We start from the raw sequence: 115343 nt of genomic DNA, 5'->3' as shown, positions 1-115343 counted from the left end.
AACGGCGCCGGGAAGTCCACCACCATCCGCGTCCTGCTCGGCCTGCTCCGCGCCGACTCCGGCCAGGTCCACGTGCTCGGCGGCGACCCCTGGCGCGACGCCGTCGCGCTGCACAGGCGCCTGGCATACGTGCCCGGCGACGTGAACCTGTGGCCCAACCTCACCGGCGGTGAGGCGATCGACCTCTTCGGCGACCTGCGCGGCGGCCTGGACAAGGCGCGGCGCGCCGAGCTGCAGGAGCGGTTCCAGCTCGACCCCACCAAGCGCTGCCGCACCTACTCCAAGGGCAACCGGCAGAAGGTGGCGCTGGTGGCCGCGTTCTCCTCCGACGTCGAGCTGTTCATCCTCGACGAGCCGACCTCCGGACTGGACCCGCTGATGGAGGCGGCGTTCCAGCAGACCGTGCGCGAGGTGACCGCGCGCGGCGCCACCGTACTGCTGAGCAGCCACATCTTCTCCGAGGTGGAGGCGCTCTGCGCGCGGGTGAGCATCATCCGCGAGGGCGTGACCGTCGAGTCCGGCACGCTGGCCGAGCTGCGCCACCTGACCCGTACCACGATCACGGTCGAGGCCGGGCGGCCGCTGACGGGGCTCGGTGAGCTGGCGGGCGTGCACGACCTGGACGCCGACACCACCCGCGCCCGCTTCGACGTCGACGCGGCCGCGCTGCCCGGCGTGCTGGCCCACCTGGCCACCCTCGACATCAAGGCGCTGACCAGCCAGCCGCCGACGCTGGAGGAGCTGTTCATGCGCCACTACGGCCGGCAGCCCGCCGAGGCGGAGGCGGCACGGTGAACGCTTACGCGGGCACCGGCAGGCTGGTCCGGCTCGCGGCCCGGCGCGACCGCATCCAGCTGCCGGTGTGGATCGTCGCCGCCGGGGCGCTGATGTCGGCCGGGACGAGTGCGGTGGCCGGCGAGTTCGCCACCGAGGAGTCCCGGATCACCGCGCTGAAGGGTGCGGGCTCCAGCGCCGCCATCCTGGTCATGCGCGGTGTGCCGGTCGGCAGCTCGCTCGGTGCGCTGGTCAACTTCCGCAACCTCGCCACGCTGCTCGTGGTGGCGGCCCTGATGAGCACGTTCGCCGTGGTCCGGCACACCCGGCAGAACGAGGAGAACGGCCGGGCCGAGCTGATCGGCGCGGGCGCGGTCGGCCGCCACGCCCCGCTCACCGCCGCCCTGATCGTCATCGGTGCCGCGAACGTGCTGTTCGGGCTGGTCGTGACCGGCAGCCTGCTCGGCGCGAAGCTCGACGCCGAAGGGGCGCTGGCCTTCGGCGCCGCCTGCACCGTCACCGGACTGGCCTTCGCGGCGATCGCCGCCGTCACCGCCCAGCTGTTCCAGGGCGCGCGGGCCGCCAACGGGGCCGCGGCCACCGCCGTCGGCGTCGCCTACCTGGTACGCGGCATCGGCGACGCGCTCGGGCAGCGGGCCGCCGACGGCATCTCCGTCGACCCGGGCTGGCTCACCTGGGTGTCGCCGCTGGGCTGGGGCGAACTGGCGCGGCCGTACGGGCAGGAGCGCTGGTGGGTGCTCGCGCTGCCGGTGGCGCTCGGGGCGGTGCTCGTCGCCGTCGCGTTCGCGCTGGTGGACCGCCGTGACGTGGGTGCGGGCCTGATCGCCGACCGGCCCGGACCGGCCACCGCCGGCGGTACGCTGCGCGGCCCGCTCGGCCTGGCCTGGCGGCTCAACCGCGGCTCGACGCTGGGCTGGGTGATCGGCAGCGCCGTGTTCGGCCTGGGCATCGGCTCGCTGGGCAAGGCCGTCAAGGACTCCCTCGGCAGCAACGAGGGCGTGGTCGACATGATCAACGGCCTCGCGGGCGGCGGCGGACCGAGCCTGGTCGACGTCTTCTTCGCCGCCATGATGAACGTGTACGGCGTGCTCGCGGCGGGCTTCGTGATCCAGGCGCTGCTGCGGCTGCGCGCCGAGGAGAGCGGCGGCACCGCCGAGGCGCTGCTGGCCACCGCCGTCGGCCGGATCCGGTGGGTCGCCACCCACCTGATCTGGGCGGTCGTCGGTGCGGCGGTGCTGCTGGTGCTGGCCGGGGTGTTCATGGGCGTGGCCGACGCCGCGGCCGGTGGCGACGTCGGCGTGCTGACGCTGGCCGGGGCCGGTCTGGCGCAGCTGCCGGGCGCGCTGGTGGTGGCGGGGTTCGTGCTGCTGGTCTTCGGCGCGCTGCCCCGGTACACCGTCGGCCTGGCCTGGGCGGCGCTGGTGGTGAGCATCACCTGCGGGCTCTTGGGCGACCTGTTCGGACTGCCGCAGGTGGTCCGGGACCTGTCGCCGTTCACGCACGTGCCGAAGATCCCGGCCGTGGAGCCGACCGCCACGCCGATCCTGGCCCTGCTCGGGTTCGCGATCGCGCTGGCGGCCACCGGGATGGCGCTGTTCCGGCGGCGCGACCTGACCACCTGACACGCGACGGCGCCGCCCGCGGTCGGCGCGACCGGTGATGGAGGATGTGCGGATGGCCGAACGTGACGAGGAAGCGGTCCGACGTTTCGTCGAGCACCTGGCGATGACCCTGTCCGATCTCGGCTTCCCCCGGATGCCGGCGCGGGTCCTCGGCGCCCTGACCTGCGCCGAGGACGGGGTGATGACCGCCGCGCAGCTCGGCGAGTGGCTGGGCGTCAGCCCCGCCGCCGCCTCCGACGCCGTGCGCTACCTGGTCCAGGTCGGTCTGGTGCTGCGGGAGCCGGTCCCCGGTTCCCGCAGCACCCGTTACCGGTCGGTCAGCAACTCCTGGTACATGGCCAGCGTCGCCAAGGGCGGCGTGTACAAAGTGGTCGCCGACGTGATGGCCGAGGGCGTGGGCGCGGTCGGCGCCGATACCGCCGCGGGCGCCCGGCTCACCGAGATGACCGAGTTCTTCGTCTTCCTCCAGGACGAGATCGCCGCCCTGGTCGCGAAGTGGCAGGCCATGCGCGCCGGCACACCCTGATCACGGTGCGACAGACGGGACTTCCAGGGGGTACGGCCGTTCGGCCGGCAACCGGGCCGCGGCGCCCGCCAGGTCGCCCGCCCCGATCAGGGCGCGGATCTCGCGGCAGGCGGCCGTGACGTCCTCGATGCCCAGCGTCCACTCGTCGACGTACCGGTGGACGGCCTCACCCGACAGCCCGATCTGGATCGCCCGGTACGGCAGCGGCCGCAGGTGCAGGTCGCGCTCGGGGTCCCACTGCACGCGCACCGGGGCCCGCAGCGACCGCTTCCACTGCGCCCGGTCGGCGTGCACGTCGGGCTCGTAGCTGCTCAGCGCGCTGTTGGCCAGCGCCCAGGCGAACCCGTCGCGTCGGATCCGGATCGCCAGCACGTGCTCCTGGCCGGGCTTGGCCGCCCAGCCGCTGCGGTACATCATCCACAGGAACGACGGCTTGATCCAGGTCATCCGGTCCCGTTTGAAGCCGGTCGAGAACCGCCCCGCCGCCGCGGCCGGTCCGGCGATGACCGGCGAGTAGGCCTGGTAGACGGTGATCGAGTCCTCGTCGTAGTGGGCGCGGATCTGCCGCGCCGGTGTCCCTGTCACGGACCACGACGGTAGCCGCCGCACCAGCCCGCGGCCGCCCATTTTCCGCAGCGATCACAGCCGGCTGGCCGCCGGTTAAGAAGGGGCCCTTCTATCTCGGAAAGCGATAAGAAGGGGCCCTTCCTTCGCTCTGAGCGGGTGATGGGGGTCGCAGTGGGTGGTGATGGGGGGTGGGGTGAGGGGATGATCGATCGCCGTGGCAGCTCCCAAGCGCGTAGCGCTCATCACCGGCAGTTCCCGCGGCCTGGGCCGGGCCGTCGCCAAGCGGCTGGCCCGCGACGGCATGGCGGTGGCGGTCAACAGCCGTCGCTGCGGCGGACCGCTGGCGCAGCTGGTCGACGAGATCCAGGCCGAGGGCGGCACCGCGGCCGCGTTCGCCGCCGACGTGACCGACGAGGCCGCCGTCGCCGAGCTGGCCGCCTCCGTCGAGCGGTACCTCGGCCCGATCGACGTGCTGGTGCTCAACGCCACCGGGCCGCAGCCCGAGGCGGTCGTCGCCGAGGCGGACTGGCAGGCGCACCTGGATCAGCTGGCGTTCTTCGTGCGCAGTCCGGTGCTGCTCGGCCGCGCCCTGTCCCCCGGCATGATCAAGCGCGGCTGGGGCCGCATCATCCACATCGATTCCGAGCTCGCCGACCGCCCGCCGGTGGGCTGGTCGGCGTACGCGACGGCCAAGAACGGCCAGATCGGCCTGGCCCGCGCCTGGGCGCACGAGCTGGCCCCGCACGGGGTGACCGTGAACACGGTCGCGCCGGGCTGGATCCCGGTGGAGCGGCACGAGGGCAGCCAGACCGACGGCTACCTGGCCACGGTCCCCTCCGGCCGGATGGGTACGCCCGAGGACGTCGCGCACGTGGTGAGCTTCCTCGCCTCCGCCGGCGCCGGGTTCGTCACCGGCCAGCGCATCACCGTCGACGGCGGCCGCAGCCTGCACGTCTAGGGACCGCTGGAGGGCTGGCGGCGGTCGCGGCAGAATGTCGACTGTGACCGAGGTGGCGAGGCTGGCCCGGCGCCTGGGCGAGGCCGGATTTGCCGTGCGCGAGGTGGCGGCCGCCGGCGGCGGCGTGATCGCCACGGCGGGTCTGGCGACCCTGGACGACGGGCGGGTGGTGTTCGCCAAGACGGCCGACGCCGCGGGCGGCGACCTGTTCGAGGTGGAGGCGGCCGGGCTGCGCGAGCTGCGTGACGTCGGCGGCGCCGCGACGCCCGAGGTGCTGCTGGTCGCCGAGGACCTGCTGGTGCTCGCGGCGCAGCGGCCCCGACCGGACGGCCCGCTGTTCTGGGAGCGGCTCGGGCACCTGGTCGCGCGCCTGCACACCGGGGCCGTCGGCGAGCGGCACGGCTGGCACCGGGACGGGTGGCTGGGCCGGCTGCGGCAGGACAACACCTGGCACGACGACGGGTACGCGTTCTTCGCGCAGCGGCGCATCCTGCGCTGGCTGCCGGAGCCGCTGGTCCGGGCGGCCTTCGACGACGCGGACCGGGCCGCGCTCGAGCGGCTGTGCGCCGCGCTCCCGCAGCTCGTGCCGCCGCAGCCTGCGGCGCTGACGCACGGCGACCTGTGGGCGGGCAACGTCGTCGCCGACGATCTGGGGCGGCCGGTGCTGATCGACCCGGCGGTCTCCTACACCTGGCCGGAGGTTGACCTGGGCATGCTGTGGTGCTCGCCGCCGGTGCCGGGCAAAGACCGCTTCTTCGACGCGTACGGCGAGATCGCGCCGCTGCGTGACGGCTGGCGGGACCGGATGGAGCTGATGTTCCTGCGTGAGGCCCTGAGCGTCATCGCGCACGGCGACGACGACTGGGGCGCCGCCGACCTGGTGCGCCGGGTCGCCGCCCCGTTCCGCACGAGATGACGGGTGCGAGCCCACACCTCATCGGATGTACGTACATCCGATGAGGTGTGGGCTGTCGACTCACCAGGTCAGCCGGGCGTGGCCGTCGGCGCCGACCAGGCCGGGGGATCCGGCCGAGGAGGCGCCGCCACCGGCGCCGCCCAGGGCGGCCAGGCTGCCGCTGTACGCGCCGTTGCCGCCCGCGCCGCCCTTGCCGCCCCTGCCGCCCGCGCCACCGGCACCGCCGACACCGTGCGGAACGCCGCCGGTCGCGGGGCCGCCCGCGCCGCCGGTGCCGGCCACGGACGCGCCCGCGCCACCGGCGCCACCGTTGCCGCTGGTGGCGCCGTCGGCGCCGGACGCACCACCGGTGCCGTCGGTGCCGTGCTGGCCCGGGAGGCCGTCGGCGCCGTCGACTCCCCCGCACAGGCGCGCGGACAGCACGGCGCCGTGGCCGCCCGCACCGCCCTCGCCCGGGGTGGTGCTGCCCAGGCCGCCGGGCCGGGTCTGGCCGGGCCGCGACCCGGTGGCGTCCTGCCCGCCGGGGCCGTTGCCGGTGAACACCGGGCCGCCCTTGCCGCCCTCACCGCCGGCCGCGTTGGTCAGGGTCAGCGGAGTGCCGTTGAGCAGGACGCTGGCCTCGGTCATCGCACCGTCGCCGCCGTCGGAACCGGCCGCGCTGGACTGGCCGGGGCTGCCGTTGCCGCCCGGTGCGCTGGGCGCGCCACCGGCGACGCCCGTCGCGCCCCGGCCGCCGCTGCCGCCCCGGCCGATCACGATGGCGAGCTTCGCCGGTGGAAAATCGGCGGGTAGGACGCATTTGACGTACTGGCCCGCGCCGCCTGATCCGGCGCCCGCGCCGCCGCCGCCGGAGCTGCCGCCCCCGCCACCGCCGCCGCCCCGGCCGAGCAGGGCCTTGCCGCCGCCCCCGCCGCCGCCCCCGCCGCCTCCGGCGAGGCCCCCGCCGCCTCCGCCGCCCGCGCCCCACAGTTCGAGGGTCACGGCGACGCCCTGGGGCAGGTCGAAGGTGTAGGTCCCGGCGCCGTCGTAGGTCTGCTCACCGGCAGCGGCGGCGCTCCAGGAAGGAGCCGCGCCGGTCAGCGCGGCGGTGAGCAGGGCCGCGGCGACGACCGCGGCCCGTTCCATCTTTCGCATTGGTCACCTTTCGCAACGATTGGCCAGATCGTACGGAGACCGTCGTGATCCGATCCGTCATCGCCACGCCATTGACCTGCGGAAACTTGCCGAATGGCGCGGGCCGGGCGACTCAGCCGCCCGGCCCGCGATCAGATCAGGGCAGCGTCCACTTCTGGTTGGCCGCCCCGGCGACGCAGGTCCACAGGTGCACGACCGTGCTGTCGGCGGAGTTGTTGCCCGACACGTCCAGGCACTTGCCCGACTGCGGGTTGCGCAGGGTCTGGTCCGAGGACTGGTAGGTCCAGTTCTGCGCACCGGACCCGTTGCAGGTCCACAGCTGGACCTTCGTACCGTCGGCGCTGCCGCCGCCGGAGATGTCCAGGCACTTGCCCAGGGCCCGCAGCGTCTGCCCGCTGACGGTCCAGTTCTGCGCACCCGAGCCGTTGCAGGTGTAGATCTGGATCTGGGTGCCGTCGGCGGTGCCGGAGCCCCGCACGTCCAGGCACTTGCCGGCCAGGCCCTTCACCGGGCCGGTGCCCGGGGTCGCCGTCTTGACCAGGGTGAAGTCGTCGACGTCGAACAGGCCGGTGCCGGTGCCGGTGAACGTGAGGAACAGCGTCTGGTTGCCGGTCGGCACGTTGGTCAGCGGCGCGCTGACGTTGGCGTACGTGCTCCAGCCGCCGGTGTTGGGGACGGCGACCGTGCCCAGGATCGGGCCGGTGGTCGAGCCGGTGCGCACCTGGATGCCGCCGCCCGCGCCGCCGGACACGACGCGGGTGCGGAAGCTGGTCGCCCCGCCGGTGTTGACGCCTGCGTACGAGGCCCAGTCGCCCGGGTCGACGTAGCCGAGCGTCTGCCCGTTGTTCGCGCCCGCCTTGGTGTACGCCTGCACACCGCTCGCGGTGGTGAACGACTCCGCCTGCACGGTCACGTCGGTCGGGGTGGGGCCGCCCAGCTCCTTGATCCGGATGTTGCGGAACGAGGCGGTGTCGCCGCTGCCGTGGTTCTGGATGCCGATGTGCCCGGCCAGGCCCCGTACCGGATCGGTGTTGGTGAAGTCGTTGATCTTCTTCCCGTTGAGGAAGATCTGCAGCCGCTCGCCCTCGACCAGCAGCTCGTAGGTGTTCCACTCCCCGGCCGGGTTGAGCGCGGCGTCGCGGGCGGCGAGGTCGGCCGACTTGAACGTGTACACCGAGCCGGTGGTCCGGTCGGCCGCGTCGGTCGCGTCTATCTGCACCTCGTAGCCGTTGTTGACGGCCGACCACGGGTCGGTCGACGGCGGGAAGCCGATGAACACGCCCGAGTTCGAGTCGCCGGTGAGCTTCCAGTCCAGCTTCAGCGAGTACGAGGTGAACTGCTTGGCGCTGTACCAGAACAGGCCCATGCCGCCGACCGTGGTCAGCGTGGCGTCGCTGTTGGTCATGCTGCCCGGCCCGGCCTGCGACCAGCCCGTGGTCGAGCCGTTGAACAGCGGCGTGTAGCCGGTCTCGGGACGGCAGTCGGCCTTGCTCCGGTTGGCCGCGTACCGGATGCCGCCGAGCAGGTGCGCCCGGAACGCGGCGTCGGCGTACGACTCCTGGGTGTGCCCGGCGCCGGTGTAGAACGACCGGCCGCTGTCGATGGTCTTGCACCACGCGTGCGGGTGGTCGGCGCCCATGCCGCCGCCGGTGTACGACGACTCGTCCAGGGTCGCCAGCACCTTCGCGGTGGACCGGACGTTGGTCTGGTAGTTGTACCACTCGTCGGTGCGGGTCCAGGTCTGCGGCAGGTGCGCGGTGGCGGCCTTGCCCCGGTCCTCGATCTTCACGTTGGCCTGCTGGATCGCCGGATGCGAGGCGAACCAGGCCCCGACCAGGTTGCCGTAGAACGGCCACGAGTACTCGGTGTCGGCCGCGGCGTGCACGCCGACGTACCCGCCGCCGCCGCGGATGTAGCTCTCGAAGGCGGTCTGCTGGACGTCGTTGAGCACGTCGCCGGTGGTGTTGAGGAAGACGACCGCCTCGTACTGCGCCAGGTTGGCGGTGGTGAAGGCGGCGGCGTCCTCGGTGGCGGTGACGGTGAAGCTGTTGGCGGCGCCCAGGTCGCGGATGGCCTGGGTGCCCACGGCGATCGAGTCGTGCCGGAAGCCGGCCGTCTTGGAGAAGACCAGCACGTCGTACGGGGCGTCGGCGGCCGCCGCCGGGCAGGCGGTGGCCGCGAGCACGGTCAGCGCGGCCGCGGCCGTGCCGAGCGCGGTTCGCAGGATGCTGCGCACGGAGTTGCTCCTTTCACGAGGGAGGGAGCGGGCCGGGCGGGGGGTGCCGCCCGGCCCGCGGCTGGTCAGGGCAGCGTCCACTTCTGGTTGGCCGCCCCGGCGACGCAGGTCCACAGGTGCACGACCGTGCTGTCGGCGGAGTTGTTGCCCGACACGTCCAGGCACTTGCCCGACTGCGGGTTGCGCAGGGTCTGGTCCGAGGACTGGTAGGTCCAGTTCTGCGCACCGGAGCCGTTGCAGGTGTAGATCTGGACCTTGGTGCCGTCCGCGGTGCCACCGCCGGAGATGTCCAGGCACTTGCCCAGCGACCGCAGGGTCTGCCCGTTCACCGTCCAGGTCTGCGCCCCGGTCCCGTTGCAGGTGTAGATCTGCACCTGGGTGCCGTCCGCGCTGGACCCGCTGCGCACGTCCAGGCACTTGCCGGCCAGGCCCTTGATCGGACCGACGCCCGCCGCCGTGGTGAACGTGAACGAGTCCAGGTCGAACAGCGCTCCGGTGCCGCCGGCGAAGGTCAGGAACAGCTGGGTGGTGCCGTTGGGCGCCCCGGCGATGGTGCCGCTGACGTTGGCGAACGTCTCCCAGCCGCCGGTGACCGGGACGGTCGCCGTACCGAGCACGGTCCCGGTGGCCGAACCGGCCCGGACCTGCAGCGTGCCGCCCACGCCGCCGGAGGACACCCGGGCCGTGAAGCCGGTCGCGTTGCTCAGCCGGTACGGCGTGAACGAGATCCAGTCGCCGTTGTGGATGTCGCCGACGGTCCTGCCGCCCTCGGCCGCGGTCTTGGTGAACGTGTTGATGCCGCTGGAGGCCCCGAAGTGCTCGGCCTGCCGGTGCCTGGGCTGCAGGATCGCCTGGGCGTGCGTGGTCAGCGCGCCGCCGTCGGTGTACTCCGCGTCGAAGATCGCGAAGATGTTCGCCGCGTCGTCGTGCTCGCCGTCGACCGGGATGGTCATCGTGCCCGAGCAGCCGTTCTTCGAGGTGATCGCGTGCCCGTGCTGGTCGTGGCCGAGCACGTAGGTCAGCTTCACCTTGGCGCAGTCGATGGTGCCGTCCTGCGCGTCGCTGACCGAGATCGAGTAGCTGACAGTGTCACCGAAGTTGAACAGCTGCCCGTCGCCGGGCACGTTGATCGACACGGTCGGGGCGGTGTTGCCGACGGTGATGATCACGCTGTCGCCGCCGGTGGCGCCCTGCGGGTCGCGTACGGTCAGCGTCGCCGTGTAGGTCCCGTTTGCCGTGTACGTGTGGCTCGGGTTGGCCGCCGTCGAGCTGGTCCCGTCCCCGAAGCTCCACGAGTACGTCAGCGCCCCGCCCTCGGGGTCGGAGGAGCCCGCCGACGAGAACGCGACCGCCAGCGGCGCCGAGCCCGAGGTCGGGGTGCCGGTGGCGTTGGCGCTCGGGGCGCGGTTGCCGCTGCCGATGTACTCGAAGCGGTACAGCGCCGAGTTGGCGTCGCCGTTGAAGTAGCCGGTGCCGTAGTCGAGCACGTACAGCGCGCCGTCCGGGCCGAACGCCGAGTCCATGACCTGCTTGCCGGTCCACGGGAAGGCGTCGATGGCGCCCCGGCTGCCGTCGGCGTTGACGTGGATCGGCTTGATCCAGCCCCGGCCGAACTCGGTGGCGAAGAACAGCCCGTCCATGTCCTGCGGGAACTTGACCGTCGAGGTGGAGGCGGCGTTGTACCGGTACACCTGGCCCGCCATCGGCGACTCGGAGCCGCCGCCGAACTCGCTCGGGGTGCCGCTGTCCCCGCCGTACTTGATCCACGCCGGTCGCGCGGCGGGCAGCGTGGCCAGGCCGGTGTTGCGGAACGAGTTGTTGGTCGGCCCGCCGGTGCAGTTGAACTTCGCACCCGTGGTCCCGTTGCTGAAGTTCCACTCGTTGTACGTCTCGGTGCTGGTGTTGGCGCCGGTGCAGTACGGCCAGCCGTAGTTGCCCGCCGAGGTGATCCGGTTGAACTCCACCTGCCCGCTCGGGCCGCGGTTGGCGTCGGTGGTGCCCGCGTCGGGGCCGTAGTCGCCGACGTAGACGACACCGGTGGCCTTGTCGACGCTCATCCGGAACGGGTTGCGGAAGCCCATCGCGTAGATCTCCGGCCGGGTCTTGGCCGTGCCCGGCGCGAACAGGTTCCCCGACGGGATCGTGTACGTCCCGTTGGCGGCCACCTTGATGCGCAGGATCTTGCCGCGCAGGTCGTTGGTGTTGCCCGCCGAGCGCTGCGCGTCGTAGCCCGGGTTGCGGTTGGTGCGCTCGTCCAGCGGCGCGTAGCCGGCCGAGTCGAACGGGTTGCTGTCGTCGCCGGTGGACAGGTACAGGTTGCCCGCCGCGTCGAAGTCGATGTCGCCGCCGACGTGGCAGCACAGCCCCCGGTCGGCGGGCACGTCCAGCACGGTGACCTGGCTGCCCAGGTTCAGCGTGTTGTCGGCGTTGAGGGTGAACCGGGCCAGCCGGTTGACGCCCTGCCAGGCCGACCAGTCGGTGCCGGTCGCGGGCGCGTCACCGGCCGGGGTGGACAGCGGCGGGGCGAAGTAGAGGTAGATGTAGCGGTTGGTGGCGAAGCCGGGGTCGACACCGACGCCCTGCAGGCCCTCCTCGTCGTGGTTGTACACACCGATGGTGCCGATCACCGAGGTGGTGCCGTTGGCGTCGGTCCGGCGCAGGGTGCCGTTGCGGGCGGTGTGCAGCACGGACCGGTCCGGCAGCACGGCCAGCGACATCGGCTCGCCCATCTCGGCGACGCCCCGGGCCAGCTCTATCTGCTGGAACTTCGTGGGGTCGATGGTGTGCGCCGCCGCGGGGGCGGCGGTGGTGGCGACGGCGACCAGGGCCGGGCCGGTGAGCAGCAGTGCGGCCGCGGCCGCGTGTCTGAGGGTACGCCTGAACGCGTGTCTGGAGGACATGGGTGTCCGACCCTTCCTGACTGGGGGAGGCCAGGCAGGGCGCGCGCCGCCGCGCCGGTTGCCGGGTGGGCTAGGGGTAACCGCGCCGCCGGTTACACATACGAAACATTGATGTCGGCCACCCTAGAGACTTTTCATCGACGTGTCCATACTTTCGGATGTGCCAACAAGAACTTCTGTCGATCTCACCGAAAGTCGGGGTGGCGGTGGGACGCCAGTTCCGGCCTACCACCGAAAACGTCACATCCAAAGCATTGATAGTCGTAACAACGTCTATGTAATCTCCCGGCCAGATGCCGTCCACCCAGGACGTCCACCGGTATGTGGAGGAAGACGTGTCATCAGCACGGACCTGGCGCCACCGCCTGCTCGCCCTAGCCACCATCACCGCCACCACCGTGGTCACCCTCGTGGCCCTGCCCGACTCCGCGAGCGCGGCCGGGGCGCCGTACCGCGCGATCGCGGTCCCGATCACCGCACCCGCCGCCGACGCGGACACCACCGTCATCCCGGGCGCCTACCTCGTCACCTTCCGCCCCGGCGCCGACAAGGGCACCGCGCTGCGCGCCCTCAAGGCCACCGCGCGGATCGACTTCGGCCGGGCGGTCAACGGCTTCGCCGCCACGCTCACCACCGCGCAGGTCGCCGAGCTGTCGCACAGCTCCGACGTAGTCTCCATCGAGCGCGACGCGTGGCACCACCACGTGCTGGACACCACCCAGCCCAGCCCGCCGGCCTGGGGCATCGACCGCGTCGACCAGACCAGCCTGCCGCTGTCGGCCAGCTACACCTACACCGCGACCGGCGCGGGCGTGCACGCGTACATCATCGACTCCGGAGTGGACGCCGCCCACCCGAACTTCGGCAACCGGGCGCGGTTCGACTACAACTCCGTGGACAGCAACAACACCGACTGCAACGGCCACGGCACGCACGTCGCGGGCACCATCGGCTCCACCTCGTACGGCGTGGCCAAGCTCGCCTCGCTGCACGGCGTGAAGTGGCTCAACTGCGCGGGCAGCGGCACCACCTCAGGCGCCGTCGCGGCGGTGAACTGGGTGACCACCAACCACGTCAAGCCCGCCGTGGCCAACACCTCGTGGAACATCACCTACAGCTCGACACTGGCCACCGCGCTGACCAACATGATGAACGCGGGCGTCTTCCTGGCCACCTCGGCGGGCAACACCGGCGGCAACTCCTGCGACCGGCTGCCGCGCAACCTGACCGCCGCCCTGGTCGTCGCGGCCACCACCTCGACCGACGCGCGCGCCAGCTACTCCTCCACCGGCACCTGCGTCGACATCTACGGCCCCGGCTCGGCGATCGTGTCGACCCTGCCCGGCAACACCACGGGCAGCTACAACGGCACCTCGATGTCCACCCCGCACGCGGCGGGCATCGCCGTCCTCTACAAGTCGACCTACGGCGACGCCTCCCAGGCCACCGTCCACGCCTGGATCATCAACAACGCCACCACCGGCGTGGTCACCGGCACCCTCTCCGGCACCCCCAACCGCCTCCTCAACAAACGCACCCTCTAACCCCCGCCCCCCCGGCCCCCGCAAACTTGAGGGGGTTCCTCGGGGCACGCGGACCACCTGAACCGATCTTGGCTCACCCCCCGGAAGGGGCCGGACCTGCGGGTTCGGCCCCTTCCGGTGCACCGGTGGCGCCAACGTGAGCCGGAATGGGTTGCATGTGGTGCCATTTTGATGCCATAGTGGCGTCATGGATTTGACGCCGTACGTCGAGACGCTGCGCCGCGAGCTCGCCACCGCCGCCGAGGCCGGTGGCGAGGACGCCCGCGAACTCGCCGACCGCCTCACCGCGCCGCTGGAGTCGGCGGTGCGGCTGACGCTGCTCGAAGCGCTGTCGGCCGCCGCCGACGAGATCACCCGCGACATGGCGCCGGGCTCGGTCGAGCTGCGCCTGCGCGGCCGCGACCCGGGCTTCGTGGTCACCCCGCGCCTGGACGAGGCGCCCCGCGCCGCCGAACCCGCCGCCACGGCCGCCGCCCCGGCCGACGACGTCTCCGGCGAGCGCGGCCCGATGACCCGCATCAACCTGCGTCTGCCCGACGACCTCAAGGCCCGGATCGAGGAGGCCGCCGCCCGCGAGCGGATGTCGGTCAACACGTGGCTGGTGCGGGCGGCCGCCGGCATGCTCGGTGTCGAGCCGGCGCCCCGGCCCGCCGCCAGGCCGGTCGCCGACAGCGGCCGGCGCTACACCGGCTGGGTCCGCTGACCCGGCCCTCACCAGGACTTTCTCTCAAGCTACCCGTTACGAGGGGATCACCATGCCCACTTTCGACACTCCGGAACCGATCATCGTCGATGTCCAGGCGGCCGTCGCCGAGATCCGCGTGTACGCCGCCGAGCGCACCGACACGGTCGTGACCGTGCGGCCGAGCAACAACAACGCCAAGTCGGTGAAGCTGGCCGAGCAGACCCGGGTCGAGTTCACCGCCGGACGGCTGCTGATCCGTACGCCCAAGGCCAGCTCGATGTTCGGCAAGCCCGGCTCGATCGACGTCGAAGTCCACGTGCCGACCGGCTCCGGCCTGGAGGGCTCGACCTCCCTCGGCTCGCTGCGGGCGACCGGACGGCTGGGCGAGTGCCGCTTCCGCACCGGCTACGGCGACCTCAGCCTGCAGCACACCGGCCCGCTGCAGGCCGGCAGCGGCGCGGGCGACCTGTCGGTGGACCGCGTCGACGGCGACGCCGAGGCGGGCACGGGCACCGGCCGCCTGCGGGTCGGGCACGTCACCGGCAGCACCGTGCTCAAGAGCTCCAACGGCGACGTCTGGCTCGGCAAGGCCGACGGTCCGGCCCGGGTGAACGCCGCCAACGGCAGCATCACCGTCGGCCGGGCGGGCGGCGGCCTGACCGCCAAGACGGCGCACGGCGGCGTCCGGGTCGAGGCGGCCGTGCGCGGCCAGGTGGTGCTGCAGACCGCCGCCGGGAAGGTCGAGGTCGGCATCCCCGAGGGCACCGCCGCCTGGCTGGACCTCGACGCCACCGGGGCCGTACGCAACGAGCTGGCCAGTGCCGACGGCCCGCAGGAGACCGACGAGAAGGTCGAGATCCGGGCCCGGACGCACTGGGGCGACATCATCATCCACCGTTCCTGAAGGGAAGCACCCCCATGACCACCCCCCGACCGGCGCTCACCGTCACCGGCCTGCGCAAGTCGTACGGCAAGACGCCCGTGCTCCAGGGCATCGACCTGCACGTGCCCGCGGGCACCGTCTTCGCCCTGCTCGGCCCGAACGGCGCCGGGAAGACCACCACCGTCAACATCCTGTCCACGCTGATCCGCGCCGACGGGGGCCGGGCCGAGGTGGCCGGGCACGACGTGGCCGCCGACCCCGACGGCGCGCGGTCCGCGATCGGCGTCACCGGCCAGTTCTCAGCCGTGGACAACCTGCTCACCGGCGCCGAGAACCTCATGCTGATGGCCGACCTGAACCACCTGCCCAGGGTCGAGGGACGCCGCCGCGTCACGGAGCTGCTGGCCCGGTTCGACCTGGCTGACGCGGCCGCCAAGCCGGTCGTCACCTACTCCGGCGGCATGCGCCGCCGTCTCGACCTGGCCATGACGCTGGTCGGCAAGCCTGAAGTGATCTTCCTGGACGAGCCGACCACCGGGCTGGACCCGCGCAGCCGCCGCACCATGTGGGACATCATCCGCGACCTGGTCGCGAGCGGGGTCACCATCTTCCTCACCACGCAGTACCTGGAGGAGGCCGACCAGCTCGCCGACCGGGTGGCGCTGCTGGACCACGGCCGGATCATCGCCGAGGGCACCCCGGCCGAGCTCAAGCGCCTCATCCCGGGCGGGCACATCCGGCTGCGCTTCGCCGGACCGGCCGAGCTGGAGTCTGCGGCCCGCGCGCTGGGCCCGAACACCCGCGACGACGACGCGCTGACCCTGCAGGTGCCCAGCGACGGCGGCGTCGGCTCGCTGCGCGCGGTGCTCGACCGGCTCGACCGGGCGGCCGTCGAGGTGGCCGAGCTGACCGTGCACACCCCCGACCTCGACGACGTCTTCCTCGCCCTGACCGGGCGCCCCGACAGCGCCACCACCCCCGAAGGAGCCATCCGATGAGCACCGCCGCCTACGCGCTGCGCGACTCGACCACCATGCTGCGGCGGTACCTGGTGCGTGCCCGGCGCTACCCGCTGATCATTTACCTGATCGGCGTGCCGGTGGTGATGCTGCTGCTGTTCGTGTACGTCTTCGGCGGCACGCTCGGCGACGGCATCGCCGCCGGGGGCGGCCGGGAGGTCTACGCCAACTACGTCACCCCGGGCATCCTGCTGCTGGCCATCGCCGGGGTCGCGCAGGGCACCGCGGTCGGGGTGGCGCAGGACATGAGCGAGGGCATCATCGCCCGGTTCCGTACCATGGCGATCTTCCGCCCGTCCGTGCTGACCGGCCACGTGCTGGGCAACCTGGTGCAGATGCTGCTGGCCCTGGCCGTGGTGATCGGCGTGGCGATCGCGGTCGGCTTCCGGCCCACCGCCGGGGTCGCCGAGTGGCTCGCCGCCGCCGGGCTGCTGACCCTGATCTCGCTCGCGGTCACCTGGTTCGGGGTGGCCTGCGGACTGGTCGCCAAGAGCATCGAGTCGGCCAGCAACCTGCCCATGCCGCTGATCCTGCTGCCGTTCATGGGCAGCGGCTTCGTGCCGACCGACTCGATGCCCGGCCCGGTCGCCTGGTTCGCGCAGTACCAGCCGTTCACGCCGATGATGGAGACCCTGCGCGGCTTGCTGCTGGGCGGCCCGATCGGCGGCAACGCCGTGGGCGCCGTCGCCTGGGGCGCGGGCATCACCGCGCTCTGCTACCTGTGGGCCAAGCGCCTCTACCGCCGCGACCCCATCCGCTGACCCGTCCCGGCACCGCGAGCGCTCCCCGGCCCGGCCGTGGGGGCGCTTCGCGCCGCTACCGTTACGCGAGCAGACTCCGCCGATGCAATACCATCAATCATCGCCGATGAAGCTCCTGTATTCCAGGCAGCCCGGCGGCTGGATCAGCGGCGTCGCCGGTAGCGCGGGCTGACCGATTCGATACCGAACACAGACACCTTGGCCAGCAGCACGAGAGGCCCGAGGCCCAAGGTGGCAACCCCGAACACCCACACCCACGCCGTGATCAGCATCTCTCGGGACGCGGGGACGAACACCACACACACAAAACCCAGGATGAGTATCGCGCGCAGCGCCTTGAGCGCACTCCAGAACAGGCGCACCCCAAACGGCTCCGGCTTGACCTGCAGCAAGCCATCGGCTGGCGGCGGCGCGACGTGGTGCACGGTGGCCGCCCGCGCAAGCCTCGACGTCGATGCGACGGGTCGGCCGTACGGATCGAGCCCGGCCGCCGCGTACGCTGCCTGGCGGTCGGCGACTCGCATCACATCCGATCGCGGATCACCGGGAAGCTGCTGGGGTGCCTGGTCGCTCACCATTCCAATTGTCCAGGCTCGGCAGGGGGCGGGTCCCGCCTGCGGGGTCGGCCGACCGGTGGACGCGGGCCCAGCGCCACCATCTCGTGTTTCGTCGCCAGCCGCCTGTCGCCGTCGGTCACTGGCGCCACACCCGGCCCAGCGCCGCCCCTCGATGCCGTAAGCGTGACCGCCACAGCCTGCGGACACTTTGCTTAAATCGCCGCCAGATCACCCAATGCACCGTATATTCTGCGCAAACAACAATCAATGGGTTGGACTCCGGCGGTTCGCCCGCCCGGGGCCGGGGCGATGGGACGGCGCCATGAATGCTCATCTGTACAGCTCCACGCCGTCGCGACGCACCGTGCTGCGCGCGCTCGCGGCCGGATCGCTCGCCGCCATCCCGGCCCTGGCCGGCTGCGGCGGCGACGAGAAGCCCAAGGCGGGCCCGCCACCGGCCACGCTCAACACGTTCGGTGACGCGCCCTCGGACTACGAGCGGCTGTCGCTCAAGGCCGACCAGTTCCAGCCGTGGGAGGGCGGGTTCCGCACCGCGGCCGTCAACAGCGACCCCAAGGTGTACGAGCGCTGGCACTGCGAGTTCATGACCGACGACGGCACGGTGGTGACCTTCACCCTGCGGACGCGGCCCGGCGACGCGCTGACCGCCAACCCGACCGAGCAGAACCGGCTGCCCGCCGCGAGCCTGGTCATGTCGTTCCCGTGGGGCTCGAACTTCGACGTGGTCAAGACGTACGCCTGGAACCAGTTCGCCAGCGCGACCGACCGCTGCGACGTCAAGGTCGGGCCGTTCAGCCTCACCGGCGATACGAAGACCTACCGGCTGACCGGGCGGGACGGGGACTTCGGGCTGGACCTGACGCTGACCAACCAGGCCGCGCCGTTCCGGCCGGGCACCGGGGTCCTGTTCCTGGGCAGCACCGACACCTACTACGGCTGGACGGCGCCGGTGCCGACCGGCAAGGTCACCGGCACGCTGAAGATCTACGACGAGGTGCGCGAGTTCGAGGGGCACGGGTTCCACGAGCACAGCTGGGGCAACATCGCACTGCCCGAGGTGGTCGAGAGCTGGAAGACGGGCCGGGGCGTCGTGGGCGACTTCGCCATCCTCGGGGTCGACGCGCAGCTGAAGCCGCAGTGGGGCGCGACCTACCTGCCGATGCTGGTCATCGACGACGCCAAGAACAGCAAGCGGCTGGTGTCCGGGTTCGGCAGCCAGACGCTGAACGCGACCGAGTTCGAGCGCACCGGCGACGACGAGAGCCAGACCTCGCAGATCGAGTGGGTGTACACCGGCGAGAACGCGGCCTCGGTCGTGATGACCTCGACCGACACCGCGCTGGCGACCAAGCCGTACGTCATCAACGCCAGCACCGCCCAGCCGCCCAAGGGCGCGGCGAACTGGTACACCCGCTACGAGGCCAACATCTCGCTCACCACCGACGCCGCCTCGCCGGGGTACGCGGTGACCGGCAAGGGGACCCTGGACACGGCCCGCTACGGGCTGCTCCGCCCGGCCGCGCCCCAGCAGCCGGCCGCGCCCCAGGAGCAGGCGACGCCGCAGCCCGCGGCGTCCTGAGCCGATACGCCGAGCGGCGGCCCGCACCGCGGGCCGCCGCTCGTCCGGGTCACCGGGTCAGGGCATGCCGACCAGGTGGTTGTGCACCGAGTTCGCGAACGCGTACCCGTTGCTGGCGTCCCAGTTGATGGACCAGGTCATCGCGCCGCGGATGCTCGGCCAGGCCGTCGGCGGCACGAAGCTGCCGCAGTTGGTCCGGGCGGCCAGGCAGGACAGGGCGTTGTTGACCACGCTCGGGCTGACGTAGCCGCCGCCGGCCGCCTGCGTGGTGGCGGGCAGGCCGAGGGCGATCTGGTCGGGCCGCAGCGCGCTCTGCAGCTGGATGCAGGCCAGGGCGGTCATGAAGTTGACCGTGCCCTGGGAGTACGCGAACTGCTGGTCGCAGCCGAGCATGCTGCCCGAGTTGTAGAACTGGGTGTGCACGATCGTCAGGATGTCCTTGATGGCCAGGGCGAGCGCGAAGTAGCTCGACCCGGTGGACTGCATGTCGATCGTCTGCGGCGCCATCGTGATGATGAGGCCCGAGCCGACCCGCGAACGCAGGTTGCGCAGCGCCTGCTCCATGTACGTGGCGTTGAGGCCGTTCTCCAGGTCGATGTCGACGCCGTCGAACCCGTACGTGGTGATCAGGGTGTAGAGGCTGTTGGCGAAGTTCGTCGCCGCGGTCGAGCTGGCCACCGACACGGTGCCCTTCTCGCCGCCGACCGACAGGATCACCTTCTGGTTGCGCGAGTGCAGGGTGGAGATGTCACTGGTGAACTGGGCGTTGGTGTAGCCGCCCAGCGCCGAGGACAGTCCGGGGTCGACGCTGAACGTCACCGCGCCCTGGGTGCTCGCGTTCGCCTCGGCGAAGGCGACGGCCACGATGTCGTACGTGGTCGGCACCGACGACAGCCGCAGCGGCGTCGCCCCGTTGGTGAAGTTCTGCCAGTACCCGGTGAGCAGGTGCTTGGGCAGGGTGCCGGTGGTGCAGCCGGTGGTGGTGGCGGTCAGCGTGGCGCCGGTCGACTCGCCGGTGCCGTTGTAGGCCTTGACCGTGTAGGTGTGGCTGGAGCAGGTACCCAGGCCCGACAGCGTCGCCGCCAGCGAAGTGGTGGTGGTGCGCAGCGTGCTGCCCTCGTAGACGCGGTAGCCGGTGATCGTGCCGGTGCCCGCGTTCCAGGCGATGGACAGCGAGGTGTCGGTGCTGCCGGTGACGCGCAGGTTGGTGGGCGGGCCGGGCACGCCGGTGGTGCAGCCGGTCGTGGTGACGGTGACGCTGCCGGAGCGGGCCGACTCGCCCGCGCTGTTGTACGCCGCCACCGAGTACGTGTGCGTGCTGCACGTGGCCAGGCCGCTGATCGTGGCCGAGGTGCCGGTCGACGAGGAGACGACGGTGCTGCCCTCGTACACCCGGTAGCCGCTGACGGTGCCGCTGGAGGCGGCCCAGGACAGCGCGATCGAGCTGTTGGTGACCGTGCCCGCCGCCGGGGTGCCCGGCACGCCCGGGACGGCGGTGCCGCCCTGGCCCTGCAGCGACACGTCGTCGGCGTAGTAGGAGCCCTGCGCGTACCAGCCGTGCAGGTAGACCTGGGTGGAGGCGCTGCTGGCGGTGAAGGTGACCGTCAGCTGGGTCCAGTTGGCGGCGCTGGGGGTCCAGGTGGACGCGCCGCCGGTGACGCCGAGGTAGACGTAGTTGCCGCGCACCCAGGCGGTCAGCGTGTAGGAGGTGCCCGACACGGTGGCCACGTTCTGCGTGCAGTTGGCGTGGTCGGTGCTGGACGCGGCGCCCTGCAGCGCCTTGGTGCCGGTGCGGACGGGGGTGGACACGACGCTGCCGGTGCCGGCGGAGCAGGTCCACGGGGACAGGCTGCCCGACTCGAAGCCGCCGTTGGAGATCAGTTCGGCCGCACCGGCCGGGGCGGCCAGGGCGACGGCCGCGACGGTGGCGACGAGGGCGGACATGGCGGCTGCGACGGACATTCGCAGTCTGGACATCGCTGCTCCGATCTGGATCGGGGGGAGGAGCATTCCTGGGACGAGCGGTTTTCAGATCGTCCCGAGTCGATGGTTAACAGTCAAGAATACTTACTATTAAATCTCACATCGTAGGAATGTCCTGCTCAGAACCGTCTGCGCCGCCACCCGCCCGCCCCGCCTTAAGATTGACGCTGGCCTATCCAGAAGACCACTCGCCGAAACCTGTCCACTAGATAGGCCAGCGTCGATTTCAAGGCGGCCAGGGGCGGGCGGAGCGCGGCGGCATCGCGCGGGGCGGGCGGGGCGGGGCGGCGGCATCGCGGACGCGCGAAATCGGTCGCCCCGACCAGTCGTCGGCGCCTACGCTGACCGCCATGCCTGAGCTGCTCAGACCCGATGTCGCCCGGCACCGCGCCTGGCTCGACTGCCGCGACGACTACGGCCGCGACGCCGTCCAGCACGGCAGCGGCCTGCGCAAGGACGAGGACGTCGACACCCTGGCCGGTTTCACCGTGTACGTCGACCGGATGAACCGCATGGCAGACGAGTCGATCCCGCTGACGGAGGGCCTGGTCCACGCGACGTACTGGTGGATCGCCGACGGGGACGAGATCGTCGGGTCGATCTCGCTGCGGCACCGGCTCAACGACTTCCTGCTGAACGCCGGCGGCCACATCGGCTACGGCATCCGCCCGGCGGCCCGCAGGCGCGGCCTGGCCACCTGGGCGCTGCGCGAGGTGCTCGGGCACGCCCGCGTGCGCGGCCTCGACCGGGCGCTGGTGACCTGCGACGACACCAACACCGCGTCGGCGCGCACCATCGAGCGCAACGGCGGCGTGCTGGAGGACGTCCGCGACACGGAACTGGGCCACACCAGGCGATACTGGATCGATCTGACCGCGGCCTGATCGGGCGGCCTGCGTGCGGGCCGCAGGTCCACTGGTGGATCATGTGGGTACGACGACAGGAGCGCCCATGTCCCACGACCACGCCGCAGTGCCGCCGACCGACGAGCAGTTCTGGGAGGACCGCTACCGGGGCAGCGACCAGGTGTGGAGCGGTAAGCCCAACGCCGCGCTGGTACGCGAGGCGGCGGGCCTGACCCCCGGCGCGGCCCTCGACCTCGGCTGCGGGGAAGGCGCCGACGCGATCTGGCTCGCCGCCCACGGCTGGCGCGTCACCGCCGTCGACGTCTCCCCCACCGCGCTGCGGCGCGGCGCCTCGCACGCCGCCGTGGCCGGCCTCGGCGACCACATCGACTGGCAGCGCCACGACCTCGCCACCGCCTTCCCCGACGGCCGGTACGACCTGGTCAGCGCCTGCTTCCTGCACTCGCGCGGCCCGCTGCCCTGGCGGGCGGTGCTGCGCACGGCGTCGGCGGCGGTGGTGCCGGGCGGGGTGCTGCTGGTCGTCGGGCACCGGACCTTCCCGTCTTGGCACGTGGGGCAGCACGAGAACGTCGAGTTCCCCGGACCGGACGAGGTGCTGGCGGCGCTCGCGCTGCCCGACCGCGAGTGGGAGGTGCTGGTCAAGGAGGCGTACGAGTTCGCGGCGACCGGGCCGGAGGGCCAGCCGGGCACCCGCAGCGACAGCACCCTGAAGGTCCGCCGCCTGGCCGACTGAGCATCCCACCTGACAGCGGCGACGTGATGGGTTAGGCTGCCCGCGATGACTACCTTCCTGAATGGAACGGAGGTCCCGTCCGCAAAAGGTGAGTGCTGATGCGCTCGACTGTTGCGAACAGGGAATCCCGTCTCCTCTTCTGGCAGCACGTACGCGAATTCGCCGTGCCGCCCTCGATGATCCGGACCGCGACCGCCCGCCGTGTCGCGGGCGACTGGGCCGGGGCGTGCGCAGCGGCGCGCGTCGACGCCGATCTGAATCTGCGGGCGGTGGCCCGCGTCCACGGCCGCGGATTCGCCGCCGATCTCCGCACCGAACTGCGGCATCTCGCACCTGACCTGCTGCGCTGGCACCTGCCGCGGGTGGCGCCGGACGGCCTGCTACGGCCCGGTCTGACCATCTCCCTGGCGCGCTACCACCTCAGCGGACCAGGCAGCTCGGTTCACCTGGTGGCGCGCACCGCACCGGCGTGGGCCGACGCGGGGCAGCGGATCAGCCTGGCCCTGTGGGACGAGTCCCGCCCCGCCGACCTGCCGCACCCCCATCCGCATCCGCATCCGGACCGCCGGTTCCGGCTCGACCTGCACCGGCACCTGTGGGACGTCCGCCACGCCGGCGAGCTGCGGGAACGGTCCGGCGCCCAGCCGTCGGCCACGACCGGCCCGGTGCCGCCACCCGGTCCGGTGCCACCCGACCTGGTGCCGCCGGACGGGGGCTGCGCCACGGACCGGTGGGCGGCCGAGGCCGCGCTGCTGCTGCGGGCCGAGGGGCGGGCAGGCGGCACCGTCACGGTGCGCCTGCACGGACGGCGGCGGCTGGCCCTCGACCTGGACGCCGCCGAGCAGGTCCGCGTATCGGCGGTCCCGCCCGCGAAACGGGACGACCCGGCCCGCCCGGTCCTGCCGTACGCCGCGACCTGGGTCCTGCCCGACCTGGAGCTGCTGCGGGCCGGCGCCGTCCCGCCCGACCGGCTGCATCCGCTCGTCGCCGCGGCGCTGGCGCCGGACCACCGGGCCGCCGGGGACGCCTGGACCGACAACGCGGGCACGGGGGTGCGCGTGGTCGAGTGCAGGGGTGCCGAGCACCGGATCGGGATCGTGGACGGCGTGCTGGTCGCGCTGGACCACGACCCGGACGAGCTGCGGCGCGAGGGGCTGCTGGCCGAGCTGGGCGGCACCCCGCTGGCCTGCCTGCGGGCGATCGATCTGGCACACCGCAGCCCGGAGTGCCTGCCCGACGTCCAGGCCCGCCTCGACCACGGCGACACCGCCGGTGCCCTGGCCGCCGTCGAGGCGCTGCTCGGCGCGGACGTGCTGCTACGCGCCGGCTCGCTGCGCGAGGAGCTGGAGCGGGCGGCACAGCGGCAGGTCGTCCACGGCGCCTACCGGGCCGGGCTCACCGGTCGGGGTCCGACCCGGGAGCCCGACCGCAAGCGTCGCGGCGCCGACCTGAACCGCCCGCGCCTGGCCCGCCACCACCGCTGATCCGCGTACCGACGCGTTCGTTCCTCCATCCTTCGGCCGCGACGCGGCCGCTGACCTGTCTGGTGATGCCACATGTCTTTCTCTGTCCTGGACCTTCCGACCACCGCCGAGCCCGCGCCGCAGCCCGCGACCGGGGATGCGCGGCAGTCCGTCCCGGCGCGGCGGCTCGACGTCGCCGCCGACCTGCTCGCCCTGCTCGGCGACACCACCACCGAGCTGCGGCCCGACCCGCAGCTGGAGGCGCTGATGCTGGCCGTCGCCGCCGACCTGCCGGTGCTGCTGTGGGGTGAGCCGGGCATCGGCAAGACCGCTGCCCTGAACCAGCTCGCCGCGGTGCTGGACCTGCCGCTGACCACGGTGATCGCCAGCGTGCACGAGCCGACCGACTTCTCCGGCCTGCCGATCGTCGGCGACGACCCGGCGGTGCAGGGCGTGCCGATGGCCCCGCCGGACTGGGCGGTGCGCCTGGTCCGGGCCGGGCGCGGCCTGCTGTTCCTCGACGAGCTGTCGACCGCGCCCCCGGCGGTCCAGGCGGCGCTGCTGCGGCTGGTGCTGGAGCGGCGGGTCGGGGCGCTGGAGCTGCCGCCGGGGGTGCGGATCGTCGCCGCCGCCAACCCGCGCTCCTCGGCCGCCGACGGCTGGGAGCTGAGCGCGCCGCTGGCCAACCGCTTCGTCCATCTGCAGTGGACGCACGACCACGAGGTGGTGGTACGCGGCCTCGGCGGCGTCTGGCCCCGGGCGTCGCTGCCCCGGCTCGACCCGGCGCGGCTGCCCGCGGCGGTGGCGTACGCGCGCCGCGCGGTGTGCGGGCTGCTGACCACCCGACCGGGGCTGGTACACAAGCTGCCCGCCGGCGAGACCCAGCGCGGCGGTCCGTGGCCGTCACCGCGCAGCTGGGACATGGCGCTGCGGCTGATCGCCTTCGCCTCCGCCGCGGACACCTCCCGCGAGGTGCTGTCCCTGCTGGTCCGGGGGACCGTCGGCGACGGGCCGGGGCTGGAGCTGCTGGCGAGCCTGGACCGGCTGGACCTGCCCGACCCGGAGGCGCTGCTGGCCGATCCGGGCTCGGCGGTGCTGCCCGACCGGGGCGACCTGCGCCAGGCGGTGCTCGACGGGGTGGTCGCGGCGGTCCGCGCCCGCCCCGACCGGTCCCGCTGGGACGCGGCCTGGGCGCTGCTGGTGCTGGCCCTGGAGACCGGTGCGCCGGACCTGGTGGTGGTGCCCGCGACGACGCTGGCCGCGCTGCGGCAGGACGGCTGGGACGTGCCGGCCGCGATCGATCGGCTGGCCGGGGCGGTGGCCGTGGCCAAGCGGGCGGACCGGGCGGTCGGGCTGGCCGGGGCGCGCCGGTGACGATGGACGTCGAGAAGCTGTACGCGGCCCGGCTGTACGCGGCGACGGTGCGGCCGTACCTGGCCACGGCACTGTTCGCGCTGCATCCGGTCGAGTCGCGCCGGGTGCCGACGATGGCGGTGGACCGGCACTGGCGGTGCTACGTCTCGCCCGCGTTCGTGGCGGCGACGCCGCTGGAGGAGCTGGCCGGGGTATGGGTGCACGAGGTGTCCCACCTGCTGCGCGACCACCACGGCCGCGGCGACCGGTACGCCGCGCGGCACCACCTCTCCGGCCCGGGCGAGCGCCTGCGGATGAACATCGCCGCCGACTGCGAGATCAACGACGACGTGTACGGCGACGGCCTGCCTCAGCCCGCCGACGCGGTCCGGCCCGAACTGCTCCAGCTGCCGTCCGACCTGCTGATGGAGGAGTACCTGGGGCGGTTCCGGCTCGGGCCGTACACGCAGGGTCTGGTCTGGTTGGACTGCGGCAGCGGGGCCGACGGGCGGGACCGCGAGTGGGACCTCGGCCCGGACGGCGCGTGCGGTCTCAGCGACCAGGAGCGCGACGCCGTCCGGTTCCGGGTGGCCCAGGGCATGACCGGGCGCGGGGACGTGCCGGAGGGCTGGCGGCGCTGGGCGCAGCAGGCGTTCCATCCGCCGCAGCCGTGGCGGGAGCTGCTCGGCGCGGCGGTCCGCGCGGCGGCGTCGGCCGTCGGCTCGGGCGACGACTACGTCTGGGGGCGGCCCTCGCGGCGGGCGGCGAGCCTGCCCGGCGTGGTGCTGCCGAGCCTGCGCCGCACCCCGCCCCGGGTACGCGTCATCATCGACACCTCCGGCTCGGTGAGCGATGCCGAGCTGGGCAGCGCGCTGCTGGAGGTCGCCGCGATCGCCCGCGCCGTGGGCGGCCGCCGCGACCTGGTCAGCGTGCTGTCCTGCGACGCGGCGGCGGGGGTGGCGCATCCGCTGTGCCGCGCCGAGAGCATTCCGCTGATCGGCGGTGGCGGCACCGATCTGCGGGAGGGGTTCGCGCAGGCGCTGCGGACCAACCCGCGCCCCGACGTCGTGGTGGTGCTGACCGACGGGCAGACGCCGTGGCCGTCCGCCAAGCCGCCGTGCCGCACGGTGGTCGGGCTGTTCCCGCGCTCGACCGCGCCCGCGTGGGACGAGGACGACCCCGACCGGGTGCCGGACACGCCGCCGGACTGGGCGAAGGTCGTCACCATCGGCTGACGCCGCGGCGGTGTCGTCTTCCGGTCGGCGGCGTGGCGCGGCACGCTCCTTTTGCTACCGTGCGCGCGTGACAGACGGTGAGGCTGGGTCCAGCGGCCGCGAAGGCCGGCAGAGCGCCATGAAATGGCTGACCATCGTGGCCGGCGTGACCGGCATCGTCGCCTCGGTGGTCACCGTGGTGCAGTGGTTGGAGTCCCGCCCGGACGACACCCCCGCCGCGGTGGCCACCGCGAGCGCGGCCGCGCCGACCCCCACCGCCAGTACCGTCGGCACCGCCGCCACCACCGGCGACGATGCGCTGATCCGAGCCGACCAGTGCGTACGCGATGTCGGCGACGCCGAGCACCCCTTGATGAAGATCGCTGATTGCGGACCGGGCACCATGCGGGTGCTGGTCCGGATCGAGGAGGACTTCACCGACGAGTCCGGCGCCGACGCCGCCTGCCAGGCCCAGGCACCCACCTACAGCCAGTACTATTTCTCCACCGAGCGGCCCGCTGCCGGCACCCAGGTGGTGTTCTGCCTCAAGGAGCAGTGAGCCGGTCCGCGCGGCCCCACCACTGCCCGACGATCGGGGTACGCCGTGCCGCTGCGCAAGCTCGGATTCCTCACCATCGGCCTGTTCGACGAGGCCGAGCCGCGGCGCGGGCACGAGTCCACCTTGGAGATCATCGAGCTGGGTGAGCGCCTGGGCTTCGACAGCGCCTGGCTGCGCCACCGGCACCTGCAGTTCGGCATCTCCTCGCCGGTGGCGGTGCTGGCCGCCGCGACCCAGCGCACCAGCCGCATCGAGCTCGGCACCGCGGTCACGCCGCTGGGCTGGGAGAACCCGCTGCGGCTGGCCGAGGACCTGGCCACGGTCGACATCCTGTCCGGCGGGCGGCTCAACCCCGGGATCAGCGTCGGCCCGCCCGCCCACTTCGACGACGTCCGGCAGTCGCTGTACCCGGACACCGCCGACGCCGAGGACTTCGGCTACGACCGGGCCCGGCGCCTGCTGGAGCTGGTACGCGGCGAGCCCGCCGCCGCCTTCCGGGGCGTCGAGGGCATCGAGGTCTTCTCCGACCGGGTCCAGCCGCACTCCCCCGGCCTGGCCGAGCGCATCTGGTACGGCGGCGGCAGCCTGCGCTCGTGCCGGTGGGCCGGCGAGCACGGCATGAACCTGCTGACCAGCAGCGTGGTCAAGGCCGAGGAGTCCGAGGACTTCGAGCAGGTCCAGCTGTCCCACATCCGGGCGTTCCGCGAGGCCCACCCGGCCGGGCAGGCGGCCCGGGTGTCGCAGGGCCTGGTCGTCATCCCCACCGACTCGGCCACCGCCGCTCAGCGTGCCCGCTACGCCGAGTACGCCGCGAAGCGGCTGCCGCGTACCGCGAGCCCGCAGGGTCCGGCCCGGATGATGTTCGCGCCCGACCTGGTCGGCACGTCGGACGAGCTGGCCGAGCGGCTGTCCGCGCACGCCGCGTACCGCGAGGTCGACGAGGTGGCGTTCGCGCTGCCGTTCACCTTCGGGCACGACGACTACGTGCAGATCCTCACCGACATGGCCACCCGGCTCGGCCCGGCCCTGGGCTGGCGACCGGCCGCCTGACGCCGGGGCCCACCCCGCAGGATCGCCCAGAGGCCCAGGTCAGGCGCGGCCGAAGCGGCAGAGGGCGATGGTGGCGTCGTCGTGTCGTTTGTGGCGCGGGCGGGTGAAGCCGTCGCGGTCGGCGGTCTCAGCCGCGCGTACCCGCCGGATCAGCTCCTGCGGTCCGTGCTCGGTCACCAGGTCGAGCAGGCCCGCCCAGTCGAACAGCCCGAACAGGTCGACCGCGCAGGACGCGCCGTCGGTGAGCAGCGCGGCCCGGCGTACCGCGGCCGGGCCCGTCAGCGGCAGACTGCCGGTGATCGCGTTGGCGGCGGCGCGCGGATCGGCGGCGGCGATCCAGTAGCCCTCCGGGGTGTTGGTCAGCTCGCGTTTGCGCAGCGCGGCGGTCCGCTGCCGGGCGCGGTGCTCGGCCGAGCCGAGCGGCACGTCGCCCCGCAGCGCCTCGGCGCGGATGCTCGCGTACGCCAGGTCGAAGCGGTCGTCGGTGAACGCGGCGACGTGTCCGCCCTGGTCCGCGACGAGCGGGCTATCGCCCAGCAGGAGGTAGTCGAGGCGGTCGGCACCGACGCCGACCAGGCACACCGTGGCGGCGGGCGTGCTCGGGTCGCCCAGGTCGCAGCCGGGGTGGTCGCCGCGTACCCGGATGATCGCCTGCGCCAGCAGTTCCGTCAGCACGGCACCGGGCTCGTCGTCGACCGACTCGCGCAGCCGGGCCACCAGGCGCCGGACGTACCACGCGGGCCCGTGCGCGCAGCCGGTCGGCAGGTCCGGTGCGGTGACGCCGTCGAGCACCCCGACGACCCGGCCGTGCCGGAAGACCTGGTCCTCGTTGGCGGGGCGGCCCGGGGCGGCCTCGGTCGCGCTGGTCACGATCACCGGTCGAGGCTATCGGAGCTGCTCAAGCTGGGTAGGTGCGGGTTTCGGTGGCCTTGACGGCGGCCCAGACGGTGCGGCCGGGGGCGAGGTCGAGCTGCGTGGCGGCGCCGGGCGTGATGTCTGCGGCGGCGGTCACCGGTCCGGCGAGCTGTATGCGCAGGTTGTCGCCGTGGCGCTGGATGCCGGTGATGGTGGCGGCCCAGGTGTTGCGGGCGCTGCCGTCGGGCCGGTGCGGGTGCAGCGCGACCGCCGTCGGCGCGAACGCGATGAACGTGTCGCCGTCCGCGGTGTCGCTGCTGGTCAGGGTGAAGCCGCCGGGCAGGGTGACGCTGTGGCCGTCGCCGGTGCCCCGGTAGAGGTTGAGCCCGACCAGGCGTGCGACGTAGTCGGTGCGGGGCTGGGCGGTGATCTCGTCAGCGTGGCCCTCCTGCACGATGCGGCCGTGCTCGACGATGACCAGCCGGTCGGCCAGCACCAGCGCGTCCAGCGGATCGTGGGTTACCAGCAGGGTCGCCCCGGGGTGCGCGGCCAGGTGGTGGTGCAGCTGGGCGCGGGTGTCCAGGCGGGTCCGGGCGTCCAGCGCCGCCAGCGGCTCGTCGAGCAGCAGCAGCACCGGGTCCACGGCCAGGGCGCGGGCCAGCGCGACGCGCTGGGCCTGCCCGCCGGACAGGTGCCGGGGCTTGCGCTGGGCGTGTTCGGCCAGGCCGACGCGGGTCAGCCACGCCATCGCGCGGGTACGGGCCGCGGCTGGCTGCTGCCCGCGGTGGCGCGGCCCGAACGCGACGTTGTCGAGCGCGCTCAGGTGCGGGAACAGCAGGTAGTCCTGGAACACCACGCCGATGGGCCGCTTGTCCGGCGGGGTGAACCGGTCGGTGCCCGGGTCGTCGAGCACCTGCCCGCCGAGGGTGATCCGGCCCCCGGTCAGCGGCAGCAGCCCGGCCAGTGCCCGCAGCGCGGTGGTCTTGCCCGCACCGTTCGGGCCGAGCAGTGCCACCACCTCCCCGGGTGCGATGGCCAGCCGGAGGTCGAGGTCGAAACCGCTGTCGCGGCGTACCGCGAGGTGGGCGTCGAGCAGGGGCGCGCCGGTCATGACGTGGCGATCCACTTGTCGCGCAGCGCGGCGAGGATGGCCACCGAGACGGTGAGCAGGATCAGGCTGAGCACGATCGCGGCGTCCAGGTCGGTCTCCAGGGCGAGGTAGACGGCCAGCGGCATGGTCTGGGTGCGCCCGGGGAAGTTCCCGGCGAAGGTGATGGTGGCCCCGAACTCGCCCAGCGCCCGCGCCCAGCACAGCACCGCCCCGGCGGCGACCCCGGGCGCCACCATCGGCAGGGTGACCCGCCGGAACACGGCCCACCGCCCGGCCCCCAGCGTCGCGGCCGCCTCCTCGTACCGGCTGTCGGCGCCGCGCAGCGCCCCCTCCACGGCGATGACCAGGAACGGCATCGCCACGAACGCCTCGGCGACGACCACCCCGGCGGTGGTGAACGGCAGCGTGATCCCGAACGTGCTGTCCAGCCACGACCCGATCAGGCCCCGGCGGCCGAACACGAGCAGCAGCGCGACGCCGCCGACCACGGGCGGCAGCACCAGCGGCACGGTGACCAGGGCGCGCACCACCCGGCGGCCGGGGAACTCGACCCGCGCCAGCAGCCAGGCCAGCGGGATGCCCAGCAGCACGCACCCGATCGTGGCCAGGCTGGCGGTCAGTAGGGACAGCCGCAGCGCGGCGAGCACCCCCGGGGCGGCCAGGTGCTGCGGCAGGGTGGACCAGGGCGCGCGCAGCAGCAGCCCGGCCAGCGGGACGACCAGGAACGCCAGCCCCAGCAGCGCGGGGAGCAGCAGCACCAGCGGGGCCTGCCGGCGCGCGCGCCGCCGCGGCGACCGGTCGGTCACCGCGGCGGCGGTTGCGTCGCTCATGCCGTACGCCTCAGGGTGCCTGGAATCCGGCGGCGCTCAGCACGGCCTTGGCCGGTCCGGTCTGCAGGTACTCCAGGAACGCCTGCGCGGCGGCCTTGTTCGGGGCACCCTTGAGCAGCACCACCGGGTAGTCGTTGATCGCCTCGGCCGACTCGGGGAACTCGATGCTGTCCACATCGGCGGCCGACGCCCTGGTGTCGGTCCGGTAGACCAGCGCGGCGTCGACCTCGCCCAGGCGCACCTTCTGCAGCGCCGCCTTGACGTCCTGCTCCAGCGTCACCGGGGTGACCGCGACCCCCGCCGCGGCCAGCGCCTTGCGGGCCGCCGCCCCGCACGGCACCTGCTCGGCGCAGAGCGCCACCTTCACGTCCGGGCGCCCGAGGTTGGCCAGCTCCGTCAGCCCCCGGGGGTTGAATTTCGGCACGGCGATGACCAGCTGGTTGCGCGCGAACACCACCGGCGAGCCGGCCGCGTCGCCGGCGTCGACGACCGTCTTCATGGTGGCCGGGCTGGCCGAGGCGAAGACGTCGGCCGGCGCGCCCTGGGTGATCTGGGTGGCCAGGCCGGAGCTGCCGCCGAAGTTGAAGGTCACCTTCGTGCCCGGGTGTGCCGCCTCGAAGTCCTTGCCGATCTGCGTGAACGCCTCGGTCAGCGACGCGGCCGCGAAGACCGTCACCTCACCGCTGATCCCGCCACCGCCGCCGCTCGCGGCGGGCTTCGGCGTGTCCGTGCCGCAGCCCGCCAGCGCGGTCGCCGCGACCAGGGACACCGCGGCCAGCGCCGTACGGATCCACCCGCTGCTCATGCGTTCGTCCTTCCCCTGCCGGTGGGTGCGGTGGCCCGCTCGACGACCACCGTGGTCGACTTGATCACCGCTACGGCCAACGAGCCGACCTGCAGGTCGAGTTCGTCGGCGGCTTCCCTGCTCATCAGCGACACGATCCGGAACGGACCGGCCTGGATGTCGACCTGCGCCATCACCGTGTCGCGGACGATGGCGGTGACGATGCCGCGCAGCCGGTTGCGCGCCGACGAGTGGCCGGAGCCGTCGTCCTCGGCGGTGAACGACCGGGCCAGTTCGGCCAGGTCGGTCCCGGAGATCACCCGGTGGCCGTGCTCGTCGCGCCGGGCGGGCACCCGGCCCGCGTCGACCCACCGGCGCATGGTGTCGGCGCTCACCGCGAACAGCTCCGCCGCCTCCCCGATCCGGTACACAGTCACACCGCCCACTCTACCTACCGCAGATGCAAGCTCTGAATCACCCAGAGGCTAGAAGATGCGAAATCGTTGGCATCCCGACGCCCGCATCTGCACCCAGCTGCCCCTCGCCCGACCAGCCACCAGCAGCGACCAGCGGCTGGCGGCTGGCGGCTGGCGGCTGGCGGCTGGCGGCTGGCGGCTGGCGGCTGGCGGCTGGGTCAACGGAGATCGCCACCGGCAGTCACAACCTCGGCCGCTCCTTGCTTGATCGGCATCAGCGGTCAGGATGTCGGCTCCAGGTCCAGGTTGTGACCGCTGACGGCGATCGAGGACGGAAACCGGGCTGAAGATCGCCACCAGCGGGCAGAATCCCGCATCGCCCATCGGCCGAAACCCACGTTTCGACCAGCAACATCGCCACTAACGGTCCGAACGCTGTGCACCCCGAGCCGAAACTCCACTTTCCGCCCCCCGCACAGCAGTCACCAACGCCACCCAGCCCCAAGATCGCCGTCCTGGGTCGGAACCTCGCCCACCAGGGCAGAATCCGACCCACGACAGCGATCATCGACCAGACACGGCCCGAAGATCGCCGCCCTCGGCCAAAACACCGCGCCCGACCGGCCAACCCAAGCGCCGCCTTCGAGCGAGCGGACGCCGCCGCGCGGCCGCCGCGACAACCTTCGCACCGGGATGGAAGGCCGACTCCACCAGCAAGTCAGGCGGCGCCGCGGATGACGATCCGGTCAGTAGACGTCGCGGACGTAGCGCTTGTCGGCGGCGAGCTGCTTGACGTAGACGGCGGCCGCCTCGGGGGTGAGGTTGCCGTGGACGGTGGCGATGTCGCGCAGTGCCTGGTCGACGTCCTTGGCCATCCGGCGGGCGTCGCCGCAGACGTAGAAGTTGGCGCCGTCCTGCAGCCAGGACCACAGCTGGGCGCCGTGCTCGCGCATGCGGTCCTGGACGTACACCTTGTGCCGCTGGTCGCGGGAGAAGGCCAGGTCCAGCCGGGTCAGCACCTTGTCGTCGCGCAGTTCGCGCAGCTCGTCGGCGTAGTAGAAGTCGGTGCTGCGCCGCTGCTCGCCGAAGAACAGCCAGTTGGCGCCGTTGGCGCCCACCGCCCGCCGCTCCTGCAGGAAGCCGACGAACGGGGCGACGCCGGTGCCCGGACCCACCATGATCATCGGGGTGTCGGGGTCGGCGGGCGGCCGGAAGTGCGGCGAGCGCTGCACGAACACCGGCACCTGGAGGTCCTCGGCGGAGTCGGCCAGGAACGTCGAGGCCACGCCGTGGCGCGCCCGGCCGTCGCGGTTGGCGTAGCGCACCACCGACACGGTCAGGCTGACCCGCCGCGGGTCGACCAGCGGCGTCGAGGAGATCGAGTACAGCCGGGGCTGCAGGCGCTTGAGGGCGCCGACCCACTCCTGGGGCGTGGCGCGCAGCCGGTACTCGGCCACGACGTCGACGGCCTGCCGGTCCCAGCTCCACTTGGCCAGCTCGCCGGTGTTGTCGGGGCGCAGCAGCGACCGCAGGTGCTGGTCGTGGGTACGGTCGGCGACGAACCGCAGGAAGTCGGGGCTGATCTTGGCGATCTCCAGGTGCAGCCGCAGCGCGTCGGTGAACGGCACCGTGCCCACGCCGTTGACCTCGACCGGCTCGTACGGGTCCACCCCGGTCGTGTCCAGCCACTCCTGGACCAGCTCGCCGCTGTTGACCGGCCACACGCCCAGGGCGTCGCCCACGCTGTAGGCGAAGTCGCCGCCGCCGGTGTCGAAGGTGAACTGCCGCACCTCCTTAGCCGAGCCGGGCAGGCTGAGCAGCCGGTTGCCGACCAGCGCCGCGGCCAGCGGAGCCTCGCGGGTCGGCGCGGCCGGGGCGGCCGTCGCGGTGCGCGCCCCGCCCACCGGAGCCGAGGCCAGGGCGGCGACGACCCGGTCCAGCCACCCGGTGGCGGTGGGGGTGTAGTCGGGTTCGCAGTCGGCGCGTTCGGTCAACCGCAGCGCGCCGAGTTCGCCGAGTCGGGCGTCGAGGCGGCGGCCGTGTCCGCAGAAGTCGGCGTACGTCGAGTCGCCGAAGGCGAGCACGGCGAAGCGGCGGCCCTCGAGCCGGGGCGCCGCCGGATCGAGCAGCGCCTGCCAGAAGGCGCCGCCGTTGTCGGGGGCGTCGCCGTCGCCGAAGGTGCTGGTGACCACGAGCAGGTCGGTCGGCCCGGCCAGGATCTCGGGCAGCGGGTCGGCCATGCTGCGTACCGTCGGCTGCCAGCCGCCCTCGGCCAGCCGCTGCCCGATCACCCCGGCGAAGCCCTCGGCGTTGCCGGTCTGCGACGCCCACAGGATCTGGATGCGCCGCCCCGACGGCACCGGCGACTCCCCCATCGCCCGGCTGTACGTCCCGGCGAGCATCCCGTTGAGCCACAGCGCCCGCCCGGCCTCGACCGGCGCCGACGGCGGCAGCACCGGCACGCCCTCGCGCGGCGAGGCGGCCAGCGCGGTGAAGTAACCGGACAGGTACCGGCGCTCGTCCTCGGTGAACACCGGGATGGCGTCGTCGAGGCCGAGCATCCGCCGCAGGTCGTCGGCGCCCATCGGGGCCATCGCCGGCAGCAGTTCGCCGACCGGTACCGGCAGCGGGGCGGCGACCCGCGTCAGCGCGACCGCGCAGTACTTCAGCTCCGGCTGGAGTGAGATGGGGTCGACGGCGTCGCTGGTCACGGCGTTGACGGTGATGCCGGCGCCGAACAGGTCGCTCCAGTGGAACGGCGCGAAGCAGGTGCCGGGCAGCACCCGGTCGGTGACCACCGCGGGCAGCACGGCCTCGCCCCGGCGGGAGGCCAGCCGCACCGAGTCGCCCGCCAGCAGCCCGAGCGCGGCCGCGTCGGCCGGGTTGACCTCGACGAACGGGCCGGGGTTGAGCTTGTTCAGCTTCGCGACCCGGCCGGTCTTGGTCAGCGTGTGCCACTGGTGCTGCACCCGCCCGGTGTTCAGCACGTACGGGTGGTCGTCGTCGGGCAGTTCGGCCGGGGCCAGGTGCGGGCGGGGCCAGAACACGGCGCGGCCGGAGGCGGTCGCGAAGGCCAGCCGGGGGCGGCTGCCGTCGGGGTGCTCGACCAGGTGGCGGCTGACGCCGTCGTTGAGGTAGCGGACGGGGTTGCGGTCGGGGCCGTCCGGGTCGGCGGCGGGCCACTGCACGGGACCGGCGGCCAGCCGGGCGTACGAGACGCCGCGCAGGTCGTACCCCGTCTGCGGGTTGGCGAAGCGGCGGATCTCGGCGAAGATCTCCTCGGCGCTGCCGTAGTCGAAGCCCGGGTAGCCCATGGCGGTGGCGACGCGGGCGATGAGCTGCCAGTCCGGCACCGCGTCGCCGGGCGCGTCGACGACCTGGCGGGCCAGGGTGAGGTTGCGCTCCGAGTTGATCATCACGCCGTCGGTCTCGGCCCACATCGCGGCGGGCAGCAGCACGTCGGCGTACGCGTTGGTCTCGGTGTCGGCGTACGCGTCCTGCGCGATGACCAGCTCGGCGGCCTCCAGCCCGGCGATCACGGTGCCGCGGTTGCCGACCGAGGCCACCGGGTTGGTGCACACGATCCAGCACGCCTTGATCTGCCCGGCGGCCATCCGCTCGAACATGTCGACCGTGCCCTGGCCGACGTCGGCGCGCAGGGTGCCCGCGGGCAGCTGCCATACCCCCTCGGTGAACTCGCGGTCGGCCGCGGCCAGCACCGAGCGCTGCCCCGGCAGCCCCGGGCCCATGTAGCCCATCTCGCGACCGCCCATGGCGTTGGGCTGCCCGGTGAGCGAGAACGGCCCGCTGCCCGGCCGCCCGATCGCGCCGGTGGCCAGGTGCAGGTTGCACAGCGCGTTGGTGTTCCAGGTGCCGTGGGTGCTCTGGTTGAGGCCCATGGTCCAGCAGCTCATCCACTCACCGGCCGCGCCGATCCAGGCCGCGGCCTGGCGCAGGTCCGCCTCGGCCAGGCCGGTGAGCTCGGCGACGGTCGCGGGCGGGTAGTCCGCCAGCAGCGCCTCCAGCGCGTCCCAGCCCTCGGTGTGCTCGGCGATGAACGCCTCGTCGACCTGCTTGGCCTCGACCAGCAGGTGCAGCAGGCCGTTGAGCAGGGCCAGGTCGGTGCCGGGGCGGATCTGCAGGAACAGGTCGGCCCGCTCGGCGGTGGCGGTGCGCCGCGGGTCGACCACGATCAGCTTCGCGCCCGCCTTGACCCGGTCCATCATGCGCAGGAACAGGATCGGGTGGCAGTCGGCCATGTTGGCGCCGATCACGAAGAACACGTCGGCGTGGTCGAAGTCCTGGTACGACCCCGGCGGGCCGTCCGAGCCCAGCGACAGCTTGTAGCCGCTGCCGGCGCTGGCCATGCACAGCCGCGAGTTCGACTCGATCTGGTTGGTGCCGACGAAACCCTTGGCCAGCTTGTTCGACAGGTACTGCGCCTCCAGGGTCATCTGCCCCGAGACGTAGAACGCGACCGCGTCGGGTCCGTGCTCGTCGACGATGCCGCGCAGCCGCGCGGCGACGTAGCCGATCGCGGTGTCCAGATCGGTCTCGGCCGGGGGCGCGCCGCGCTCGGCGCGCAGCCGGGCCGTGGCCAGCCGGCCGGGCGCGGCGAGCATATCCGCGCTGGTGGCGCCCTTGGTGCACAGGCGGCCGCGGTTGGCCGGGTGCTCGCGGTCGCCGGCGGACTTGAGCACGCGGCGGCGCCCGTCGGGACCGGCGGCCACGTCGAGCACCATCCCGCAACCCACACCGCAGTACGAGCACACCGTCCTGACCTGGGTCACACCGTCACGGGCCGCGGTCGCCGCCACACCCACCCCTTCCCGCCGACCGGTCGGACCCGACCGGCGGTTTCCAGGGTAGGAACGATGCGTTACGCCGTCATCACACGATCATGGACACCGGCGTTACCACCGACACACAATTCCACCCTCATCGCTGTGATCCCTCCGGAATGGAGGATTGACCGCAGGTGAGGCCACTGAAACACGAGGGCTTTTCGCATACTTCATGATGATTCGAGCTGATTCGCCATCAGCGCCCGAAATATCCTTTGTGCTGCCTAGTATTCGGTAGTCGATCCGTTTCACGACTGACCCGGGAGAACTGGCATGAGGAGTGCAGAGCACGGCCGCGAGGCCACCGCCCGGCAGCACCGGCACGGCGCGAGCCGCCTGCTGCGCAGAGCCGCCGCGGTGGCGGTGACCACGGTAGGCCTCGTCGCCGCCGCCGCACCCCCCGCGGTGGCCGCGCCCCTGCCCCCGACCCTGGCCAAGGCCTTCGGCGTCGCGACGGTGCCGGTCGGCGGCACCACCTCGCTGACCTTCACGGTCGGCAACCCCAACACCGTGGACACGCTGACCGGCGTCGCCTTCAGCGACGTCCTGCCGGCCGGGCTGGTCGTGGCGACGCCCTCGGGCGTGGCCAGTTCCTGCCCCGGCTCGGTCGTGGCCAACCAGGGCGGTCCGCTGATCATCCTCACCGATGCCGTGCTCACCCCGCTGAACGCGTGCATCGTCACGGTCAACGTCCTGGCCCAGACCACCGGCGTCAAGAACAACACCACCGGCGCGGTCACCTCCACCGAGAGCGGACCCGGGCCGGGAGCCGCGGCGAGCCTCACCGTGACCACGGGCGCACCACCGGCCTGCACGATCGTGGGCACCGCCGACAGCGACGTCCTGGTCGGCACGGTCGGCCCGGACGTGATCTGTGGGCTCGGCGGCAACGACATCATCAGCAGCGGCGCGGGCGACGACATCGTCTACGGCGGCCCCGGCGTCGACATCATCAACGCCGGCAGCGGCAGCGACACCGTCTACGGCGAGGACGGCAACGACGTCATCAACGTCCGCGACAGCGTACGCGGAAACGACACCGCCGACGGCGGACCCGGCTTCGACGTCTGCACCATCGACACCGGCGACACCCGGATCAGCTGTCCGTAGCCTCTCCACCATCGTCGCCCGCACCGACCGGCACGCTCGCCGGCGGCGTCTGGACTGAGGAGCGTGACCGAGCCGCAGGCTCGGCAGCGACGAGGGAAGACGCCGCCTGAGAGGCGAGCGTGCCGCGCCCGCGGAGGCGGGCGCCGGCAGTACCGTCGAGCGTGCCGCGCCCGCGGAGGCGGGCGCCGGCAGTACCGTCGAGCGTGCCGCGCCCGCGGAGGCGGGTGCCGGCTGCGCCCTCGGGCGTGCCGCGTGCGCGGAGGCGGGCGCCGGCAGCAGAGTCCGCCCTGACGGCACGGTGCAGCTCCGCCAGCTGGCGCGAGAGCCGGATCAGCTCCTCGACCAGCTGGCGGCCTCTGCTGCGCAACCCGGCGACCTCCTCGATGAGGCCGCCGCCCGCCGAGGCGGGCGGCTCGCCGTGCGGCGGTGTCGCCCCGTCCATGGTGAACCCCTTTCCGTACGGGCGCGGGTTACCCCCGCCTTCGTGCGGATAAACCCGAATCGTCGCGGAGGCTTGTCCACCGATGTGGATGTCGGCAATACTGCCTAAGCCACTGGGGTGACCGGGTAGGCGTGCGGTCGGGCCGCGCAGCACAGCGCTGCGGGCTCGTGGGGCGCTTTCCATCCCAGCGGTGTATCGCATTCGCCTACCCGCAAAAGGATGTGCCCCGTGAGAGGTTCGCCTCGTCGTATCACCCTGCTCAGCGTGCCGCTGCTGGTGGCCGCGCTGCTGCTCGTGCCGCAGTCCGCCTCGGCGGCCGTCAGCTTCAGCAGCACCGCCGTGAACCAGAACGGCGGCAACTGCGCGGACGTGCCCAACAGCAGCGCCACCAACGGCACCCAGCTGGTGCAGTACGGCTGCAACTCCGCCGCCAACCAGCGCTTCACCTTCAACCCCGTCTCCGGGACCAGCGACGTCTACACCGTCGCCACGCTGACGGCGGGCAAGTGCGTCGACGTCAACGGCGCGTCGACCGCCGATAACGCCACGATCATCCAGTGGACCTGCCACACCAACGCCAACCAGCAGTGGCGCCTGGTCCCGGTCGCGGTCAGCGGCACCGACAAGACGTTCAACCTGGTGTCGGTCGGCTCCGGCAAGTGCATCGTGCCCGCCGGGGGCGTGGCCACCGGCAACACGGGGCTGGTCCAGCTGCCGTGCAGCACCGCCGCCAGCCGGGTGTGGCGCCTGCCGAGCTACACCGCGACCAGCGGTTCGGTGACCGTCACCAACCCGGGCAACCGGTCGAACACGGTCAACACCTCGGCCAGCCTGACCCTGGCCGCCAGCGGCGGCACCGGCAGCTACACCTGGTCGGCGAGCGGCCTGCCCGCCGGGCTTAGCCTCAACACCTCGACCGGGGTCGTCAGCGGCACGCCGAGCACGGTCGCCACGTACACCGTCACGGTGACCGCGACCAGCGGCGGTGTCAGCGGGTCGGCGACCTTCACCTGGACCATCACGTCCGGCGGCGGCACCGGCAACACCTTCACCAACCCGATCAAGGCGCAGGGCCCGGACCCGTGGCTGACCTACTACAACGGGTACTACTACCTGGCCACGACCACCTGGAACCGCACCATCACCATGCGCAAGGCGACCACCATGCGCGGCCTGGCCACGGCCACCGACCAGGTGCTGTTCAACCTGACCAACCCCAACGGGGCCGGCACCATGTGGGCGCCGGAGTTCCACCTGCTCAGCGGCCCGAACGGCCAGCGCTGGTACTTCTACTACACCGCCGGTCGCGAGCCGTACGACCTGGGCACCCAGCGCATCCACGTGCTGGAGAGCGCCGGGCTGGACCCGATGGGGCCGTATACGTTCAAGGCCGACCTGCTGGACCCGACCTCGGACAACACGTGGGAGCTCGACCCGGGCATCCTGCAGCTCAACGGCAACCTGTACCTGCTGGGCACGTTCTACAACGGCTCGCAGCCGATGTTCATCCGCCCGCTGAGCAACCCGTGGACGGCCAGCGGCACCCGCCGCATCCTGACCACGCCGACGCTGAGCTGGGAGACGGTCGGCGGCGCGGTGGCCGAGGGCGGTGAGGTCCTGCAGCGCAACGGCAAGACCTTCATCATCTACTCGACCAGCCACTGCTCCACCCCGGACTACAAGCTGGGCATGCTGACCTACAACGGCACCGGCGACCCGCTGCTCTCGTCGTCCTGGACGAAGTCGCCGAACCCGGTCTTCCAGCGCTCCAACGCCAACGGCGTCTACGGGCCCGGCCACAACGGGTTCTTCAAGTCGCCCGACGGCACCGAGGACTGGATCGTGTACCACGCCAACAGCTCGTCGAGCGGCGGCTGCGACATGAACCGGTCGACCCGGGTGCAGAAGTTCACCTGGAACGCCGACGGCACGCCGAACTTCGGCACGCCCGTCGCGACCGGCACCACCCTGACCTCGCCCTCGGGCGAGCCCGCCTCCTGATCCGTCGACCGGTGCCGGGGCGTCCGCCCCGGCACCGGTCAACGCTGTGCCGGGTACACAGCGGCCCCCCAACCCCCACGGGAAGGAACCGCAATGAACCTGCACCTGCCTGGCGGCCGTGTCCTGGCCGCCGCGGCCTCACTCCTACTGCTGTCCTTCGCGCTGCCGTCCGCGGCCGCGCAGGCCCGGCCCGGCGCGGACCTCTGCGCCGGGATGCAGCGGGTCGTCACCAAGCACCACGTCGTGTGTACGCACGGGCCCGACGCCGCGCCCGCCGGCCTCGACGTGAAACGGGAGATCAAGCCGCTGGTCGCGGCGGTCGCGGCCGGTGCCCTGCCGGTCTGCGAGGGCGACGGCACCTCCGGCAAGCGGGTCGAGGTGCTGTACATCCACGGCAGCACCAGCCGCTACGCGCAGTACCTGGAGACGTTCCGGACGCTGGCCGAGGGTGTCGACAACATCTTCAACGCCAGCGCGGCCGAGACGGGCGGCACCCGGCACGTGCGCTACGTGACCGAGAACGTCAACGGTGCCTGCCGGGCGGTCGTCCGCGACGTGCAGATCCCCGACGCGGCGCTCAACGCCAACGACTGGGCGCCGCTGCTCAACGCCGTGCAGGCGGCCGGCTACACCCGTACCGACCGCAAGTACCTGCAGTTCGTCGACGCCAACGTGTACTGCGGCATCGGCGGGTTCGCCGGGGACACCCGCAAGGGCGACAGCAACCGCTCCAACGTGGGGCCGGAGTACGCCCGCGCCGACAACGGCTGCTGGACCGCCGGGGTCGCCGCGCACGAGCTCGGCCACACCCTCGGCGCGGTCAACAACAACGCCCCCAACGCCTCCGGCGCCGCGCACTGCGTCGACGAGTACGACGTCATGTGCTACAAGGACAGCGACGGCGTGACCCTGGTCTACCGCTGCACCGACCGGGCGCACGACGACCGCCTGGACTGCAACCACGACGACTACTACCACACGAACCCGGCGGCGGGCAGCTACCTGGCCACGTACTACAACGTCGCCGACAACCTGTTCCTGATCAAGTCCGGCACCACCCCGCCGCAGCCCACGACGTTCAAGCTGGTCAACGGCGCCTCAGGCACGTGTCTGGACGACCCGAACTCCAGCACGACCAACGGGGTCCAGCTCGACCTGTCGACCTGCAACGGCAGTGCCGGGCAGACGGTGACCCAGTCCGGTGCGACCCTGCAGATCCTGGGCAAGTGCGTCGACGCGTACGGCGCGGGCACCGCCAACGGCACCAAGGTCATTCTGTGGACCTGCAACAGCGGCACCAACCAGCAGTGGACGCTGCGCTCGGACGGCTCGATCGCGGGGGTGCAGAGCGGGCGGTGCATCTCGCCCGTCAACGGCGGCACCGCCAACGGCACCCTGCTGGTGCTCGCCGACTGCAACGGCCAGCCGTACCAGCGCTGGACCCGCAGCTGAAAGGAGTTCACACCCGGTCGAAAGATTTCGACCGGGTGTGAGCATGTCCTATCACGCCGAAACAATGACACAGTCAATCTGGCCGTAACGCCGTTGCCATCTTGCCGAAAAGGTTTTCGGCAGCGATGGTGTCTGTGGACGCCGGAACGGCCCTACCGCCCCGGCGACCGGCGAGTGAGGGCCCCTCGTTACCCGGACGAGGGGCTCTCACCGTACGGACCGGCCGCGTAGCGGACAGCCCGGTCCAGTCTAGGCGGCCGGGGCACGCGGACAGGTCAGCCGAGCAGGCGCCACCGGTGGTCGGCGGTGCCGTTGTCCTCGAACTGCACCACCTGGGCGCTGTCGGCCGCCGACATGCCCGACACGCCCAGCACCAGGCCGCTGTTGAGGTTGCGGATGCGCACCCAGCCGCCGCCGTCGCCGATCAGCTGCCAGTAGTGGTCGGCGCTGCCGTTGTCGGCGAACTGCTGCACCAGCGCGCTGTTGGCCCGCGACATGCTGTTGACCGCGAGCACCTTGCCGCTGTTCTGGTTGACGATCAGGTACCAGCCGTTGCCGACGTGGTCGAACCGCCAGTTGTGGTCGGTGCTGCCGTTGTCGGCGAACTGCACCACGTTGGCGCTGTCGGCCGTCGACATCCCGGCCACCCCGAGCACCTTGCCGCTGTTGGCGTTCTGGACCCGGTACCAGGTGCCGGCGCGGACGGCCGCCGGGGTCGCGGTGACGTTCCACTGCAGGACGCCGCCGGAGAACCCGGCCTTGAGCTGCGCGACGATCCGCAGCGCCGTCGTGGTCACGGCGGTGAAGGCCGTCGTGTTGTACGTGTTGAGCGCCGTCCCGTACCCCGAGGCCCCCGGCACGGCCTGCCAGGCGCCGGAGCCGTTCAGGTACTCCAGCCGCCACGAGGCGGGCACCCGGCACTGGCCGTGGCCGGTGTCGTCGTACCAGTAGACGCTGACCGAGGTCGCGCTGACCGGCGCGGCGTAGGTGTACTGCACCCACTCGCTGGTGCCGGTGTGGTCCCACCAGGTGTGGCGGCGGTGCGACTGGTCGTACGAGCTGGTCGGGTCGTAGTAGCTGTTCAGCGCGGTGACGGTGTCGCCGGAGAAGGTCCACGACGCCGACGGCACGGCCGGCAGCTGCCACTGCCGCGCGCCGCCGATCACCGGGAACGAGGTGATCCGCAGGCTGGCCGCGCCCATCGGGATGAGCCGTACCGTCTTGATCGGCTCGCCGGAGGCGACCGGACTCGGCTGGAGCCGGGTGACCACGTTCTCGCTGTCGGCCTGCCAGTTGGGGATGGCCCGGACCTGCGCGGTCAGCGCCACCGGGGTGCCCGCCGGGGTGAACGGGTTGCCCGAGCCGCCGCCCGCCACGGCCGTGAAGGTGTTCGGGATCAGTCCGTAGTTCCAGGCTGAGGTCGGGAACACCTGCCACTCCGGCCAGGCGCTGGCCGGGTCGTTGTAGCGCAGGAAGTTCTGGCCGATCTCCAGCGAGTAGGTCAGCGGGCCGTTGCTGACCGAGACCGCGTTCTGGTTCGCGGTCCAGGTGGTGGTCTTCGGCGACATCGGCAGGGTGAGCACGACGGTGTCGCCGTTGCTCCAGGTGCGGTTGACCGCGACGTACGCCGGGCCAGCCACCACGGGCTGGGCGGCGCCGTTGACGGTCAGCGACGGGTTGGGGCACCAGCTCGGGACGCGCACGTACAGCGGGAACGCGACCGGGCCCGAGGTGGCCAGCCGCAGCGTCACCGTCCCGCCGAACGGGTACGCCGTGTCCTGGGTCAGCGTGACCGTGGCCGCGCCCGCGCCGACCTTCGCGGTGGTGGTGCTCGGGGCGTACATGGTGACCGCCAGGCCCCGGTCGGCGGTGGCCTGCACCAGGTTGTCGGTGAAGTACGACCAGCCCTGCCCGTAGTTGTGCGGGCAGCACCGGTACTGGTCCACGCCCAGCAGGTACGCCTGCATGGCGAACCCGTTCTGGTACTGGCCCTGGGTCTTGGCCCGGTTGTCCAGCTGCACGCTGTTGGCGCTGGTGACGTAGTGCAGCGAGCGGTGGTCGGTCGACAGCGAGGCGGGTAGCGAGTTGAAGGCCAGGTTCTCGCAGCCGTCGGCCCAGCTCGGGTCGCCGGTGAGCCGGGTCAACGTCTGGAAGCTCTGCATGTACTCGACGATGCCGCACGTCTCGAAGCCCTGCCGCGGGTCGCGCTGGTCGGCGCGGATGTTCTCGTCGCCGGCGAACCCGCCGCCGGGGAACTGCCCCCACTGCGACTGGATGTTCGCGTAGTTGTTGTACGTCGCCTGCGTCAGCGAGGTGTTGCCGCGCAGCGCCATCAGCGCGGGCTCGGTGAAGCCCTGCGCCAGGTCGACGTTGTGCATGGTGGGCAGGTTGTTCACGTAGTTCTTGCTGTACTGGTGGATCTTGTCGGCCAGCGACAGCAGGAAGCTCTGGCCCGTCCGGGCGAACAGCCAGAACACCGTGTCGAGGTTGGTCGCCCAGCGCACCGAGCCCCAGCTCTGGTTGAACGCCGAGGCGCCGAACTGGTTCTGGTACTGCAGGAACTTCGTCAGCATCGGGATGATCCGGGTGTCGCCGGAGTACTCCTGATACGTGCGCAGCGCCTGGAGCAGCGGCATGAACGGCCAGAAGTCCGGGCCGCCGCCGAGCGAGGTGCGCAGCGCGGTCGGGCCGAAGAAGCCGTCCGGCTGGGCCGTGGCGACGATGCCGTTGACCCAGGTGGAGACCTTGCCGCGCAGGGCCGCGTCGCCGGTGACGGCGGCCAGCGCGGTCAGGCCGCGCAGCCAGTACGGCAGCTCCTCCCAGCCGGTCCTGGCCGGGTTGACCCAGCCGTTGTCGGCGTAGACGAGGAAGTGCGAGACCTGGTCGTAGCTGCCCGCGATGCCGGAGGCGTCCAGCGACAGCTGCTGGGACAGCCAGCCCGTGGCGCGGGTGGACCCGGCCGGGAGCTTGAGGAACGGGGTGCGGGTGAGCCCCGCGCCGTACGGGGAGTAGATCCCGCCGGACGAGGTGTCGCCGACGAGGGTGACCGGGGTGCCGGTGCCGCCGGCCCAGGATGCGGTGACGGCCTGGCCGGCGAGGGCGAGCCCGCCCGCGACGGCGGCGCCGCCACGTAGGACGGTGCGACGGTGCATAGCGCCTCCCTGGCGTCTGTACAACGTTGTCAATAACGTTATAGAGCCACGGTAACTTCGACGCATGCAAATGTAAACGCGACGTTTCGCCGTACCCGGTAAAAGGACGAGGGCGGCCGCCTCCACCGGCGGCCGCCCTCGGTCGACGCGAAGGATCAGGGCTTCCAGTGCGGATCGCGGCCGCTGACACCCAGCAGCCGGTCCATGGGCGCGGCGTCGCCGGGCACCGGCACCTCCGGGCCGAAGCCGCCGTTGGCGCGCATCCCGACTGCCATCCGCTCCACCTGGGCCAGCGCCCGGGCGACCACGTCGTCGTCGAACCGGATCTCCTGGCCACTGGCGCGGGCCAGGTCCCACCCGTGCAGCACCAGCTCCATCAGCGTGATGCCGGCCCCGAACTCGGCCGGCAGCCGCCGACCGACGATCTCCAGTTCGCCGTCCAGCGCCCCCGGCGACGACCACGCCTCACTCAGCGACACCAGCTCGGGCGGGAACTTCACCCACGGCGGGGCGTCCATGACCGGCTGCTGCTCCGGGCCGGGCTGGCGCAGCGCGGCGGCCCGGCTGTGGTAGATCGAGCCGAGCATGTGCTGGCACAGCCCGTGCACGTCGTAGTCCGCGCACGGCGTCGGCGCCTCCCGCAGACCTGACAGCGCCGACTCGGTCAGCACCCCCGTGACGGTTCCCGCCGCCTTGGTGATCAGCTTGTCGATGGTCATACGTTGCAGCCTCCGGTCACGAGCGAACACGTAACCATCGAAACTATCGGAATCGGACGCCGCTTACTGTCGCTATCGTGCTCAATTCGGCGCGGCCGCCGAGCGGCACGCCCGCCGACCGTCAGGAACGGCCGGGATGGGCGGTGCCGTGCTGCTCCGCCGGCAGGCCCCAGGCGTCCTCGAGCGCGTCGGCGCGGCGCGGGCGGGGCGAGGGCGCGCGGCGCCGCCGGCGTACGCCGCCCGACGCGGCCAGGGCCGCCAGCGCGGTGGTGATCGGCACCGCGGTGATCAGCCCGAGCGTGCCGATGATCGAGCGGACGATCTCCTGGGCGAGGAACTCCGACGTGAGCGTGGTCCCCAGCGGGGAGCCGCCGGCCACGAGCAGCAGCAGCGTCGGCAGCGACGCGCCCGCGTACGCGAGCACGATGGTGTTCACGACCGAGGTGATGTGCGCCCGGCCGACCCGGGCCGCGGCGGCGTACAGCTTGGCGAAGCCCAGCGCCGGGTTGGCCTGCGCCAGCTCGGTCACCGTGTACGCCTGGGTGACGGTCACGTCGTCGAGCACGCCCAGCGCGCCGATGAGGATGCCCGCCAGCAGCAGGCCGGGCATGTTGATGTCGCCGTTGACGAGGGTGACGTACAGCGACTCCTCGCTGGACATGCCGGTGAGGTGCAGCAGGCTGACGGCCAGCGCGGACAGCCCGCCGGTCAGCGCCAGCGCGGCCAGGGTGCCCAGCACCGCCATCGAGGTCGGGATGCTGATCCCGTGGGTCAGGTACAGCACCACCAGCATGATCGCCGCCGAGCCGACGATCGCGACCAGCAGCGGTGAGCTGCCCTGCAGGATCGCCGGGACGATGAACAGCAGCAGCACCGCGAACGTGAACGCCAGCCCGCCCAGGGCGGCCACGCCCCGCCAGCGCCCGAACGCCACCACCGCCAGCACGAACGCCAGCACCAGCGCCCACATGCCGTCAGCCCGGTCGTGGTCCAGGATGTCGTAGGTGACCCCGCCGCCCTGGGCCGAGTCGTCCGTCTTGATCACCAAGACCTTGTCCCCCGGCGACACGCCGGGCGCACCGGGCCCGGACGGTATCGCCGTGGCCACCTCGGCGCCCGACTCCGGGCCGCCGGCGAGCCGGACGGTGACCTCACCGCAGACCGGCGGCGCCGTCTGCTCCGGGGTCTGCGCGGGCGGCTCCGACACGGTGCCGCAGTCGACCGAGTGCACCGCCTGGACCACGCCCTCGAACTGGGGCGGTCCGGTCCACGGCTCGGTCTTGAGCGAGCCGGGCCACAGCAGCACCAGCCCGACCAGGGTCAGCAGCGCGGCCGGAATGAGTGCGGCCAGCGTCAGCCGCGTCGCGCGGCGGGTCACCGCCACCGGCTGCGACCCGTGCGCGTGGCTGTGACCGTGTCCGGCCGACCCGGCATCCCCGCGCCCAAGGTCCCCGCTCCGTTGATACGGCGCCGGGTCGGCGTGGTGGTGATCCATGCCGTGCCAGTGCGGCGCCGGGTCTGTGTGGTGGTGATCCGCGCCGTGCCGGTGCGGCGGCCCGTCGGCGTGGTGGTGCGGCCTGCTCACACGGTCTCCTGCGCGGATCGGATGGTCACGCCGCCGCGGCGGAAGCCGGGGGCGGGCTCGGCCCAGTAAAGCACGCGATCCTGGCCAGGCCCGAGATCGTCGCGGCGCCACCGCACGGCCGACCCGCCGACGGACACACCATCCTCGGCGGGTTACACCTCATATGGTGTGGCCACACCATATGAGGTGTAACCCGCCGAGCACCCGTGCCCGCCGGAGCCCACCCCGGCAGGAGCCTTCGGCCGCGCCACCACACAAGATCACTTGAGTTGCCGGGCAATCAGGGGTTCGGGGCCCCAGGATTCGCCCGGTTGCCCGGCAACTTCCGCGATCTTGCGCGACGGCGGACGGCCAGGATGGGGGGTGTGGGTCAGGTCAGTTGGGTGACGGCTTCGGCGACCAGCCATACGCCGAAGATCGCGAAGAGGGCGGCGGCGCCGAACTTGATGGCGCGTTCGGGCAGGTGCTTGCCGAGCAGGCGGCCGACCAGGATGGCCAGGGCGTCGGCGGCGACCATGCCGACGGTCGAGCCGAGCCAGGTGCCGAACCAGCCGTGGCTGGTGGCCAGGGTGATCGTGGCCAGCATGGTCTTGTCGCCCAGTTCGGCCAGGAAGAAGGTGCCCGCGACGGCCCAGAGGGCGGACCGGTGCTTCTTGGCGGCGCGGGCCTCGTCGGATTCGGTGAGCTTGTCACCGCGCAGCGTCCATGCGGCGAAGCCGAGGAAGGCCAGCCCGGCCAGCAGGTTGATCGGGCCGGTGGGCAGGGTCGCGCCGAGCCCGGCGCCGACGGCGACCGAGACCAGGTGCACCACCGCCGTGGCCAGGGTGATGCCGATCAGCACCGTCGAGGTGCGGTAGCGGGTCGCGAAGGTCATCGCCATCAGCTGGGACTTGTCGCCCAGCTCGGCCACGAAGATGACGCCGAAGCTGATGAGCAGCGCGGCCAGGAATCCGTCCATGTACTTTCTCGCCTCCCGGGAACACACACCGGGCTGGGCGTACGCGACGACCTCGACCCGGCGTTTCAGCCAAGTCGAAGGTCTCGCTCACCCCGTCGCAGACGAGGTCGGGTGACCGGGTCCGCACGGGCGGGCCATTGTGTCGATCACCGCATTAGGGAGCTACTCCCCTTCGCGTGGTCGATCCTAGCCCTGCCGCGCGGTCCCGGTCACCCGAGGGTGATCACGTTCACGTACCCGATCGGGTCGTCGTCACGGGTCGGCCGGTGGCAGCACCGGCCGACCCGCGCCCACCGCTGGTTACGGGTAGCTGACGACGTTGCTGGGCACGGTGGCCGTGCCCTGGGCCGGGCCGCCGGTGGTGTTGATGACGTTGTCGATCACACCGTTGCCGCCGAGCGACACCGTGAGCAGGCTGTGGAACTTCACGCCGGCGCTGTTGGGCGCCTCGAATCCGCGCGCCGCGTGGATCGTCGGGTCGACGTTGAAGTAGCAGTAGCTGCCCATGCCCCACGCCTCGTGCGTGGTGACCGAGTTGGCCACCTTGTACGCGGCGTAGCCCTTGGTCGTGCCGTTCATGTACGCCGCCTGGTTCGGCGGGTCGTAGGGCAGCTCGTTCTGGAAGAAGATCGTACGGCCGCCCTGGCCGTTCCAGATGACGTTGTACTTCTGGTAGTGCTCGACGAACAGGCCGGTCGCCAGCACGTTGTTGCCGTTGACGATCAGGCCGGTGTCGGCGGTGTTGACCGTCCAGCCGATGCCCGCGCCGTGGTCGCCGCGCCACGCCCAGATGTGGTCGATGATCACGTTGTTGCTGTTGACCAGCAGGCTGTTGGTGGCCTTGCCGGGGCCGGCACCGCCGATCCGGAAGAACACGTCCGAGATCGACGACGGGTTGGCCGCGTGCGAGACGCCCGAGGTCGAGGCGCCCATCACCAGCAGGTTCGGCGAGTTGGTGGCACCGGCGTCGAACAGGATGCCGGCGACCTTCACGCCGTCGACGTCGGCCACCTGCATGGCGGTGACGCCGTTGTCCGGGATGATCGTCGCGTAGCCGAGGCCCAGCACGACGGTGTCGGCCCGGTTGACGTTGATCGTCTGGTTGACGTGGTAGATGCCCGGCGTGAACAGCAGGTGCAGGCCCTGGGCCAGCGCCTGGTTGATCCGCGCCGCGCTGTCGCCGGGCTTGGCGACGTAGAACGAGCTCAGCGGCAGCGAGGAGCCCGGTGTGGAGCCGGCCGCCCAGCTGGTGCCCGAGGCGTTGGTGCGCAGCGACGGCACGAACACCCGGTAGTTGCCGCCCGAGTCCAGGTACAGGTACGGCTTCTCCCGGCTGAGCGGGGTGGTGGCCAGGGTCGTGTACACGGGGTTGGGGAAGCCGGTGGCCGGAGCGCCCTGCACGCCGGAGAACACCATGTTCCACACGCCGTTGACCCAGCCGCCGATCTGGCTGTCCCGGGTGTACCACTGCTGCTGCGAGTACGGCCCGACCGAGCCGGAGACCCGGCTGTCGGCGATGTAGCCGCCGGAGGCCCAGCCGTAGCCGTTCGGGGCCAGGTTCAGGTCGCCGTGGATGTCCATGCGCCGGAACGGGGCCGCCTGCGACACCGCCCACCGGGTGAACCCGGCCGACGGGTAGACCGACAGGTTCTCCGCCGAGCGCCAGAAGTTCTGCGTGGCGTTGCCCTGGAACCAGCCCGCGTCCACGGTGACGTCGCCGTTGATGCGCACGTCGCCGGGGTTCTGGCCGAGACCGATGATCGAGGTGTAGAAGCCGATCTGGGCGTTGAACCCGCTGTAGGTGCCCGGCTTGAAGGCCAGCACGTAGCGCTGGGTGCCGAACTGGTTGGACTCCATCTCGTTGAAGATGGCGTCGACCTGCGCCTGGATGGTGGCGCCGGACATGCTCGGGTCGAAGACCTTCACGTTGCTGCCGAGCGAGCCGCCGCCGGGGATGGTGCCGCCGCTCGGGCTGGGGGTCGGCGACGGGCTCGGGCTGGGCGAGGTGGGCGTGCCGGTGCGCACTGCGACCTCCCACAGCGAGTAGCCGTAGCCGGTGGCCCGCGCGGTGCCGTAGATCCGCACGTAGCGGCCGCTGCCGGCCACGTTCAGGGTCTGCGTGCCGCCGGTGCTGGTGGTGGTGCTGTAGACGGTGGTCCAGGCCGACGCGTTGTCCGACAGCTGGATCTGGTACGCCGTGGCGTACGCCGCCTCCCAGGTCAGGATGATCTGGCAGATCGACTGGGTCGAGCCGAGGTCGATCTGCAGCCACTGCGGGTCGGCAGCGGCGCTGGACCAGCGGGTGGTGCCGCTGCCGTCGACGGCCGCCGTGGCCGGGGTGCCCGCGTTCTCGACCGAGGACGCGGTGGCGGGCTTGCCCTGGGCCGCGTTGGCCGTGCCGCAGCCGCCGCCCCCGGCGAGCTCGCCGTAGACCTGGAACTCCCACAGCGAGTAGCCGTACTGGGTGGCGCGGGCGGTGCCGTAGACCCGCACGTAGCGGCCGGTGCCGGTGATGTTCAGCGTCTGCACGCCGCCGGTGCCGGTGGTGGTGCTGTAGATGCTGGTCCAGGTGCTGCCGTTGGCCGAGGTCTGCACCTGGAACGCGGTCGCGTACGCCGCCTCCCAGCGCAGGACCACCTGGCTGATGTTGGCGGTGGCGCCCAGGTCGACCTGGAGCCACTGCGGGTCGGCGGCGGCGCTGGACCAGCGGGTGCCGGTGTTGCCGTCGACGCCGGCCGAGGCCGGGGTGCCCGCGTTCTCGGTGGAGGACGCGGTCGCGGGCTGGCCCTGTGACAGCAGGGTGACCGCGGCGTTGGCCGGGTTGGTCGCGATGACGACGGTGTATGCGATGAGCAGCGTCGCCACGGCGGCGAGCACGAGGGCGTACAGCAGTCTGCCGCGGGAGGCGGCGAGACGCGGGGCAGGTTGCATCTCTTCTCCCAAATCGGGGTCCGGGCTTTGCCGGCGCGAGGGGACGAGCCGGTGGGGCGATAGAGAGCGCTCTCTGCAAGAGAGAGTTGTCCCTCGTTCAATGTCTGTCAAGGCCATGTTTCGCTCGTGTGACGGCGCGGCGGGGTGACGACTTCTCACGTAAGGGCGCTGGCCAGGCTATTTGTTGCCCGGGGCAGCATTCGTGGTGCCGTACCGGGCCCAAAGAAAGTCGGCCGCTCATGGGAGAGCGATTGCCGAAGATCATCCTGGCGGCCTGGCGCCGGTGCACTAGCATCGAAGGCCGCGCATCAACCCGTCCTATGGAGACAGTCGTGCCGAACGGCAGCACCATCGCGGTGGAGCCCACGCTCGCGGTACGCAGCGCGGCCACCCCCTTCTTCCGGCGCGGCCGGTTCCTGTGGCCGTTCGCGGCCGCGCTGGCCTGCGTCGTCGCGGGCCTGGCCGCGCTGGCCCCGGCCGGCCACCTGCTGCTGCCCTTCCAGCCCACCGAGGTCCTGCAGGGCCGGATGGCGTCCAAGGGCGACTACTTCGAGGACCCGGAGGTCAAGCGGCTGCTGATGGGGCACCACTTACAGGTGAACGTCACCCGGATGGGCTCGCACGACGCGGCCGTGCTCGACACCGCCGACGCCGACCTGGTCTTCACCTCCGGCGAAGCCTCCGGCAACCAGCTCATCGACCGGCGGCAGCAGGCGCAGCCGCCGCAGTTCGCGAAGGCCTACTACCCGTTCACCAGCTTCGTCGTGCTGGCCACCTACCGGGAGTACGCCGAGACGCTGAGCAGCAGGGGCATCGCCACGCCGCAGGGCGGCGCGGACGGCTCGCTCTACTACACGCTGCACCTGGACAAGTTCCTGCCCGCCCTGGAAGCGCCGGACAACACGTGGAACGACCTGGGGTTGGGGAGATTCGGCCTCTCCAACGGCAACCGGGTGGTGGCCCACACCCCGAACATCTGCTCGGCCAACTCGGCCGCCACCTACCTCGGCATGCTCGCCTACATGAAGAACGGCCGCGAGGTGGTGACCGCCGACGGGGCCGAGGCGCTGGCCCGGACGATCCAGCCGCTGGTGCGGTCGCAGGGCCTGCCCACGGCCGACCTCTTCCAGCCCTACCTCACGCTGGAGGGCAAGAGCTCCGCCCCGGTGGTCGTCATCTACGAGCACCAGTTCCTGTCGTACCAGCTCCACCAGAAGGAGACCACCGGTGAGGTCGACCGCAGCCGGGTGCTGCTCTACCCCGATCCGAGCTTCCTGGTGCACCCGCAGCTCATCGCGCTGAACTCGAAGGCCGACGGGCTGGCCCGCCTGGTCGCCACCGACCCGGCGCTGCGCAACCGCGCCCTGGAGATGGGCTTCCGGCAGCTCGCCCCGGACGCGGCGACGAAGGTCGAACCGCTGGAGGGGTACCTCCAGAGCAAGGGGGTGCAGGTGCCCGAGTTCGACAGCAGGACCAGAGGTTCGCTGCCCGACCCGCTGATCCTCGAAAAGATGATCGACGTCGCCGGAAGCTGCCGGCGATGACCCGGCGCCTCGGACTGTCCGTGCTGGCCGCCTGCCTGCTGGCGGCTTCGCTGGCGGGCTGCTTCGGCGGCGACCCGCCGCACCGGGTGCTGCGAGTGCTGGCCAGCGCCGAACTCGCCGACATGGCGCCGATCCTGGCCGAACTGCGCGAGCAGACCGGCGTCGAGCTGGTGCTCGACCTCACCGGCACGGTCGACGCCGCCAACGCGCTGACCCCCGGCGCCTACCACCACGACCTGGCCTGGCTGTCCTCGGACCGCTACTTCCGGCTGAAGCTGGCCCGGTCCGGCGCCACCGGCGCGCCCCCGCTGCGCACCAGCATCATGACGTCCCCGGTCGCGGTCGGGGTGACCCCGGCCGTGGCGCGGAGCCTGCGCGAGACCGCGCCCGACCACCAGGTGTCCTGGGCCGACCTGGCCGACGGCGCGGCCGCCGGCACGCTGCGATTCGCCATGGCCGATCCGCGCCACGCCAACAGCGGGCTGGCCGCGTTGGTGGGCGTCGCCACCGCCGCCGCCGGCACCGGCGACGTGCTGCGGCCCGAGGACGTGACCTGCGACCGGCTGCGCGGCTTCTTCGCCGGCCACCGGCAGGCCGCCGACGACTCCGCCGCGCTGGTCGAGCAGTTCGTGACGCACCGGGCCGACCTGGACGGGATCGTCGACTACGAGTCGGCGCTGCTCGCCCTCAACGCCTCCGGCCGCCTGCCCGAACCGCTGGAGATCATCCACCCTCAGGACGGGATGATCGCCTCGGACTACCCGCTGCTGCTGCTCGACCCGGCCCGGCGCGAGGCGTACGACACCGCCGTGAACTGGCTGCGCACCCCGGCGGTGCAACGCAAGATCATGGAGCGGACGCTGCGCCGTCCGGTCGACCCGACCGTGGCCCGCGACCCGAGGCTCGCGGTCGACGTCGGCAACGCCCTGTACTTCCCGGACCAGCAGGAGGTCATCGACCTGCTGCTGCAGCGCTACGACGACCCGTCGCTGCGCGAGCCCACCCGGGTGATCTTCGTGCTCGACTTCTCCGGCTCCATGCGGGGACCGCGCATCGCCGCCCTGCGCGACGCCTTCGCCGCCCTCGGCGGCGGCGACCGTACCGAGCAGGGCAAGTTCGGCCGGTTCTACGTCGGCGAGCAGTTCACCGTGGTCCGCTTCGGCGGGCGCGTCCTGGACGAGCACGACCTCGTCATGCGCCAGCCGGGCGACCTGGACACGCTGCGCTCCTGGCTGCGGGTGGACCGGTTCGACGACGGGACGGCGATCTGGTCGGCGCTGCGGCACGCGTACGACCGCGCCGCCGCCCTGCGCCGCGACCACCCGCAGCAGGCGGTCTCGATCGTGCTGATGACCGACGGCGAGAACAACGCCGGGCTGGGCATCGACCGGGTCCTGCGCGACCTGCCCGCCTCGGTGCGCACCTTCGCGATCGCCTACGGCGAGGCGGACCGCGCCGACCTGGACCGAGTCGCCCGCGCCGGCGGCGGATTCGCCGTGGACGCCGACGCCTCCTCCCTACTCACCGCGTTCAAGGAGATCCGTGGCTGCTGACAGCCTGTGGTGGAGCGTGTGGTGGCCCTGGCTGCTGGTCTGGGCGGGCACCGCACTGGCGCTGCTGGGCGCGCTGGCCGTCCTGGTGACGCAGGTGCTCGGCCGGCGCCGCGGCACCGGCCAGCCGCCGTACCTGAGCTTCTACCTGCACGACAAGTCCGTCATGGATCTCTACCAGTACAAGTACCAGGGCGCGCTGGAGCAGGAGGTGCAGGCGAAGGTCGGGCGCCGCAGCCGGGTGGGCGCCGACAGCGACGTGCCGATGGTGAAGTTCGGCGCGAGCACCGAGCGCAACCGCGAGGAGTTCCGCAGGTACCTGGAGGTCGCCGCCCCGATCACGGTCATCGGCATCATCATGGACGTCCTCGCCGACGACCTGGTGCAGGTCGACCTGGACCGGCTCGTGGTCACGCCGAGCCGCAAGGTGCCGATGTCCCGCGGCCGGGTCAAGCTCAGCCAGCTCGGCGGCGGCTCGTACGTGCTGGTGCGCGGGGTGTTCCGGCCCGACCCGGCGCTCGGCTCGGACCGGCACACTACGCTGCTGGCCGACTACGGCGACGGCTCGGCGACCGGCGCCGTGCCGCGGATCCGGCTGCGGTGCGTCAACAGCGGGCTGCGCGACGAGGTGCCGGAGGAGCAGTTCTGGGCCCGGTGCCTGGGCACGGTGCAGGGCTGGGACGCCGCCACCGGCCACCTGGTCCTCAACCCCATCGCCATCTTCCGCTGACCCGTCCGAAAGGAAGGGCCCCTTCTTATCGCTTTACGAGGTAGAAGGGACCCTTCCCAACATCGGTCAGTTCAGGGGCGTGGCGGTCACCTTGCCGGAGGTGTCGATGAACCACTCCTCGCTGGTGAACTCCTCGCCGCGCAGGCGGGCGGCGAGCCAGTCGGCGACCAGCGTGGGCGCGAACGGGCCCAGGTTGGTCGACGGCACCCCGCCGATGGAGTGGCGCGAGTCCTGGTACACGACGAACCGCTTCGGGCCCGGCACCGACTTCAGCAGCTTGCGGGTGTGCTCGATCGGGCTCAGCTCGTCGCGCTCCCCCGCCGCCACCAGGTACGGCATCGCCAGCCGGTCCACGTGCGCGGACAGGTCCAGCGTCTTGGCGAACCGGTCGAACTCCGCCTCGTCCTCATGGCCGGACATGTACATGAAGCGCATCTTGTAGGTCGGCGACGCCTTGCCGAACGCCGCCTTCCAGCCGGGCTGGTGGCAGACGTTCATGACCGCGCAGGCGCGCAGGCGCGGCTCGTACGCGGCGGCCAGCGTCCCCGCGAACGAGCCGAAGCTGATGCCGCTGAGCACGATCTGGTCCGGGTCGACCTCGGGCCGCTGCAGCAGCCAGTCCACGCAGGCGGTGCCCGCCCTGGTCCAGCCCTCCACGGTCATCGGCAGGCCCAGCATCCGCGCCTCGTACTGGCCGGGGCCCTCCATCGCGAGCACCGCGAACCCGCGGCTGAGGAAGCGGTCGCCGTACAGCGATACCGTCGCCTCCTTGAAGCTGTCCATGCCCGGCACCGCGATCACCGTCGGGATCCTGCCGCCGGTGTAGCCGGGCGGCAGGTGGAACCAGGCGGGCAGGTGGTGCCCTTCGAACGGGATCGTCACCGGCTCCATCCGGTGGTCGGCCAGTTCGGCGTAGCGGCGGTAGCAGTCGCGCTTGCGCCGGTGGTAGAAGCGGTTGACGTCGTCGTCGGTGTGGATCGGCCACTGGGCCGCGCCCCAGTGCAGCGCCGCCATGAAGTGGTTGTCGCGCGAGGTGACCAGGTCACCGGCGGCGTCGGCGGCCGCGGCGCGGGCCTCGCGGCGGCGCGCGATCGCCTCGAAGGTGGGGGCGAAGTCGGCGTACCGGCGCACCCGCGCGCGTACGGCGGCGAAGTCCGCGCCCGCCTCCGGCCCGCAGGCGGCGTTCCAGTAGATGGACCGGGGCTGGTCCCAGTCCACGCCGCGCTCGGCGATCTCGGCGTCGAGCTTGTCGCGCTCGGCGTTCCAGCGTGCCGTCACCGGGCCGGAACGGGCCTGCGGTTCGGCTGCGGCGGCCGCGGTGTCATGTGTCATCTGATCCATGTCGGGCTCCTCTCCCGTAACCAATGTGCCCTGGCCAGGGCAGTTCAGTGGCCTGTTCGGAGCAACCCGGGCACCGCTCCAGCGCGTCTTGAGCCCGGCTCGAGCCGCCGCTTGCGACCGTATGGACAAAGGAGGCGATCGTGACCGAGACCGACAACTGGTCCACCGACGTGTGCGTCATCGGCGGCGGCCCGGCCGGGCTGACGCTGGCGCTGCTGCTGGCCCGCTCGGGTGTGGCGGTGACCGTGGTGGAGAAATCCTCGTCGTTCGACCGGGAGTACCGGGGCGAGATCCTGCAGCCGGGCGGGCTGGCCGTACTGGACCAGCTGGGCGTGCTCGCCGCCGCGCGCGGGCGCGGCAGCCACGTGCATGACCGGTTCCAGCTCTACAGCGGCGGGCGGGCCGTGCTGTGGGTCGACTACAAGGCCCTGCCGGGGGCGTACAACTACATGCTGGCGCTGCCGCAGCAGCACATCCTGGCCGAGCTGCTGGCGCGGTGCGAGCAGCTGCCGGGCTTCCGCTACCTGGCCGGTACGAAGATCACCGAGCTGGTCACTGAGGGCGGTGCGGTACGCGGCGCGGTGGTCACCGGTCCGAGCGGGCGCACGGTCGTCCGGGCCCGCTGCGTGGTCGGTGCCGACGGCCGGTTCTCCAAGACCCGGCAGCTCAGCGGCGTGCCGTACGACCGGCGCGACGTCTTCGACTTCGACCTGCTCTGGTTCAAGGTGCCGATCCAGGGCGATCCGCCGCGAGCGGTGACGATCCGGGGCGGCGGCGGCCGGATGCTGGTCCACTACGGCGCCCCGCCGGGGGTGCAGGTCGGCTGGGCGCTGCCGCACGGCGGCTACAAGCAGCTGGCGGCGCAGCCGTTCGGGCAGTTCCGCGACGACCTGTGCCGGGCCGCCCCGGAGTACGCCGACGGCATCCGCGAGCACGTGCGCGCGCTGAAGGACCTGAGCCTGCTGGACGTGTTCTGCGGCACGGCCCGCGAGTGGGCCCGCGACGGGCTGCTGTTCATCGGCGACGCCGCGCACACGCACAGCCCGCTGGGCGCCCAGGGGGTCAACCTGGCCCTGCAGGATGCGGTGCTCGCCCACCCGGTGCTGCTCAGGGCGCTGGCGCAGGCCGCGGAGTCCGGTCCGGAGGCCGTGGTGACGGCGGCGGCGCTGGCGGACTACACCGGGCCGCGCACCGCCGACATCGGCCGGGTGATCAAATTCCAGCAGCTGCAGGCGAAGGGGGCGCTGGGCAGCGGCAGCCGCTTCGCCGACGCGGCCAAGCGGACCATGGCCTCGATCGTGCACCACACCCCGATCGGCACCCGCCTGACCCGCATGGTCGCCTTCGGCAACCCCGCCGCCCGCGTCCGCGCCGACCTGTACACCACCGCCGCCACCACCTGAACAGGACGGCTGTCAAGAAGGGCCCCTTCCACCGCGTAAAGCGATAAGAAGGGGCCCTTCCTTGCATCCGGGCGCTAGCGAGGGAGCGGGACGCGCAGGACGCGGCCGGCGGTGGCGCAGGTGGAGCAGTCGGTCAGGTAGGCGTTGCCGTTGCGGATCGTCAGCCCGCCGGGGAAGTTGATGTCGCCGAGCACCAGCTCGGGCGTCGCACCCTCGCGCCGGATGCGCATCAGGGCGCCGACGCCCCGCTCGGGGCCGTACATCGAGGTGTGGGTGAACTCCAGGACGTACAGGGAGCCGTCGGGGCCGAAGGCGAGGTCGATCGCGGTGGTCAGGCCCTGCGCGTAGACGGTCGGGGGCTGGTCGGGCACGACCCGCCAGACGCGGGCACCGCCGATCGGGAAGGGACCGCCGGTCAGCTCGGCCACGTAGTAGGCGCCGTCGCGTACGGCCACGCCCATCGGCACCGACTGCATGGCCACGGTGGTGCCCGGCGGCAGGCCGAAGCTCGGCGGGGCGACCGCCTCCCGGTTGGGAAACACCGCCAGGGTCGACACGGCACCGGCCGGGTTCACGCTGAGCAGCGAGTTGGCACCGGCGTCGGAGACGACGGCGCCGTCGGCGTCGTACGCGACCGACTGCGGGTTGCTGTCCAGCTCGCCGCCGTCTGGGTTGGTGCCCGCCTCGTGCCCGCCCAGGTCGGTGACCAGCTGCGGGTAGAGGCGCAGCTCCTGCCAGCTCTCCGGGTCGCGGCGCATGGTGTACAGGCCGCCCATCAGCTGCCCGGGGGCGGGCAGCTCGGCGCGTACCTTCGGGTCCTCGCTCAGGCCGATGGTGAGCAGGCTGTGGCCGTGCCGGTTGAACGCGACGTCGGTGGGGCCGATGGCCTCGGTGCCGTCCGGTCCGGCCAGTGAGGGCAGGCCGGTCAGCAGCCGCTCGTAGCCGTCGACGCTCAGGCGGCCGACCGCGCCGGTGGCGCCGAAGCAGCCCTGGCCCTGCGGGCGGGGCAGGCAGACCGGGTCGGGGCTGCCGTCGGCGCCGCGGCCGGCCTCGGCGACGTACAGGTCGCCGTCGGGGTCGAAGGCGAGGCCGCGCGGGTTGCTCAGACCGGTGTAGAGCACGGTCACCGCGGGCGCGGCCGCGGCCGCTGCGGGTGGGCCCTGGGCGAGCGCGGCGAGCAGCACGGCCGCCGCGGCGGCCAGTCTCCTGGCGGTTGTGGACACGCGGACCTCCGGTAAGCGAGATGATCGTCGCGTACCAGAAAAGACCGCTTTGATGTGATTGTCACGCCCCCGCGCCGCCGCTGATCATCTAAGTTGCCCGGCAATAGGGGGTATGACCTCGCAAGATACGCCCGATTGCCAGGCAACTTGAACGATCTTGCGCGGCGCGGCGCGGCGCGGGGCGGCGCGGGGCGGCGCCCCGGCGGACGCCCCGGGCAGGGGGCGGGCCGGGGCGCCGCGGTCATCACAGGCCGGAGTGGAGGGCGGTCATCAAAGTGCCGGCGGCGGTGTCGCCCGACATCTCCCAGATCATGCCGCCGAGCAGGCCCTTCTGCTTGAGCCAGGCGGTCTTCTGGCCGATCGACCAGGTGTCGTCGAATGACCACCACTGCCCGCCCGCGCCGGTGTAGCAGTACGTCGACACCGACTGCGTGTCGTGGTAGACCGTGCAGCCGGGCACGCTCGCGATCAGGTTGGCGTAGCCGCGGGTGCCCGCCTCCTCGGCGAACTGGCCGGGGGCCGCGCCGGTGGCGCTCTGCCACTCGCCGCTGACCCCGCCCGCGGTCACGCCCTGCCAGCCCCGGCCGTAGAAGGCCAGGCCGATGGTCAGCCGGCGCGGGTTGACCCCGGCGTCGGTGTACGTCTTGACCGCCTTCTCCACGCTGAACTCGAACGGGTACGGGTCCTGCGCGTCGCGGTACAGGTTGGCCTGGTGGCCGGCGCGGTCGGGCTCCCACGAGTTGTCCGAGCCGGCCCCGTGGAAGTCGTAGCCCTGCACGTTGGCGAAGTCGAGGGAGTTGAAGACGCCGGTCGGGCCGATGTCCCAGCCGGCGGCGACCTTGGCGGGGTCGGCCGGGGTGAACGCGGTCAGCAGGTAGCGCTTGCCCGCGGGCGCGCCCAGCGCGTCGAGCTGGCGGCGGAACTCGGCCAGCAGCAGCGTGTTGTTGGCCTTGTCGGCGGCGCTGACATGGTTGCCCGGGTGCCCCTCGGCGCCGGGCCACTCCCAGTCCAGGTCGATGCCGTCGAAGATGCCCGCCGCGCTGCCCGGCCCGCCCGCGCCGTTGTAGGTCGGCAGGTTGCCCTTGATGTAGATGTCCAGGCAGGAGGTGACGAACTTCTGCCGCGAGGCGGCGGTGGCGGCCACGTCGGAGAAGTACTTCGAGTACGTCCAGCCGCCGAGCGAGATCAGGATCTTCAGGTTCGGGTACTTCACCTTGAGCTTGCGCAGCTGGTTGAAGTTGCCGCGCAGCGGCTCCCAGCCGGTGTCGGCGACCCCGTCGACCGACTGCGACGCCGACATCGGGCGGCCGTAGTCGGCGTCGGCGTCACCGGCGCCGGTGCCCTGGTCGGGGTCCTGCGGGTTGGCGGTGGTGCCCCGGGTGACGCCCTGCAGGCAGGTCAGGTTGACCGGGTCGATGTTGGCGAAGGCGTAGTTGAGGTGGGTGAGCTTGGCGGCCGAGCCGCTGGTGTCGAGGTTGCGGACGAAGTACTGCCGCCCGTAGATGCCCCACTGGACGAAGTAGCCGACCTTGGCGTAGCCCGCGCCGATGACGTCGTCGGTGGTCGCGGTGACGGCGCCGCTGGCCGCCGAGGCGTTGTCGTAGGCGTCGCGGGCCTTGACCGTGAACGTGTACGACGTCATCGGCGCCAGCCCGCTGACGACCGCGCTCAGCCCGGTGCTGCTGGCGCGCAGGGTGGTGCCGGTGTACACGTCGTACCCCGCGATGCCGTTGGCGTCGGTGGCGGCGTTCCAGGCCAGGGTGACCGAGGTGGACGACTTGGCGGTGGCGCGCAGGCCGCCCGGCACGGTCGGCGGCGTGGTGTCGTCGGCCGGGTTGAGCGTGGTGGCGGTGGCCGCGCCGCTGAGCGCGGACAGGTTGCCCCGGGTGTCCCTGGCCCGCACGGTGAAGGCGTAGGCGGTGTTCGGGGTGAGCCCGGTGACCGTCACGGAGGCGGAGGTGCTGCTCGCCACGACGGTGGTGCCGCTGAGCACGTCGTAGCCCGCGATCGGGAAGTCGGTCGCGGCCGCGGCGGTCCAGGACAGCGACACGGTACGGGTGGTGCGGCCGGTCACCGCCACGCCGGTCGGGGCGCCGGGCGCCCGGTCCGGCGTGCCGTCGCACTTGTTGCCGTTGATCCGGCAGTTGAGCGGGGTCGCGCCGGAGCCGTAGGCGATGAACCACGGGCTGTACGGCTCGGTGCTCGCCCCGGCGGCGACGGTGCCGTTGTAGTGCGCGTTGACCACGGTCACGTGCGAGCCGGACTGGCTCGCGACACCGTTGTAGAAGTTGCTCATCGTCACCCCGGCGGGCAGGTCGAACTCCAGCGTCCAGCCGGTGATCGAGGCCAGGGTGGGGTTGGCGACGACGAACTTGTCCATGAACCACGAACCGTTGTTCGTGCTGGTGAAGGTCGCCGTGAGCCCGTTCGGGGCGGCGGCCGCGGCGCCGGGCAGCCCCATGGCCGCGGCCAGGCAGACGGTGAGGCTTGCGGCAAGGGAGCGGATCCTGCTGCGCACGTGCCCTCCTGTTATTAGGAAACTTTCCTAATATTGAGGTGAGCCTATGGCGCCGTCAACGTAACATTCACCTAAATTAATTTAACTACGGTCGTAGTGAGGCTGGTGCGATCAGCTCGCCGCGGCCGTCGGCACCGCCCAGGACACCGCACGCGGCGCGGTCGCGGACACCGCGGCGCCCCGACGGCCCCGGCTGGGCCAGGCGGAGCAGCACGTCGTCATACCGCGCCACGGTGCCCGCCGCCGCGGCCCGGGTGACCAGGTCCTCGTCCGCGCCGCCCGCCGGAACGCCGGTCTCGTCGAACCCCCCGATCCGGTCGAACAGCCCCGGCCGCATCCACAGGCACCCGCCCGGCGCCTCGCGCAGCAGCACGCCCCTGGCCTGCTCCAGCGGCGGCACGGCCGCCCCGGCCAGGCAGCGCTGCCGGATGAGCCGGTCGCTGGACGGCACGTCGAGCCACAGGCACTCGGCGTGGGGCAGGTGCGCGTCCAGCAGCGGGTCGTCGAACCGGGCCAGGTTCCGGGCCAGGAACCACCGGTCCGCCAGGACGTCCCCGTCCAGCAGGCAGAGGGCCCGGAAGTCGCCCGGCGTCAGCCGGACCCCGGCGTTGAGCGCCCGCGACCTGCCCGGCGCGCCCAGACCGGCGACGTGGAAGTAGTGGTCCACCAGCGGCTCGAGCAGCTCCCGCCAGCGGGCCTCGGTGTCGAACTCGACCACGGTCACCCGGTGGCGGGCGGCGGCCGGCGCCTGGTCCCGCAGGGCGATCAGACAGGCGAGCAGGTCGCGCAGCCGCCGGGTACCGCTGAGGTCCGAGATGGGGATGACGACCAGCACGTCGGCGTCGCCTGGGGCCGGGGGCGGGGGCGGGGGCGGACCGTCGCTGGCCCGCGCCCACAGCCGGTCGGCGCCGACCGGCTCGGCGGCCAGCCGGTGACCGGGGCCGCGCAGGTAGTTGACGTACACGTTGGCGTCGGCGTCGCGCAGCGCGGCCGCCGCGACGGCGAACAGCTCGGGGCGCTCACCCAGCAGCAGCGTCAGCATCGCCTCCAGCCGGCGCTCGGCGGCGGCGCCGGGCTCGTCCGCCAGCCGCCGCAGCGCGGCCCCGGTGGCGGGGTCGGCGGCCGCGATGGCGCCCAGCTCGGCCAGCACCGCCGCGTAGTAGGGCTCGCTGTGCCGCCGGTAGTCGGGCGCCGCCCCGCGCACGTCCGGGTCGTGGGTCAGCACGGCGTACCGGGTCAGGCGCTTGGCCAGGTCGTCTCCGTCAGGATCAGCCGCGCGGTACACCGAGGCCTCGGCGAAGCTCGGCTCAGGGACCCGCGCGGCCCTGATGCCGGCCCAGCCGGAGGCACGGCGGACGCACATCGGGGTGCAGTCGCACGGGCGGGGTCGCACAGCCACTCCTGACGGGTCCGGGGCGATCTTCGTCGTCGCCGGGGACCATCTCATGTGGACTGTCGGCCGTACAACTTCCGACGTGCGGTGATGGCCGCGTCCGACCGGTCGGCGGGTGCCTGCGTCACCGGCCCGCGGTATGGCGCAGCAGCGCTGGGATGACCACCGGCCAGTCGACCCGGTCCAGATCGTGTCCGGCCTGGGGCATGACCAGCACCTCGACCTGCGGAAGCGCCCGGGCCAGCGCCCACGCGTGCGCGACGGGCAGCACCGGATCCGCGCCGCCGTGCACCACCAGCACCGGCACCGTGACCTCGCCCAGCCTGGTCCGCCACGGCGTCCCGTAATCGAGCTCGGCATACCGCCGCATCGCCGCGGGCAGGTCGGCGCTGTACGCGACGATGCGCTCGGCCGCCTGCCGCGCCGCCGCCCGGTCGAACGGGCGCCCCACCCCGGCCCGGATCGCGGCCAGCTCGACCAGGCGCGACACGGCGGCGTCCGGATCCTCCCAGTCGGGCGGGCCCAGCGCCGCCATCTCCGCGCTCAGCCGCTGCGACGGGGGCGGCAGATCGCCGTCCTCGGAGCCGGGCGCGCCGGGGCTGGAGGCGATGAGGGCCAGCGACGACACCCGGTCGGGGTGGTCGAGCGCCAGCAGCTGCGCGACCATGCCCCCGGTCGACGCGCCGACGATGTGCGCCCGCGCCAGGCCCAGCGCGTCGAGCAGGCCGACCGCGTCGCCGACCAGGTCGGCGATGGTGGCGGAGCCGCGCCGGACGCCCGAGCGACCGGTGTCGCGGTGGTCGAACCGGATCACGTGGTATCCGGAGGAGGCCAGCTGGCGGCAGAAGTCGTCCTCCCATACCGCCATCGGCGCGGCCGTCGCCGCGATGAGCAGCAGGGCCGGATCGGTCGGCGCGCCGAACGTCTGGGCGCACAGGATGCCGCCGTTGACTCGGATCCACCGCTGCGACATCGCCGCCTCCTCCAGCCGGGAATGTCGCTGATTGTATGAGCTCCAATCACACTACGTGTTCTCCGGAAATGCGGAGAAGTGGCATGAAGTGTGCCTACCTACGCGCGAGGTCAGGCGCGCCCGACCAGCTCGGGCTCGGCGACCGGGGCCGGCTCCGGCACGGCGGGCGCCTCATCCAGCCGGACCAGCACGACCCCGGCCAGGATCAGCACCCCGCCGAGCAGCTGCAGCCAGGTCGGCAGCTCGTCCAGCAGCAGCCAGGCGACCAGCACCGCGAACAGCACCTCGGTCAGCCCGACGAACGAGGACATGCGGGCGCCCAGGATCCGGGCCGCGCCGATGCCGCACAGGTACGACACCACCGCCGCCACCAGCGCCAGGCCCAGCAGCGGCACCAGCCAGCTCACGCGGTGGCCCGCGAAGTCGACGTCGCCGAAGACGGCGTGCATCGGCAGCAGGCCCGTCGCGCCGAGCGCCACCAGCAGCACGGCCCCCGCCGCCATCCCGCCGCTGGCCATGGCGGTCGAGGGCAGCTCGCTGTCCACCCGGGCGGACAGCACGAAGTACGCCGCCAGGCCGATCGCGGCGAACAGGCCCCACGCCACGCCCACCAGCTCGAACTCGCCGCCGGTCAGGTCCAGGACCAGGACCAGGCCGACGACGGCGGCCACCGCCCCGGCGAGGGTCAGCCGCCCCGGACGCTGGCCGTGCGCGGCCCACATCCAGAACACGACCAGGATGATGCCGAGGTACTCCAGCAGCAGCGCGACCCCGACGGGCAGGTAGCGCACCGCGTTGAAGAAGCCGACCTGGGCACCGCCGACGGCGAGCAGCCCGTACAGCACGACGGGGCCGGCGCTGCGGCGCAGCACGTGCCAGCGCCCCCGCAGCGCGATGATCGTCGGCGGCACGAGCACGAGGGCCGCGATCCCGATGCGGGCGGCCACGGCGGCGGTCGCGGACCAGCCCGCGTCCAGCAGCGAGCGGGCGAAGGCGCCCGAGGTGGCGAAGGTGGCCGCTGAGACAACGGCCAGGCCGAGGCCGAGCCCGGTCGAACGTCGGGTAAGCATGGTGAAGTACCTCGATCCAGCCGCACGTAATTACCAAAAGACGGCTATGCTGATGACAGTACGCCCGGCACTTGATAGGAGTCAAGTTGCTTTTTGCCCATGACACCGAAGCGGCGCTGATCGCGGCGGCGGCCCTGGTGAACACCGCCGGGGACGAGGAGGGGCTACCCGACCTGGCCGCACTGGACGCGTTCCTCGACGCCCACCGCTTCACCGGTTCCCGCACGCGCACCGAGGCCGAGCTGCGCGCGGTGCGGCAGCTGCGGCCCCGGCTGCGCCGCCTCTGGGACAGCGGCGAGGACGAGGTCGTGGCGATCGTCAACGGCCTGCTGCGCGAGTACGAGGCGCTGCCCCAGCTGGTCCGGCACGGCGACTGGCCGTACCACCTGCACGCGACCCCCGCCAACGCGCCGCTGGCCGCCCGGATGGCGGTGGAGGCGGCGATGGCCTTCATCGACGTCGTGCGCGGCGGCGAGCTGGGACGGTTGCGCGCCTGCGAGTTCCCCGGCTGCGGCAACGTGGTCGTCGACCTGTCCAAGAACCGGTCGAAGCGCTTCTGCGACGCGGGCTGCGGCAACCGCGCCGCCGTCAGCGCGTACCGCGCCCGCAAGGCCGCGGCCCGTCAGTGATCTTCTTCGCACCACCCCGGTCCCGGCTCCCGCCCGATCTATGCTGCGCCAGGTCGGATCGCCGGGCGGCGGCGGGCGGAGAGGCGGGAAGCAGCGCATGGGCGTGACCCTCAACCTGGCCGAGGCACTCACCGTCCTGGTCGCGGGCTTCGCGGCCGGGGCGATCAACGCGGTGGTCGGCTCCGGCACGCTGGTCACCTTCCCGGTGCTGCTCGCGCTGGGCTACCCGCCCGTGGTCGCCAACGTCTCCAACACGGTCGGGCTGGTCCCCGGCTCCCTGTCCGGCGCGTACGCCTACCGCCACGGCCTCGCCGGGCACCGCGCGCTGCTGCTGCGCCTGGGCACCGCCAGCGTCCTCGGCGCGCTCACCGGCGGCATCCTGCTGCTCGAACTGCCGCCCGGTGCGTTCCGGGCCATCGTCCCGGTGCTGATCGCGCTGGCCCTGGTGCTGGTCGTGGCGCAGCCGTGGCTGGCCCGCCGGCTGGCCACCCACCAGCACGAGGACCGGCCCCAGGCCGGGCCGCTGCTGCTGGCCGGCGTCTTCGGCGCGGGCGTCTACGGCGGCTACTTCGGCGCCGCACAGGGCGTGCTGCTGCTCGGGCTGCTCGGCGTGCTGCTCTCGACCGACCTGCAGTGGGTCAACGGGATCAAGAACCTGCTCGCCGCCCTGGTCAACGGCGTCGCGGCGGTGCTGTTCATCGCCCTGGGCATGGTCGCCTGGGCGCCCGCACTGCTGCTGGCCCTCGGCTCGGTCGTCGGCGGCCTGGTCGGCGGCCGCTGGGGCCGCCGCCTGCCGCCCGTCGCCCTGCGCGCGGCCATCGTCGTGATCGGCCTGGCCGCCCTGGTGAAACTGCTGGCGTGACCGGGCCCCGCCGCGGGCGCGGCGGGGCCCGGCCGGCTCACGCCATGGTCTTGAGGTGGTTCTCCAGCGCGCGGTAGGAGTCGCGGGCGCCGTGCTCCATGCCGGAGGCCACCATGCCGTCGCGGTCCTCCCGGTTGGCGAAGGTGGAGGTGCCGGTCAGCACGGTCCTGCCGTCCCGGTACGCGAACTCCAGCCGCTCCACCGAGATGTGCCCCGGCAGCCCCTCCCACTCGAAGGTCTGCACGATCAGCTCCATCGGCACGATCTCGCGGACCTCGCCGCGGAACGCCCAGCGCTCGCCCTGCGGCCCGTGCTCCACGATGCGCCACTTGCCGCCCGGCCGGAAGTCGAGGTCGACGTCGCACTCGTGCCCGCGCGCCCACCAGTGCCTGAGGTGCTCGGCGCTGGTGTGCGCCGCCCAGACCAGCTCCAGCGGCGCGTCGAAGGAGCGCGTCATCACGATCTCCAGGTCGCCCTGCACCTTGACGTCCATGCTCATCTCAGTTGCCCTCCTGTGTCGGCGAACCCTTGCCCAGGGTCCGCAGGTAGTCGTCCAAGCGGTCATAACGCGCTTCCCAGAAGCGCCGGTACTGGTCCGCCCAGTCCACGACCTCGCGCAGGGGGGCGGCTTCCAGGCGGCAGGGCCGCCACTGGGCGTCCCTGCCTCGGGTGATCAGCCCGGCCTGCTCCAGCACCTTCAGATGCTTGGACACCGCCTGCAGGCTGATCGGGAACGGCTCGGCGAGCTGGTTGACAGTCGCCTCCCCCTCGGCCAGCCGGGCCAGGATGGCCCGCCGGGTGGGGTCGGCCAGTGCCGCGAAGACCACGCTGAGCTGGTCCACGCCCGTCCTCCTTATTTAACCATTCGGTTGTTCAACCAACAAGTTGAGTATGCACCTCGCGGCCGTCTCGGGCAATCCGAACCGCGGACTCGGGAAGCCCGGCGGCCCCGACGCCGAGAATTAACCGGGGGCCGTTTTTCGCATCGACACAGGTAAACCTCCTCTGTGGACCGCCGTCGGCGGCCGAGGGCTGCCACCGCGGCGTTACGCCTCTTCTGCGACCGCTGCCCAGCGCATAGCATCTCGTGCCATGAGGCCCCCCACTCTCACCCCCGCGCGACTCGGAGCGATCCTCGTTGTCGCCGTAGCCGTCGTCACCGCCGTCATCCCGGTGTCGGCGTCGGCCGCTCCCCCGCTGACCGTCGCCGCGGCGCTGGCCGCGCAGGACGGCCGGGTCGCGACGGTCGCCGGCTACGTCGTCGGGCAGCCGACGTCCGCCAGCACCGTGATCAGGTCGAACTTCACCGGCGACACCGCGATCGCGATCGCCGACACGGCCACCGAGACCGGCACCGCGAAGATGCTGTACGTCCAGGTGACCGCCGCGTGGCGCGGCTCGTTCGGGCTGCAGACCAACCCGGGCCTGCTGGGCCGGTCGGTGACGGTCACCGGCACGCTGACGCCGTACTTCACGCCGCACGGCGGGCTCAAGGACCCGAGCGCGATGAGCCTCACCGGGACCGCGCCGAGCCCCACGGCGACGCCCGCGCCGACCGCCTCATCCGGGCCGTACGACACCACCTACTACCGCACCGCGGTCGGCAAGTCCGGCTCCGCGCTGCGCACCGCGCTGCACGCCATCATCAAGGTGCAGACGAAGCTGACGTACGCGCAGGTGTGGGACGGGCTGAGCGCCACCGACCAGGACCCGAACAACGCCAACAACGTCATCCTGATCTACAGCGGCCGCTCGCAGAGCAAGGCTCTGCACGGTGACGGGGTCGACGACTGGAACCGCGAGCACGTCTGGGCGAAGTCGCACGGCGACTTCGGGACCGCGACCGGGCCGGGCACCGACCTGCACCATCTGCGGCCCGAGGACGCCTCCGTCAACGCCGACCGCGGCAACAAGGACTTCGACCTGGGCGGTTCGGCGGCCAACCAGGCGCCGGGCAACTACACCGACGCCGACTCGTGGGAACCCCGCAACGCGGTCAAGGGCGACGTGGCGCGCATGCTGATGTACATGGCCATCCGGTACGAGGGCGACGACGGCTTCGCCAACCTGGAGCTGAACAACGTCGTCGGCAACGGTTCGGCGCCCTACTTCGGCAAGCTGTCGCTGCTGCTGCAGTGGAACCTGCAGGACCCGCCGGACGCGTTCGAGAAGCGCCGCAACCAGGTCATCTACGACAGCTGGCAGGGCAACCGCAACCCGTTCATCGACCACCCCGAGTGGGCCACGGCGATCTGGGGCAGCTGACGTGAGCCGGGTCGCGGTCACCGGCCACCGGGACCTGACCCCCGAGGTGGCGCGGTTCGTGGCGGACACGCTGCGGACCGCGCTGCCGCCGTACGCGCCGCTGGTCGGGCTGACCTGCCTGGCCGACGGCGCGGACCAGCTGTTCGCGCGGGTGGTGCGCGAGCTCGGCGGGGTGGTCGAGGCGGTCGTCCCGGCCGCCGACTACCGCGATCGGGTGCCCGCGTCCGCGCTGGCGGCCTACGACGAGCTACTGGCCGGTGCCGCCGCGGTGCACCGGCTGGCCGCCGCGACCGCCGACTCCGAGGCATACCAGGCGGCCAGCGAGTTCATGGTGCGCGGTGCCGACCTGCTGGTCGCCGTGTGGGACGGGGAGCCCGCGCGCGGTCACGGCGGCACGGCCGACGTGGTGGCCTACGCCCGGCGGCTGGGGGTGCCGGTGTCCGTCGTCTGGCCGCCCGGGGTGAAGCGCGGCTGAGCTGCGCTCTTTCGCCCCCGAGGACCGCACCGCGCCCGGTGCGCGCTCCGTTGAGTCAGTGGCACGGCCGCCGGTTCGGGACCAAGGTCCCGGGCCGGCGGCACCTTCGCCTCCGGTGCCGGAGGCGGCGGTGGCGTGCACTGGAGGCGACTCAAGGGAGACCCGATGACGACGTCCGACGACGCGCACCACCGCGCCCCCGCCGCCGCGTACGCCGCGGCGGCCGAGGCGGCCGGGCGCGCCCCGTCCATCCACAACACCCAGCCGTGGCACTGGCAGGTGCACCCCGACCGCCTCGACCTGTTCGCCGACACCTCCCGCGGCCTGCCGGGCACCGACCCGGACCAGCGGATGCTGCTGGTCAGCTGCGGTGCCGCGCTGCACCACGCGCAGGTCGCGCTGCACGCCCAGGGGTACGAGGTCGCGGTGCGCCCGCTGCCCGACCCGGCGCACCCCGAGCACCTGGCGACGCTGGCCGTCGACGGCACCACCCCGGTCACCGCCGACGCGGTCCGGCTGGTGCAGGCGATCCAGCTGCGCCACACCGACCGGCGCCCCAACGTCGACGTCCCGGTCACCGGCGAGCAGCTGGAGGAGCTGCGGCGCGTCGCGGGCGCGGTCGGGGTGGAGCTGCACCGGCTCACCGCCGACCAGGCCACCGAGCTGGCCGTGGCGGTGTCGCACGCCGAGGACGCGGCCGCGGGCGAGCCGTCGTGGCAGGCCGAGACGGCCCGCTGGACCGGCCCGGACCGGGCCGAGGGCACCGGCCTGCCGCCCGAGGTGATCCCGGACAAGCGGCCGGAGACCGACGTCGGCGAGCGCTTCTTCGGCAGCCACGGCACGCTGGAGGTCGGCGGCGGCCATGACAAGGCCTCGACGTACGTGGTGCTGTTCGGCGCCGAGGACGACCGGGCCGCCTGGCTGCGCGCGGGCCAGGCCCTGTCGGCGGTATGGCTGCACGCCACGCTGCAGGGGCTGGCGGTGCTGCCGTACAGCCAGGTGATCGAGATCGACGCGACGCGGGCGATGATGCGCCGGATCCTGTCCAACCTCGGCTACGCGTACGTGGTGCTGCGCCTGGGGGTGGCCGACCCGGACCACCCGCTGCCGGGCCACACGCCGCGCCTGTCGTTCGACGAGACCACCACGGTCGATCCCGCGAGCTGACAGGTGGGCGGCTTGATAGGCAAGCAGATGCTTGCCTATAGTGGCTGGCGTGGGTGACGTCTTCAAGGCACTGGCCGACCCGACGCGCCGGAAGATCCTCGACGAGCTGACCGACCGCGACGGCCAGACCCTGTTCGAGCTGTGCGCCCGCCTGGCCATGAAGCACCAGCTCACCTCGTCGCGGCAGGCGATCTCGCAGCATCTGGACCTGCTCGAGGCCGCCGGGCTGGTCGAGGTGCGCCGGCAGGGCCGCTACAAGTTCCACCACCTGAACACGCAACCGCTCGAGCAGATCCGCACCCGCTGGATCCGCCCCACCGCGCAGGAGAACCCGTGAGAATCCACCTCACCAGCGTCCTGGTCGACGACCAGGCCAAGGCACTGGCCTTCTACACCGACGTGCTCGGCTTCGTGAAGAAGCACGACATCCCGCTGGGCGAGCACAGCTGGCTCACCGTGGTGTCGCCCACCGACCCCGACGGGGTGGAGCTGGTGCTGGAGCCCGACGCCCACCCGGCCGCCAAGCCGTTCAAGGCGGCACTGGTCGACGACGGCATCCCGTTCACCGCCTTCGCCGTCGACAACGTGCACACCGAGTACGAGCGGCTGACCAGGCTCGGTGTGGTGTTCACCCAGCCGCCGACCGAGATGGGCCCGGTCACCACCGCCGTCTTCGACGACACCTGCGGCAACCTGATCCAGATCCAGCACATGTAGTCGGTGCCCCGGTCGCGGCGGGCGCCGCCGCGGCCGGGGTTACGGTAGCCCGATGACGATCACCAGGATCGCGTCGCTCGACGACGCCGAAGAACTGGCCGAGCTGGTACGCGCCAGCCGCGACTTCCTCGCCCCCTGGGAGCCGATCCGCGAGGCGGGCTTCTACACCGCCGCCGGGCAGCGCTTCATCCTGGAGCACAACCTCGAGGCGTACGCCCGGGGCGGCATGGTTCCCCTGGTCATCACCGACGGGGGCCGCATCGCCGGGCGCATCAACATCAACGACGTGGTCCGGGGCGCGGCCCAGTTCGCCCACATCGGATACTGGCTCGGCGCGGCGCACACCGGCAAGGGCCTGGCCAGCACGGCGCTGGCCGAGGCGGTCACGCACGCGTTCACCGTGCTCGACCTGCACCGCCTCCAGGCCGAGACGCTGCTGCACAACACCGCCTCGCACCGGGTGCTGGCCCGCAACGGCTTCGAGCCGTTCGGCGTCGCGCCCCGCTACCTCAACATCGCCGGCCGCTGGCAGGACCACATCCTGTTCCACCTGTTCAACCCGGCCCAGGCCGACTGACGCCGGGAGAGACCCTCGCGCGACGCGTCACACCTCATGCGGTGTGACCACACCACATGAGGTGTGACGGCCCGAGCGTCACCCACCGCAGACGCCGCCGGACCGGGCGTGCGCGCGGTCGTTACGGTGAGGTCCGGCCCAGCCCCGAGAGCAGGAGGACCGACCCGTGCCCGTTCGGCCCCTCGCGGTCGCCGCCCTGGTTGCCGTCCTGGCCGCGGGGTGCACCGAGGCGCCGTCGCCGCCGGTGACCGACCTGGCCGCCTCCGGCGAGGCACCGAACCCGGCCCCGGCCGCCGAAGCGGCGCATCCGGCCGTCGCGATCGGGAGCCCGGTCACCGGGCGGTGGGGCGGCGCGGACCAGCCCGGCTCCACCCCGGCGGGCGGGCACCACCGGCTGGGCAAGGCGCAGCCGATGAACCAGTGGGCCGTGGACCTGCGGGTCGGCGCCGGTACCCCGGTCGTGTTCCGGGTCGGCACGAGCGCCGTCACCGCCGCGGTCACGCAGATCGTGGACGGTGACGCCTGCCGGGCCGGGGGCGGCGGGGACCTCGTCACCGTCGGGCTCTACCACGAGCAGGTCCTGCTGGGCCGGGTCACCTACGCCCACCTGCGCCGCGATCCGAAGCTGCGGGTCGGCGCACCGGTCGCCGGCGGCGCCGTCCTGGGCACCGTCGCCGACCTGGGCGGCGCCGACACCGGCGGGCCGGACTGCTGGACCGGGCCGCACCTACACCTGGAGCTGCGGGCCGAGACGCGGGCCGCCTGCTGGCGTGACCGCACCCCGGGCGCGCGGCTGCGCCGGGGCGACACCGTCGGGTACGTCAGCGGCCCGCTCGGGGCGACGCCCGGCCGCTGCCCCCGCTAGGCCCGGTCACCGCACCGGTTGCCCCGGCATAGAAACATGTACCCGTGACTGTCGACGACGATCGCCGATACGGGGACATCCCCAAGCCGCCCAGCCGAAGCCGCCGGATCGGCTGCGTGGTGATCGCCCTGCTGGCGGCGGTGTGCCTGTGCGGCGGGCTCGCCACCGCGCTGCGCAACATGACCGACCACGGCGGCCGGGAGGTCGGGCCGGTGGCGCTCGGCGCGGGCGCGGTGGCGGCGGTCGTCCTGCTGGCCTGGGGGTCCTACGCGCTGGCGCGGACGTACTGGCTGGACTGGCGGCTGCGGCTCAGCGGCGAGGTGGTCACGGCCGTGGTCGAGGAGGTCTATCCCGAGTACGACGCCGACGCCGGCTGGTCCTACCGCGCCCGGGTGTCGGGCCGGACCCTCTCGGGGTACTCGTTCAACCGGAAGGTGTACGTCGGCTTCCGCGAGCCGCGGGTCGGAAACGGCATCGAGATCCGCTACCACCCTCGCGACCAGAGCATCAGCGCCGTCGATCGCGGCTTCGGGACGGTCGTGACCGCCCTGGTCGGCCACGCCCTCATCCTCGGCCTGCTGGTCCTGATGCTCTACTGCCTGGGCGCGATCGGCTACTGGCTGCTGCGCATGTGGACCTGATCGTGGGCGTTCCGCACACGATCGTGTACGTATCGTCGAACATGTCGATATTGAAGTGAGTGGCTACCATGGATCCTCCGTGGCCGCGTGAGCGGCATCCCTCTCGGAAGGCTCCCTTTTGCACAAGAAATTCGTCCGCGTCCTCGGTGGCGCCTGCGCGGTAACCCTCGCCGCCGCGGGCACCTGGGTGGCCACCTCCGCCGGTGCCGAGGCGTCGACCCCTCGGCCGCTGTTCGCGCTGCCGTTCCCCTGCGGCGAGTCGTGGCAGCTGTCGACGTACAGCGGGCACGACGACTACGACATCGACTTCACCTTCGACGGTCCGGGCGGCAGCCTCGGGCGCCCGATCCTGGCCTCCGCTCCGGGCAGGGTCGTCTTCGCGGGCTGGGGCAACGGCGGCGGCTGGCACGTGCGCGTCGACCACGGTGGCGGCTGGGAGACGATGTACCTGCACATGGTCGAGTCGCCGCTGGTCGCCAAGGGCCAGGTCGTGACGGCCGGGCAGCAGCTGGGCAAGGTCGGCAGCACCGGCAACTCCAGCGGCCCGCACCTGCACTACGAGCAGCTGCTCGACGGGACCAAGACCGAAGCCTGGTTCGACGGGGTCGCCTCGGGCATCACCTCCGACGGCAGCGTGGCCACCGGCCCGCTGCACGTGGCCGGACCGATCTCCCCCGATCAGCACCTGACCAGCGGAAACTGCGGCAAGGGCGGGCATCCGGTGCGGGAACTGCGCGCCGACAAGAGCTGGCAGGCCCAGCCGGTCGGCGCGGCCGCCCCGGTGACCGGCACCGCGCTGGCCGCGATCGGCTCCGGCGCCGACACGGTCCTCTACACCGTCGCCGACGGCAAGGTGTACGAGTCCACCCGCTCCGCCGGCTGGCTGCCCGCGTACACCGGCCTGACCGGGTTCGCCGGCACCGCCCTGGCCGCCCTGGACCTCGGCGGCGTCCGCCACGTCTACGTCGTCGCCGACGGCGCCGTATACGAGGCGCGCAGCGACGACGGCTGGCGGCCGGTGCCCACCGGCGTCTTCGGCGTCAGCCCGACGGCCCTGTCGGCCGTGGCCGTCGACGGCGACCCGGTGCTGTACACCGTCGTGAACGGATCGGTGCACCAGGCGACCGGCGGCGCCACCGGCTGGACCGACACCGACCTGCGCATCCCGGCCACCGCCGTCGCGGCGCTGCGGACCGGCGCCACGACCCTGCTGTACAGCACCGACCACGGCAACGTCTACATGGCGGGCAGCGACACCGGCTGGGTCAACCGGTACACGGGGATCTCCGGCGCCGCCGACGCGCTCGCGGCGGTCGACCTCGGCGGCTTCCAGCACGTCTACACCGTCATCGGCGGCCGCGTGCACGTCGCGGGCGAGCACGGCTCCATGCTCCCGGTCGACACCGGCGCACCCGCCACGACCGTCACCGCGACCACGGTCGCGGGCCGGGCGGTCGTGTTCGCGGGCTGAGGCCGCCCGCTTTGCAGTTTCGGGGAAAGTGCTGGAATCCGAGCCGAGATCCCGGCACTTTCCCCGAAACTGCACCCGATCTTCAGGGTCCGGTCATGTTGCGAACGGCCGCGAGCACCTAGCATTCCCATCGGTCTATTCCTACCGACCTGGGAGCGTAGATGCTCGACACCCTCGCCTCCGCCCGCAGGACCGTCGTCGCGGCCACCCTCGCCGCCGCGCTGGTCACCGGCGGGCTGCTCGCGCCCACCCCGGCGCACGCCGCCGCCACCCCGGCGCAGCTCGCCCTGCGCTGGGCACCGATCCACTACCAGGACGTCGACGCCACCGGCGACCACGCCCTGGGCGGCAAGTCCGACTACCTGACCAAGGTGGACTTCGACGGCGACCTCAACGGCCGCAACAACTGGGACAACGCGGGCGCCGCGAACGCGAACTTCGCCGCGTACGCCTACTACTCGGTCGTGGAGACCAGCAGCCACTGGTACCTGACCTACCTCTTCTTCCACCCGCGCGACTGGGTGGACCACCCGTTCTTCGAGACCGAGCACGAGAACGACGGCGAGGGCGTGCTGCTGGCCGTCGAGAAGGACGGCTCGACCTACGGGGTGCTGCGCTCGGCGGTCACCGTGGCGCACACCGACTTCTTCTCGTACGCCCCCAGCGGCAGCAACTGGACCAGCGGCCGGGAGAGCATCGACGGCACGCTGCAGCTGGCGGCCTCGCCGCACGACTCGTTCCAGCACCCGGTCACCGCGCAGGAGGCCAAGGGCCACGGCCTGAAGGCCTACCCGCAGTACAACATCGACGGTGACGGCATCGTCTACTACCCGTCCACCGTGGCCGAGGTGCCCAGCAGCGGCAACGACCGCGACGTGCGGTACCAGCTGATCGACATCTTCGCCGCGGGCGGCCTGTGGGCCCAGCGGGGCAACAGCACCCTGTTCGCGAGCTACGGCACGTTCGCCGGGGACACCACCGGCGGCTGCGGCTCGGGCACGTTCGGGTGCGGCACCAACTCGGCCAACGCCCCGTGGGGCTGGGACGACGGCAACGACCTGCCGGGCCGGGGCGAGCTGGCCACCAACCCGGCGAAGCTGTCGGCGGAGTACTTCACCATCCCGGGCACGTTCTCGCGCACCTACACCAGCAACGGTTACGCGGGCTGAGCAGACGAAACGGCCGGGCACGCGGTCCGCGTGCCCGGCCGTCCACCGTCCTACCAGGTCAGATGCTGGTGCCCGCGGTCTCGCGGACGGTCACGTTGGCGTGGCTCTCCTGGAAGCTCTGCTCGGACACGAGCGTCAGCCGGGCCGTGGACTGGAACTCGGCCAGCGAGATCGAACCGCACGACACCATGGTCGACTTGATCTTCGCGGTGGTGGTGGCCAGCCCCTCGTGCAGGTCGCCCGCGTACGGCACGAAGCCGTCCACGCCCTCCTCGAAGACCAGGCCCTTGCCGCCCTGGCCGTAGCGCTGCCAGTTGCGGGCCCGGTGCGAGCCCTCGCCCCAGTACTCCTTGACGAAGCCCTCGCGGGTCGGGATCTTCGCACCCGGCGCCTGGTCGAACCGGGCGAAGTAGCGGCCCATCATCACGAAGTCGGCGCCCATCGCCAGCGCCAGCGACACGTGGTAGTCGTGCACCAGGCCGCCGTCGGAGCAGACCGGGACGTACTCCCCGGTGCGGGCCAGGAAGGCGTCGCGCGCGGCGGCCACGTCGAGCACCGCGCTGGCCTGGCCGCGGCCGATGCCCTTCTGGTCACGGGTGATGCAGATGGAGCCGCCGCCGACGCCGACCTTGATGAAGTCGGCCCCGGCCTCGGCCAGGAATGTGAACGCGTCGCCGTCGACGACGTTGCCGCCGCCGGTCGGCACGTCCGGGTAGTTCTTCTTGACCCAGGTCAGCGCCTCGGCCTGCCAGTCGCTGTAGCCGTCGGAGGAGTCGAAGCACAGCGCGTCGACGCCCGCCTCCAGCAGCGCCGGCACCCGGTCGCGGTAGTCGTGGGTGTTGATGCCCGCGCCGACCCGCAGCCGCTTGCCGCCGTCGACCAGCTGGTTGGGGTAGCGCTTGTTGTCGGCGTAGTCCGAGCGGAAGATCAGGTGCTGCAGGTTGCCGGCGCCGTCGAGGACGGGCAGGCAGTCCAGGCGCTCCTCCCACAGCCGCAGGTTCGCCTCGGACAGGGTGATCTCGCTGCCCGCGTGCGGCAGGTCGGCGATGGCCACCATGCGGCCGCTGACCGGACCGTCGAGGTTGTGCCGCTGCGGGTGGAAGTCGCGGGAGGTGACGAGGCCGAGCAGGCGGCCGCAGGCCGTGCCGTCCTCGGTCACGGCGGCGGTGGAGTGGCCGGTGCGCTGCATCATCTCGAGCAGGTGCCGCAGCGAGTCGTCGGGGCGCACGTTCGTGTCGCTGACGACGTATCCGGCCTTGAAGTTCTTCACCCGGCGCACCGCGGCCGCCTGGTCGTCGATCGCCTGGTTGTGGTGCAGGAAGCTGAGTCCGCCCTCGCGGGCCAGCGCGATCGCCAGCTCCGGCGAGCTGACCGCCTGCATGATCGCCGAGGTGAACGGGATGCGCAGCTCGATCGGGGACACCGTGCCCTCACGGTGGCGCGCGAGCGGAGCGCGCAGGTCGACGTTGCCCGGGGCGCAGTCGGTCCTCGTCCGATTCGGCAGCAGCAGGTATTCGTTGAACGTTCGCGACACCTCGCTGAGAACCTGGGCCACGCCACGCCTTCCGCCATGCCGACGGCCTCCGGCCGCCGAGCCGTGATTACCCCATGTGAAAGCACCACAGTCGCGCCTGATCAGGCGGGCGACCGGGTTCTACCCAGGCTACCGGATGACCCGATCCAGCCACACATGACGGAGCTGCCCTGACGACTCCCAGCCGGTCAAACCGGTGACATTCGCCCAGAAGAACACTCTTCCAGTGGCGACCGTCACTCGCCGTCACCGGTGCGTCCGCCCGGCCGGGACCGGGCGGACGCTCGCCTGTCAGCCGCCGTTCACCTCGCGGAACGGCGTCAGGTCGATCGCCGGCTGGGCCGAGCGGGCCGCCAGGCCCGCCACCGGTGCCGGGAGGGAGTCGAACAGCTGCCGCCCGAGCACGGCGTGGGCCTCGACCGCCGGGTGGGTGGCCCCGTAATTGTCCAGCCCGCCGAGCGAGTCGGCGAAGAACGCGAACGTGGCCGCGGGGGCGCCCGCGCTGTCGAACATGATGCCCACCTCGTGGCGGCCCGCCCCGAGCGTGTTGAAGTCCGCGCCGTACTTGATCGCGACCCGGCTGCGCTCGTTCGACGACATGTTCCGCCGTACGCCGTCGTGGTAGCCGTTGACCCAGCGCGTGACGCCGAGCAGGAAGTCGCACGACTTCGCCGACAGCAGCGTCTTGTTCGCCAGGCGCCACAGCAGGTCGTGCACCTCGGCGGGGGTGGTCTTGCCGAGGTAGAACCGGTTGGGGTTGGCCACCGGGATCACCCGGGTGTCGACGAACCCCTTCGCCGCGAGGATCTCGTTGATCTCCAGCGCGGGCGCCACCCGGCCGCACATGCGCACCGAGGTGTTGTCGGAGACCAGCAGCATCGCGGTGAGGAAGTTGGCGATGGTGAGGTCGTCGCCCCACACGGTCTGCAGGTGGTAGATGCCGCTGCCGCCGAGGATGAGGTCGGCGGGCAGGTCGAGCTTCTGGCCGAGCTGCAGCAGCCCGCGGTCGACCTTGTCCAGCACCGCCACGGCGACGGCGAGCTTCTGGACGCTGTACGCGTCGACGACCGCGTCCGGGTCGTCGGCGACGACGGTCTCCAGGGTGCCGTCGGCGCCGCGCAGGGCGACGTGCGAGTGCCATACGCCTCCGGCTTTGGTCTTCTGGCGCTGGTAGACCCGGCGCAGGTGCGCGGGGCCGGTGCCCCGGGTCTGGTCGTCGGCGCCTTCGGCCGACGCCGGGGCGGCCGCGGCCACGGCGGCGGCGACACCGAGCCCGAGGCCGCCTAGTGCGGCCCGTCGGGAAAGGTTGCTGGACAAGGGGTTCCCCCGTTCGTCGTGTTGAGACAGTCCCCAGATCCTAGAAACCCCGAACCAATCCCGTCGCCCACCGACCCCCCAAGATCGCGCGAGTCGCCGGGCAGGTGGGCGAAAGGGCGCCCAAGATACGCCCGGTTGCCGGGCGACTTGCGCGATCTTGATATACCGGGACCGGACGGGGACGGGTTCGGGTGTCGGGATCGGCGCCGGGAGTGGGTCAGGGTAAGGTGCTTTCGGTGCAGAGTAGGACTTTGGCGGACGGGACGGACATCAGCCTGCGCCAGCAGCGCATCCTCGCCGTCATCCAGGAGTGGATCGGCAAGCGCGGCTACCCGCCCACGCTGCGCGAGATCGGCCGCGCCGTCGGCCTGAGCGCCACCTCGTCGGTGTCGCACCAGCTCGGCGAGCTGGAACGCAAAGGCCTGCTCCAGCGCGACCGCGGCCGCCCCCGCGCGCTGACCGTCTGCGTCCCCGTCGACGAGTCCGGCGTCCCGCAGGCGCCCACCGAACCACCGGTCAAGGTTCCGCTGCTGGGCACGATCGCGGCCGGCGGGCCGATCCTGGCCGAGGAGCACCTGGAGGAGGAGCTGACCCTCTCCCGCGACCTGGTCGGCTACGGCACCCTGTTCTCGCTGCGGGTACGCGGCGACTCCATGGTCGAGGCCGCCATCTGCGACGGCGACATGGTGGTGGTACGCCAGCAGCCGACCGCCCACAGCGGCGAGATCGTCGCCGCGATGATCGACGGCGAGGCCACCGTGAAGGTGTGGCGGGTGACCCGCGGCCACGTGGAGCTGGTCCCCTGCAACCCCGCGTACGAGCCGATCCCCGGCGACGACGCCGTGGTCCTCGGCAAGGTCGTCGCCGTCATCCGCCGCCTGCGCTAACGGCCCGCCGGCACGTCCCGCAGGTACGCCAGCGCGGCGGACAGCTGGCCGGGGTCCGGCAGCAGGCGCAGGCTCTCGTCGATCTCCCGTTCGGCCCAGGCCCGGTGGCGCGGTTCGGCGGCCGGGTCCAGTGCCACTCGCGCCTGCTTCAGCAGGAAGTTCAGGTGGCCCGCGAGCAGCATCGAGCAGTCGGCCGGACCGGTCACCCGGCCGGGGCCGCCCCCGGCGAGGTACGCCCGGTAGAGCTCGCCCATGGCGACCAGGTCGGAGGTGCCCTCGTGGTACCAGTCGAACATGATCCGGGCGAGTTCGCGGGACGGGTCGGCCGGGCCGAGGTTGTCCCAGTCGAGCACGACCAGGGTGCCGTCCGGATCGGCCAGCACGTTCTCCGGGTGCAGGTCGCGGTGGCACAGCACGAGCCGGGCGGGGTCGGCCGGGCCGATGGCCGCGCACAGTTCCGGCAGCTCGCGCAGCCGCTCGGCGAGCCGGTCCGCCCACGGCGCGCCTGAGGCCGCCGCATCAGGCCAGCGGTGCGCGGCGGGCGGCTGGTCGTACCAGGAGGACGGTGGGCTGCCGTCGAGTTCGGTGGTGAGGGGCGGGGCGGTGCGGTGCAGGCCCGCGAGCAGGACGCCGAGGTCGGCCGGGGTCGAGCCGGTGGCGGGAGCCAGGTCGATCCAGTCGTAGAGCCGCAGGTGGGCGCCGTTCGGGGCAGGCACCGCGTAGCGGCCGTCGCGGGCCGGGTGGCTGCGCGGCACGCGCACCCCCGTCGTCGCGGCGAACGCCAGCTCGCCCGCGATCCGGGCGGGCGGGGGCGGCGGGCCGAGGACCTCCTTCAGCGCGTACCGGTCGGCGCCCACCCGGACCTGCCAGATCTGGCCCAGCGCGCCGCGCGGACCGGCCGCCACGTCGACCGGGCCGACCCAGCCGAACACGTCGCGCAGCTGCTCGACCAGGTCGGCGACCATCGGGTCAGGCCGCCGCGCGCAGCGCGTCCAGCAGCACGTCGACGTCCTCGGCGGTGGTGTAGTGGTAGATCCCGGCGCGGACCGCACCGCCGGAGTCGCGCAGGCCCGTCGCGGTGAAGTACTCCCAGGCGTAGTAGTCGCCCGCGAACGCGCAGATCCCGGCCTCGCCCAGCAGCGCGGAGGTCGCGGCCGGGTGCTGGTCGCGCAGGCGGAACGACACCGTCGGGCAGCGGTCCTCCGGCGCCGGGCACAGCCGCACCCCGTCGATCCCGGCCAGCCCGTCGACGAGCTTGGCGAACAGTCCCGCCTCGTAGTCGCGTACCGCCGAGAGGGACGCCAGCAGGCGCTCGCGGCGCGTGCCGGCGGCGCCCGAGTCGAGCCCGGCCAGGTGGTCCACCGCCGCGGTGACGCCGGCCAGCGAGGCGAAGCTCGGCGTCCCGAACTCGAACCGCTCCGGCACGGCGTCGCTGGAGGGCAGCAGCTTCGCCGGGCGCAGGCCCGACAGCAGCGACGGGTCGGCGGCGCAGGCGGCCAGGTGCGGGCCCGACCACTTGTACGCGCTGGTCACGTAGAAGTCGGCGCCCAGCGCCGCGACGTCGGTCGGCTGGTGCGGGGTGGCGTGCACGCCGTCGACGTAGACCAGCGCACCGGCGGCGTGGGCCAGCCCGGCGATGGCGGGCACGTCCGGGCGGGTGCCGATGGCGTTGCTGGCGGCGGTCACCGCGACCAGCCGGGTGCGCTCGTTGACCAGGTCGGCGTACTGGCCGGTGGGCAGCTCGCCGGTGGCCGCGTCGAACTCGGCCCAGCGGACCGTCGCGCCCGCCTCGGCCGCGACCTGCACCCACGGCCGCACGTTCGAGTCGTGGTCGAGCCGGGACACGACGACCTCGTCGCCGGGCCGCCAGGTCGCGGCGAGGGTACGGGCCATCAGGTACGTCAGCGACGTCGCGCTGCTGCCGAACACCACCCCGGACGGGTCCGCGCCGAGCAGGTCGGCCACGGCGGTGCGGGCCGCGCCGACGATGCCGATGGCGCGGCGGCCGGGCTCGAACGCGTCACTGCGGTTGGCGACCGCGCTGGTGTAGACGCCGTGCACGGCGCGCGCCACCGGCTCGGCGACCAGCGATCCCGCGGCGGCGTCGAAGTGCCGGAACCCCTCGCCCAGCGCCGGGTACGCGGCGCGGACGGTCTCGATGTCGAACCCCATGCCCGCCACCCTAACGACCAGCGCGTTCCCCCGGAACCCGCACCCACGCCGCCGCCCGGCGCGAGGCCGGGGGCGCCCAGCGGTTTCGGGGAAAGTGCACGAATCCGGCGCGCGATTGCCGCAGTCTCCCCGAAACTGCACCCATGCGGGATCTTGTGGTGATCGGGGCGCCGACCAGTGCGGGGAGCTACGCGCCCGGGCAGGAGGCGGCGGTACGGGTGCTGCGGGAGCTCGGCCTGCTCGAACGGCTGCGGGCGACCGGCCGCGACGTCCGCGACGGGGGCGACGGGCCGCTGCAGGTCTGGTCGCCGGACCCGGGCCGGCCGCGGGCGCAGAACCTCCCGGCGGTGGTCGAGTCCGTCACCGCCGTGACCGACCGCGTCGCCGCGGCCCTGCGCGAGGGCGCCGACGCGCTGGTCGTCGGCGGCAACTGCACCATCGCCCTCGGCGTGATGAACGCCCTCACCGCGTACCACCCCGGCGCCGGTCTCCTCTACGTCGACCGGCACTTCGACCTGAACACCCCGCGCAGCACCACCGACGGCGCCCTGGACTGGATGGGCACCGCCCACGCGCTGGACCTGCCCGACGCCGCCGAGCAGCTGGTGTCCGCGCTGGCCCGGCGGCCGCTGCTGCGCCCCGAGCACCTCTACCACCTGGGCGTCGAGTTCGCCGCGGCCACCGACTGGGAACAGGAGCAGGCGGTCCGGCTGGGACTGCGGTGGGCGCCGCACACCGCGCTCGCCGAGGACCCGGCCGGGCAGGTCGCCCTGGCCCTGGCCGCGCTGCCGCCCGGCCCGCTGGCGGTACACCTCGACGTCGACGTGCTCGACTTCACCGACGCCCCGCTGGCGGAGAGCACCGGCGGCCGCAACAGCGGCCCGTCCCTGGACAGCCTGGGCGTCGCCCTCGCCGCCGCCTGCGCCGACCCCCGGTTCCGGGTGCTGTCGATCGGCGAGCTCAACCCCGCCCGCGCGGCGGGCTGCGCCGACGTCATGGACCGGTTTCTGGCGACGGTCGCGGGCGCGCTCGCCGGGGCGGACCGGTCGGCGGCGGCCTGAACCGTCGCCCGCGCGCCCGATCGCCCCCGGGCCAGGGATGTCACCCAGCGGGCACTCGGGGGCCGGTCAGGGTCCGGCCCGGATGCGCCGCGGCCGTACGGCGGCGAGGCTGTCAGCCGTGGCACGCAGGAGTGGGCAGTGGGGGCGGCAGTCGCTGGTATGGCTGCACGCGGTGACGTCGATCGGCTGGATGAGCTTCGCGCTCGCCCTGTGCGTCCTGCTGCTCAGCGGACCCGGCGGCTACGACTCCGCCCGGGTGCTGGACAAGCAGCTGCTGGCGCACCTGGGCACCTCGGCGGCGTTCACCGGCCTGATGCTGTCCGGGCTGACCGCGTGGGGCTACCTGCGGCACTGGTGGGTACTGGTCAAGTTCGTGCTCACGCTGACGCAGCTGGTCGTCGGCGCGTTCGTGCTGAGCCCGCGGCTGGACGCCCTGGTGGGCGGCGACGCAGGGGTGCAGATCGCGTCGTCGGCGCTGATGGCCGCGACGATCGCGTTCCAGGCCTGGCTGTCGGTGGCCAAGCCCTGGCGGCACACCCCGTGGACCGACCCGCGCTGGCGCGCCCCTGCCCTGCCCGCCTGGCTGTACTGGGCCGCGGTGGCGGTTCCGGTGCTGGACTTCGTGGTGTGGAAGGCCCTGTTCGGCTCCCCCGCCCCGCTGCTGTCCCTGCTGATCGCGCTGGCCTTCCCGTGCTACCGGCGGTCGCGGCTGCGCGCGGCCGCACCCCGGCCCGCCACGACCTGACGCGCCCGGGGCGGCGGCTACCATGCCCGGATGCTGTCGAACCCCCGCGTGATCCGTGTGCTGTCCCTGGTCGCGGCGGCCGGGTTCCTGGCCGTGGCGCTGGCGATCCGGGCGCTGTGGGACGGACCGGTCGAGCAGTTCTCCGGCACCGCGCTGTACGCGTCGATGGTCTACGCCGGGGTCTTCCTGCTGTGGCCCCGGATCCGGCCGCTGGTCGCCGGGGCGGTCGCGGTCGCGTTCTGCTGGGCCGTGGAGTGCTCGCAGCTCACCGGCGTTCCGGCGTACCTGTCCCAGCGCAGCCTGCTGGCCCGGCTGGTGCTCGGCGTCCAGTTCGACCCGGTCGACCTGCTCTGGTACCCGGTCGGCGTGATTCCCCTGGCCCTCCTGCTCTGGCTGCCGGCCAGGCCCCGCCCTGACGACACGGCGGCGACGGCGGGTTGATCGCCGCCTGCGGTCCATCCGCCCGCCCGGACGCCACGAGATGACCGCGGACGGTGATCGCCCGCCGCCGCGCCCACCAGAGCGGGGCGCGGCGGCGGGCGACGCCTAGGGGCGGGCGGGCACGCGACTCGGGCCGACCGAGATCACGGCGCCCGCGCCGAGCAGCACCAGCCCGGCGATCATCGCCGCGACCGGCAGCTCGGCCGGGATGCCCAGGTAGACGGTGATGCCGAGGATCCGGGACAGGCCCCAGGGCAGCAGCGCCATCTGGTCGTTCCAGATGGTCAGCGCCCGCTCCAGCCCCATCGCGGCCACCAGCCCGGACAGCGCCGCCAGGGCCGTGCCGGCCGCGGCCAGCGACGTGCCCACGGCGCGGCGGCGCAGCAGGCCGTAGCGGGTGCGCAGGACCAGGGCGGTGGCGACGAACAGCCAGCCGAAGGCGGCGAACGCGACCGTGATGTAGGCGAAGCGCAGGGTCGGGTCGGTCCAGAAGTTGAACCAGTACCGGCCGGGGCCCCGGGTGGCCAGCGCCGCCAGCAGGAGGACGCTGCGCAGCAGGGCCACGCCGCCGATGACCGCCCAGGCGTGGAACGGGTCGCGGCGGCCGACGATCAGCCGCACCACCAGGGCGAACAGCAGCCACCCGCCCAGCGTGACCAGCAGGTGCGCCGGGGCGGCGAACCAGGTCAGCGCGGCCCGGCTGGCGACCAGCACCAGTGCCGGGATCGCCCACACCAGCACGCGGTCCAGCCGCGAGTCCGGGGTGGGCAGGTCGGCCAGGCGCCACGGCCGGGTCGCGCCCAGCCACAGCGCCCGCGCCGCGCGGCCCCCGCGCCAGCCCCACAGCACCACCAGCGCGATGAGGACGAGCAGGATGCGGGCGACCCAGGCCATGGCCGGGTCGCGGTCGGCCCGGACTGCGCCGAGGTCGGCGGCGGTGAAGTTGAACGCGGGCAGGTCCACGTTGCCGCGGTAGCGCCCGTTGTGCAGCTCGCGGGCGGCCCGGTAGGTCGTCTCGGCCTGCCGCCACGCGTCGTAGGCGGCCTGGTCGCCGGTGTCGAGCCACTGGGTGTGCCGCAGCACCGCGGTCCGGTACGCGCCCAGGGTCTCGAACAGGTTGACCTGGTAGTCCAGCGTCTGCGTGAACCGCTTGCGCAGCTCGGGGTCGCGCCAGGCCGCCGGGTCGGTGGCGGCGACCAGGTCGCGCATGCGCCGGGCCAGCCCGGTCGCCTGCTCGCCCTCGGCGACGGCCTCGTCGACGCGTCCGGCGCTGACGGCGTAGATGCTGTCCAGCGCGGCCGAGTCGCCGGTGGGGATGTCCCACTCGAAGATCCACATCATCGGCGGCGGCTCCAGGCCGAGCGCCTTGACGCTGTTGTCCGCGTACGGGCCGAGGTAGAGGCCCTTGCTGACCGCCTCCCGGGACAGCGCCATGGCCTGGCCGATCGCGGCGACCGTGGCCGGGTCGGCGGAGAAGGTGCGGTAGGCCCAGTCGGCGGTGAGCTGCGCCGGGTCGGCGTCGGGGTTCCAGGCCAGCCGGGCGGTGGTGTACGTGTTCAGGTCGTACAGCTGCCAGAAGCCGGTGCGCAGGTAGAGCGACATCGGTCCGGCCCGGAGCGGGCCGCCGTCCTGGGTCCAGTTCCACACGCCCTCCACGCGCGGGTTGGCGGCCAGGAACTCGCGCAGCGCCTGCTGGTGCAGCGGGCCGAGGTCGTTGGGTAGCGAGCCGAACGCCTCGAACTCACGCCGGGCCTGGAACTCCACGATCCGCCGCTGCGTCCCCTCCGCGAGGGTGGTGTTGAGCGGCAGGTGGCTGTAGAAGTCGCCGAGGGTGTACTTGGTGGACACGATCAGGTGCGGGTCGTCGAGGCCGCCGAGCACCTGCCGGTACGACTCGGGGTTGGTGTGCAGGTCGCCGACCGCCCCGACGCCGACGGTCCAGGTCCGGAAGATCACGTCCTTGCCCGCCTGCCCGGCCGTGGCCAGCAGCGCCCGGAGCATGGCCCGGACCGACTCGTCGGTGGTGACGGCGATCTTCGACGAGAAGTCCCAGCCGTTCTGGGCGTACACCTCGCCGCCCTCGCCGATGCGCACCATCAGGCCGTCGACGAACGGCAGCGACTGGAACAGCTCGGACAGGCCCGCCTGGTAGACGGCCCAGAGCCTCGGGTCGGCGGTGTCCAGGCCGCCGGTGGTGGCGCGCAGGTAGCGCTCCAGCGGCGGCGACACGGCCAGCATGTCGGTGAGCAGGAAGACCCGCAGACCCATGTCGTCGGCGTACCGGAAGACGGGGCCGAACGCGGCGACCAGTGCCTTGGCCCGGTCCACGTGCGGGTCCCCGGCCGGGTAGACGGCCCGGCCGTCGCCGACCCCGGCGAAGGTGACGTACTCCAGGAAGCCGGGCAGGACGACGCCGTTGTAGCCCTGGGCGGCGGCGTGGTCGACGTACTGCCGGAACTGGGTGCCGATGCGCTCGACCGCGGCGGCGTCGACCCACGGCGCCCGGGGCAGCAGCGCCTGCCCGACGATGTCGGTGTTGAGCGAGTAGTCGGTGCCCGCCGCGAACGCCGCCGCGTCCGGTTCGCGGCCGACCGAGCCCGCGTCGGTGAGCCGCAGGCCCAGGCGCGGGGTGATCAGCTTGCCGTCCTCGCCGGGCGGGACGGGCGCGTTGCCGGAGCGGATCCGGTCGGCGACCGCGTACAGCCCGGCGGCGAGCCCGGCCTGGTCGGCGGCCGTGACGGTGACGTCGGCCCCGGCGGAGGCGACCGCGTAGGACTCGGGCGCCGCATCCGGGGCGGCCTCGATCCGCGTACGCACCGCCGGACCGGTCCCGGCCTGCGCGGCGACGGCCGGGCGGGGCAGCCCGCGCGCGGCGATCGCGTCGGCGACGGCGGCACCGGCCTTGGCCAGCCGCAGCTCGTCGGGCACGACCACGGTCGCGACGGCCGGAGCGGGGACGGCCTGGCGTACCGGCGCGGCGCTCGGGTGCTCCTGCGGCACCGTGGCGGGGGCCCAGCTGAGCCCGAGCGCGTCGCCGACGCCGTACGCGACTCCGGCGCCGAGCAGTAGCAGGACGAGCACGGCGGCGAGCAGCGACAACGGACGCGGGGGACGGCGATTGTGAAACACGCTCGCATATTAGGGCAGGCCACCCGGGACGGAAGGTCACGAGTTGATCACGGCGGCGGTAGCATGGCGCGCATGGAACTGGCCGACGCCACCGCGATGCTGGCCCGCACCCCCGACACCCTGCGCACACTGCTGTCCGGCCTACCCCGGCAGTGGCTGCACCGAGACGACGGCCCCGAAACCTGGAGCGCGTACGACATCCTCGGCCACCTGCGCCACGGCGACGCCACGAACTGGCTGCCCCGCGCCCAGATGATCATCGAACACGGCACCGGCCGCGCCTTCGAGCCCTTCGACCGGGTCGCCATGCTACGCGAGGCCCCGCAGCCCGTCGACGAGCTGCTCACCGCGTTCGCCGACGCCCGCCGCCGCAGCCTGGAACAGCTCGCCGCGCGGGGCCTCACCGACGCCGACCTGGACCGCCCCGGCAGCCACCCCGAGCTCGGCGAGGTCCGCCTCGGGCAGCTGCTGGCCGCCTGGGTCGCCCACGACCTCACCCACCTCGGCCAGGTCGGCGAGGTCCTGGCCCGCCGCTACCGCACCGACGTGGGGCCCTGGCGCAGGTACATGCCCGCCCTCGACGCCGTCGCCCCGGCCGAGTAAACAGACCCCCGCCCCGGCCAGCGATCTTCGGTTCGGCCGGGGCTCGCGGGCCGGGTGGGGCGGGAGGGGTCGGATTCAGGAAGTTCCCAGGTAGGGCCGTTATCCTCGGCGTCCGAGGGGAGTACCTCACCAGATCCGTTCCGGTCATCACGGACCGGCCCAGCCGGCCCCGGACGGACGCCTGCCGCACGCGGTAGGCGAGGGAGACCTCAGACATCAACGTCTGGAGTCTCGTCATGCCCGTCGACACCCTCGTCGCCGCCCCGACCGCCGCTGCCGCCACGATCGGCACGCCGTGGCTGTGGGCGATCACCGTGGTCGTGCTGCTGGGCCTGCTCGCGCTCGACTTCGTCATCACGCGCAGACCGCACGAGGTCAGCATGCGCGAGGCGGTCGGCTGGACGGTGTTCTACCTGGCCCTGCCGGTCGCCTTCGGCTTCTTCGTCTGGTCGCGCTACGGCGGCACGCCCGCGGTCGAGTTCTTCACCGGGTACGTGGTGGAGAAGTCCCTGTCCGTGGACAACCTGTTCGTGTTCATGCTGCTCCTGACGGCGTTCGCGGTGCCCGCCGCGCTCGCGCAGCGGGTGCTGCTCTACGGCATCGTCGGCGCGCTGGTGCTGCGGGCCGTGTTCATCGCCGCCGGTGCCGCCGTGCTCAAGACCGGCACCTGGGCGTTCGTGCTGTTCGGCGCCGTACTGCTGGTCACCGCCGTGAAGGTGATGCGCGACGCGGTCCGGGGCGGACCGCACGAGATCGACATCGACCGGATGCGCGGCGTGCGGGTGCTGCGCCGGTTCATGCCGGTCACCGAGCAGTACCACGGCTCGCGCCTGACCGTGCGCCGTGACGGCGTCCGCGCGCTCACCCCGATGGCCCTGGTGGTGGCGGCGGTGTTCCTCACCGACATCGTCTTCGCGGTCGACTCCGTCCCCGCCGTGTACGGCGTCACCGAGGACCCGTACCTGGTCTTCGCCACCAACGCCTTCGCCCTGCTGGGCCTGCGCGCGCTGTACTTCGTACTGCACAACGCCCTGGGCAAGCTGCGCTACCTCAACCACGGCCTGGCGATCATCCTGGCCTTCATCGGCGTGAAGCTGGTGCTGCACTGGGCGCACGGCGTGTGGCCCGCCCTGCCCGAGGTGCCGACGCTGCTCTCGCTCGGCGTGATCATCGCGGTGCTGGTGATCGTCACCGTCGCGAGCCTGGTCGCCAACCGCCGCGACGCCCGCGCCCTGGCCGAGGCGGAGGCGGAGGCGGAGGCCGTCGCACCCGCCGAGCCCGCCCGCCGCTGACGCCCACCGCCCCGCGCGGTCGAGGCAAGGAAGGGCCCCTTCTTATCGCTTTGCGAGGTGGAAGGGGCCCTTCTTCACGCCCGGGCGCGGCGCTCAGTTCGGGGCGGTGTCGGTCTGGACCATGGTCTGCGGGCCGCCGCCGGTGAGCGCGTCGGCGATGTGCCCGGCCCAGGACCGGATCGCGGTCCAGTCGCGGAAGTCGCCCTCCGGGGCGCGCAGCGCGGCCGCCACCGCCCGGTCGGCCGCCGTCAGCCGTTCCGGGTCGAGGCGGCCCGCGAAGACACGGTGCTCGCGGGCCCTGGTCGCCTCCGCGATGCCCGCCACGTCGACCGGCTCCTCCCACGTCGAGGGCGGGCCCAGCGGTCCGCTGGAGAACAGCCACACCGGCCTGGCCGCCAGGACCGGCTCGTGCCGCTGCACGAACCAGCGGGCCGGTTGCAGCCACTGGCCCGCGTAGACCGCGCTGCCCAGCACGAACGCGTCGAACGAGGTCATGACCAGGTTGCTGTCCTCGTCCACGTCGGTCTCGGTGACCTCCAGCCCGCGCCCGGACAGCTGCGCCGCGATCGCCTGGGCGACCTCCCGGGTCGACTCGTACTTCGACGCCGAGGCCACCAGCACCTGCCGTACGCCCGGACCGGCGTCGGCGAGCGGCTCGGGCACCGGCTCGAACTCGGCCAGCAGCAGCGGCCGGAGGTCCAGGTCCGGCACGGGCGGCGCCACGGCCGGGACACCGCCGGTCACACTCACGCGGGGGCCCGTTCCAGATCGGCGTCCGCCTGGGCGAGCAGCCGCCGCCCCAGCGCGATGAGCGCCCGGCCCGCGGCCAGCTCGGCGCCGATCTCCGGCACGTCTTCGTCGAACCTGGTCCGTACGGCCTCCCCGGCGCCGTCCAGTGGCGGGGCGTCCGGTCCGGAGACCAGCCGGGCGACCGCGCGGGTGTGCCCCTCCGCGTCCGGTTCGGCGATGCTGACGTCGACACTCCAGTGCGTCATCGGCCCAGACCTCCACGCGGGCTCGCATGGCCCGCACCCCGCCATTGTCCCGCAAACCCCAGGCGGCGGCCCTGACCTGCCCGAATCCGAATGCTTGGGCGCGGCGGCTAGCATCGTGCGGTGCCCCGACCCGTGCTCATCGCGATCGTCGGCATCGACGGCGCGGGCAAGACCACCCTCGCCCGGCAGCTGGCCCGCGACCTGGCCGAGGCGGGCGTGCCCGCCGCGTACTACGAGAACGCGGGCGGGCGGCCCGTGATCAGCCGGATCGCGCGCGCGTTCGGCCGCGCCGACGGCCCCGCGCTGCTCGGCCGGGGCGGCAACCTGCTGGCCGAGGCGACCATCCGCTGGCTGGCCATCGCGCGGACCGTGCTCGGCGCCCGGCTGGGCGGCCGCGTCGCCGTGATGGACCGGTACGCGTACTGCCAGTACGCCGCCATCCGCACCCGGGGGCAGCGCGGCGAACGGCTCGCCCGCCTCGCGTACCGCCTGTTCCCGCGCCCGGATGTCGTCTGCTACCTGGCCGTCGACCCGGCCGAGGCGCAGCGCCGGGTGGAGCTGCGCGGCATCGACCGCGAGGAGCTGGCCTACCTCTGCGCCGCCGACGCCGCCTACCGCGGCCTGCCGGAGTTCGCCGGGTTCACGGTCGTGGACGCGCACGGTTCACCCGACGAGGTCCGCGCGGCGGTGCGGGGCGCGGCCCTGCCGACGCTCAGAGCGAACAGGACGGTCACCCTGCCGCGACGCGGCTAGCGTCGTCCACATGGGAGTTTCGGCGGCGTACGACGCCCACGCGGACTGGTACCACGACTTCATGTCCCCGGCCGCCGGTGACTACCTGGGGCGGGTGCACCGCACCCTCGCCGACCTGCTCGGCCCCGGCCAGGGCGTCTGCCTGGACGTCTGCTGCGGCACCGGGGCGCACGCAACGGCCGTCGCCGCGCTCGGCTGGACCGCGATCGGGGTGGACCTGTCCCGGGGGCAGCTGCGCCACGCGGCCGCCCGGCTACCGGTCGCGGTGGCCGACGCCACGGCGCTGCCGATCGCCGACGGCGGCGTGGACGCGGCGGTGTGCGTGCTGGCCAGCACCGACGTGCCCGAGTACGGGAAGGTCGTCGCGGAGATCGCGCGCGTGCTGCGGCCGGGCGGGCGGTTCGCGCACCTGGGGGTGCACCCGTGCTTCGTGGGCGCGTTCGCGGACTGGGCCGACGCGCCCAGGGTCGTGGTCGATCAGCGCTACGCCGAACGCGGGCACACATTCGAGACGTGGAACCCGCGCGGCGTACGGGCGCGGGTCGGCGGCTGGCAGATCCCGCTCGCCGACCTGCTCAACACGGTCAGCGAGGCGGGACTGCGGCTGGTACGCACCGCCGAGGCCGGGCCGGGTGGCGTACCGGACCTGTTCGGCTTCCTGGCCGTCAAGCACGTGGGCTGACCTCGGCGTGGCCGGGCGCGCCCGGTCAGGCACCCGCTCCGCAGCTGCGCCACGCCCGGGGCTACGACGCGGACAGCAGCTCGCGTACGCGCGGGACGACCTGTTCGGCGTACAGGCCGACGGAGGTCATCATCGCCTCGTGCGGCAGCGTGCCCGAGCTGTACTTCAGCTCGAACCGGGACAGGCCCAGCGCGCGCACCGTCCTGGCGACCTTCGCCGCCACCGTCTCGGGCGAGCCGACGTAGAGCGAACCGGCGTCGGCCTCGGCCTCGAACCGGGCCCGGGTGGTCGGCCCCCAGCCGCGCTCGCGGCCGATCCGGTCGTGCAGCACCCGGTAGTGGGGCCACAGCTGCTCCCGGGCCCGGGCGTCGGTGTCGGCGACGTGGCCGGGCGAGTGCAGTCCGACCGGCAGCTCCGCCACGCCGAACTCGGCGAGCGCGCGGTGGTACAGGTCCACGTAGGGCGCGAAGCGCTCCGGCTGGCCGCCGATGACGGCCAGCATCAGCGGCATCTCGTACCGCGCGGCGCGGACCACCGACTCGGGGCTGCCGCCGACGCCGATCCAGGTGCGGATGCGGCCGGACGCGGTCTTCGGGTAGACGTGCTGGTCGGTCAGCCCGGCGCGCAGCTCGCCCTGCCAGGTGACCGGCCCCTCGTCGAGCAGCCGGTCGAGCAGGTCGAGCTTCTCCTCGAACAGCTCCTGGTACTGGCCGAGGTCGTAGCCGAACAGCGGGAACGACTCGGTGAACGAGCCGCGCCCGAGGATGATCTCGGCGCGGCCGTCGGAGACGGCGTCAAGGGTGGCGAAGCGCTCGTACACCCGGACCGGGTCGTCGGAGCTCAGCACGGTGACGGCCGTGCCCAGCCGGATGCGCTCGGTGCGGGCGGCGATGGCCGCGAGCACGATCTCCGGCGCGGTGACCGCGAAGTCGGCGCGGTGGTGCTCGCCGATGCCGAACGCGTCCACGCCCAGGCGGTCGGCCAGCACGGCCTGCTCCACCACGTTGCGGATGACCTGCGGGTACGGCACCGCGGCGCCGTCGGCGTCCACGGTGACGTCACCGAACGTGTCGAGCGCGAACTCCAGCGGTGCGGACATGCCCAACCTTCTCCCCTGCGATGCGACAGTCGAGCGCAACCGCCCCGCCCCGGCGGCTATTCCCACAGCTGGGACCCGGTCGCGGTCAGGCGTTGCCGAACTGCCACTCCAGGCCGGGCACGGTCGCCGCCAGCTCCTCCATGATCGCCTCGACAGCGTCGGCGCCCGCGTCGGCGGCCACCGTGACCACGATGAACTGCCGGTGCGCGGGCACGTCCACGCGGCCGCCGAGCCCGGCGAAGGCCGCCGCGAACCGCGCACCCACCTCGTCGGTGAGCTGCTCGGCGTAGGCCTGCACGCACAGGTTCGGCCCGCGGCGTACCACCTGGAAGCCCATGCCCTCCAGGATGATCACGTCACCTTCGGCGCAGCCCATCACCAGGCCAGGGCTGGACCGCAGCTCGATCAGGCCGCCGCCCAGGCGCCGGACCGCCACGATCTCGCGCAGCACCTGCCCGTCCTCCTCCTGGAAGGCGAGCGCGATCCGGTCGGGGTCTTCGTCGAGCTCGAACATGGCCGAGATGATGCCACGTCGCCCACCCGCGGCGCCGGTGAGGCCGGTCCGGCAGGACCGTCGGCCGCTGCCGCCATGATCGCCGTCTGCGGTCGGGCGCCGCGCTGCGAGGCCGCGAAATGACCGCGGACGGCGGTCTCAGGGCTGGGCGGCGACGTCCAGGCGGGCCACGAAACGCTTCTGCCACGGGGTCTCCACGGCGTGTCGGGAGTAGTGCGCGCGCACGTAGGCGACGGCCTCGGCGGCGGGGACGCCGTCCAGCACCGCCAGGCAGGCCAGGGCGGTGCCGGTGCGGCCGCGGCCGCCCGCGCAGGCGACCTCGACCCGCTCGTACGCCGCCCGCGCCCATGCCTCCCGCAGCGCGCCGACAGCCGCCGCGCGGTCGGTGGGCAGCCGGAAGTCCCGCCAGTGCAGCCAGCGCGCCGGCCAGCCGACCGCGGGCGGTTCGTAGCCGAGCAGGTACAGGCCGAAGTCGGGGCGCGGGCCGTCGGGCAGCGGTCGGCGCAGCGCGCGGCCGCGCACCAGCCGCCCCGACGGCAGCCGGAGCACCCCGGTCGCGGACGGATCCCAGGTCGCGCTCACCGGACCGACCCTAACCGGCGCACCCGCACCGCACGAAGAGCGCAGGCGGCGGCCCTGGCCCGGCTGCGCCTGACGGACTGAACGCGCCGGATCGCGCCGCCCGGGAGCGGGGACGGGCCGGCGCGCGTCGAAGGTCGGCGGAGGTGAGCGTGATGGCTCGACGACACTGGGCACCGCTGCTGCTGGCCGCGGTGATCGCCCTCGGCGGCTGCGCCGGACGCGGCGGCGAGGCCGCACCGGGCGGCGGCGGCAGCACCGACGGCGACGGCCTGCCCCGGCTGCGCCAGCAGGCACAGGACGCGCTGGCCCGGTATGAAGCCGCGGTCAGGTCCGCGGGCGGCGGGCGGTTGTTCGTGCCGGTACGCCCGCTCACCGACCAGCTCGGCGACTGGGAGCCCGACAACGGCGACCACAAGCTCGCCCTCGCGTCCGGGCAGATCGTCGCGGTGAAGGCGCTGCCGCCGGGGGACGCACGCGGCAAGGTGGTCTGGTCCGACGGCGTCACCAGGGAGTACACCCTGCTGACGCCCGCGCAGGCGATCGCCGCGATAGCGGTGGACGGCCGCGGCAACGACTGCGGCGGCTGTGCTCCGATAGAGGTCACCGGTGCCGTGCTCACCGCCGGCCCGATCGAGACGACCCAGGGCACGGCGACCGTGCCCCGGTGGGAGTTCACCGTCAAGGGCAGCGCGGTCCGGATCGTCCGCGTCGCCGTCGGCGCCGGGGCGACGGTGACGGTGGTCCCGCCGTCGTGGGACCCGTACCACGCCCCCGGCGGGCTGGCGGTCGAGTGGGCAGCCGTCTCGTCCGACCGCTCGCAGCTGGTCGCGCACTTCACCGGCAGTCCCGGCCCGGCCAGCCAGCCGTGCGGGGTGGACTACAGCACCGAGGCGGTCGAGTCCGACACCGCGGTGGTGGTCATCGTGCTCAGCCGACCGCACGCGGCCGACGAGACCTGCGCCTCCATCGGCGCCGCCCGGCAGGCCCCGGTCCGGTTGAGCCGCCCGCTCGGCGAGCGCGCCGTACTGGAGGTCGTGCAGGGCCTGCCGGTGCCGCTGACGGTCACCCCCTGAGGCTGCCGGCGGGCGGTCGGCGCAACCGGGACAGGACTCTGCACCGGCCATACACGTGAGAGAACTCGGGTGCGGGTCCCATCGGTCGCCGATGGGACCCGCACCGCCCACAGGTGTCAGCGCAGCGTGGGGACGCCACCGCCGTCCGCGAGGGCGATCTCCACGCCGGGCAGGTCGCCCGCCCAGCGGTCGGCGACGGCGGCCAGCCCCGCGGCGTCCGGCGGCCGTGCGCCCAACCCGATCGCGAACCGGACCACCGGCCCCTGCCCGAGCGGGCGCGGCCAGCCGTGCGCGTCGGTGGCACCGGCCGCCTCCAGCGCCGCGAGCAGCGCCCGCATCCGGCCCCGGACCCGGCCCAGCAGCTCCGCCAGCGCGTCCGGGTGCTCGGCCCGGACGGAGACCACCGCCCACGCGGCGTGGCGGCGGTGCAGCGGCGGTGGCGCCGACAGCAGGTGCCGGGCGTCGGCGCCGGTCCCGGCCGCCTCCTCCAGCAGCTCCCACGCCTGGTAGAGCTCCTGGGTGAGCAGGTCCGCCAGCCCGGAGCCCACCTGCTCGGTGCACGAGCGCACCGGCGCGGTCGGCGTCAGCACGGTGCACGGCGGCGCGGCAGGGCGGTCCGGGCCCACGTCCGAGCCTCCGCCGGGCCCGGTCGGAGCAGACACCGCCGCGGCGCCGCCGGTCGGATCGAGGGCGATCGGGTCGCGCCAGTCCCAGGCCGCCCAGTCGCCGAAGAAGCGGCGCAGCAGCTGCTCGGGCTCGGCCGGGCCCGCGGCGCGCACGGTGCGGGCCGCCAGCACCGTCCACGCCAGACCCGGCAGGCCGCCGAAGGGCGCGGCGTCCAGACCGCGTGCCTTGGCCCACGCCTTGGCCTCGCGGGCGAGCTGGACGAACGCCGCCCGGTCGGAGGCGACGGCGGCCTCGACCGCGGCCGCGTCGGAGACCGCGCTGAGCGCGATCGCGGCCGCCTCACCCAGCTCGTCGCGCCGCGCCACCGCCGTGTCCGGGTCGAGCGCACCGGTGCCGACCAGCACCAGGTCCACGTCGAGCCCGTACGCGGACAGGCGCAGGCCGGGCACGCGGGCGCCGGTGACCTGCCGGACCCGTACCGCGTCGGGCAGGGCCGCGACCACCCGGGGCCGGATGCCGCCCGGGGGCACCTCGCCCGGCAGGGCCGCCACCAGGTCGAGATCGCCGCCCGGCAGTTCGCAGCCCAGCGCCCGCGAACCGACCACGTGCACGACCGCCTCCGGTAGCGCGGCCCGCACCGCCGCCACGATCCGCGCCGCGGCGGCGGCGTCCGATCGGCTGGTGGCGGCCGGTGCCGACCCGGCGGCCGGCGGCCCCGACCGAGGACCAGCTGCCGCGATGGACGATCCGGCGGCCGACGGTCCGGCGGCCGTGGACGTGTCGGCGGCCGACGGTCCGGCTGCGTTGGACGTGTCGGCGGCCGACGGCAGCGCCTGGGGCGCGGGCGGGTCGGTCAGCCAGCGCAGCTCGCCGGTGCCCAGGGTGAGCACGGCCCGGGGGCGCATGGGCTCGTCGCCGCGCCGCGACAGCAGCACCAGCTCCCCGACCCGCGCGGCGGCCGGGTCCAGCCGGGCGGCGCAGGCGGCGGCGGTCTGCTGCGGGTCGCGGCTGCGGCCCAGCGTCAGGTGCGGGGTGTAGCCCTCGGCCCGCCCCCGGCAGCGCGGGAACCGGTCGGCGAAGACCCGGTGCAGCCGTGCCCACGGCTGCTCGCCGGCCGCGGCCGGGTCGAGCCATACCGTGGCGTCGTCGCGGTGGCCGAACGTGTGCACCCCGGCCAGCGTCGCGGTGAACGGGGCCAGCTCCGCCGCGGCCGCCGACAGCAGCGGCGCCGCCTGCTCGAACGCGGCCTCGGGCACGAATCCGAACAGGATGTTCACGTGCGGCGGCCAGCGGTCGAAGCTCGGGTCGTGCTCGGCCCGCAGCTGCTGGAGCGCCGGCCACAGCCGCTCGGGCGGCAGCCAGGCCAGCGCGGTCCGGGCCGTGGGCGCCGCGTCGAGCACCGCGCCGGCGGCGTCGCCGAAGTCCAGCTCGGCGAGCACGCCGTAGTGGTCGGACGGGAACAGGACCCGGTCGGCCGCACCGGCCGGATGGGGCTGCGGCCGGTCGCCCAGCAGCAGTGCGGCGGCCGGGCGCGCCGTGCCGCGCAGCATGATCCGGTCCAGCCGCGAGGCCCGGCCGGACAGCGACGACACCGCCGCGAGCGGGTTGGCGACCGGGTCGAAGGTCGGGGTCCGGTCCTCGGGACCGTGTACGAGCGTCCAGGCGTCGCCCAGTCCGAGGGTGCCCGCGAGCCCGTCGGAGCCGTCGTTGAAGTCCCCGACCAGCACCAGGTCGCCCGGGACACCCCCCAGGCCCTCAGCGAGCCGGGTCAGCTCGGCCTGCCGCCGCTGCGGGCCGCCCTCGGCGTGGTCGCTGGTCAGGTGGGTCGCCGCGACGACCAGCGGGCCGGTCGCGCCGTCGACGGCGACGGCCGTCAGCGCCTTGTACGGCCCCAGCCGGTGCCAGCCGACCTCGCGCACCGGCAGCCTGCTGAGCAGCACCAGTCCGCACTGCTCGACCTCGCGCACGTCGGCGCAGACGGTGTACCGCTCGCGTACCCACGGCTGGGCCAGCAGCAGGTCCAGCAGCGCCGGCTCGACCTCCTGCAGCGCGATCACGTCGGCGTCGGCGGCCCGCAGCGCCGCCAGCAGCAGCGGCCGCCGCAGCGCGGTGTCGATCAGCTCGCCGTCGTAGCGGTCCCAGAGCGTGTTCCAGGTCAGCACCCGCAGCCGGGGCGGGCCCGGCACAGCGGCGGCGGCCACCGTCGGCTGCCAGCCGTCGCGCCAGGTGTACGCCGTACCCGCGGTGAAGAACGGCGCCCGCAGCGCCTGCTCGTCCCGGACCCGGCCGGCGGTGCTGGAGTCGAGGCGGTCCACGCCCGCGGCGCGGTCCCAGACGATCTCCCCGTCGGCCTCGATGTAGAGCACGCGGTGCCACGGGATGTCGCCGCCGGGCACGAAGGCGGGCAGCGCGACCCGCTTGGGAGCCGCGGTGCGCTGCGAGACCCCGAGCACGAAGCGGGCGGGGTCGAACCGGGGGTCCCACCGGACCCGGTGGTAGATGTCCTCACTGGTACGCATGGCGCGCCCAGTATCGCCCCACCGTGTCCCTCCCCTCACCGCATTTAGGTGCAGTTTCGGGGAAAGTGCTGGAATCCCGGCCGAGATTCCTGCACTTTCCCCGAAACTGCACGCCGCCCGTTCGCGCGGGCGGGCGGCGGGCGGCGGGCGGCGGGCGGCGGTCAGCCCTTGACGCCGGTCAGGGTGACGCCCTGGACGAAGGCTTTCTGGGCGAAGAAGAAGACGACCAGGACGGGCAGGATGGTCAGCATGGTGGCCGCGCTGACCAGGTGCCATTCGACGTGGTGCAGGCTGCGGAAGCCGGCCAGCCCGAGCGAGACGGTCCAGGCCTGCTCGTTCTCGCTGGCGTACAGCAGGGGGCCGTAGTAGTCGTTCCAGGCGTAGAAGAACTGGAACATGGCCGCCGCCGCGATGCCGGGGCGGGCCATCGGCACGATGACCTGCCAGAGCGTGCGCCACTCCCCCGCACCGTCCACCCGGGCCGCGTCGAGGTACTCGTCCGGGATGGTGAGCATGAACTGGCGCAGCAGGAAGATGGAGAACGCGTCCCCGGCCAGCATCGGCAGGATCAGCGGCCACAGCGAGCCGGTCAGGCCCGCATCGGCCCAGAACAGGTACAGCGGCACCGTGGTGACCTGCGGCGGCAGCATCATCATGCAGATGATCGCGATCATGGTGGTCTGCCGCCCGCGCCAGCGCAGCTTGGCCAGCCCGTACGCGGCGGGGACGCTGGCCAGCAGCATGAACACCGTGGCCAGCCCCGCGTAGAGCACCGTGTTGAGCAGGTAGCGCAGCAGCGGGGCCCGGCTGAACGCGTCGGCGTAGTTCTCCGGGTGCCACGTCGTCGGCCACAGCTGCGAGGTCAGCGCCTGGTCGCTGGTCATGAACGAGGTCAGCGCCAGGAACAGCACCGGGGCGACGAACATGACCGCCAGCGCGATCATCACGCTGTGCCGGGCGACCAGCAGCAGGAACGGCTGCTTCTTGGCGTTCACTTCGCATACTCCCGGAATCGGCGCAGCAGGATCAGGGTGCCCGTGATGGAGACCGCGAACAGCACCACTGCCAGCACGTTGGCGTAGCCGAGCACGTGGTAGCGGAAGCCGACGACGTACAGCCAGAGCGGGTAGGTGAAGGTGGACCCGTTGGGGTAGCCGAACGTGTCGGAGATGCCGCCACCGCCGGTGACCGCGCCGGAGGCGACGCTGGCGGCCACGGCCGCCTGGGTGAAGTACTGCAGGGTGCCGATGATCCCGGTGATCGCGGCGAACAGCAGCACCGGCGAGATGCCGGGCAGGGTGACGTACCGGAAGCGCTGCCAGGTGCCCGCGCCGTCCAGCGCGGCCGCCTCGTGCAGCTCGACCGGGACGTCCAGCAGCGCCGCGACGAAGATCATCATCAGGTCGCCGACGCCCCACAGCGCGAGCAGCACCAGCGACGGCTTGGACCAGTCCGGATCGTTGAACCACAGCGGCGGATCGCTGACGCCGAGGTGGCTCAGCAACGTGCTGACCGGGCCGGTGCCCGGCTTGAGCAGCAGCACGAAGGCGAGCGTGGCGGCAACCGGCGGCGCCAGCGCGGGCAGGTAGAACAGCGTCCGGTAGGCACTGCGCCCGCGCTTGACCTGGTTGAGCAGGATCGCGGTGAGCAGCGCCCCGAGCATCCGGGCCGGGACCATCACCACGACCAGCCACAGCGTGTTCCGGGCCGCCTTGACGACGTTGTCGTCGGTCAGCAGGAACCGCCAGTTGTCCAGGCCCACCCACTCCGGCGCCTCGATCATGTTGAACCGGGTGAAGGAGAAGTAGACCGCCGCCAGCAGCGGGTAGACCAGGAACACGACCAGGCCGAGCAGGACCGGGGCGACGAAGACGTACGGCGTGAGCCTGCGCCGCGTCCTGAGCGAGAGCAGGCGGGAGGTGCCGGGAGACCCGGCACCCGCGCGTACCACGGTGGCCACGGTCAGCCGGCCAGCTTGACGAGGTTGTCGATCTGCTCGTCCACCCTGGCCAGTCCGGCGCCCAGATCCGTGCTCTTGCCGGACTGGTACTCCTGGAGGAACGCCGACAGCTCCTCCTGGTAGGCGGCGCCGACCACGCTCGGCGGGGTGGTCGTGGTGCCCGGGTTGGCGAAGATGTCCAGGAACACCTGGAACTCCGGGTCCACCACCAGGTCCTTGCTGGCCAGCGCGTCACTGGTGGTGGGCACGTTGCGGATGCCGTTGCTGAGCCTCACGATCGCGGCGGTGTCGCTGGTGAGGAACTTCAGCAGCGCCCAGGCCGCCTCCGGGTTCTTCGCGGTACGGGACACGCCGATGACGTTGCCCGTCACATAGCCGGCGCCGTAGCGGGCCGGGTCGGTCACCGGCAGCGGCGCCACCCCGAACGGCACATCCTCGGCCTGGTCGCGCAGGAACGCCATGCGCCACTCGCCGTCCACCGCGATGGCCACCTTGCCCCTGTGGAAGGCGTTGTCGGCGCCCCACTCGTCGCCGAGGGAGGCGCGGAACCTCTCCAGCTTGTCGTAGCCGTACCAGTCGACCAGCTCTTTCTGCCACGCGAACAGCTCGCGCCACTTCGGGTCGCTGCCGATGGCCGACGTGCCGTCCGCCTTGAGCCAGGTCGCGCCGACCGCGGGGGCCAGGTGCGCCGGGGAGTTCTCGTAGAAGCCGAAGCTGGGCAGGAACCCGGCCCGCACGATGGTGCCGTCGGGCTTGCGGACGGTCAGCTTCTTGGCCAGGTCGGTCAGCTCGGCGAGGGTCTTCGGCGGGGCGGTGACACCGGCCTCGGCGAAGATCTTCTTGTTGTAGTACAGGCCGTACACGTCGGCCAGGAACGGCATGGCGCACCGCTTGCCCCGGAACTCGGTGTAGGACTTCACCACCGCCGGGTACCGGTCCATCGCGACCCCGTCGCGCTGCAGGTACGGCGCGAGGTCGGTCCAGGCGCCCGAGGAGCAGAACTTGCCCACGATGTCGGTGGAGTAGCTCAGGCCGAGGTCGGGACCCTGGCCCGCGCCGATCGCCTGGAGCATCTTGGTGTCGTCCTGGCCGCCCTTCACCACGACCTTCACCTTCGGATACCTCGTCTGGAAGTCGGCCACGATGTCGTCGACGGCCTTGGCCTCGCGGTCGGTGAAGAAGTGCCAGAACTCGACCTCGCCGGAGGGCTCGACTCCGGCGCTGGCGACCGGCGCCGGGGCCGCGCCGGGGGTGCACCCGGCCGCGGCGGTCAGCAGCAGGCCCGCCGTCAGCGCGACGGCGGCCAGCCTGGTGGCGGAAGTAGACAAGGAACGCTCCTCTGGGGTGGGTCTCGCGGATCGGTGGCGCGCCGAGCAGATCACCGGACAGGTCCGGTGATCTCTAAGAACTCAATAGGCAAGTAGGCTTACTATCGCCACCGCGCTATCCGGTGTCAAGGGCCGCCACTTCGGCCCGAACGGCCGATCCGCGGGCGCACAACGCTTGACCCCGCGCGATTTACGTACTTAACATCCTCATCAGTCGAACAGTAAGTCAGTTTGCCTATCCGGCAGGCACCGTGCTCGCTCCCGTCCGGCCCCGGCCGGACCGTGACCGAAGGAGTCACATGCGCACCGCACCACGGACGGCGTACCGCCTGGCCGCCGCCTTACTCGGCGCCCTGGTCCTGACCGCCGCCGCACCGCTGACCCAGGCCGCCGCCGCGACCACCCGGTACGAGGCCGAGAACGCGGCGATCTCGCAGGGCGTGGCCGAGGCCAACCACCTCGGCTACTCCGGCACCGGCTTCGTCAACACCGACAACGTCACCGGCAGCTACGTGCAGTGGACCGTCACCGCACCCAGCGCGGGCAGTGCCACCGTCGCGATCCGCTACAGCAACGGCACCACCACCGGCCGCCCCGCCGACATCGCCGTCAACGGCGCCGTCGTGGCGGCGGCCGCCGCGTTCGGGTCCACCGGCAACTGGGACACCTGGGCGACCAAGACGCTCACCGTCACACTGAACGCGGGCAGCAACACCGTGCGGATCACCGCCACCAGCGCCGCCGGCACCGCCAACCTCGACTACCTCGACCTGACCACCGGCTCGACCGGCACCGGCCCGGCCATCCCGTTCGGCAGCCACCAGTACGCGTACGCCGCGGGCACGCTCAAGCCGACCGGCGCGCAGTCCACCCTGGACGCGGCCGTGGTGACGTACTACAACAAGTGGAAGGCCGCGTTCGTCAAGCAGAACTGCGGCAACGGCTGGTACGAGGTCATCTCACCCGACGCCGACCACCCGTACGTCGCCGAGGCGCAGGGCTACGGCATGGTCGTCACCGCGCTGATGGCCGGCGCGGACGCGAACGCCAAGACCGTGTTCGACGGCATGGTGAAGTACATGCTGGCCCACCCGTCGGTCAACAACGCCAATCTGCTCGCCGCCGAGCAGGACGTCAACTGCACCAGCGTCAACGGCTCCGACTCGGCCACCGACGGCGACCTCGACGTGGCACTGGGCCTGCTCATGGCCGACAAGCAGTGGGGCAGCACCGGCACGTACAACTACAGGCAGCTCGCGGTCAACCACATCAACGCGATCAAGGCCAGCGAGGTCAACCCGACCACGAAGCTGATGCTGCTGGGCGACTGGAGCACCTCTGGCGACCCGCTGTACTGGACCACCCGCCCGTCCGACTTCCACCTGGACCACTTCCGGGCGTTCAAGGCGGCCACCGGCGACACGTTCTGGGACACCGTACGCACCAGCCACCAGAACCTGATCACCAACCTGCAGACGCAGTACGCCCCGAGCACCGGCCTGCTGCCCGACTTCGTGGTCAACACCAACACCACCGCCAAGCCCGCCCCCGGCGAGGTGCTGGAGGACCCCAACGACGGCAAGTACTACTGGAACTCCTGCCGCACGCCGTGGCGCATCGGCACCGACGCGGTCACCGGCGGCGGGGCGGCCTCGCTCGCCTCGGCGCGCAAGCTCAACACCTGGATCAAGTCGAAGACCGGCGGCAATCCGAACAGCATCGCGGTCGGCTACTCGCTGAGCGGCACCCAGATCAGCGCCGGCAGCGAGCCGGCCTTCTTCGCCCCGTTCGCGGTCGCGGCGATGACCGACTCCGGCAGCCAGGCCTGGCTCGACTCGCTCTGGACCAAGATGGTCAACACGTCGTTCACCAGCAGCGACTACTACTCCACCAGCATCCAGCTCCAGGTCATGATCGTCGCCAGCGGCAACTACTGGCTGCCCTGACCGGTCACGGCGGTGGGGCCGGTCCGCCCGGCCCCACCGCCGTGCACCTCGACCGCAGCGCGAGCTCAGGAGCCGGCAGGCCAGGTGACCTGGGTGGAGTGGTAGTAGCCGATGCCCATGACCCGCCAGCGCGGCCCCTGCGCGCCGAGCCTGCCCTTGAACGCGCTCAGGTTGTGCGTCGAGTACGGCGACCAGCCCAGCTCCGCGATCGCGGGCAGGCGCGGGAACGCCATGTAGTCCAGGTCGGCGGTGGTCCGGATCGTCTCGGTCCACAGCGGCGCCTCGACGCCGAGCACCGACGACTCGCCGACACCGCTGAGGTAGGCGCCGGGGTTCCAGTCGTACGCCTTGTCGACGTCGATGAGCCCGGCCCACTTCTGCCCCAGCCGGGTGCTGCTCTTGTACTTCATGTCCAGGTAGGTGCGGCTGGCCGGCGACATGATCACCTTGGTGCCGTTCGCGGCCGCGCCCGCCACGGCCGCGTCGCTGGTGCCCGTGCCCCAGAACTGCGCGATCCGCGACGGCTGCGGGCCGGCGTGCACGACGTCGTGCCAGCCGAGCACCGTCTTGCCGTGCGCGGCGACGATCTGCTGCACCCGGTCGATGAAGGTGGTGTAGTCGGCGGCGGTGGTGGAGCTGGCCTCGTCGCCGCCGATGTGCAGGTACGGCCCCGGCGTCAGCGCGGCCAGCTCCCCGACCACCTGGTCGATGAAGGTGTACGTCAGCTCCAGCGGCACGCACAGCGAGCTGAACCCGACGGCGGTGCCGGTGTACCGCGCCGGCGCGACCCCGTCGCAGTTGAGCTGGGCGTACGAGGCCAGCGCGGCATTGGTGTGCCCCGGCATGTCGATCTCGGGCACGATCGTGATGTAGCGCGAGGCGGCGTAGGCGACCAGCGCGGTGTAGTCGGCCTGCGTGTAGTAGCCGCCCGGATCCCCGCCGACCGCGGTCGCGCCGCCGTACCCGGCCAGGTTCGGCCAGCTGCTGATCGCGATACGCCAGCCCTGGTCGTCGGACAGGTGCAGGTGCAGGTAGTTCACCTTGTACAGGGCGAGCTGGTCGAGGTAGCGGCGCACCGCCGCGGGCGCGAAGAAGTGGCGGGCCACGTCGAGCATCGCGCCCCGGTAGGCGAAGCGCGGGTAGTCGACCACGTGCGCCCCGCCGACCTGCCACGGTCCGGTCTGGACGGTGGCCGCCTCGACGGCGGGCGGCAGCAGCTGCCGCAGCGTCTGCACCCCGGCGAACAGGCCGGCGGGCTGGTTCGCCCGTACCGTGATCGCGGTCGCGGTGACGTCGAGCTGGTAGCCCTGGGCGCCGACCGAGGCGGGCGCGCCGGTCAGCAGCAGCGCGATGCCGCTCGGCGAGCCGCTGGGGGCGGCCGCCACCGGCAGCGGGAAACCGGTCGAGGGGCGCAGGATGCCCGCGAGGTAGTCGCCGATGCCCGTCGCGGCCGCCGAGCCCGGTTCGGTGTAGATCGCGGTCGCCGAGCCGATGGTGTAGGTGACACCGGCCGTGGGCGTGGCCGTGACCGGCGCCGGCACGACCGAGGTGAGCGGGACGGGGGCGGCCAGCGCCTCGGTGCCGGAGACGAGGACGGCCGCGCCGGTGGCGGCGGCCAGGACGAGTGCGGACAGAGTGCGGCGTACACCACGACCGTTCATGGTCGGCCTCCGGAACGCGCCAGGGTGCCGCCCAGAAGCCGAACGACACAGTGAAGGTTGTGCATGTCCAGTCCCACCAGACTAGAGACCGGACGCCGATACGGCAATCAACCTTCCTATCACCAGACCCGCCCGTCCGCGCAGGCCGATCGCCGTCCGACAATTTCGGGGAAAGTGCGGGAATCCAGGCCAGGATTCCCGCACTTTCCCCGAGACTGCGGCAGAGCGGAGCGGGTGCGGTCAGTAGGCAGGCCAGAGGACCCCGGCGGCGCCGCCGCCGCGGCGGGTGGGCTCGGCCGCTGCGACCAGGCGGCCGCCGCCGAGGAACTCGATGCCGGTGGCGGCGCCGATCTCCGGGTTCGGCGCGAACACGTGGCCCAGCGCCGCCAGCCCCGGCTGCTCCGGGGCGAATCCCGGTTCGGCCTGCACCGCGGCCGTGTTGCGCTGCGTGGCGCGGGCCGCGGCCACCGCCTCGGGCAGGGTCATCCCCAGGTCCAGCCGGTTGACCAGGATCTGCAGCACGGTCGTGATGATCGTCGAGCCGCCCGGCGTGCCGACCGCGAGGTACGGCTTGCCGTGCGACAGCACGATCGTCGGCGCCATCGAGCTGCGCGGCCGCTTGCCCGGCCCCGGCAGGTTCGGGTCGGGCGCACCGCCCTGGGTGGGCGTGAAGTTGAAGTCGGTCATCTCGTTGTTGAGCAGGAAGCCGCGACCCGGGACCACCATGGCGTTGCCGCCGGTCTGCTCGATGGTCAGCGTGTACACGACCACGTTGCCCCACCGGTCGGCCACGGTCAGGTTGGTGGTCGACTGGCCCTCGGTCACCGACTCGCCCGGCGCCGCCGTCGCGCACCCGGTGTAGGACCCGTCGGGCTCGCCCGGCGCGACCGGCTTGACGAGCGCGTGCGCCGGGTCGATCAGGCAGGCGCGCTCCTTGGCGAACCCGTCGGTCAGCAGCTCGTCGAGCAGCGGGCGCGGGGTGTAGTCGCCGACGTAGCGGTTGCGGTCGGCGAACGCCAGCGCGCTGGCCTCCAGGTAGTGGTGCAGCGCCTCGGTGCGGCTCATCGCCGAGAGGTCGGAGTTCTCCAGGATGTTCAGCGCCTCGCCGACCGCCTGGCCGCCGCTGGAGGGCGTGGCCATGCCGTACACGTCCAGGCCGCGGTAGGCGACGTGGGTCGGCTCGGGGGTGCGCACGCGGTAGGCGGCCAGGTCCGAGGCGGCCATGGTGCCGGGCCGGATCGGGTACGGCCAGACGGTGCCCGGCGCGGACACCACCGGCGGGTGCTGCACCGTGCCGACGATGTCGGCGCCGATCGCACCCCGGTAGAAGGCGCCGGTGCCCTCCCGGCCGAGCTGCCGGTAGGTGCGGGCCAGGTCCTTGTTGCGGAACACCGAGCCGACGGCCGGCGGCTGCCCGTCCGGCAGGTACAGCGCGCTGGTGGAGGTGAACTGGCTGAACGCGGCCGCGTTGTCGCTGATCTGGGTGCGGAACGTGGCGTCGACCAGGAAGCCCCGGTCGGCGACCTGCTCGGCCGGGCGCAGCGCCTGGGCCAGGCTGGTCGTACCCCAGCTGCGCAGCGCCTGCTGCCAGGTGGCCAGGGTGCCCGGCACACCCGCGGCGACGCCGCTGACGCGCGCCTCCTGGAACTGGTACGGCAGGCCGGTGGCCGGGTCGACGAAGGCGTTCTCCGTCATGGTCATCGGGGCGGTCTCGCGGCCGTCGATGGTGTGCACGCGCCGGTCGCGGGCGCTGTAGTAGACGAGGAAGCCGCCGCCGCCGATGCCGGCCGAGAACGGCTCGGTGACGCCGAGCGTGGCCGCGGCCGCGACCGCGGCGTCGACCGCGTTGCCGCCCCGGCGCAGCACGTCCAGGCCGACGCGGGTGGCGTCGGGGTCGACGGTGGACACGGCACCGCCGTACCCCTCGGCGGTGGGCTGCCGGTCGGCGGCGGGCGGGTCGGCGTACGCGGGAGCAGTGATGACGGTCGACAGCAGTGCGGCCCCGGCCAGCGCGACCAGTGCACGGTGGTGCCTGAGTCTCATGACGTTCCTCCACTTAGGAAACTTCCCGCCCACCGTATGCGGTAGCGGCGACAAGCGCATCCGTCGTGGGTTTTGCGACCGATTGGTCTATCTTACCCGTTTTACTGAAGGTTCTCGGCCGACTAGGAGTCCGCCCAGGTCACATCGAGGGGCTGGACGGAACAGCCTCGCCCGTCCCGCGCATGGCGCCGCGGCGGCGGGCGTACACGGCCAGCGGAATCGCCGTGGCGAGCACCGCCAGCGCGACCGTGGCCGCGCCCGAGGCCAGCAGCGTGCCGCCGGGGCCGAGCAGGTTCACCAGCGGGCCGCCGATCGCCGCCCCGATCGGGGCCGCCGCGACCATCACCGAGCCGCGGGCGGCCAGCACCGCGGGCAGGTCGGCCGGGTCCGCGGCGGCCTGGAACAGGGTCACGTTGAAGGCCGGGAACGGACCGTAGATGATCCCGCCGACCGCCATCCCGGCCATGGTCGCCCAGGCCGAGGTGGTGAACCCGAACGGGAGCAGGCAGGCGCCCCACCCCGCGATGACCGCGATCGCGAACGGCCACGGCGACACCTGGCGCAGCGTGCCCGCGAGCAGGCCGCCGACCAGGGCGCCGATGCCGAACACGGCCCAGTAGACGCCGAGGAACCCCGCGTCGCGGCCGAGCACGTCGACGATGAACAGCGGGAGGGCGACCTCGACCGGGCCGTACAGGAAGAAGAAGACCGCGGTCAGCGCGAGCAGGCCGAGCAGCTGGGGACGCCGGGCCAGGATGCGGAACCCGCCCGTGGACGGCGGCGCCTCGCCCGGCGCGACGGCCGCCGCGGGCAGGCGCCGCAGCTGAGCGGCGAGCACCAGGTACGTGGCGGCGTCGAAGGCGAGCACGGACGCCGGTCCGGCGAGCGCGACCAGCACTCCGGCCAGCGGCGGCCCGAGGATGATCGCGGTGGTCTGGGCGGTGCCCAGCAGCGTGTTGGCGGGCAGCCGCTGCGCGGCCGGGACCAGGGCACTGACCAGGGTGTACGTGCCCGCCGTGCCCCACGCGGCCAGCAGTGACGACAGCGCGAGCAGGACCACGTACAGGGTGGGGGTGAGCACCCCGAGCAGGTGGCACGCGGCGGCGGCGCCGAGGGTGGACGCGCGCAGCAGCGCGTTGGCGATGACCAGGCGGCGCGGGTCGACCCGGCTCAGCCAGCGGGCGAGCGCGGCGGCGCCCAGCGCGGCGGGCAGCGTGTACGCGGCGACCGCCGCCCCCACCACCAGCGCCGCCCGCTCCGGCGCGGTGATCTGGATGGCCAGCCACGAGATCGCCACCACGCTCAGGCCGTCGCCGAGGAAGGACACCGCCTCCCCGGACAGCAGCCGCCGGAACCCCGGCACCCGCAGCACCTCCCTGTACGCGGCCGGAACCAGCCGTTTCGCCATGCGCATCGGGCAAGACTGACAGTTCAAGCCCGGTTGAGGTCAACCCGGGAACCAGTCGGGTTCGTCACGGCTCTCCTGCTGTGCACCTGCCCCGAGCCCCGAGGAGACGACCATGACCGCACCGTATCGACGTACCGGGATCGCCGTGCTGCTGGCCGCCTGCGCCGCGCTCGCCGCCTGCACCGGCGGGCAGGCTCCGACCGCCGCCGCGAGCAGCGCCGCCGCGCCCGCGTCACCCCCGGCGGCGTGCGGTTCGCCGGTCGAGACCGGGCCGCTGCCCGACTGGGCCAGCGCCGGCTTCTCGGGCAGCTCCGCCATCCCGCACGTGTTCGGCCGCAACGGCGACATCGCCGCCGTCCTGTTCGCCCACCCGCTGACGGCCGCGCGCACCGACGGCATGAGCAACAAGATCCTGTGGGTGTCGCACCCGCAGCCGACGTCCGACCCGCTCGTGATCACCGGACGGCTCGACGGAACGGGCGACCCGGTGGTCCGCACGGTCGACGGCGGCCCCGGCCCCTCGATCATCGACTTCCCGCAGGCCGGCTGCTGGCGCCTCACCCTGACCTGGTCCGGCCACACCGACACGCTCGACCTCGTCTACGCGTGACCGTCGCGCACGGCGTTACACCACATGGGGTGTACGTACACCCGATGAGGTGTGACGCGCGGAGGACTTCGCCGAACTGATCGAGATGACGGGCTTCTTCGACGGCGAGCGGTTCCTGGCGGCCAGGCACCGCTGCGCGCAACGGTTGGCGCAGGCCGAGGCGGCACCGCCAGACATTGACATACCACGATCGGCGGGACTATCGTCGGCGGCTGGTTGGCCACCTCCGCTGAGGGACGTCTCGTCCCACCCGGGTTGATGCCGGAGACCGGCTGACGGTTCACATCCGTCTGCTCGTTCCTCTCACCCGGGAGATCGCATGCTCCGTACCCCCTCTCTGCCCGCGCCCGGTCGATCACGGCTGGCCGCCGCGCTGGTGTCCGCCCTGGCCGTCCTGGCCGGTTCCATCGCGGTGCTGGTCACCGCCGCCCCGACCGCGTACGCCGCGAGCGCATTCACCTCCACGGCCGTCAACCGCAACGGCGGCAACTGCGCCGACGTGCCCAACGGCACGGCCACCAACGGCACGCAGCTCATCCAGTGGAGCTGCAACGGCGGCGGCAACCAGAACCTCGTCTTCACGCCGGTCGCGGGCACGTCCGACCAGTACACGATCGGCACGGTCAACGCGGGCAAGTGCGTCGACGTCAACGGGGCGTCGACCGCCGACAACGCCACGATCATCCAGTGGAGCTGCGGCACCGGCACCAACCAGCGGTTCCGGCTGGTCCCGGTCGCGGTCGGCGGCACCGACCGCACGTTCAACCTGCAGGCGGTGCACTCCGGCAAGTGCGTGGTGCCCGCGGGCGGGTCGGCGGCGAGCAACACCGGCCTGGTGCAGCTGGCCTGCGGCACGGCCACCTCCCGGGTATGGCGCCTGGCCGGCTACCCGCTCGGCACCAGCCCGTCGGCCTCACCCTCGACCTCCCCCGCGCCCTCGACCTCGCCGGGCGGCACCCCGCCGTCGGGGACGGTGCGGGTGTTCTGGCTCAAGCCGTCGGACGTGCCCTACGACCAGCGCTACCCCGACGGCATCGCCGCCGTCATGCGCGAGGCGCAGCGCTACTACCTGCAGGAACTCGGCAAGACGTTCCGGTTGAACACCGTCGTGGTCGAGGTCGTCAACGGCGACCACGTCCGCAGCTGGTACGAGAACACGCCCAACGGCGGGGACAAGTACTGGTGGTCGGTGACGAACATGCAGCAGGAGCTGGCGCGCAAGCTGAGTCTGCGCAACCCGGACAGCCGCTGGCTGTGCGTCGGTGAGATCAGCGCCGAGGGCGACGGGGCCGGTGGCGGCGGCAGCCCCGGCTGGGTGGTGCTCAGCGGCCACGACGCCGACGGGGCGGCCGGCATCAGCGGCCAGTCGATGAACCGCTGGTACGGCGGCATGGTGCACGAACTCGGCCACGCCTTCGGCCTGCCCGACGCCGCCTCGACCGACGGCACGCCGATGTCGGCGTCGTTCTACAGCTACCCGAACACGCACTTCAGCCAGGCGCAGAAGAACGCGATCCTGGCCGGGCCGTACGGCAGCTTCCTGTACTGAGCCGGTGCCGGGGCCCGCGACGGCGCGCGGGCCCCGGCGCGGCCGGTCACACCGTGGCGGGCTCGACGCTGGGCGGCAGTGGCAGCGGCAGGCCCGGCAGCCCGTCGATGCTGGTCGCGACGTGGTCCTTGCCCGTGAAGTACGCCGACAGCGAGGCGTCGTCCTCCCGCTCGAACCGGCGCCGGTGCAGGTCGCGGTCCTCGTCGTAGGTCATGAACGGGACGGCGTAGCCGCAGGTGTCGCGGACGAGCTCGGCGTGCACCACGATGATCGCGCGCAGGCCGTGGCCGCGGTGGTCGATGCCCGGGAAGTGCGCCAGCAGCTCGGGGAAGCGGGGGTCGTCGCGGAAGACCGGCTCGCCGCGCCCGTGCACCCGCACGATGTTCGGCGGACCCTGGAAGGCGCACCACATGAGCGTGATGCGGCCGTTCTCCCGCAGGTGCGCGATGGTCTCGGCGTTGCTGCCCGCGAAGTCCAGATAGGCCACGGCGTGCTCGTCGAGCACGGCGAACGAACCGGTCAGACCCTTCGGCGACAGGTTGATCGTCCCGTCGCCGGCCAGTGGCGCGGTCGCGGTGAAGAACATCTGCTGCGCCTCGATGAACTCGCGCAGGCGGCCGTCGATGCGCTCGTAGGTCTTGCCCATGGTGCACTCCTCCCCGCCCATCGTGCCGGCGGACGGGCAGCCCGCCGGGCGGTGGACGGAGCTGCCGCACCCGCACGCTACTCCGCCGGGCGGCCCGCCGCCGCCCCGGGCGGTCCGGGTCCCAGCGGGCGCACACGGTCAGGGACGGAAGCTGGCCCGGTACTGCGTGGGCGTGCGGCCGGTGAGTTCGGCGAACGCGGCGTTGAAGGCGGACAGCGAGGTGTACCCGACCCGGAACGCGATCGCGGTCACCGGGGTGTCGCCCGCCGCCAGCTCCTCGACCGCGCGCAGCACCCGCATCCGGCGCAGCACCGCGCGCCAGGTCATGCCGGTCTCGTCCGCGAAGCGGCGCGCCAGCGACCGGGGCGCCAGGCCCACCTCTGCCGCCACGTCCTCGAAGCGGACCTCCTCCCCCAGCCGCCGCTCGGTCAGCCGCAGCGCCCGGCGCAGCTCCGGTGACCGGCCGGCGGGCACGACGACCGGGCTGGGCCGCTCGGCCAGCCGCCAGGCCACCGCGGCCAGGGCCGCGAACAGCGCCTTCGGGTACGCCGGCAGCGGCTGCTCGCCCTCGCCCCACTCGCCGCAGGCGCGCACCAGCTCCCGTGCCAGCGGATCGAGGTCGAACACGGTCAGCGGCGCGGGCGGGGCCGCGACGAATCCCGGGTGGAACAGCACCGACGCCGTCGTCACCGGCTGCGGTATGCCGACCAGGATCGGCTGCCCCGCCCCGATCAGGGCGGCGCGGGCCGGGGGCAGCAGCCACGCCTGACCCCGCGCTTCCAGCCGGAGCACACCGGCGGAGGCGCAGAGCAGGTAGTGGCGGTCCACGCGCAGCTCCCGGTCGGGCTCCGGCGCGAACGTACGGACGAAGCTGTACGCCTCGCAGGTCATCTCCGGCACGGCCCGATCGTAGAAGCCGCCGCTCAGGCGACCGTCTCGACCAGTTCGGCGCGGAACCGGCGGCTCAGCGGCGCGCCGGTCATCAGCGGCCGCAGCACCTGGCCCGACCGCGCGAACGAGTCCGACGCCTGGTACCCGGCGAACGACTCGGCGTCGGCCCACTCGTGCACGATGGTGACCCCGGTGTCGTTCAGGCGCGACGCGTGCACCCGGAACGCGACGTTGCCCGGCATCGCCCGTACGTTCGCGCCCTCCCGGTCGAGCTGGGCCAGGGCGGCGGGACGGTCGGCGGCGGCGGTGTCGAAGTCGACGATGGCGATGAACATGGGCTCTCCTCCCCGGTCGGGTGTACGGCCGCGGTGCGCGGCCGTACACCGATCCTCGCCGGGCGACCCGTGCGTCGGCCGCCGTCAGCCGGACACGTTCACGCTCGCAGCGGACACGTCCCGCGCGAAGGTGTCCCGCACCGCCTGCTCCAGCGGCCGACCGCTGGGCGGCTCGATGAACAACTCCGTGAGCAGCAGCCGGCCGAAGTACCTCGGGTTGATGCCCGACTCCTTGCGCCCGAGTGCCTGCAGCAGCCCGCCGAGCCCGGTGGCCGCCCGGACCACCGATGCGGGCAGTCGGCGGATCCGGCGCGGGCGGCCGACCGCCGCGGCCACGCGCGACATCATCTCGGCCCAGGTCAGGTTCTCGTCGGCGACCGGGATGTCGTCCCCCGAGCCCTGTTCGAGCGCGTCGGCCGCGACCTCGGCCACGCTGCGCGCCGAGGTGGCGGCGGTGCCGCCGACCGGGACGGTGAGCGGCGCCCGGGACCTGGCCCAGCCGTCCAGCGCACCGGCCCAGTTGGGCAGCCGGTCACCGGCGCGGCCGAACACGAACGGCAGCTCCAGCACCGCGACCGGCAGGCCGGGTCCGGCGGCGGCCCGCCCCTCCCGTGCCTGCTCCACGCGGCAGCGGATGTAGGTGTGCCGCTCGGGCAGGCGCCACTGCGGGTGCAGCCGGTCGAAGTAGGTGTAGTACGAGCCCATGATCACACCGCGGGTCAGTCCCTCCGCGCGGGCCGCGGTGAACAGGCGCACCACCGGCTCGACCACGTCGGCGCGGAACGCCGGGTAGACCGGCTTGCGCAGCGGCGCCTGCTCGTCGGTACGCGCCGCAAACACCACGCCGTCCAGCCCCGCGAGCAGCGGCCGCAGCTGCTCCACCGACGCCGACTCCAGGTCCAGGACGTGGTCGACACCCTCCCTGGCGGTGCGCGCCACGGTGGTCACCGTATGGCCCCGCTCCCGCAGCACCTCCACCACGTGTGCGCCGATCAGCCCGCTGCCGCCTATCACCAGTACGCGCATGCGGTGAAGTCCATGTCGGAGCCGCACCGCTGTCAAGTGGCCACCGTGGTGCGCCGGTCAGGCCGGGGGTCGGACCCAGTCGCGGTTCTCGCGTACGACGGTGAACCCGGCCGACCGGTAGAGCGCCACCGCGGCCTCGTTGGCGGCCGGGGTCACCACGGCCACCGCGCCGGCACCCTGTGCGGCCAGCGCCGCGCACGCGCCCAGCACCGCGTCGCGGCCGTAGCCGTGCCCGCGGTGGTCCGGGTGGGTGCCGACCGGTTCGAGCAGGCCGCACCTGCCTACGCCCGCCGACCAGCCGGTCGCCGCAGCGGCGGGCGCGCCCGCCGGGGTGCGCACGAGCACCTCCACGGCCAGGGCGCCCGCCGGCGACCGCCGCATCGTGTGCCAGCGCTCGACCGTGAACGTGGACCTAGCGAAGGCGGACCGCTGCACCAGCACCCGGTCGGCCGCGTCGGCCGCCCCGACCGGCTCGGCGCGGCTCGACACCGGCCGCGGCGCCCACGACAGCACGAGCCACGGATTGTCCTGGTCCGGCGCCCAGCCGGGTAGCGGCAGCCCGTCGCAGGAGTCGTCGCCGGGTTCGAACATCCGCTCGGCGTCAGCCGCGAGCGCCCCGAGGTCGGCGCCGGGCGCGACGGTCACCCGCAGCACGTGGCTGTCCAGGAAGCCGACCGCCACCGGTGCCGCACCGTCGGTCCACATGAGAATCGACGCGTCGTCATTGCGCAGCTCCCACCCCACGTCGCCGGGGTGGAGGCCGCCGCCGGGAGCGTCGACCGGCGTCCACTCGCACAGCGCCCGCAGCGCCGGGCCGGTCTCGGCAGGGGTCAGCTGATGCCGCACGAGCGCACTCATGGGCAGGCAGCCTAGCCAGCACACCGACGGCCCGCGAAGCCTTTTACCACCGGGCTTCTACGCTGATCCGGTGCGAGACATCATGCTGCGGGCGGCCGGGGCCGACGACGGGCCGGCGATCGCCGCCGTTCAGCAGACCGCGTGGCGCGCCACCTACGGTGACCTGAACCCGGCCATGGTCGACGGCCTCGACCCGGCACGCACGGCCGACAACTGGGCGCGGGCCGCCGCCGACCCGGCACGCCGGCTGCGCCTGGCCGAACGGGACGCGAAGGTGGTCGGCTACGCCCTCAGCGGTCCGGCCGAGTCCGAACCGCCAGGAGTGGGCGAACTCGACGCGGTGTACCTGCTGCCGGCCGCGCACGGCCTGGGCGCCGGCCGGCTGCTGGTCGAGGACGCGCTGACCAGCCTGGCCGGGCTCGGCTGCGACGAGTGCGTCGCCTGGGTCGTCGCGGCGAACACCCGGGCCCGCGGCTTCTACGAACACGTCGGCTTCCGCCCCGACGGCGGCCGCGGCATCTGGCGCGGACTGAACACGGTCCGCTACCGGGCCTCGACGACCGGCGCCCGCACGAAGCGGGTGTCCGCATGACGGACTACCGCGACTGCCGCCTGTCCTTCGCCGGCGGCGAGAACGAGCTGGCCGGTCCGCCCGACGCGCTGCGCGACCTGTGCCGGCTGCTGCGCGCGGACCCGGAGGCGATCGAGGTGCCGGTCCGCGGCGGCACCGTCGCACAGGCGCGGACCGCCGGACCGCTGCTGGTCGGCGTACGGGACGGGAACGTGCTGTGCCTGTCCGGCGGAGTCGAGTACCTGGACATCGTCTGGGACGCCCTGGACGGGCTGGCCGAGCAGTCCGAGACCGCCGAGGACCGCGCGATCCACCGCCACCAGCACATCGAGTACTACCCCGGCGACGAGTACCGGTCGCCGGACAGCGTCCCGCTGATCATCGTGGCCGACTGGCCGGACGAGTCCGGCCCGTGCTGACCGGTCAGCCGGTGCGGGGCAGCGCGAACGGGTCCCCGGGCAGGAAGCGGTCCGGATCCACCACGACGACGTCGCGCCGGGTCCGCACGCTGATCGTCATGCCCGCCACCGGGGCCGGTCCCTCAGCCATGCCGCGACCGTAGCCGAACGCGCGCGATCGCGGTGCCCGCGATCCTCGTGGCGGCAGTTTCGGGGAAAGTGCAGCAATCCAGGCCGAGATTCCCGCACTTTCCCCGAAACTGCACGAAAGACCGCGCGCTGGGCGCGGGGCACGCCCGGTCAGGCGGTGTAGCCGCCGTCGATGTTGACGGTGGCGCCGGTGAGGTAGGCCGCGTCGGGGCCGGCCAGGTACGCCACCAGGCCGGCGACC

General features: G+C 72.9%; 101 protein-coding genes (2 of these 101 cut by a window edge). 51 read left to right on the top strand and 50 right to left on the bottom strand.

Features of this window, described 5'->3' with window-relative positions:
* The 3 genes in view from QEZ54_RS11535 to QEZ54_RS11525 are tightly spaced (at most 52 nt apart) and all read left to right on the top strand, a layout consistent with a single transcriptional unit that may run on beyond the window.
* Positions 1 to 795 carry the 3' portion of an ABC transporter ATP-binding protein gene (locus tag QEZ54_RS11535; RefSeq protein ID WP_281304535.1) on the top strand. Its footprint begins 114 nt before the window's first position, so 795 of the gene's 909 nt are visible here — the last part of the coding sequence; its start codon lies beyond the left edge, outside the window; its stop codon occupies positions 793 to 795.
* Complete coding sequence (locus tag QEZ54_RS11530; protein ID WP_281304534.1) at positions 792 to 2417, top strand: anibiotic ABC transporter; 1626 nt, start codon at positions 792 to 794, stop codon at positions 2415 to 2417. Before QEZ54_RS11535 ends, QEZ54_RS11530 begins: the two co-directional genes overlap by 4 nt.
* Positions 2418 to 2469: 52 nt before the next feature.
* Positions 2470 to 2943: a MarR family transcriptional regulator gene (locus tag QEZ54_RS11525; RefSeq protein WP_281304533.1), complete on the top strand. Its 474-nt coding sequence runs from the start codon at positions 2470 to 2472 to the stop codon at positions 2941 to 2943.
* Here QEZ54_RS11525 and QEZ54_RS11520 read toward each other — a convergent pair whose 3' ends face one another.
* The gene (locus QEZ54_RS11520; RefSeq protein WP_281304532.1) at positions 2944 to 3528 is read right to left on the bottom strand and encodes a DUF4291 domain-containing protein; all 585 of its coding nucleotides are present in this window, start codon (positions 3526 to 3528) and stop codon (positions 2944 to 2946) included. It abuts the gene before it with no gap.
* A gap of 196 nt (positions 3529 to 3724) precedes the next feature.
* Here QEZ54_RS11520 and QEZ54_RS11515 point away from each other — a divergent pair, with 196 nt between their 5' ends.
* Complete coding sequence (locus QEZ54_RS11515) at positions 3725 to 4468, top strand: SDR family oxidoreductase (RefSeq protein ID WP_281304531.1); 744 nt, start codon at positions 3725 to 3727, stop codon at positions 4466 to 4468.
* Positions 4469 to 4511: 43 nt separating this feature from the next.
* Entirely contained in the window at positions 4512 to 5384 is an 873-nt protein-coding gene (locus tag QEZ54_RS11510; RefSeq protein ID WP_281304530.1) for a fructosamine kinase family protein, read from the top strand.
* 60 nt (positions 5385 to 5444) lie between these two features.
* Here the strand turns inward: QEZ54_RS11510 and QEZ54_RS11505 are convergent, their stop codons facing one another.
* From QEZ54_RS11505 to QEZ54_RS11495, 3 genes are all read right to left on the bottom strand, one after another.
* Positions 5445 to 6518: a hypothetical protein gene (locus QEZ54_RS11505; RefSeq protein ID WP_281304529.1), complete on the bottom strand. Its 1074-nt coding sequence runs from the start codon at positions 6516 to 6518 to the stop codon at positions 5445 to 5447.
* A 136-nt stretch (positions 6519 to 6654) separates the two neighbouring features.
* Positions 6655 to 8754 carry a ThuA domain-containing protein gene (locus tag QEZ54_RS11500; RefSeq protein WP_281304528.1) on the bottom strand — a complete coding sequence of 700 codons (2100 nt, stop codon included), beginning with the start codon at positions 8752 to 8754 and terminating at the stop codon, positions 6655 to 6657.
* Between the two features lie 65 nt (positions 8755 to 8819).
* On the bottom strand, positions 8820 to 11654 hold the full coding sequence (locus QEZ54_RS11495; RefSeq protein ID WP_281304527.1) for a PQQ-dependent sugar dehydrogenase: 2835 nt from the start codon (positions 11652 to 11654) through the stop codon (positions 8820 to 8822).
* A gap of 335 nt (positions 11655 to 11989) precedes the next feature.
* On the opposite strand from QEZ54_RS11495, the gene QEZ54_RS11490 reads away from it, so the two are divergent.
* From QEZ54_RS11490 to QEZ54_RS11470, 5 genes are all read left to right on the top strand, one after another.
* A complete protein-coding gene (locus QEZ54_RS11490) occupies positions 11990 to 13198 on the top strand; it encodes a S8 family peptidase (protein ID WP_281304526.1) in 1209 nt (402 codons plus the stop codon).
* 187 nt (positions 13199 to 13385) lie between these two features.
* Complete coding sequence (locus tag QEZ54_RS11485; protein WP_281304525.1) at positions 13386 to 13901, top strand: toxin-antitoxin system HicB family antitoxin; 516 nt, start codon at positions 13386 to 13388, stop codon at positions 13899 to 13901.
* A gap of 52 nt (positions 13902 to 13953) precedes the next feature.
* Positions 13954 to 14787 carry a DUF4097 family beta strand repeat-containing protein gene (locus QEZ54_RS11480; protein WP_281304524.1) on the top strand — a complete coding sequence of 278 codons (834 nt, stop codon included), beginning with the start codon at positions 13954 to 13956 and terminating at the stop codon, positions 14785 to 14787.
* A 14-nt stretch (positions 14788 to 14801) separates the two neighbouring features.
* Complete coding sequence (locus QEZ54_RS11475; RefSeq protein ID WP_281304523.1) at positions 14802 to 15764, top strand: ATP-binding cassette domain-containing protein; 963 nt, start codon at positions 14802 to 14804, stop codon at positions 15762 to 15764.
* A complete protein-coding gene (locus tag QEZ54_RS11470) occupies positions 15761 to 16546 on the top strand; it encodes an ABC transporter permease (RefSeq protein ID WP_281304522.1) in 786 nt (261 codons plus the stop codon). Before QEZ54_RS11475 ends, QEZ54_RS11470 begins: the two co-directional genes overlap by 4 nt.
* 143 nt (positions 16547 to 16689) lie before the next feature.
* On the opposite strand, the gene QEZ54_RS11465 is transcribed toward QEZ54_RS11470, so the two are convergent.
* Complete coding sequence (locus QEZ54_RS11465) at positions 16690 to 17121, bottom strand: hypothetical protein (RefSeq protein ID WP_281304521.1); 432 nt, start codon at positions 17119 to 17121, stop codon at positions 16690 to 16692.
* A 304-nt stretch (positions 17122 to 17425) separates the two neighbouring features.
* Here QEZ54_RS11465 and QEZ54_RS11460 point away from each other — a divergent pair, with 304 nt between their 5' ends.
* Positions 17426 to 18703 carry a hypothetical protein gene (locus tag QEZ54_RS11460; RefSeq protein ID WP_281304520.1) on the top strand — a complete coding sequence of 426 codons (1278 nt, stop codon included), beginning with the start codon at positions 17426 to 17428 and terminating at the stop codon, positions 18701 to 18703.
* Between the two features lie 57 nt (positions 18704 to 18760).
* Here QEZ54_RS11460 and QEZ54_RS11455 read toward each other — a convergent pair whose 3' ends face one another.
* Entirely contained in the window at positions 18761 to 20680 is a 1920-nt protein-coding gene (locus QEZ54_RS11455; RefSeq protein WP_281304519.1) for a glycosyl hydrolase family 18 protein, read from the bottom strand.
* Positions 20681 to 21036: 356 nt separating this feature from the next.
* Between QEZ54_RS11455 and QEZ54_RS11450 the strand changes: the two genes are divergently transcribed.
* The 7 genes from QEZ54_RS11450 to QEZ54_RS11420 all read left to right on the top strand — a co-directional run bounded on the left by QEZ54_RS11450 (position 21037) and on the right by QEZ54_RS11420 (position 27924).
* Positions 21037 to 21570 carry a GNAT family N-acetyltransferase gene (locus tag QEZ54_RS11450; protein WP_281304518.1) on the top strand — a complete coding sequence of 178 codons (534 nt, stop codon included), beginning with the start codon at positions 21037 to 21039 and terminating at the stop codon, positions 21568 to 21570.
* Between the two features lie 67 nt (positions 21571 to 21637).
* Positions 21638 to 22285 carry a class I SAM-dependent methyltransferase gene (locus QEZ54_RS11445; protein ID WP_281304517.1) on the top strand — a complete coding sequence of 216 codons (648 nt, stop codon included), beginning with the start codon at positions 21638 to 21640 and terminating at the stop codon, positions 22283 to 22285.
* 98 nt (positions 22286 to 22383) lie between these two features.
* Complete coding sequence (locus tag QEZ54_RS11440; protein ID WP_281304516.1) at positions 22384 to 23769, top strand: hypothetical protein; 1386 nt, start codon at positions 22384 to 22386, stop codon at positions 23767 to 23769.
* A gap of 72 nt (positions 23770 to 23841) precedes the next feature.
* The gene (locus tag QEZ54_RS11435; RefSeq protein ID WP_281304515.1) at positions 23842 to 25122 is read left to right on the top strand and encodes a MoxR family ATPase; all 1281 of its coding nucleotides are present in this window, start codon (positions 23842 to 23844) and stop codon (positions 25120 to 25122) included.
* A 2-nt stretch (positions 25123 to 25124) separates the two neighbouring features.
* A complete protein-coding gene (locus QEZ54_RS11430; protein WP_281304603.1) occupies positions 25125 to 26336 on the top strand; it encodes a VWA-like domain-containing protein in 1212 nt (403 codons plus the stop codon).
* A gap of 67 nt (positions 26337 to 26403) precedes the next feature.
* Positions 26404 to 26874: a hypothetical protein gene (locus tag QEZ54_RS11425; protein WP_281304514.1), complete on the top strand. Its 471-nt coding sequence runs from the start codon at positions 26404 to 26406 to the stop codon at positions 26872 to 26874.
* Between the two features lie 45 nt (positions 26875 to 26919).
* Positions 26920 to 27924, top strand: coding sequence for an LLM class flavin-dependent oxidoreductase (locus QEZ54_RS11420; RefSeq protein WP_281304513.1), 1005 nt, complete (start codon positions 26920 to 26922; stop codon positions 27922 to 27924).
* A 39-nt stretch (positions 27925 to 27963) separates the two neighbouring features.
* Here the strand turns inward: QEZ54_RS11420 and QEZ54_RS11415 are convergent, their stop codons facing one another.
* From QEZ54_RS11415 to QEZ54_RS11390, 6 genes are all read right to left on the bottom strand, one after another.
* Entirely contained in the window at positions 27964 to 28800 is an 837-nt protein-coding gene (locus QEZ54_RS11415) for a hypothetical protein (RefSeq protein WP_281304512.1), read from the bottom strand.
* A 22-nt stretch (positions 28801 to 28822) separates the two neighbouring features.
* The gene (locus QEZ54_RS11410; protein WP_281304511.1) at positions 28823 to 29890 is read right to left on the bottom strand and encodes an ABC transporter ATP-binding protein; all 1068 of its coding nucleotides are present in this window, start codon (positions 29888 to 29890) and stop codon (positions 28823 to 28825) included.
* Positions 29887 to 30720, bottom strand: coding sequence for an ABC transporter permease (locus QEZ54_RS11405; protein ID WP_281304510.1), 834 nt, complete (start codon positions 30718 to 30720; stop codon positions 29887 to 29889). Before QEZ54_RS11405 ends, QEZ54_RS11410 begins: the two co-directional genes overlap by 4 nt.
* Positions 30721 to 30730: 10 nt before the next feature.
* Positions 30731 to 31525 (bottom strand): molybdate ABC transporter substrate-binding protein, encoded by a 795-nt coding sequence (gene modA, locus QEZ54_RS11400; protein ID WP_281304509.1) that lies wholly within the window; start codon positions 31523 to 31525, stop codon positions 30731 to 30733.
* Positions 31522 to 31941 (bottom strand): TOBE domain-containing protein, encoded by a 420-nt coding sequence (locus tag QEZ54_RS11395; protein WP_281304508.1) that lies wholly within the window; start codon positions 31939 to 31941, stop codon positions 31522 to 31524. Before QEZ54_RS11395 ends, modA begins: the two co-directional genes overlap by 4 nt.
* Positions 31942 to 32666: 725 nt before the next feature.
* Positions 32667 to 36692, bottom strand: a complete 4026-nt coding sequence (locus QEZ54_RS11390; RefSeq protein ID WP_281304602.1) for a bifunctional nitrate reductase/sulfite reductase flavoprotein subunit alpha — start codon at positions 36690 to 36692, stop codon at positions 32667 to 32669.
* A 345-nt stretch (positions 36693 to 37037) separates the two neighbouring features.
* Between QEZ54_RS11390 and QEZ54_RS11385 the strand changes: the two genes are divergently transcribed.
* The gene (locus QEZ54_RS11385; RefSeq protein ID WP_281304507.1) at positions 37038 to 37874 is read left to right on the top strand and encodes a hypothetical protein; all 837 of its coding nucleotides are present in this window, start codon (positions 37038 to 37040) and stop codon (positions 37872 to 37874) included.
* Here the strand turns inward: QEZ54_RS11385 and QEZ54_RS11380 are convergent.
* On the bottom strand, positions 37861 to 38316 hold the full coding sequence (locus QEZ54_RS11380) for a hypothetical protein (RefSeq protein ID WP_281304506.1): 456 nt from the start codon (positions 38314 to 38316) through the stop codon (positions 37861 to 37863). The genes QEZ54_RS11385 and QEZ54_RS11380 overlap by 14 nt on opposite strands.
* Before the next feature lie 228 nt (positions 38317 to 38544).
* Between QEZ54_RS11380 and QEZ54_RS11375 the strand changes: the two genes are divergently transcribed.
* Together QEZ54_RS11375 and QEZ54_RS11370 are read left to right on the top strand one after the other, a co-directional pair.
* Positions 38545 to 40317, top strand: coding sequence for a family 43 glycosylhydrolase (locus QEZ54_RS11375; protein ID WP_281304505.1), 1773 nt, complete (start codon positions 38545 to 38547; stop codon positions 40315 to 40317).
* Between the two features lie 93 nt (positions 40318 to 40410).
* Positions 40411 to 41769, top strand: coding sequence for a ricin-type beta-trefoil lectin domain protein (locus tag QEZ54_RS11370; RefSeq protein WP_281304504.1), 1359 nt, complete (start codon positions 40411 to 40413; stop codon positions 41767 to 41769).
* Positions 41770 to 42044: 275 nt separating this feature from the next.
* On the opposite strand, the gene QEZ54_RS11365 is transcribed toward QEZ54_RS11370, so the two are convergent.
* From QEZ54_RS11365 to QEZ54_RS11345, 5 genes are all read right to left on the bottom strand, one after another.
* Positions 42045 to 44921, bottom strand: a complete 2877-nt coding sequence (locus QEZ54_RS11365; protein WP_281304503.1) for a beta-L-arabinofuranosidase domain-containing protein — start codon at positions 44919 to 44921, stop codon at positions 42045 to 42047.
* Between the two features lie 155 nt (positions 44922 to 45076).
* A complete protein-coding gene (locus QEZ54_RS11360; protein ID WP_281304502.1) occupies positions 45077 to 45640 on the bottom strand; it encodes a TIGR03086 family metal-binding protein in 564 nt (187 codons plus the stop codon).
* 121 nt (positions 45641 to 45761) lie between these two features.
* Complete coding sequence (locus QEZ54_RS11355) at positions 45762 to 47024, bottom strand: YibE/F family protein (RefSeq protein WP_281304501.1); 1263 nt, start codon at positions 47022 to 47024, stop codon at positions 45762 to 45764.
* 571 nt (positions 47025 to 47595) lie between these two features.
* Positions 47596 to 48183, bottom strand: a complete 588-nt coding sequence (locus QEZ54_RS11350) for a TMEM165/GDT1 family protein (RefSeq protein WP_281304500.1) — start codon at positions 48181 to 48183, stop codon at positions 47596 to 47598.
* A gap of 300 nt (positions 48184 to 48483) precedes the next feature.
* On the bottom strand, positions 48484 to 51114 hold the full coding sequence (locus tag QEZ54_RS11345) for a discoidin domain-containing protein (protein ID WP_281304499.1): 2631 nt from the start codon (positions 51112 to 51114) through the stop codon (positions 48484 to 48486).
* A gap of 332 nt (positions 51115 to 51446) precedes the next feature.
* Between QEZ54_RS11345 and QEZ54_RS11340 the strand changes: the two genes are divergently transcribed.
* The 3 genes from QEZ54_RS11340 to QEZ54_RS11330 are packed head-to-tail and all read left to right on the top strand — an operon-like array spanning position 51447 to position 54938.
* Positions 51447 to 52658, top strand: a complete 1212-nt coding sequence (locus QEZ54_RS11340) for a hypothetical protein (protein WP_281304498.1) — start codon at positions 51447 to 51449, stop codon at positions 52656 to 52658.
* Positions 52655 to 54211 (top strand): substrate-binding domain-containing protein, encoded by a 1557-nt coding sequence (locus QEZ54_RS11335; RefSeq protein ID WP_281304497.1) that lies wholly within the window; start codon positions 52655 to 52657, stop codon positions 54209 to 54211. Before QEZ54_RS11340 ends, QEZ54_RS11335 begins: the two co-directional genes overlap by 4 nt.
* Positions 54201 to 54938 (top strand): hypothetical protein, encoded by a 738-nt coding sequence (locus tag QEZ54_RS11330; RefSeq protein ID WP_281304496.1) that lies wholly within the window; start codon positions 54201 to 54203, stop codon positions 54936 to 54938. Before QEZ54_RS11335 ends, QEZ54_RS11330 begins: the two co-directional genes overlap by 11 nt.
* A gap of 66 nt (positions 54939 to 55004) precedes the next feature.
* Here QEZ54_RS11330 and QEZ54_RS11325 read toward each other — a convergent pair whose 3' ends face one another.
* Positions 55005 to 56279 (bottom strand): alpha/beta hydrolase, encoded by a 1275-nt coding sequence (locus QEZ54_RS11325; RefSeq protein WP_281304495.1) that lies wholly within the window; start codon positions 56277 to 56279, stop codon positions 55005 to 55007.
* Positions 56280 to 56419: 140 nt separating this feature from the next.
* On the opposite strand from QEZ54_RS11325, the gene QEZ54_RS11320 reads away from it, so the two are divergent.
* The gene (locus QEZ54_RS11320; RefSeq protein ID WP_281304494.1) at positions 56420 to 57682 is read left to right on the top strand and encodes an FAD-dependent oxidoreductase; all 1263 of its coding nucleotides are present in this window, start codon (positions 56420 to 56422) and stop codon (positions 57680 to 57682) included.
* A gap of 74 nt (positions 57683 to 57756) precedes the next feature.
* Here QEZ54_RS11320 and QEZ54_RS11315 read toward each other — a convergent pair whose 3' ends face one another.
* The 5 genes from QEZ54_RS11315 to QEZ54_RS11295 form a co-directional block, all read right to left on the bottom strand.
* Positions 57757 to 58905 carry a ScyD/ScyE family protein gene (locus tag QEZ54_RS11315; RefSeq protein ID WP_281304493.1) on the bottom strand — a complete coding sequence of 383 codons (1149 nt, stop codon included), beginning with the start codon at positions 58903 to 58905 and terminating at the stop codon, positions 57757 to 57759.
* A 244-nt stretch (positions 58906 to 59149) separates the two neighbouring features.
* Positions 59150 to 61423 (bottom strand): glycosyl hydrolase family 18 protein, encoded by a 2274-nt coding sequence (locus QEZ54_RS11310; RefSeq protein WP_281304492.1) that lies wholly within the window; start codon positions 61421 to 61423, stop codon positions 59150 to 59152.
* A gap of 85 nt (positions 61424 to 61508) precedes the next feature.
* A complete protein-coding gene (locus tag QEZ54_RS11305) occupies positions 61509 to 62816 on the bottom strand; it encodes a hypothetical protein (RefSeq protein ID WP_281304491.1) in 1308 nt (435 codons plus the stop codon).
* 124 nt (positions 62817 to 62940) lie between these two features.
* On the bottom strand, positions 62941 to 63789 hold the full coding sequence (locus QEZ54_RS11300; protein WP_281304490.1) for an alpha/beta hydrolase: 849 nt from the start codon (positions 63787 to 63789) through the stop codon (positions 62941 to 62943).
* A 110-nt stretch (positions 63790 to 63899) separates the two neighbouring features.
* Positions 63900 to 64859 (bottom strand): EamA family transporter, encoded by a 960-nt coding sequence (locus tag QEZ54_RS11295; RefSeq protein ID WP_281304489.1) that lies wholly within the window; start codon positions 64857 to 64859, stop codon positions 63900 to 63902.
* 86 nt (positions 64860 to 64945) lie between these two features.
* On the opposite strand from QEZ54_RS11295, the gene QEZ54_RS11290 reads away from it, so the two are divergent.
* Entirely contained in the window at positions 64946 to 65488 is a 543-nt protein-coding gene (locus QEZ54_RS11290; RefSeq protein WP_281304488.1) for a CGNR zinc finger domain-containing protein, read from the top strand.
* Between the two features lie 97 nt (positions 65489 to 65585).
* Positions 65586 to 66350 (top strand): sulfite exporter TauE/SafE family protein, encoded by a 765-nt coding sequence (locus tag QEZ54_RS11285; RefSeq protein ID WP_281304487.1) that lies wholly within the window; start codon positions 65586 to 65588, stop codon positions 66348 to 66350.
* Between the two features lie 37 nt (positions 66351 to 66387).
* Here the strand turns inward: QEZ54_RS11285 and QEZ54_RS11280 are convergent, their stop codons facing one another.
* Together QEZ54_RS11280 and QEZ54_RS11275 are read right to left on the bottom strand one after the other, a co-directional pair.
* Positions 66388 to 66849 carry an SRPBCC family protein gene (locus QEZ54_RS11280; protein ID WP_281304486.1) on the bottom strand — a complete coding sequence of 154 codons (462 nt, stop codon included), beginning with the start codon at positions 66847 to 66849 and terminating at the stop codon, positions 66388 to 66390.
* A 1-nt stretch (position 66850) separates the two neighbouring features.
* Entirely contained in the window at positions 66851 to 67192 is a 342-nt protein-coding gene (locus tag QEZ54_RS11275; RefSeq protein WP_281304485.1) for a metalloregulator ArsR/SmtB family transcription factor, read from the bottom strand.
* 250 nt (positions 67193 to 67442) lie between these two features.
* Between QEZ54_RS11275 and QEZ54_RS11270 the strand changes: the two genes are divergently transcribed.
* The 10 genes from QEZ54_RS11270 to QEZ54_RS11225 all read left to right on the top strand — a co-directional run bounded on the left by QEZ54_RS11270 (position 67443) and on the right by QEZ54_RS11225 (position 75697).
* Positions 67443 to 68615 (top strand): endonuclease, encoded by a 1173-nt coding sequence (locus tag QEZ54_RS11270; protein ID WP_281304484.1) that lies wholly within the window; start codon positions 67443 to 67445, stop codon positions 68613 to 68615.
* A gap of 1 nt (position 68616) precedes the next feature.
* Positions 68617 to 69090, top strand: a complete 474-nt coding sequence (locus QEZ54_RS11265) for a hypothetical protein (protein ID WP_281304483.1) — start codon at positions 68617 to 68619, stop codon at positions 69088 to 69090.
* Between the two features lie 165 nt (positions 69091 to 69255).
* The gene (locus QEZ54_RS11260) at positions 69256 to 70257 is read left to right on the top strand and encodes a nitroreductase (protein WP_281304482.1); all 1002 of its coding nucleotides are present in this window, start codon (positions 69256 to 69258) and stop codon (positions 70255 to 70257) included.
* A 49-nt stretch (positions 70258 to 70306) separates the two neighbouring features.
* Positions 70307 to 70594 (top strand): metalloregulator ArsR/SmtB family transcription factor, encoded by a 288-nt coding sequence (locus tag QEZ54_RS11255; protein WP_281304481.1) that lies wholly within the window; start codon positions 70307 to 70309, stop codon positions 70592 to 70594.
* Positions 70591 to 70974, top strand: coding sequence for a VOC family protein (locus QEZ54_RS11250; protein WP_281304480.1), 384 nt, complete (start codon positions 70591 to 70593; stop codon positions 70972 to 70974). Before QEZ54_RS11255 ends, QEZ54_RS11250 begins: the two co-directional genes overlap by 4 nt.
* A 52-nt stretch (positions 70975 to 71026) precedes the next feature.
* Positions 71027 to 71551: a GNAT family protein gene (locus QEZ54_RS11245; RefSeq protein WP_281304479.1), complete on the top strand. Its 525-nt coding sequence runs from the start codon at positions 71027 to 71029 to the stop codon at positions 71549 to 71551.
* Positions 71552 to 71717: 166 nt separating this feature from the next.
* Complete coding sequence (locus tag QEZ54_RS11240; RefSeq protein WP_281304478.1) at positions 71718 to 72416, top strand: hypothetical protein; 699 nt, start codon at positions 71718 to 71720, stop codon at positions 72414 to 72416.
* 44 nt (positions 72417 to 72460) lie between these two features.
* Complete coding sequence (locus tag QEZ54_RS11235; RefSeq protein WP_281304477.1) at positions 72461 to 73057, top strand: hypothetical protein; 597 nt, start codon at positions 72461 to 72463, stop codon at positions 73055 to 73057.
* 187 nt (positions 73058 to 73244) lie between these two features.
* Positions 73245 to 74528, top strand: a complete 1284-nt coding sequence (locus tag QEZ54_RS11230; protein WP_281304601.1) for a M23 family metallopeptidase — start codon at positions 73245 to 73247, stop codon at positions 74526 to 74528.
* Between the two features lie 161 nt (positions 74529 to 74689).
* The gene (locus QEZ54_RS11225) at positions 74690 to 75697 is read left to right on the top strand and encodes a hypothetical protein (protein WP_281304476.1); all 1008 of its coding nucleotides are present in this window, start codon (positions 74690 to 74692) and stop codon (positions 75695 to 75697) included.
* A 58-nt stretch (positions 75698 to 75755) separates the two neighbouring features.
* Here QEZ54_RS11225 and QEZ54_RS11220 read toward each other — a convergent pair whose 3' ends face one another.
* Positions 75756 to 77252 carry an IMP dehydrogenase gene (locus QEZ54_RS11220; RefSeq protein ID WP_281304475.1) on the bottom strand — a complete coding sequence of 499 codons (1497 nt, stop codon included), beginning with the start codon at positions 77250 to 77252 and terminating at the stop codon, positions 75756 to 75758.
* 270 nt (positions 77253 to 77522) lie between these two features.
* Positions 77523 to 78548 (bottom strand): serine hydrolase, encoded by a 1026-nt coding sequence (locus tag QEZ54_RS11215; RefSeq protein WP_281304474.1) that lies wholly within the window; start codon positions 78546 to 78548, stop codon positions 77523 to 77525.
* Positions 78549 to 78784: 236 nt separating this feature from the next.
* Here QEZ54_RS11215 and lexA point away from each other — a divergent pair, with 236 nt between their 5' ends.
* A complete protein-coding gene (gene lexA, locus QEZ54_RS11210; protein WP_281304473.1) occupies positions 78785 to 79435 on the top strand; it encodes a transcriptional repressor LexA in 651 nt (216 codons plus the stop codon).
* On the opposite strand, the gene QEZ54_RS11205 is transcribed toward lexA, so the two are convergent.
* Positions 79432 to 80400 carry an aminoglycoside phosphotransferase family protein gene (locus tag QEZ54_RS11205; protein ID WP_281304472.1) on the bottom strand — a complete coding sequence of 323 codons (969 nt, stop codon included), beginning with the start codon at positions 80398 to 80400 and terminating at the stop codon, positions 79432 to 79434. The two genes, lexA and QEZ54_RS11205, sit on opposite strands and share 4 nt — an antisense overlap.
* A gap of 4 nt (positions 80401 to 80404) precedes the next feature.
* Entirely contained in the window at positions 80405 to 81607 is a 1203-nt protein-coding gene (locus QEZ54_RS11200; protein ID WP_281304471.1) for a cysteine desulfurase-like protein, read from the bottom strand.
* Between the two features lie 143 nt (positions 81608 to 81750).
* On the opposite strand from QEZ54_RS11200, the gene QEZ54_RS11195 reads away from it, so the two are divergent.
* The 3 genes from QEZ54_RS11195 (at position 81751) to QEZ54_RS11185 (ending at position 83854) form a co-directional block, all read left to right on the top strand.
* Positions 81751 to 82668, top strand: a complete 918-nt coding sequence (locus QEZ54_RS11195) for an arginase family protein (protein ID WP_281304470.1) — start codon at positions 81751 to 81753, stop codon at positions 82666 to 82668.
* Positions 82669 to 82786: 118 nt separating this feature from the next.
* The gene (locus QEZ54_RS11190; RefSeq protein ID WP_281304469.1) at positions 82787 to 83413 is read left to right on the top strand and encodes a hypothetical protein; all 627 of its coding nucleotides are present in this window, start codon (positions 82787 to 82789) and stop codon (positions 83411 to 83413) included.
* A 30-nt stretch (positions 83414 to 83443) separates the two neighbouring features.
* A complete protein-coding gene (locus QEZ54_RS11185) occupies positions 83444 to 83854 on the top strand; it encodes a DUF2809 domain-containing protein (protein WP_281304468.1) in 411 nt (136 codons plus the stop codon).
* 105 nt (positions 83855 to 83959) lie between these two features.
* Here the strand turns inward: QEZ54_RS11185 and QEZ54_RS11180 are convergent, their stop codons facing one another.
* Complete coding sequence (locus QEZ54_RS11180) at positions 83960 to 86983, bottom strand: hypothetical protein (protein ID WP_281304467.1); 3024 nt, start codon at positions 86981 to 86983, stop codon at positions 83960 to 83962.
* A 72-nt stretch (positions 86984 to 87055) separates the two neighbouring features.
* Here QEZ54_RS11180 and QEZ54_RS11175 point away from each other — a divergent pair, with 72 nt between their 5' ends.
* Positions 87056 to 87586, top strand: a complete 531-nt coding sequence (locus tag QEZ54_RS11175) for a DinB family protein (protein ID WP_281304466.1) — start codon at positions 87056 to 87058, stop codon at positions 87584 to 87586.
* Between the two features lie 236 nt (positions 87587 to 87822).
* Entirely contained in the window at positions 87823 to 88878 is a 1056-nt protein-coding gene (locus tag QEZ54_RS11170) for a TerC/Alx family metal homeostasis membrane protein (RefSeq protein WP_281304465.1), read from the top strand.
* Between the two features lie 93 nt (positions 88879 to 88971).
* Here QEZ54_RS11170 and QEZ54_RS11165 read toward each other — a convergent pair whose 3' ends face one another.
* The gene (locus QEZ54_RS11165) at positions 88972 to 89628 is read right to left on the bottom strand and encodes a flavodoxin domain-containing protein (RefSeq protein WP_281304464.1); all 657 of its coding nucleotides are present in this window, start codon (positions 89626 to 89628) and stop codon (positions 88972 to 88974) included.
* Positions 89625 to 89873, bottom strand: coding sequence for a dsRBD fold-containing protein (locus tag QEZ54_RS11160; protein WP_281304463.1), 249 nt, complete (start codon positions 89871 to 89873; stop codon positions 89625 to 89627). Before QEZ54_RS11160 ends, QEZ54_RS11165 begins: the two co-directional genes overlap by 4 nt.
* 120 nt (positions 89874 to 89993) lie before the next feature.
* Here QEZ54_RS11160 and QEZ54_RS11155 point away from each other — a divergent pair, with 120 nt between their 5' ends.
* On the top strand, positions 89994 to 90626 hold the full coding sequence (locus QEZ54_RS11155) for a dTMP kinase (RefSeq protein WP_281304462.1): 633 nt from the start codon (positions 89994 to 89996) through the stop codon (positions 90624 to 90626).
* A 10-nt stretch (positions 90627 to 90636) separates the two neighbouring features.
* Complete coding sequence (locus QEZ54_RS11150; protein ID WP_281304461.1) at positions 90637 to 91308, top strand: class I SAM-dependent methyltransferase; 672 nt, start codon at positions 90637 to 90639, stop codon at positions 91306 to 91308.
* A 61-nt stretch (positions 91309 to 91369) separates the two neighbouring features.
* On the opposite strand, the gene QEZ54_RS11145 is transcribed toward QEZ54_RS11150, so the two are convergent.
* From QEZ54_RS11145 to QEZ54_RS11135, 3 genes are all read right to left on the bottom strand, one after another.
* Positions 91370 to 92407, bottom strand: coding sequence for an LLM class flavin-dependent oxidoreductase (locus QEZ54_RS11145; protein ID WP_281304460.1), 1038 nt, complete (start codon positions 92405 to 92407; stop codon positions 91370 to 91372).
* Positions 92408 to 92492: 85 nt separating this feature from the next.
* Positions 92493 to 92921 (bottom strand): DUF4265 domain-containing protein, encoded by a 429-nt coding sequence (locus tag QEZ54_RS11140; RefSeq protein ID WP_281304459.1) that lies wholly within the window; start codon positions 92919 to 92921, stop codon positions 92493 to 92495.
* 138 nt (positions 92922 to 93059) lie between these two features.
* A complete protein-coding gene (locus QEZ54_RS11135; RefSeq protein ID WP_281304458.1) occupies positions 93060 to 93503 on the bottom strand; it encodes a protein phosphatase in 444 nt (147 codons plus the stop codon).
* A 152-nt stretch (positions 93504 to 93655) separates the two neighbouring features.
* On the opposite strand from QEZ54_RS11135, the gene QEZ54_RS11130 reads away from it, so the two are divergent.
* On the top strand, positions 93656 to 94576 hold the full coding sequence (locus QEZ54_RS11130) for a hypothetical protein (protein WP_281304457.1): 921 nt from the start codon (positions 93656 to 93658) through the stop codon (positions 94574 to 94576).
* A gap of 116 nt (positions 94577 to 94692) precedes the next feature.
* Here QEZ54_RS11130 and QEZ54_RS11125 read toward each other — a convergent pair whose 3' ends face one another.
* The 4 genes from QEZ54_RS11125 to QEZ54_RS11110 form a co-directional block, all read right to left on the bottom strand.
* Positions 94693 to 97722, bottom strand: a complete 3030-nt coding sequence (locus QEZ54_RS11125) for a poly(A) polymerase (RefSeq protein ID WP_281304456.1) — start codon at positions 97720 to 97722, stop codon at positions 94693 to 94695.
* Positions 97723 to 97883: 161 nt separating this feature from the next.
* On the bottom strand, positions 97884 to 98717 hold the full coding sequence (locus tag QEZ54_RS11120; protein ID WP_281304455.1) for a carbohydrate ABC transporter permease: 834 nt from the start codon (positions 98715 to 98717) through the stop codon (positions 97884 to 97886).
* Positions 98714 to 99682 carry a sugar ABC transporter permease gene (locus QEZ54_RS11115; protein ID WP_281304454.1) on the bottom strand — a complete coding sequence of 323 codons (969 nt, stop codon included), beginning with the start codon at positions 99680 to 99682 and terminating at the stop codon, positions 98714 to 98716. The genes QEZ54_RS11120 and QEZ54_RS11115 overlap by 4 nt, the downstream gene beginning before the upstream one ends.
* 2 nt (positions 99683 to 99684) lie before the next feature.
* A complete protein-coding gene (locus tag QEZ54_RS11110; protein ID WP_281304453.1) occupies positions 99685 to 101010 on the bottom strand; it encodes an ABC transporter substrate-binding protein in 1326 nt (441 codons plus the stop codon).
* 299 nt (positions 101011 to 101309) lie between these two features.
* Here QEZ54_RS11110 and QEZ54_RS11105 point away from each other — a divergent pair, with 299 nt between their 5' ends.
* Positions 101310 to 102956: a glycosyl hydrolase family 8 gene (locus tag QEZ54_RS11105; protein ID WP_281304452.1), complete on the top strand. Its 1647-nt coding sequence runs from the start codon at positions 101310 to 101312 to the stop codon at positions 102954 to 102956.
* Between the two features lie 65 nt (positions 102957 to 103021).
* Here the strand turns inward: QEZ54_RS11105 and QEZ54_RS11100 are convergent, their stop codons facing one another.
* The 3 genes from QEZ54_RS11100 to QEZ54_RS11090 form a co-directional block, all read right to left on the bottom strand.
* A complete protein-coding gene (locus tag QEZ54_RS11100; RefSeq protein WP_281304451.1) occupies positions 103022 to 104617 on the bottom strand; it encodes a beta-N-acetylhexosaminidase in 1596 nt (531 codons plus the stop codon).
* Positions 104618 to 104857: 240 nt separating this feature from the next.
* Complete coding sequence (ggt, locus tag QEZ54_RS11095) at positions 104858 to 106660, bottom strand: gamma-glutamyltransferase (RefSeq protein WP_281304450.1); 1803 nt, start codon at positions 106658 to 106660, stop codon at positions 104858 to 104860.
* A gap of 139 nt (positions 106661 to 106799) precedes the next feature.
* Complete coding sequence (locus tag QEZ54_RS11090; RefSeq protein WP_281304449.1) at positions 106800 to 108074, bottom strand: MFS transporter; 1275 nt, start codon at positions 108072 to 108074, stop codon at positions 106800 to 106802.
* Positions 108075 to 108180: 106 nt separating this feature from the next.
* Here QEZ54_RS11090 and QEZ54_RS11085 point away from each other — a divergent pair, with 106 nt between their 5' ends.
* The gene (locus QEZ54_RS11085; protein WP_281304448.1) at positions 108181 to 108678 is read left to right on the top strand and encodes a hypothetical protein; all 498 of its coding nucleotides are present in this window, start codon (positions 108181 to 108183) and stop codon (positions 108676 to 108678) included.
* A gap of 319 nt (positions 108679 to 108997) precedes the next feature.
* Positions 108998 to 110227 carry an RICIN domain-containing protein gene (locus QEZ54_RS11080; RefSeq protein ID WP_281304447.1) on the top strand — a complete coding sequence of 410 codons (1230 nt, stop codon included), beginning with the start codon at positions 108998 to 109000 and terminating at the stop codon, positions 110225 to 110227.
* Positions 110228 to 110273: 46 nt separating this feature from the next.
* Here QEZ54_RS11080 and QEZ54_RS11075 read toward each other — a convergent pair whose 3' ends face one another.
* From QEZ54_RS11075 to QEZ54_RS11055, 5 genes are all read right to left on the bottom strand, one after another.
* Positions 110274 to 110873, bottom strand: coding sequence for a pyridoxamine 5'-phosphate oxidase family protein (locus QEZ54_RS11075; protein ID WP_281304446.1), 600 nt, complete (start codon positions 110871 to 110873; stop codon positions 110274 to 110276).
* A 138-nt stretch (positions 110874 to 111011) separates the two neighbouring features.
* The gene (locus tag QEZ54_RS11070) at positions 111012 to 111764 is read right to left on the bottom strand and encodes an AraC family transcriptional regulator (protein ID WP_281304600.1); all 753 of its coding nucleotides are present in this window, start codon (positions 111762 to 111764) and stop codon (positions 111012 to 111014) included.
* Positions 111765 to 111796: 32 nt separating this feature from the next.
* Complete coding sequence (locus QEZ54_RS11065; protein ID WP_281304445.1) at positions 111797 to 112099, bottom strand: antibiotic biosynthesis monooxygenase; 303 nt, start codon at positions 112097 to 112099, stop codon at positions 111797 to 111799.
* Positions 112100 to 112183: 84 nt separating this feature from the next.
* Positions 112184 to 113125, bottom strand: a complete 942-nt coding sequence (locus tag QEZ54_RS11060; RefSeq protein ID WP_281304444.1) for an NAD(P)H-binding protein — start codon at positions 113123 to 113125, stop codon at positions 112184 to 112186.
* A gap of 57 nt (positions 113126 to 113182) precedes the next feature.
* Positions 113183 to 113983, bottom strand: a complete 801-nt coding sequence (locus QEZ54_RS11055) for a GNAT family N-acetyltransferase (RefSeq protein WP_281304443.1) — start codon at positions 113981 to 113983, stop codon at positions 113183 to 113185.
* 70 nt (positions 113984 to 114053) lie between these two features.
* On the opposite strand from QEZ54_RS11055, the gene QEZ54_RS11050 reads away from it, so the two are divergent.
* Positions 114054 to 114575: a GNAT family N-acetyltransferase gene (locus QEZ54_RS11050; RefSeq protein ID WP_281304442.1), complete on the top strand. Its 522-nt coding sequence runs from the start codon at positions 114054 to 114056 to the stop codon at positions 114573 to 114575.
* Positions 114572 to 114973 carry a hypothetical protein gene (locus QEZ54_RS11045; protein ID WP_281304441.1) on the top strand — a complete coding sequence of 134 codons (402 nt, stop codon included), beginning with the start codon at positions 114572 to 114574 and terminating at the stop codon, positions 114971 to 114973. Before QEZ54_RS11050 ends, QEZ54_RS11045 begins: the two co-directional genes overlap by 4 nt.
* A 4-nt stretch (positions 114974 to 114977) precedes the next feature.
* On the opposite strand, the gene QEZ54_RS11040 is transcribed toward QEZ54_RS11045, so the two are convergent.
* Both QEZ54_RS11040 and QEZ54_RS11035 read right to left on the bottom strand, forming a co-directional pair.
* Positions 114978 to 115103, bottom strand: a complete 126-nt coding sequence (locus tag QEZ54_RS11040; protein ID WP_281304440.1) for a hypothetical protein — start codon at positions 115101 to 115103, stop codon at positions 114978 to 114980.
* A 149-nt stretch (positions 115104 to 115252) separates the two neighbouring features.
* On the bottom strand, positions 115253 to 115343 hold the 3' end of the coding sequence (locus QEZ54_RS11035) for a 3-oxoacyl-ACP reductase family protein (protein ID WP_281304439.1). The gene runs 653 nt beyond the window's last position; the window shows 91 of its 744 coding nt (coding positions 654–744); its start codon lies beyond the right edge, outside the window; the stop codon is at positions 115253 to 115255.

This window comes from Catellatospora sp. KI3, from assembly GCF_029948125.1.
Lineage (GTDB): Bacteria > Actinomycetota > Actinomycetes > Mycobacteriales > Micromonosporaceae > Catellatospora.
This window is presented reverse-complemented; position numbering and strand designations above follow the sequence as displayed.

Bases quoted from the DNA above. Each gene is read 5' to 3' on its own strand.
- QEZ54_RS11525 (WP_281304533.1), top strand. From the start codon at position 2,470: ATGGCCGAACGTGACGAGGAAGCGGTCCGACGTTTCGTCGAGCACCTG.
- QEZ54_RS11505 (WP_281304529.1), bottom strand. From the start codon at position 6,518: ATGCGAAAGATGGAACGGGCCGCGGTCGTCGCCGCGGCCCTGCTCACC.
- QEZ54_RS11495 (WP_281304527.1), bottom strand. From the start codon at position 11,654: ATGTCCTCCAGACACGCGTTCAGGCGTACCCTCAGACACGCGGCCGCG.
- QEZ54_RS11485 (WP_281304525.1), top strand. From the start codon at position 13,386: ATGGATTTGACGCCGTACGTCGAGACGCTGCGCCGCGAGCTCGCCACC.
- QEZ54_RS11480 (WP_281304524.1), top strand. From the start codon at position 13,954: ATGCCCACTTTCGACACTCCGGAACCGATCATCGTCGATGTCCAGGCG.
- QEZ54_RS11475 (WP_281304523.1), top strand. From the start codon at position 14,802: ATGACCACCCCCCGACCGGCGCTCACCGTCACCGGCCTGCGCAAGTCG.
- QEZ54_RS11470 (WP_281304522.1), top strand. From the start codon at position 15,761: ATGAGCACCGCCGCCTACGCGCTGCGCGACTCGACCACCATGCTGCGG.
- QEZ54_RS11460 (WP_281304520.1), top strand. From the start codon at position 17,426: ATGAATGCTCATCTGTACAGCTCCACGCCGTCGCGACGCACCGTGCTG.
- QEZ54_RS11455 (WP_281304519.1), bottom strand. From the start codon at position 20,680: ATGTCCAGACTGCGAATGTCCGTCGCAGCCGCCATGTCCGCCCTCGTC.
- QEZ54_RS11450 (WP_281304518.1), top strand. From the start codon at position 21,037: ATGCCTGAGCTGCTCAGACCCGATGTCGCCCGGCACCGCGCCTGGCTC.
- QEZ54_RS11445 (WP_281304517.1), top strand. From the start codon at position 21,638: ATGTCCCACGACCACGCCGCAGTGCCGCCGACCGACGAGCAGTTCTGG.
- QEZ54_RS11440 (WP_281304516.1), top strand. From the start codon at position 22,384: ATGCGCTCGACTGTTGCGAACAGGGAATCCCGTCTCCTCTTCTGGCAG.
- QEZ54_RS11435 (WP_281304515.1), top strand. From the start codon at position 23,842: ATGTCTTTCTCTGTCCTGGACCTTCCGACCACCGCCGAGCCCGCGCCG.
- QEZ54_RS11430 (WP_281304603.1), top strand. From the start codon at position 25,125: ATGGACGTCGAGAAGCTGTACGCGGCCCGGCTGTACGCGGCGACGGTG.
- QEZ54_RS11410 (WP_281304511.1), bottom strand. From the start codon at position 29,890: ATGACCGGCGCGCCCCTGCTCGACGCCCACCTCGCGGTACGCCGCGAC.
- QEZ54_RS11405 (WP_281304510.1), bottom strand. From the start codon at position 30,720: ATGAGCGACGCAACCGCCGCCGCGGTGACCGACCGGTCGCCGCGGCGG.
- modA (WP_281304509.1), bottom strand. From the start codon at position 31,525: ATGAGCAGCGGGTGGATCCGTACGGCGCTGGCCGCGGTGTCCCTGGTC.
- QEZ54_RS11385 (WP_281304507.1), top strand. From the start codon at position 37,038: ATGAGGAGTGCAGAGCACGGCCGCGAGGCCACCGCCCGGCAGCACCGG.
- QEZ54_RS11380 (WP_281304506.1), bottom strand. From the start codon at position 38,316: ATGGACGGGGCGACACCGCCGCACGGCGAGCCGCCCGCCTCGGCGGGC.
- QEZ54_RS11370 (WP_281304504.1), top strand. From the start codon at position 40,411: ATGAACCTGCACCTGCCTGGCGGCCGTGTCCTGGCCGCCGCGGCCTCA.
- QEZ54_RS11365 (WP_281304503.1), bottom strand. From the start codon at position 44,921: ATGCACCGTCGCACCGTCCTACGTGGCGGCGCCGCCGTCGCGGGCGGG.
- QEZ54_RS11360 (WP_281304502.1), bottom strand. From the start codon at position 45,640: ATGACCATCGACAAGCTGATCACCAAGGCGGCGGGAACCGTCACGGGG.
- QEZ54_RS11350 (WP_281304500.1), bottom strand. From the start codon at position 48,183: ATGGACGGATTCCTGGCCGCGCTGCTCATCAGCTTCGGCGTCATCTTC.
- QEZ54_RS11345 (WP_281304499.1), bottom strand. From the start codon at position 51,114: ATGCAACCTGCCCCGCGTCTCGCCGCCTCCCGCGGCAGACTGCTGTAC.
- QEZ54_RS11335 (WP_281304497.1), top strand. From the start codon at position 52,655: ATGACCCGGCGCCTCGGACTGTCCGTGCTGGCCGCCTGCCTGCTGGCG.
- QEZ54_RS11325 (WP_281304495.1), bottom strand. From the start codon at position 56,279: ATGGATCAGATGACACATGACACCGCGGCCGCCGCAGCCGAACCGCAG.
- QEZ54_RS11300 (WP_281304490.1), bottom strand. From the start codon at position 63,789: ATGTCGCAGCGGTGGATCCGAGTCAACGGCGGCATCCTGTGCGCCCAG.
- QEZ54_RS11295 (WP_281304489.1), bottom strand. From the start codon at position 64,859: ATGCTTACCCGACGTTCGACCGGGCTCGGCCTCGGCCTGGCCGTTGTC.
- QEZ54_RS11285 (WP_281304487.1), top strand. From the start codon at position 65,586: ATGGGCGTGACCCTCAACCTGGCCGAGGCACTCACCGTCCTGGTCGCG.
- QEZ54_RS11280 (WP_281304486.1), bottom strand. From the start codon at position 66,849: ATGAGCATGGACGTCAAGGTGCAGGGCGACCTGGAGATCGTGATGACG.
- QEZ54_RS11270 (WP_281304484.1), top strand. From the start codon at position 67,443: ATGAGGCCCCCCACTCTCACCCCCGCGCGACTCGGAGCGATCCTCGTT.
- QEZ54_RS11260 (WP_281304482.1), top strand. From the start codon at position 69,256: ATGACGACGTCCGACGACGCGCACCACCGCGCCCCCGCCGCCGCGTAC.
- QEZ54_RS11245 (WP_281304479.1), top strand. From the start codon at position 71,027: ATGACGATCACCAGGATCGCGTCGCTCGACGACGCCGAAGAACTGGCC.
- QEZ54_RS11225 (WP_281304476.1), top strand. From the start codon at position 74,690: ATGCTCGACACCCTCGCCTCCGCCCGCAGGACCGTCGTCGCGGCCACC.
- QEZ54_RS11205 (WP_281304472.1), bottom strand. From the start codon at position 80,400: ATGGTCGCCGACCTGGTCGAGCAGCTGCGCGACGTGTTCGGCTGGGTC.
- QEZ54_RS11200 (WP_281304471.1), bottom strand. From the start codon at position 81,607: ATGGGGTTCGACATCGAGACCGTCCGCGCCGCGTACCCGGCGCTGGGC.
- QEZ54_RS11195 (WP_281304470.1), top strand. From the start codon at position 81,751: ATGCGGGATCTTGTGGTGATCGGGGCGCCGACCAGTGCGGGGAGCTAC.
- QEZ54_RS11185 (WP_281304468.1), top strand. From the start codon at position 83,444: ATGCTGTCGAACCCCCGCGTGATCCGTGTGCTGTCCCTGGTCGCGGCG.
- QEZ54_RS11175 (WP_281304466.1), top strand. From the start codon at position 87,056: ATGGAACTGGCCGACGCCACCGCGATGCTGGCCCGCACCCCCGACACC.
- QEZ54_RS11170 (WP_281304465.1), top strand. From the start codon at position 87,823: ATGCCCGTCGACACCCTCGTCGCCGCCCCGACCGCCGCTGCCGCCACG.
- QEZ54_RS11160 (WP_281304463.1), bottom strand. From the start codon at position 89,873: ATGACGCACTGGAGTGTCGACGTCAGCATCGCCGAACCGGACGCGGAG.
- QEZ54_RS11150 (WP_281304461.1), top strand. From the start codon at position 90,637: ATGGGAGTTTCGGCGGCGTACGACGCCCACGCGGACTGGTACCACGAC.
- QEZ54_RS11145 (WP_281304460.1), bottom strand. From the start codon at position 92,407: ATGTCCGCACCGCTGGAGTTCGCGCTCGACACGTTCGGTGACGTCACC.
- QEZ54_RS11140 (WP_281304459.1), bottom strand. From the start codon at position 92,921: ATGTTCGAGCTCGACGAAGACCCCGACCGGATCGCGCTCGCCTTCCAG.
- QEZ54_RS11130 (WP_281304457.1), top strand. From the start codon at position 93,656: ATGGCTCGACGACACTGGGCACCGCTGCTGCTGGCCGCGGTGATCGCC.
- QEZ54_RS11125 (WP_281304456.1), bottom strand. From the start codon at position 97,722: ATGCGTACCAGTGAGGACATCTACCACCGGGTCCGGTGGGACCCCCGG.
- QEZ54_RS11105 (WP_281304452.1), top strand. From the start codon at position 101,310: ATGCGCACCGCACCACGGACGGCGTACCGCCTGGCCGCCGCCTTACTC.
- QEZ54_RS11100 (WP_281304451.1), bottom strand. From the start codon at position 104,617: ATGAACGGTCGTGGTGTACGCCGCACTCTGTCCGCACTCGTCCTGGCC.
- ggt (WP_281304450.1), bottom strand. From the start codon at position 106,660: ATGAGACTCAGGCACCACCGTGCACTGGTCGCGCTGGCCGGGGCCGCA.
- QEZ54_RS11090 (WP_281304449.1), bottom strand. From the start codon at position 108,074: ATGCGCATGGCGAAACGGCTGGTTCCGGCCGCGTACAGGGAGGTGCTG.
- QEZ54_RS11085 (WP_281304448.1), top strand. From the start codon at position 108,181: ATGACCGCACCGTATCGACGTACCGGGATCGCCGTGCTGCTGGCCGCC.
- QEZ54_RS11080 (WP_281304447.1), top strand. From the start codon at position 108,998: ATGCTCCGTACCCCCTCTCTGCCCGCGCCCGGTCGATCACGGCTGGCC.
- QEZ54_RS11075 (WP_281304446.1), bottom strand. From the start codon at position 110,873: ATGGGCAAGACCTACGAGCGCATCGACGGCCGCCTGCGCGAGTTCATC.
- QEZ54_RS11070 (WP_281304600.1), bottom strand. From the start codon at position 111,764: ATGACCTGCGAGGCGTACAGCTTCGTCCGTACGTTCGCGCCGGAGCCC.
- QEZ54_RS11065 (WP_281304445.1), bottom strand. From the start codon at position 112,099: ATGTTCATCGCCATCGTCGACTTCGACACCGCCGCCGCCGACCGTCCC.
- QEZ54_RS11060 (WP_281304444.1), bottom strand. From the start codon at position 113,125: ATGCGCGTACTGGTGATAGGCGGCAGCGGGCTGATCGGCGCACACGTG.
- QEZ54_RS11055 (WP_281304443.1), bottom strand. From the start codon at position 113,983: ATGAGTGCGCTCGTGCGGCATCAGCTGACCCCTGCCGAGACCGGCCCG.
- QEZ54_RS11045 (WP_281304441.1), top strand. From the start codon at position 114,572: ATGACGGACTACCGCGACTGCCGCCTGTCCTTCGCCGGCGGCGAGAAC.
- QEZ54_RS11040 (WP_281304440.1), bottom strand. From the start codon at position 115,103: ATGGCTGAGGGACCGGCCCCGGTGGCGGGCATGACGATCAGCGTGCGG.